Annotated in this window: 95 protein-coding genes and 4 tRNA genes (1 of these 99 only partly in view); 47 read left to right on the plus strand and 52 right to left on the minus strand. The window is 61.6% G+C overall.

The genetic code is table 11. From position 1 onward, the window contains the following. Window positions 1-178: 178 nt before the first annotated feature. Window positions 179-550 carry a hypothetical protein gene (locus tag KVG91_RS19780; RefSeq protein ID WP_169377196.1) on the minus strand — a complete coding sequence of 124 codons (372 nt, stop codon included), beginning with the start codon at window positions 548-550 and terminating at the stop codon, window positions 179-181. A 156-nt stretch (window positions 551-706) separates the two neighbouring features. On the opposite strand from KVG91_RS19780, the gene KVG91_RS19785 reads away from it, so the two are divergent. The 3 genes from KVG91_RS19785 (at window position 707) to KVG91_RS19795 (ending at window position 4839) form a co-directional block, all read left to right on the plus strand. Next, a complete protein-coding gene (locus KVG91_RS19785; RefSeq protein ID WP_169377197.1) occupies window positions 707-1525 on the plus strand; it encodes a shikimate 5-dehydrogenase in 819 nt (272 codons plus the stop codon). 271 nt (window positions 1526-1796) lie between these two features. Beyond that, a complete protein-coding gene (gene nosP, locus KVG91_RS19790; RefSeq protein WP_169377198.1) occupies window positions 1797-2942 on the plus strand; it encodes a nitric oxide-sensing protein NosP in 1146 nt (381 codons plus the stop codon). Next, window positions 2884-4839, plus strand: coding sequence for a PAS domain-containing hybrid sensor histidine kinase/response regulator (locus tag KVG91_RS19795; protein ID WP_217894929.1), 1956 nt, complete (start codon window positions 2884-2886; stop codon window positions 4837-4839). Before nosP ends, KVG91_RS19795 begins: the two co-directional genes overlap by 59 nt. Before the next feature lie 153 nt (window positions 4840-4992). Here KVG91_RS19795 and KVG91_RS19800 read toward each other — a convergent pair whose 3' ends face one another. Both KVG91_RS19800 and KVG91_RS19805 read right to left on the minus strand, forming a co-directional pair. Then, complete coding sequence (locus tag KVG91_RS19800; protein ID WP_169378775.1) at window positions 4993-5658, minus strand: response regulator transcription factor; 666 nt, start codon at window positions 5656-5658, stop codon at window positions 4993-4995. A gap of 27 nt (window positions 5659-5685) precedes the next feature. Beyond that, on the minus strand, window positions 5686-6225 hold the full coding sequence (locus KVG91_RS19805) for a PQQ-dependent catabolism-associated CXXCW motif protein (protein WP_169378774.1): 540 nt from the start codon (window positions 6223-6225) through the stop codon (window positions 5686-5688). Between the two features lie 154 nt (window positions 6226-6379). Between KVG91_RS19805 and KVG91_RS19810 the strand changes: the two genes are divergently transcribed. Next, the gene (locus tag KVG91_RS19810) at window positions 6380-7006 is read left to right on the plus strand and encodes a response regulator (protein WP_169378773.1); all 627 of its coding nucleotides are present in this window, start codon (window positions 6380-6382) and stop codon (window positions 7004-7006) included. Window positions 7007-7889: 883 nt separating this feature from the next. Here KVG91_RS19810 and KVG91_RS19815 read toward each other — a convergent pair. Together KVG91_RS19815 and exaA are read right to left on the minus strand one after the other, a co-directional pair. Next, complete coding sequence (locus tag KVG91_RS19815; protein ID WP_169374405.1) at window positions 7890-8537, minus strand: pentapeptide repeat-containing protein; 648 nt, start codon at window positions 8535-8537, stop codon at window positions 7890-7892. A gap of 57 nt (window positions 8538-8594) precedes the next feature. After that, window positions 8595-10490 carry a quinoprotein ethanol dehydrogenase gene (gene exaA / locus KVG91_RS19820; protein ID WP_169374406.1) on the minus strand — a complete coding sequence of 632 codons (1896 nt, stop codon included), beginning with the start codon at window positions 10488-10490 and terminating at the stop codon, window positions 8595-8597. A 253-nt stretch (window positions 10491-10743) separates the two neighbouring features. Between exaA and pedF the strand changes: the two genes are divergently transcribed. From pedF to KVG91_RS19870, 10 genes are all read left to right on the plus strand, one after another. Further along, window positions 10744-11205 (plus strand): cytochrome c-550 PedF, encoded by a 462-nt coding sequence (gene pedF / locus KVG91_RS19825; RefSeq protein ID WP_169374407.1) that lies wholly within the window; start codon window positions 10744-10746, stop codon window positions 11203-11205. A gap of 3 nt (window positions 11206-11208) precedes the next feature. Beyond that, complete coding sequence (locus KVG91_RS19830; protein WP_169374408.1) at window positions 11209-11952, plus strand: quinoprotein dehydrogenase-associated SoxYZ-like carrier; 744 nt, start codon at window positions 11209-11211, stop codon at window positions 11950-11952. Further along, a complete protein-coding gene (locus KVG91_RS19835; protein ID WP_169374409.1) occupies window positions 11949-12887 on the plus strand; it encodes a quinoprotein relay system zinc metallohydrolase 1 in 939 nt (312 codons plus the stop codon). Before KVG91_RS19830 ends, KVG91_RS19835 begins: the two co-directional genes overlap by 4 nt. A 14-nt stretch (window positions 12888-12901) precedes the next feature. Beyond that, window positions 12902-14422 carry an acetaldehyde dehydrogenase ExaC gene (gene exaC / locus KVG91_RS19840; protein WP_169374410.1) on the plus strand — a complete coding sequence of 507 codons (1521 nt, stop codon included), beginning with the start codon at window positions 12902-12904 and terminating at the stop codon, window positions 14420-14422. 398 nt (window positions 14423-14820) lie between these two features. After that, entirely contained in the window at window positions 14821-14892 is a 72-nt protein-coding gene (gene pqqA, locus KVG91_RS19845; RefSeq protein ID WP_124086857.1) for a pyrroloquinoline quinone precursor peptide PqqA, read from the plus strand. A 103-nt stretch (window positions 14893-14995) separates the two neighbouring features. Continuing rightward, entirely contained in the window at window positions 14996-16159 is a 1164-nt protein-coding gene (gene ercA, locus KVG91_RS19850) for an alcohol dehydrogenase-like regulatory protein ErcA (protein WP_169375661.1), read from the plus strand. Further along, entirely contained in the window at window positions 16143-17513 is a 1371-nt protein-coding gene (locus KVG91_RS19855; protein WP_169375662.1) for an ATP-binding response regulator, read from the plus strand. Before ercA ends, KVG91_RS19855 begins: the two co-directional genes overlap by 17 nt. Window positions 17514-17857: 344 nt before the next feature. Further along, window positions 17858-19336 (plus strand): DASS family sodium-coupled anion symporter, encoded by a 1479-nt coding sequence (locus KVG91_RS19860; protein ID WP_169378224.1) that lies wholly within the window; start codon window positions 17858-17860, stop codon window positions 19334-19336. A gap of 249 nt (window positions 19337-19585) precedes the next feature. After that, window positions 19586-21229, plus strand: a complete 1644-nt coding sequence (locus KVG91_RS19865) for an MFS transporter (RefSeq protein WP_169378223.1) — start codon at window positions 19586-19588, stop codon at window positions 21227-21229. Continuing rightward, the gene (locus KVG91_RS19870; RefSeq protein WP_169378222.1) at window positions 21226-22371 is read left to right on the plus strand and encodes an HlyD family secretion protein; all 1146 of its coding nucleotides are present in this window, start codon (window positions 21226-21228) and stop codon (window positions 22369-22371) included. Before KVG91_RS19865 ends, KVG91_RS19870 begins: the two co-directional genes overlap by 4 nt. A gap of 169 nt (window positions 22372-22540) precedes the next feature. Here the strand turns inward: KVG91_RS19870 and KVG91_RS19875 are convergent, their stop codons facing one another. From KVG91_RS19875 to copC, 9 genes are all read right to left on the minus strand, one after another. Then, window positions 22541-23443 carry an aldose 1-epimerase gene (locus KVG91_RS19875; RefSeq protein WP_169378221.1) on the minus strand — a complete coding sequence of 301 codons (903 nt, stop codon included), beginning with the start codon at window positions 23441-23443 and terminating at the stop codon, window positions 22541-22543. A gap of 98 nt (window positions 23444-23541) precedes the next feature. Further along, a complete protein-coding gene (locus tag KVG91_RS19880; RefSeq protein WP_169378220.1) occupies window positions 23542-24822 on the minus strand; it encodes a TRAP transporter large permease in 1281 nt (426 codons plus the stop codon). A gap of 1 nt (window position 24823) precedes the next feature. Then, a complete protein-coding gene (locus KVG91_RS19885) occupies window positions 24824-25351 on the minus strand; it encodes a TRAP transporter small permease (protein WP_076954657.1) in 528 nt (175 codons plus the stop codon). A gap of 64 nt (window positions 25352-25415) precedes the next feature. Then, window positions 25416-26378 carry a TRAP transporter substrate-binding protein gene (locus tag KVG91_RS19890; protein WP_169378219.1) on the minus strand — a complete coding sequence of 321 codons (963 nt, stop codon included), beginning with the start codon at window positions 26376-26378 and terminating at the stop codon, window positions 25416-25418. A 54-nt stretch (window positions 26379-26432) separates the two neighbouring features. Next, window positions 26433-27308 carry an SMP-30/gluconolactonase/LRE family protein gene (locus KVG91_RS19895; RefSeq protein WP_169378218.1) on the minus strand — a complete coding sequence of 292 codons (876 nt, stop codon included), beginning with the start codon at window positions 27306-27308 and terminating at the stop codon, window positions 26433-26435. A 29-nt stretch (window positions 27309-27337) separates the two neighbouring features. Next, window positions 27338-28162: an NAD-dependent epimerase/dehydratase family protein gene (locus KVG91_RS19900; protein ID WP_404822422.1), complete on the minus strand. Its 825-nt coding sequence runs from the start codon at window positions 28160-28162 to the stop codon at window positions 27338-27340. A 216-nt stretch (window positions 28163-28378) separates the two neighbouring features. Further along, a complete protein-coding gene (locus KVG91_RS19905; protein WP_169378216.1) occupies window positions 28379-29641 on the minus strand; it encodes an OprD family porin in 1263 nt (420 codons plus the stop codon). Between the two features lie 265 nt (window positions 29642-29906). After that, a complete protein-coding gene (copD, locus tag KVG91_RS19910; RefSeq protein WP_169378215.1) occupies window positions 29907-30764 on the minus strand; it encodes a copper homeostasis membrane protein CopD in 858 nt (285 codons plus the stop codon). 3 nt (window positions 30765-30767) lie between these two features. Beyond that, entirely contained in the window at window positions 30768-31133 is a 366-nt protein-coding gene (gene copC, locus KVG91_RS19915) for a copper homeostasis periplasmic binding protein CopC (RefSeq protein WP_169378214.1), read from the minus strand. Window positions 31134-31249: 116 nt separating this feature from the next. Between copC and KVG91_RS19920 the strand changes: the two genes are divergently transcribed. Continuing rightward, window positions 31250-31870: a TetR/AcrR family transcriptional regulator gene (locus tag KVG91_RS19920; protein ID WP_169378213.1), complete on the plus strand. Its 621-nt coding sequence runs from the start codon at window positions 31250-31252 to the stop codon at window positions 31868-31870. Between the two features lie 643 nt (window positions 31871-32513). Here the strand turns inward: KVG91_RS19920 and preA are convergent. The 3 genes from preA to hydA all read right to left on the minus strand — a co-directional run bounded on the left by preA (window position 32514) and on the right by hydA (window position 36750). After that, on the minus strand, window positions 32514-33788 hold the full coding sequence (gene preA / locus KVG91_RS19925) for an NAD-dependent dihydropyrimidine dehydrogenase subunit PreA (protein WP_169378344.1): 1275 nt from the start codon (window positions 33786-33788) through the stop codon (window positions 32514-32516). Continuing rightward, the gene (locus KVG91_RS19930) at window positions 33788-35155 is read right to left on the minus strand and encodes an NAD(P)-dependent oxidoreductase (protein ID WP_169378345.1); all 1368 of its coding nucleotides are present in this window, start codon (window positions 35153-35155) and stop codon (window positions 33788-33790) included. The genes preA and KVG91_RS19930 overlap by 1 nt, the downstream gene beginning before the upstream one ends. A 155-nt stretch (window positions 35156-35310) precedes the next feature. Continuing rightward, complete coding sequence (hydA, locus tag KVG91_RS19935; RefSeq protein WP_169378346.1) at window positions 35311-36750, minus strand: dihydropyrimidinase; 1440 nt, start codon at window positions 36748-36750, stop codon at window positions 35311-35313. A gap of 590 nt (window positions 36751-37340) precedes the next feature. Here hydA and KVG91_RS19940 point away from each other — a divergent pair. The 3 genes from KVG91_RS19940 (at window position 37341) to KVG91_RS19950 (ending at window position 41223) form a co-directional block, all read left to right on the plus strand. Next, on the plus strand, window positions 37341-38828 hold the full coding sequence (locus tag KVG91_RS19940) for an NCS1 family nucleobase:cation symporter-1 (protein ID WP_169378347.1): 1488 nt from the start codon (window positions 37341-37343) through the stop codon (window positions 38826-38828). Window positions 38829-38971: 143 nt separating this feature from the next. Beyond that, window positions 38972-40255, plus strand: a complete 1284-nt coding sequence (locus KVG91_RS19945) for a Zn-dependent hydrolase (RefSeq protein WP_169378348.1) — start codon at window positions 38972-38974, stop codon at window positions 40253-40255. Window positions 40256-40329: 74 nt separating this feature from the next. After that, window positions 40330-41223 carry a GNAT family acetyltransferase gene (locus KVG91_RS19950; protein ID WP_169378349.1) on the plus strand — a complete coding sequence of 298 codons (894 nt, stop codon included), beginning with the start codon at window positions 40330-40332 and terminating at the stop codon, window positions 41221-41223. Between the two features lie 80 nt (window positions 41224-41303). Here KVG91_RS19950 and KVG91_RS19955 read toward each other — a convergent pair whose 3' ends face one another. The 5 genes from KVG91_RS19955 to KVG91_RS19975 all read right to left on the minus strand — a co-directional run bounded on the left by KVG91_RS19955 (window position 41304) and on the right by KVG91_RS19975 (window position 47447). Then, window positions 41304-42323: a branched-chain amino acid aminotransferase gene (locus KVG91_RS19955; protein ID WP_169378350.1), complete on the minus strand. Its 1020-nt coding sequence runs from the start codon at window positions 42321-42323 to the stop codon at window positions 41304-41306. A 191-nt stretch (window positions 42324-42514) separates the two neighbouring features. Next, window positions 42515-43894 carry a dihydrolipoyl dehydrogenase gene (gene lpdA, locus KVG91_RS19960; protein ID WP_169378351.1) on the minus strand — a complete coding sequence of 460 codons (1380 nt, stop codon included), beginning with the start codon at window positions 43892-43894 and terminating at the stop codon, window positions 42515-42517. Window positions 43895-43897: 3 nt separating this feature from the next. Next, window positions 43898-45151, minus strand: coding sequence for a dihydrolipoamide acetyltransferase family protein (locus tag KVG91_RS19965; protein WP_169378352.1), 1254 nt, complete (start codon window positions 45149-45151; stop codon window positions 43898-43900). Further along, a complete protein-coding gene (locus tag KVG91_RS19970) occupies window positions 45152-46210 on the minus strand; it encodes an alpha-ketoacid dehydrogenase subunit beta (RefSeq protein WP_169378353.1) in 1059 nt (352 codons plus the stop codon). It lies immediately after the preceding gene. Window position 46211: 1 nt separating this feature from the next. Continuing rightward, entirely contained in the window at window positions 46212-47447 is a 1236-nt protein-coding gene (locus KVG91_RS19975) for a 3-methyl-2-oxobutanoate dehydrogenase (2-methylpropanoyl-transferring) subunit alpha (RefSeq protein WP_169378354.1), read from the minus strand. 195 nt (window positions 47448-47642) lie between these two features. Between KVG91_RS19975 and bkdR the strand changes: the two genes are divergently transcribed. Beyond that, window positions 47643-48131 (plus strand): Bkd operon transcriptional regulator BkdR, encoded by a 489-nt coding sequence (bkdR, locus tag KVG91_RS19980; RefSeq protein WP_076955126.1) that lies wholly within the window; start codon window positions 47643-47645, stop codon window positions 48129-48131. A gap of 333 nt (window positions 48132-48464) precedes the next feature. On the opposite strand, the gene KVG91_RS19985 is transcribed toward bkdR, so the two are convergent. Then, window positions 48465-49328, minus strand: a complete 864-nt coding sequence (locus KVG91_RS19985) for an MBL fold metallo-hydrolase (RefSeq protein ID WP_169376015.1) — start codon at window positions 49326-49328, stop codon at window positions 48465-48467. A gap of 168 nt (window positions 49329-49496) precedes the next feature. Between KVG91_RS19985 and KVG91_RS19990 the strand changes: the two genes are divergently transcribed. Continuing rightward, a complete protein-coding gene (locus KVG91_RS19990; RefSeq protein WP_169376014.1) occupies window positions 49497-50741 on the plus strand; it encodes an NAD(P)/FAD-dependent oxidoreductase in 1245 nt (414 codons plus the stop codon). After that, window positions 50742-51548, plus strand: a complete 807-nt coding sequence (locus KVG91_RS19995) for a sulfite exporter TauE/SafE family protein (protein ID WP_169376013.1) — start codon at window positions 50742-50744, stop codon at window positions 51546-51548. It abuts the gene before it with no gap. Between the two features lie 102 nt (window positions 51549-51650). Here KVG91_RS19995 and KVG91_RS20000 read toward each other — a convergent pair whose 3' ends face one another. Next, window positions 51651-52298, minus strand: coding sequence for a YceH family protein (locus KVG91_RS20000; RefSeq protein WP_169378963.1), 648 nt, complete (start codon window positions 52296-52298; stop codon window positions 51651-51653). 116 nt (window positions 52299-52414) lie between these two features. Between KVG91_RS20000 and KVG91_RS20005 the strand changes: the two genes are divergently transcribed. Beyond that, window positions 52415-52924 carry a DUF1993 domain-containing protein gene (locus tag KVG91_RS20005; RefSeq protein WP_169378962.1) on the plus strand — a complete coding sequence of 170 codons (510 nt, stop codon included), beginning with the start codon at window positions 52415-52417 and terminating at the stop codon, window positions 52922-52924. 97 nt (window positions 52925-53021) lie between these two features. On the opposite strand, the gene KVG91_RS20010 is transcribed toward KVG91_RS20005, so the two are convergent. The 4 genes from KVG91_RS20010 to nhaR form a co-directional block, all read right to left on the minus strand. After that, window positions 53022-55001: a 3'-5' exonuclease gene (locus tag KVG91_RS20010; protein ID WP_169378961.1), complete on the minus strand. Its 1980-nt coding sequence runs from the start codon at window positions 54999-55001 to the stop codon at window positions 53022-53024. Beyond that, entirely contained in the window at window positions 54998-56731 is a 1734-nt protein-coding gene (locus KVG91_RS20015; protein WP_169378964.1) for a DEAD/DEAH box helicase, read from the minus strand. The genes KVG91_RS20010 and KVG91_RS20015 overlap by 4 nt, the downstream gene beginning before the upstream one ends. Before the next feature lie 199 nt (window positions 56732-56930). Further along, window positions 56931-58151: a serine/threonine transporter SstT gene (sstT, locus tag KVG91_RS20020; protein WP_169378960.1), complete on the minus strand. Its 1221-nt coding sequence runs from the start codon at window positions 58149-58151 to the stop codon at window positions 56931-56933. Window positions 58152-58308: 157 nt separating this feature from the next. Then, the gene (nhaR, locus tag KVG91_RS20025; RefSeq protein ID WP_169378959.1) at window positions 58309-59211 is read right to left on the minus strand and encodes a transcriptional activator NhaR; all 903 of its coding nucleotides are present in this window, start codon (window positions 59209-59211) and stop codon (window positions 58309-58311) included. Between the two features lie 135 nt (window positions 59212-59346). Between nhaR and KVG91_RS20030 the strand changes: the two genes are divergently transcribed. The 4 genes from KVG91_RS20030 to mnmH all read left to right on the plus strand — a co-directional run bounded on the left by KVG91_RS20030 (window position 59347) and on the right by mnmH (window position 62598). After that, window positions 59347-59598, plus strand: coding sequence for a hypothetical protein (locus KVG91_RS20030; RefSeq protein ID WP_169378958.1), 252 nt, complete (start codon window positions 59347-59349; stop codon window positions 59596-59598). Between the two features lie 27 nt (window positions 59599-59625). Continuing rightward, complete coding sequence (locus KVG91_RS20035; protein WP_169378957.1) at window positions 59626-60375, plus strand: TerC family protein; 750 nt, start codon at window positions 59626-59628, stop codon at window positions 60373-60375. A gap of 94 nt (window positions 60376-60469) precedes the next feature. Further along, window positions 60470-61504 carry a selenide, water dikinase SelD gene (gene selD / locus KVG91_RS20040; RefSeq protein ID WP_169378956.1) on the plus strand — a complete coding sequence of 345 codons (1035 nt, stop codon included), beginning with the start codon at window positions 60470-60472 and terminating at the stop codon, window positions 61502-61504. Beyond that, a complete protein-coding gene (gene mnmH, locus KVG91_RS20045; protein ID WP_169378955.1) occupies window positions 61504-62598 on the plus strand; it encodes a tRNA 2-selenouridine(34) synthase MnmH in 1095 nt (364 codons plus the stop codon). Before selD ends, mnmH begins: the two co-directional genes overlap by 1 nt. A gap of 686 nt (window positions 62599-63284) precedes the next feature. Here the strand turns inward: mnmH and KVG91_RS20050 are convergent. Further along, window positions 63285-64340: a permease gene (locus KVG91_RS20050; RefSeq protein WP_169377368.1), complete on the minus strand. Its 1056-nt coding sequence runs from the start codon at window positions 64338-64340 to the stop codon at window positions 63285-63287. Window positions 64341-64384: 44 nt separating this feature from the next. Beyond that, window positions 64385-65086 carry a histidine phosphatase family protein gene (locus tag KVG91_RS20055; protein WP_169377367.1) on the minus strand — a complete coding sequence of 234 codons (702 nt, stop codon included), beginning with the start codon at window positions 65084-65086 and terminating at the stop codon, window positions 64385-64387. A gap of 250 nt (window positions 65087-65336) precedes the next feature. On the opposite strand from KVG91_RS20055, the gene KVG91_RS20060 reads away from it, so the two are divergent. From KVG91_RS20060 to hemB, 3 genes are all read left to right on the plus strand, one after another. Then, window positions 65337-66035 (plus strand): glutathione S-transferase N-terminal domain-containing protein, encoded by a 699-nt coding sequence (locus tag KVG91_RS20060; RefSeq protein WP_169377366.1) that lies wholly within the window; start codon window positions 65337-65339, stop codon window positions 66033-66035. 3 nt (window positions 66036-66038) lie between these two features. After that, window positions 66039-66881, plus strand: a complete 843-nt coding sequence (locus KVG91_RS20065; protein ID WP_169377365.1) for a PhzF family phenazine biosynthesis protein — start codon at window positions 66039-66041, stop codon at window positions 66879-66881. A gap of 113 nt (window positions 66882-66994) precedes the next feature. Beyond that, window positions 66995-67969: a porphobilinogen synthase gene (gene hemB / locus KVG91_RS20070; protein ID WP_169377364.1), complete on the plus strand. Its 975-nt coding sequence runs from the start codon at window positions 66995-66997 to the stop codon at window positions 67967-67969. Between the two features lie 58 nt (window positions 67970-68027). Here hemB and KVG91_RS20075 read toward each other — a convergent pair whose 3' ends face one another. Together KVG91_RS20075 and KVG91_RS20080 are read right to left on the minus strand one after the other, a co-directional pair. Beyond that, window positions 68028-68408: a hypothetical protein gene (locus tag KVG91_RS20075; RefSeq protein ID WP_169377363.1), complete on the minus strand. Its 381-nt coding sequence runs from the start codon at window positions 68406-68408 to the stop codon at window positions 68028-68030. Then, window positions 68405-73150 carry an RHS repeat-associated core domain-containing protein gene (locus tag KVG91_RS20080; protein ID WP_217894961.1) on the minus strand — a complete coding sequence of 1582 codons (4746 nt, stop codon included), beginning with the start codon at window positions 73148-73150 and terminating at the stop codon, window positions 68405-68407. The genes KVG91_RS20075 and KVG91_RS20080 overlap by 4 nt, the downstream gene beginning before the upstream one ends. Window positions 73151-73426: 276 nt before the next feature. On the opposite strand from KVG91_RS20080, the gene KVG91_RS20085 reads away from it, so the two are divergent. Continuing rightward, window positions 73427-74512, plus strand: coding sequence for a DUF1615 domain-containing protein (locus KVG91_RS20085; protein WP_169377872.1), 1086 nt, complete (start codon window positions 73427-73429; stop codon window positions 74510-74512). On the opposite strand, the gene KVG91_RS20090 is transcribed toward KVG91_RS20085, so the two are convergent. Further along, window positions 74513-75307: a DUF4349 domain-containing protein gene (locus tag KVG91_RS20090; RefSeq protein ID WP_169377873.1), complete on the minus strand. Its 795-nt coding sequence runs from the start codon at window positions 75305-75307 to the stop codon at window positions 74513-74515. A 156-nt stretch (window positions 75308-75463) separates the two neighbouring features. Here KVG91_RS20090 and KVG91_RS20095 point away from each other — a divergent pair, with 156 nt between their 5' ends. Next, window positions 75464-75880, plus strand: coding sequence for a PaaI family thioesterase (locus tag KVG91_RS20095; protein ID WP_169377898.1), 417 nt, complete (start codon window positions 75464-75466; stop codon window positions 75878-75880). Window positions 75881-76077: 197 nt separating this feature from the next. On the opposite strand, the gene KVG91_RS20100 is transcribed toward KVG91_RS20095, so the two are convergent. The 3 genes from KVG91_RS20100 to KVG91_RS20110 are packed head-to-tail and all read right to left on the minus strand — an operon-like array spanning window position 76078 to window position 78659. Then, window positions 76078-77259 carry an acetyl-CoA C-acetyltransferase gene (locus KVG91_RS20100; protein ID WP_169377874.1) on the minus strand — a complete coding sequence of 394 codons (1182 nt, stop codon included), beginning with the start codon at window positions 77257-77259 and terminating at the stop codon, window positions 76078-76080. A gap of 11 nt (window positions 77260-77270) precedes the next feature. Beyond that, a complete protein-coding gene (locus KVG91_RS20105) occupies window positions 77271-77930 on the minus strand; it encodes a CoA transferase subunit B (protein WP_169377875.1) in 660 nt (219 codons plus the stop codon). 30 nt (window positions 77931-77960) lie between these two features. Then, window positions 77961-78659: a CoA transferase subunit A gene (locus KVG91_RS20110; protein ID WP_076955117.1), complete on the minus strand. Its 699-nt coding sequence runs from the start codon at window positions 78657-78659 to the stop codon at window positions 77961-77963. Window positions 78660-78791: 132 nt separating this feature from the next. Here KVG91_RS20110 and KVG91_RS20115 point away from each other — a divergent pair, with 132 nt between their 5' ends. After that, window positions 78792-79694: a LysR family transcriptional regulator gene (locus KVG91_RS20115; RefSeq protein WP_169377876.1), complete on the plus strand. Its 903-nt coding sequence runs from the start codon at window positions 78792-78794 to the stop codon at window positions 79692-79694. Window positions 79695-79816: 122 nt separating this feature from the next. On the opposite strand, the gene KVG91_RS20120 is transcribed toward KVG91_RS20115, so the two are convergent. From KVG91_RS20120 to KVG91_RS20145, 6 genes are all read right to left on the minus strand, one after another. After that, window positions 79817-80146: a hypothetical protein gene (locus KVG91_RS20120; RefSeq protein WP_076955119.1), complete on the minus strand. Its 330-nt coding sequence runs from the start codon at window positions 80144-80146 to the stop codon at window positions 79817-79819. A gap of 603 nt (window positions 80147-80749) precedes the next feature. After that, complete coding sequence (locus tag KVG91_RS20125; RefSeq protein WP_169377877.1) at window positions 80750-81595, minus strand: NAD-dependent protein deacetylase; 846 nt, start codon at window positions 81593-81595, stop codon at window positions 80750-80752. An 8-nt stretch (window positions 81596-81603) separates the two neighbouring features. Beyond that, entirely contained in the window at window positions 81604-82044 is a 441-nt protein-coding gene (locus KVG91_RS20130; protein ID WP_169377878.1) for a CBS domain-containing protein, read from the minus strand. Between the two features lie 133 nt (window positions 82045-82177). Beyond that, complete coding sequence (locus KVG91_RS20135; protein ID WP_169377879.1) at window positions 82178-84127, minus strand: DNA topoisomerase III; 1950 nt, start codon at window positions 84125-84127, stop codon at window positions 82178-82180. 234 nt (window positions 84128-84361) lie between these two features. After that, window positions 84362-85987 (minus strand): MFS transporter, encoded by a 1626-nt coding sequence (locus KVG91_RS20140; protein WP_169377880.1) that lies wholly within the window; start codon window positions 85985-85987, stop codon window positions 84362-84364. 116 nt (window positions 85988-86103) lie between these two features. Further along, complete coding sequence (locus KVG91_RS20145) at window positions 86104-87771, minus strand: GMC family oxidoreductase (RefSeq protein ID WP_169377881.1); 1668 nt, start codon at window positions 87769-87771, stop codon at window positions 86104-86106. Between the two features lie 130 nt (window positions 87772-87901). On the opposite strand from KVG91_RS20145, the gene KVG91_RS20150 reads away from it, so the two are divergent. Next, window positions 87902-88795 carry a LysR family transcriptional regulator gene (locus tag KVG91_RS20150; RefSeq protein WP_169377882.1) on the plus strand — a complete coding sequence of 298 codons (894 nt, stop codon included), beginning with the start codon at window positions 87902-87904 and terminating at the stop codon, window positions 88793-88795. Window positions 88796-88888: 93 nt separating this feature from the next. Here KVG91_RS20150 and KVG91_RS20155 read toward each other — a convergent pair whose 3' ends face one another. From KVG91_RS20155 to KVG91_RS20170, 4 genes are all read right to left on the minus strand, one after another. After that, window positions 88889-89671: an alpha/beta fold hydrolase gene (locus KVG91_RS20155; RefSeq protein WP_169377883.1), complete on the minus strand. Its 783-nt coding sequence runs from the start codon at window positions 89669-89671 to the stop codon at window positions 88889-88891. Window positions 89672-89775: 104 nt separating this feature from the next. Continuing rightward, window positions 89776-91179 carry an efflux transporter outer membrane subunit gene (locus KVG91_RS20160; protein ID WP_169377884.1) on the minus strand — a complete coding sequence of 468 codons (1404 nt, stop codon included), beginning with the start codon at window positions 91177-91179 and terminating at the stop codon, window positions 89776-89778. After that, window positions 91172-93142, minus strand: a complete 1971-nt coding sequence (locus KVG91_RS20165; RefSeq protein ID WP_169377885.1) for a MacB family efflux pump subunit — start codon at window positions 93140-93142, stop codon at window positions 91172-91174. The genes KVG91_RS20160 and KVG91_RS20165 overlap by 8 nt, the downstream gene beginning before the upstream one ends. Then, window positions 93143-94312: an efflux RND transporter periplasmic adaptor subunit gene (locus KVG91_RS20170; protein WP_169377886.1), complete on the minus strand. Its 1170-nt coding sequence runs from the start codon at window positions 94310-94312 to the stop codon at window positions 93143-93145. It lies immediately after the preceding gene. Between the two features lie 255 nt (window positions 94313-94567). On the opposite strand from KVG91_RS20170, the gene KVG91_RS20175 reads away from it, so the two are divergent. The 4 genes from KVG91_RS20175 to KVG91_RS20190 all read left to right on the plus strand — a co-directional run bounded on the left by KVG91_RS20175 (window position 94568) and on the right by KVG91_RS20190 (window position 98621). Further along, window positions 94568-95050, plus strand: a complete 483-nt coding sequence (locus KVG91_RS20175; RefSeq protein ID WP_169377887.1) for a sigma-70 family RNA polymerase sigma factor — start codon at window positions 94568-94570, stop codon at window positions 95048-95050. A gap of 119 nt (window positions 95051-95169) precedes the next feature. Beyond that, window positions 95170-96507: a lysine N(6)-hydroxylase/L-ornithine N(5)-oxygenase family protein gene (locus KVG91_RS20180; RefSeq protein ID WP_169377888.1), complete on the plus strand. Its 1338-nt coding sequence runs from the start codon at window positions 95170-95172 to the stop codon at window positions 96505-96507. A gap of 66 nt (window positions 96508-96573) precedes the next feature. After that, window positions 96574-97794, plus strand: coding sequence for a putative DNA modification/repair radical SAM protein (locus KVG91_RS20185; RefSeq protein ID WP_076950904.1), 1221 nt, complete (start codon window positions 96574-96576; stop codon window positions 97792-97794). Next, the gene (locus tag KVG91_RS20190) at window positions 97791-98621 is read left to right on the plus strand and encodes a TIGR03915 family putative DNA repair protein (protein ID WP_169377889.1); all 831 of its coding nucleotides are present in this window, start codon (window positions 97791-97793) and stop codon (window positions 98619-98621) included. Before KVG91_RS20185 ends, KVG91_RS20190 begins: the two co-directional genes overlap by 4 nt. Before the next feature lie 146 nt (window positions 98622-98767). Here KVG91_RS20190 and KVG91_RS20195 read toward each other — a convergent pair whose 3' ends face one another. Genes KVG91_RS20195 through KVG91_RS20205 form a run of 3 tightly spaced genes read right to left on the minus strand, consistent with a single transcriptional unit; the run spans window position 98768 to window position 104544 of the window. Beyond that, window positions 98768-100180: an efflux transporter outer membrane subunit gene (locus tag KVG91_RS20195; RefSeq protein ID WP_169377890.1), complete on the minus strand. Its 1413-nt coding sequence runs from the start codon at window positions 100178-100180 to the stop codon at window positions 98768-98770. Continuing rightward, window positions 100164-101333, minus strand: coding sequence for an efflux RND transporter periplasmic adaptor subunit (locus tag KVG91_RS20200; protein ID WP_169377891.1), 1170 nt, complete (start codon window positions 101331-101333; stop codon window positions 100164-100166). Before KVG91_RS20200 ends, KVG91_RS20195 begins: the two co-directional genes overlap by 17 nt. Further along, window positions 101323-104544 carry an efflux RND transporter permease subunit gene (locus tag KVG91_RS20205; RefSeq protein WP_169377892.1) on the minus strand — a complete coding sequence of 1074 codons (3222 nt, stop codon included), beginning with the start codon at window positions 104542-104544 and terminating at the stop codon, window positions 101323-101325. Before KVG91_RS20205 ends, KVG91_RS20200 begins: the two co-directional genes overlap by 11 nt. Before the next feature lie 194 nt (window positions 104545-104738). Here KVG91_RS20205 and KVG91_RS20210 point away from each other — a divergent pair, with 194 nt between their 5' ends. Then, window positions 104739-105149, plus strand: a complete 411-nt coding sequence (locus KVG91_RS20210) for a PA0061/PA0062 family lipoprotein (RefSeq protein ID WP_169377893.1) — start codon at window positions 104739-104741, stop codon at window positions 105147-105149. On the opposite strand, the gene KVG91_RS20215 is transcribed toward KVG91_RS20210, so the two are convergent. Beyond that, entirely contained in the window at window positions 105146-105307 is a 162-nt protein-coding gene (locus KVG91_RS20215; RefSeq protein WP_169377894.1) for a hypothetical protein, read from the minus strand. The two genes, KVG91_RS20210 and KVG91_RS20215, sit on opposite strands and share 4 nt — an antisense overlap. Window positions 105308-105517: 210 nt before the next feature. Here KVG91_RS20215 and KVG91_RS20220 point away from each other — a divergent pair, with 210 nt between their 5' ends. Then, window positions 105518-106180 carry a peptidase C39 family protein gene (locus tag KVG91_RS20220; RefSeq protein ID WP_169377895.1) on the plus strand — a complete coding sequence of 221 codons (663 nt, stop codon included), beginning with the start codon at window positions 105518-105520 and terminating at the stop codon, window positions 106178-106180. Window positions 106181-106315: 135 nt separating this feature from the next. Here KVG91_RS20220 and pbpG read toward each other — a convergent pair whose 3' ends face one another. Next, the gene (pbpG, locus tag KVG91_RS20225; RefSeq protein WP_169377896.1) at window positions 106316-107239 is read right to left on the minus strand and encodes a D-alanyl-D-alanine endopeptidase; all 924 of its coding nucleotides are present in this window, start codon (window positions 107237-107239) and stop codon (window positions 106316-106318) included. A 205-nt stretch (window positions 107240-107444) separates the two neighbouring features. Next, the gene (folD, locus tag KVG91_RS20230; RefSeq protein WP_169377897.1) at window positions 107445-108299 is read right to left on the minus strand and encodes a bifunctional methylenetetrahydrofolate dehydrogenase/methenyltetrahydrofolate cyclohydrolase FolD; all 855 of its coding nucleotides are present in this window, start codon (window positions 108297-108299) and stop codon (window positions 107445-107447) included. A gap of 279 nt (window positions 108300-108578) precedes the next feature. On the opposite strand from folD, the gene KVG91_RS20235 reads away from it, so the two are divergent. The 8 genes from KVG91_RS20235 to lon all read left to right on the plus strand — a co-directional run. Next, window positions 108579-108655: transfer RNA gene (locus tag KVG91_RS20235), tRNA-Arg, on the plus strand. 32 nt (window positions 108656-108687) lie between these two features. Next, window positions 108688-108763: transfer RNA gene (locus KVG91_RS20240), tRNA-His, on the plus strand. A 55-nt stretch (window positions 108764-108818) separates the two neighbouring features. Continuing rightward, window positions 108819-108903 (plus strand) — tRNA-Leu (locus tag KVG91_RS20245). Between the two features lie 77 nt (window positions 108904-108980). After that, a tRNA-His gene (locus KVG91_RS20250) sits at window positions 108981-109056 on the plus strand. A gap of 398 nt (window positions 109057-109454) precedes the next feature. Continuing rightward, window positions 109455-110765 (plus strand): trigger factor, encoded by a 1311-nt coding sequence (tig, locus tag KVG91_RS20255; protein WP_169375808.1) that lies wholly within the window; start codon window positions 109455-109457, stop codon window positions 110763-110765. Window positions 110766-110856: 91 nt separating this feature from the next. Continuing rightward, the gene (gene clpP / locus KVG91_RS20260; protein ID WP_169375809.1) at window positions 110857-111492 is read left to right on the plus strand and encodes an ATP-dependent Clp endopeptidase proteolytic subunit ClpP; all 636 of its coding nucleotides are present in this window, start codon (window positions 110857-110859) and stop codon (window positions 111490-111492) included. A gap of 112 nt (window positions 111493-111604) precedes the next feature. Then, window positions 111605-112888, plus strand: a complete 1284-nt coding sequence (clpX, locus tag KVG91_RS20265; RefSeq protein WP_010209414.1) for an ATP-dependent Clp protease ATP-binding subunit ClpX — start codon at window positions 111605-111607, stop codon at window positions 112886-112888. 174 nt (window positions 112889-113062) lie between these two features. Next, a protein-coding gene (gene lon / locus KVG91_RS20270) for an endopeptidase La (protein WP_076950892.1) crosses the window boundary here: on the plus strand, window positions 113063-115343 show its 5' portion. The gene runs 116 nt beyond the window's last position; the window shows 2281 of its 2397 coding nt (coding positions 1-2281); the start codon lies at window positions 113063-113065; its stop codon lies off the right edge, out of view.

Raw genomic sequence — 115343 nt, forward strand, 5'->3', positions numbered from 1 at the left:
GTCTGTTGTGACACAAACATGACAGCGTGAGGTCTGCTCGGGCAAGTAGACATTGCCGTCGATGATGTGGGATTGCGCCTGCGGCACTGTCTTCAGAGCGACCTTGGCGCGACAAATCCGGCCTTTGCGGCAAAAAAAAGGCCCCGCAACCCTGCGAGGCCTGTTCCAGCGGCAGTGCTTACCAGCCGCGGCCGTAGTAGCCGTGGGGCGGCCCGTAATAGCCACGCGGTGGGCCATAGTAGCCACGCGGAGCGCCGTAATACACGGGCGCCGGGCGGTAATAAACCTGTTGTTGTACGTACACCGGTGGTGGCGGTGCGTAGTAGACCGGCGGCGCGGCATACACCGGTTGCGGTTGCACATACACCGGCTGCTGCACATAGACCTCACGTGGCTGGCTGGCAACCACGGAGCCCACCACGGCGGCGCCGACCAAGGCACCCAATACGGCCGGGCCACCCCAACCACCACCGTGGGCGGAGGCTTGGCCTGCCATCGCGAGTGCGCCAACAAGCAAGGCGATCTTGGGGATTGTACGAATCATGGTCATTCCTCGGTTAACCCCTGCGCTTGTGGTCTGCCATCAATCGACTCAAGTAATGTCGCGGGGGATACTTTTAAGACAACGTATTTCTAAAAAACAGCACAGCCGCCAGGTAAAGGTTGTGTAAGGTCTGTATCGATTTGCTTACTCAAGGAGTTACCCATGCAGATGCACCCCAACAAGGACACCCAGCTGTGCATGTCACTGTCGGCGCGCCCCGGGAATTTCGGCCTGCGTTTTCATAACCACCTGTACGAACAGCTGGGTCTGAACTTCTACTATAAGGCCTTCAGCAGCCAGGATTTGCCCGGCGCGATCGGTGGCATCCGCGCGCTTGGCATCCGCGGTTGCGGGGTGTCCATGCCGTTCAAGGAGGCCGCCATTGCCTTAGTGGACGAACTCGACGATTCGGTTCAAGCCATCGACTCGCTGAACACCATCGTCAACACCGACGGGCATCTCAAGGCCTATAACACCGACTACATCGCCATTGAACAATTGCTGAAAAAACACGCGGTGCCAAAGGAATCGACTTTTGCCCTGCGCGGCAGCGGCGGCATGGCCAAGGCCGTGGCCAGCGCTTTGCGCGATGGCGGCTATGCCAATGGCATCATCGTGGCGCGCAACGCAACCGCGGGCCAGGCGCTGGCGCGGAACCTGGGGTATGAGTGGCAGGCACAATTGGCTGGCTTGCGCCCGCAGATGCTGATCAACGTGACGCCCATCGGCATGACCGGCGGGCCGGAGGCAGATGCATTGGCGTTTGACGCCGACGTCGTAGAGGCCGCCGACACCGTTTTCGATGTGGTGGCGATTCCCGCCGAAACGCCGCTGATCCTGCGCGGTCGTGCCGAGGGCAAACGGGTGATCACCGGGTTGGAAGTGATCGCGATCCAGGCGTTGGAGCAGTTTGTGCTCTATACCGGGGTGCGTCCTACGCCTGAGCAGTTCGAGAAAGCCGTGGCATTTGCCCGCGCTTGAATGCACGTGCCTGATGGGATGAAAACTCATCCCATCGCATCCCCCACCCAGTACCCAAGTAGCATAGGTCTCACCGCCCACCCTTCGTACACTCATGTCTTAGAGGGCATAGGTACTACACATCTTGTAGTGAGCGGGCTTGCCCCGCGCTGGGTCGCGAAGCGGCCCCAAACCAGGCGACCTGGTTTGATCTGAAACTCGCGGTGTCTTTAATTGGGGCGGCTTCGCCGCCCAGCGCGGGGCAAGCCCGCTCACTACAAGGGGACCCACGATGCAGAGCAGTGAAGGTGTGGTCAGCGCCATGTCCCAGGCCGACGACCCTGGGCAGGCCGCCGAAGAGCTGGCGCGGCAACTGCTGCATCCCTACCTGGGTTTTGTGCTGTTTTTCTGTTCCGCCTCCTATGATTTGCAGGCCTTGGGCCAGGCGCTGCAACAGTGCTTCGCCAGCGTGCGGGTGGTCGGCTGCACCAGCGCCGGTGAGATCACCGCCCAAGGCTATGGCCGCAACTGCATCACGGCGGTGGGGTTCCACCACGCACACTTTTCCATCGCCACTGAGCTGATCGATCAGGTGGAGCACTTCAGCCTGATCAACGCCCAGGACATGGTCGAACGCCTTGTGGGCGGCTGTCGCAGCAACACGCTCGCGCCGATCAAGGGCAACACCTTCGCGCTGACCCTGCTCGATGGCCTGTCCAGCCGCGAAGAAATGGTGCTCGCCGCCCTCAGCGCGGCGCTTGGGGACATCCCTCATTTCGGCGGCTCGGCAGGCGACGACAACTTCCTCACCCACACCCACGTCTACTTCAACGGCGTGTTCCACAGCGGCGCGGCGGTGGTGGTGCTGGTCAATACCTGGCTGGATTTCGAGGTGTTCACCACCCATCACATCCTGCCGCGCAGCGAAAAACTGGTGGTCACCGGCGCCGACAGCCCGTCGCGCCGCGTCTTTGAACTCAACGCCGAGCCTGCCGCCGAAGAGTACGCGCGGCATATCGGCGTGGCGGTGGCCGACCTCGACCACCGCACCTTCGCCGCGCACCCGCTGGCGGTGCGCATCCACGACCAGTACTACGTGCGCGCCATCCAGCAAGTGCATGCAGACTTGAGCTTGAGTTTCTACTGCGCGGTAGAAAACGGCATCGTACTGACGGCGATGAAACCCGGACCGATTCTGCCGAACCTGGAAACCTTGTTCGAAGGCTTGCAATCGCGCCTCGGCGATCTGCTGTTGACCATCGGCTGCGACTGTTTCCTGCGCCGCCTGGAGCTGGAGGACAACGGCAGCCTGGAACAGATCGGCAACTTTCTGCGGGACCAGCGGGTGATGGGCTTCAACACCTATGGAGAACAGTTCAATGGCATGCACATCAACCAGACCTTCACCGGCGTCGCCATTGCCCGCGGCCGGCGCTGAATTGCTTGCCCAAGTGGCCCGGCTGCAACAGGACAACCACAAGCTGGCGCGGATCAACGCCGCACTGATCGAGCGCATCGAGTCCGGCATGAGCCAGGGCAACAACCCTTACACGACATTCCAGCATTCGGTGGTGCTGGCCGAGCAAGTGCGCGAGCGCACCGACGCGCTGAACCAGGCGATGGCCGAACTCAAGGCCAGCAACCACTTGCTGATCAACGCCCGGCTGCGCGCCGAAACCCTGCGCGGCGAGCAAGCCGCGGCGCAGAAGGCCCAGGAAAGCGAACGCTGGATCCGCCTGATCACCGACAACGTGCCGGCGCTGATCGGCTATCTGAATGCCGACCTGGTCTATGAGTTCACCAATAAAGTCTATGAACAATGGTACTGCTGGCCGCGCGGCATGATGCTCGGGCAAAGCCTTCGCCAGGTGCACAGCGAGCAGCATTGCCGGCGCCTGGATGCCTACGTCGCCCGCGCCCTGGCGGGGGAGAGCGTGACCTTCGAGTTTGCCGAAACCAACATCAACAACCAGGAACGCTACATGCTGCGCTCCTATGTACCGAATATGCTGTCCACCGGCGAAGTGGTGGGGATCTTCGTGCTGATTCGCGACATCACCGAACGCCGCCGTACCGCCGAGGCCTTGCACCAGGCCTATCAGCATCTGGAACAGCGCGTGGCCCAGCGCACCTCGGAGCTGACGTCGCTCAATGACCAGTTGCTCAAGGAAATCGACGAGCGCCGGCGCATGGAAACCCGCCTGCGCGAAGCCAAGCGGGAAGCCGAGCAGGCCAATTTGTCGAAAACCAAATTCCTCGCCGCCGTCAGCCACGACCTGCTGCAACCGCTGAACGCGGCGCGCCTGTTTACCAGCGCATTGCTGGAGCGACCCAGCGAAACCCTGGTGCGCAACGTGAGCAATTCCCTGGAAGACGTAGAAAACCTGCTGAGCACCCTGGTGGATATTTCCAAGCTGGACGCCGGGGTGATCAAGGCCGATATCGCACCCTTTGCCTTGAGCGAACTGCTGGACAACCTTGCCGTGGAGTACACCCAACTGGCCCGCGCCGAGGGGCTGGAACTGCACTTCATCGGCTGCTCGGCGCTGGTGCGCAGCGATATCCAGCTGCTGGCGAGAATTTTGCGCAACCTGCTGAGCAATGCGCTTCGCTACACCTACAAGGGCCGCGTGGTGCTGGGCTGCAGGCGCCAGCACCAGCGCGTGTTGATCCAGGTGTGGGACAGTGGCATGGGCATCGCCGAAGAGCGGCTTGAAGAGATTTTCCAGGAGTTCAAACGTGGCGATGTGCAGCGCCCGGATCAGGACCGCGGGCTGGGCCTGGGCCTGGCGATCGTGGAAAAAATCGCCGGGATCCTGGGGCATCGTATCAGCGTCAAGTCCTGGCCGGGCAGGGGCTCGGTGTTCTCGGTGGAGGTGCCGGTGAGCGCCACCGCGCCCAAGTCAGTGCCGACGCCGTGCCTGAGCGAGCCGATGCTCGAACGCCTGCAGGGCGCGCGCGTATGGGTGCTGGATAACGACGCGGCGATCTGCGCGGGCATGCGTACGTTGCTCGAAGGCTGGGGCTGCCGGGTGGTCACGGCACTGTCGGAACAGGACCTGGCGCGGCAGGTGGACAACTACCACGCCGAGGCGGACTTGCTGATTGCCGACTACCACCTCGATAACGACCAGAACGGCGTGGACGCCGTGGCCCGCATCAACGCCCGCCGGGGCAGCGCCATACCGGCACTGATGATCACCGCCAACTACAGCAATGAGTTGAAGCAGCAGATTCGCGAGTTGGGGCATACCTTGATGCACAAGCCGGTGCGGCCGATGAAACTGAAGACGGCGATGAGTCACTTACTTGGCCAAACCGGTCCTCTCTTGTAGTGAGCGGGCTTGCCCCGCGCTGGGTGGCGAAGCCGCCCTAAACCAGGCGGCTCGGTTTTGCGCGTAACTCGGCGATAACTGTATTAGGGCGGCTTCGCCACCCAGCGCGGGGCAAGCCCGCTCACTACAAAGATTTATCGTCGGGCTGTCGGCTCAGCGGCGCAGATAGGAGCCGAAATCGATATCCCCGGCACTCAGAATCGCCTGCACCCGGTTGTGCACATTCAACTTGCGCAAAATCGCCGACACATGCGCCTTCACCGTCGTCTCGGCAATCTCCAGGGTGTAGGCAATCTGCTTGTTCGACTCGCCCTTGGTCATTCGCTCCAATACCAGCAGCTGCTTGCGCGTCAGTGCCTGCAACAGTTCCGGAGCAAAGCTTGGGTTGTCGTTCAGGCGCCGGTGTCCGTTGCTTTTCTGGGTGCGGATGATGTCCGGCGGCAGGTAAACGTTGCCGTTGAGAATCTGCCGGATCGCCTCGGTCATTTGCAGGCGCGGCGACGACTTGGTGATAAACCCCACCGCGCCATAGGTGATGGCTTGCAGCACGATCTGCTTGTCCTGTTCGGCCGAGACAATCACCACCGGGATGGTGGGCGACTCGTTGCGCAGGTTGATCAGGCCGTTGAGGCCGTGCATGCCGGGCATGTTCAGGTCCAGCAGGATCAGGTCGAGATCGTCGTGCGCCTGGGTCAGGGCAAGGGCGCTGTCCAGGTCGGCGGTTTCCATCACGTCACTGCCGGGGAAACCATCGCTGATGACGTTATGGATCGCTTCACGAAACAGCGGGTGATCGTCGGCGATCAAAATTTTGTACATGGCCGTTCACCTTCTTGTTGTGGTTTTTTATTCAAAGGGTTCGGGTGCCGCAGCCGTCACGGGCAGTTTTGCCGCTTCCCATGCGTCCAAGCCATCGCGGTACCAATACACAGAGGTATAGCCCAGGCTGGCGGCTCGTTTTACCGCGTTCCAACTCAGCCAGCAATCGGAGCGGCAGTAGAACACCAGCGGGTGCCTCAGGTCGCCGCCGGTGAACGTGTACAGGTTGCGCACGAAGTAGCCCTGCCACTCGGGCGTGAGGTCGCCGTCGCCGGTATTGGCCAGCCAGCGGCTGCCGGGCAGGTTGGCGTGGGGCTGGTCCTCGATGAAACGGCCTTGCAGCCATTGGCGGCGGTACACGTCGATCAGCACCGGTGCCGGCGCCCGGGTGAGCAGGGTTTGCAGGGCAGGGGTGTCGACAATCGTGACCCCTGGCAAGTGATCGGGCGTAGGGCTGCGATACAGGCTGATGCGGTAGCCTTCGGCGGAAAACAGAGGGGTGTCGGCCTGTACGTGCGTGATCAACAGGCACAACAGTGCCGCAAGAGGCAGTCGAGCGGGCAGCATGGCGGGTCCGGGCGTTATCGTTATGCGCCCATTACACGCCAGTCCCGCTGCTTTGGGAATGCGACGATAGACAGCAAAACCGGTACCAAAGTAGTAGGTCGCGGCGCGGCGTGGGGTTCTAGCATGGACGAGAGCCGCTGCCATTGGAGGCACTATGAATATCCTGCTGGTCGATGATCACGCCGTGGTCCGCCTGGGTTACGCCGGCCTGTTGCGAAGCGGGCTGCCGGGCGTGGTGGTGCGCGAAGCGGCCAGCGGCGAAGAAGCCCTGGCGCGGGTGCACGAAGCGGTGCCGAACTTGGTGATCATCGGTTTCGGCCTGCCGGGTATCAGCGGCCTGGAAACCACACGCCGCTTGCGCCGACGCTTGCCGCAATTGCGCGTGTTGTTTTTCAGTCAACACGCCGAGCTGCCGCTGGTGCGCCAGGCTTTGGACGCCGGCGCGTCGGGTTACCTGACCAAAAGCGCGTCGCCCGAGGTGATGCTGGACGCGGTCGCGCGCATTCTCGACGGGCACACCTATATCGAACAGGATTTGGCGACGCAGTTGGCTTATCACCCGACGGATCGTCGCTTGCAAGGCATGACCCAGCGTGAGCTGGAGATTTTCCTGATGCTCGCCAGGGGGACTCCGGCCCGTTCGATTGCGGCTCAGTTGAGTATCAGCAGTAAGACGGTGTCCAATTACTTGACGTTGCTCAAGAGCAAATTGCGGGTGAGTTCCCATGCTGAGCTGGTGCATCTGGGGATTGGTATGGGGGTGGTGAGGGTTGTGGGGTGAGCGGGGGGCTGAGGTCTACATATCCATTATTTAGGTAACGGCGGCTGGCGGTTCCGCTCTTACAGCGGGTCACTTTTGGAAGGACCCAAAAGTAACCAAAAGGTCCTCGCCCCAACACTCGGCACCTCGCCTAGGCTCGGTGTGCCCTCACTCCGGCTTTGGAGCGTGGGCCGCCGCGATGGGCCATCCTTGGCCCAGCGCGGCTAACCCGGCGTCCTGCCGGGTTACCCACGCTCCAAAGCCTGCGTTCGGCCAGCGTGTTTGACGGGGCGATCCCAAATCAAAAGCCAAAGCGCGGCGGCCTTAGAGCCGACCGGTATTTGCTGTCGGTCCCGGTTCAAAATGTGGGAGCTGGCTTGCCTGCGATTGCATCAAGTCGGTGTGCCTGATGTACCGAGGTGTCTGCATCGCAGGCAAGCCAGCTCCCACAGAAAAGCAGATCGGTGGAATGCCATCTAACCTGCTTTTGATCTGCTCTTGATCTGCTCTTGATCTGCTCTTGATCTGCTCTTGATCTGCACTTGATCTGCACTTGATCTGCACTTGATCTGGCTTTTGATCTTGATCTCAGGCGCCCCGTCAACCACGCTGGCCGAACGCAGGCTTGAATCCGTGGGTAACCCGGCAGGACGCCGGGTTAGCCGTCCTGGGCCATGGATGGCCCATGACGGCGGCCCACGGATTCAAGCCGGAGTGAGGGCACACCGAGCCTAAGCGAGGTGCCGAGTGGTGGGGCAAGAGCCCTTTTGGTTACTTTTGGGGCTCTTTTCCAAAAGTGACCCGCCGTAAGGGCGGAACCAATAGCCGCCATTACCCAAATAACGGATATGTACCCGTTCACCCCAACAGCCTGGTCGGCCCAGAGGCCGCCAAGGAAATCACCTCAACGATCCCACCCCCCAGGGCACCCCTCACACCCCTCCATATTCGCATCCTGAAAATTCGCATAATGCTGCCGACTCCCCGTAAGCCTGGCCTTTTCCAAATTACTCTCCCCAAACTTGGCCTCTTGCAAATTGGCATCACTCAGATCGGCACCCTGCAGGTCAGCCTTGCTCAACCAGGTCATCTCCAGATCCGCCGCCCGCAGGTCAACCTTGTGCATCTTCGCGCCCGACAACCGCGCAAACTGCAGGTAGGCCGCGCTGAGGTTGGCGTTTTCAAATTGCGCACCCTGGGCAAACATTCCCCAGCCTTGCACGGCGGTCAGCGTGGCGCCGGTGAAGTCCGCCAGGCGCAGGTTGCTTTGTTGCAGGCTGGCGCGGGTCAGGTTGGCGCCTTGCAAACGGGCTTTTTCCAGGTTGGCCAGGTCGAGGTTGGCGTGGCGCAGGTTGGCCTCGCGCAGGTCGGCGCCGGCCAGGTTCATTTTGCTCAGGTTCTGGTTGCTCAGGTTCGCGCCCTTGAGGTCGGCGCCCGGGCATTGGCTGTGTTCGGCGATGGTGCAGCCGTTAATGATCAGCGGGGCGTCGTCGCCGTCGTCGGCATGGGCCAGGGGCAGGCTCAGCAGGAGCAGTAAAGGCAAGAGTTTCATGGCAAGGCCTCTAAAGAAGAACAGCAGGGAGCGTGTGTCCACTCTCCCTGCCCAGGGTTATTTCTGCGCGGTTTTCTGATCCCAGCTCGGGATCTTGAACACCCAGAACGACCCACCCTGTGCCACCGGCTTGGTCAGTTCGGCCATGTCGCCGCCCCACAGCGGCACCGCGCCGCCATAGCCGACGGTCACGCCGATGTACTGCTCGCCATCCTGTTCCCAGGTGATCGGCGGCGAGACGATGCCGCTGCCGGTCTGGAACTTCCACAGTTCCTTGCCGGTTTTCGCATCGAAGGCCTTGAAGAAGCCGTCGCCGGTGCCGGTGAAGACCAGGTTGCCCTTGGTCGCCAGCACGCCGGCCCACAGTGGCAGGGCTTCCTTGTGCTCCCACACCACCTTGCCGGTGGTCGGGTTCATCGCGCGCAGGGTGCCGACGTGGTCGTCGTACATGCGTTTGATGCGAAAGCCCATGCCCAGGTAGGCCGAGCCTTTCTTGTAGTTGACCTCTTCGGTCCAGTATTCCTCTTTCCATTGGTTGCCCGGGATGTAGAACAGGCCGGTATCCTGGCTGTAAGCCATGGGGTTCCAGTTCTTGCCACCGAGGAACGGCGGCGAAACTTCCACCGACTTGCCCTTGGTTTCACCGGGCAATGGCTTGGCCGGCCGCTGGCCTTCGTTTTCCACCGGGCGACCGGTCTTGAGGTCGATGTGGCTGGCCCAGGTGATGTTGTCGACGAACGGGAAGGCGTTCTGCAGCTTGCCGTTGTTGCGGTCCACCACGTAGAAGAAGCCGTTGCGGTCGGCATGGCCGGTGGCCTTGACCACTTTGCCGTCCTTGTCCTTGTAGTCGAACAGCACCAATTCGTTGTTGCCGGAGAAGTCCCAGGCATCGTTCGGCGTGTGCTGGTAGAACCACTTCACTTCGCCGGTGCTGGGGTCGACGCCGACCTGGCCCGAGGTGTAGAGGCTGTCGAAGTCATGGGGGTTGCCGTCCTTGGCGGTGCGCGCCCAGGTGTTCCACGGGCCGGGGTTGCCGGCGCCGACGATGATGGTGTTGGTCTCGGCATCGAAGCTCGCGCTCTGCCAAGGCGCGCCGCCGCCATGGCTCCAGGCCTCGACCTTGCCGGTTTCGGTGGTCGGGTCATCCGGCCATGACGGCGCCTTCACGTCGCCGGTCGGCGTGCTGTCCTTGCCGTTCAGGCGGCCCATGTGGCCCTCCACGAACGGGCGCATCCAGACTTCTTCACCGGTGTCCGGGTCGCGTGCATACAGCTGGCCGACCACGCCGAACTCATCGCCGGAGCTGCCGTGGATCAGCAGTACTTTGCCGCTGACCTTGTCCTTGATCAGCACCGGGGCGCCGGTCATGGTGTAGCCGGCGGCGTGGTCGCCGAATTTCTTGTTCCACACCACTTTGCCGGTGTTCTTGTCGAGGGCGATCAGGCGCGCATCGAGGGTGCCGAAGTAGATCTTGTCGCCGAAGATCGCCGCGCCGCGGTTGACCACGTCGCAGCACGGGCGAATGTTGTCGGGCAGGCGGTGGTTGTAGGTCCACAGGCGCTTGCCGGTCTTCGCGTCGAGGGCGAACACGCGGGAATAGGAGCCGGTGACGTACACCACGCCGTCGTTGACGATGGCCTGGGATTCCTGGCCACGCTGCTTCTCGTCGCCGAACGAGTAGGACCAGGCCGGGGTCAGCTTGAATACGTTCTTGTCGTTGACCTGGGCCAAGGGGCTCCAGCGCTGGGCATTGGTGCCCATGCCATATTGCAGCACGTCCTGGGTGGTCAGGTGGTCGTTGGCGATGTCTTCCCAGGTCACGTTGTGGGTCGGCTTGGCAGCGGGGTCAGCGGCGGCATGGCTCGCGGCACTGAGGGACAGGCTGCCCACCAGCAGAAAAGCCTGCACGGCAAGGCTCAAGGGTGAGCGGGCGGGTAGCGATCTTATTGTCATGGTTGCAGTTCCCAGTGGAGGTTTTGGCCTGTACAGGTTGCTGCCTGACGGGGGCGGCGAATACGGAAAAAGTCCCGGTGTTGCCGGGACAATTTCCCGAACCGCCTCTGATTTAGCAGTGCCCCACAAGGCCTGCTACCAACGGATGAGAACCCGGCCACCAAAGCAGCATACGGGTGCCGTCGAGCGCTTCCTAAGATGGTTGCCATGGCCTCTGCCAAGAGGTCTTGCGTGCAATCCTGAGGGAAAAATAATGACAACAAAACGCAACGCCTTGCTGACTGCCTGCCTGCTTGCCGGTGCGATCGGTGCCGGTTCCGCCTGGGCCCACGGCAACGTGACGCCAACCGCCGTGGAAACCAAGGGTCTCACCCCGATCAAGGACGCCGGCGTGCCGCTGGACGCCGATGGCTGGGCCGCCACCAACCCTTATCGCACCCGCCCCGAACGTGACAAAGCGGTGGAGGTCGGCGCCTCGGCGTACAACCAGAACTGCGCGGCGTGCCATGGCCTGGAAGCCAAGTCCGGCGGAATCGCGCCCGACCTGCGCATGCTCGATGCCGGCGACGCCGGGGATGAATGGTTTGTCGAGCGGGTCCGCCACGGCGCCGTGCGCGATGGCCGGGTGTACATGCCGAAGATGGCCGACTACCTGAGCCAGGAAGCCCTGTGGGCGGTGCGCACCTACCTCGACAGCGTGCACGTCGAGGAGTAAGCCATGCGCCTGCGTGGGTGGTGGATCTGCTGTGTGCCGATGCTGGCCTGGGGCGCGCCCGTCGACCCGGTGCCCTCGGTGATGTGGGCCTACTATCACCAGCGTTTTCTCGCCAATGCACCGTTCGTGTTCGACGAGCGGGTCAAGCTCCTGGCGCCGCCGTTCGCCGAAGATGCGCGCCAGGTACCGTTGGAGATCGATGCCCGCGCATTCAAGGGTGACGTGGTCAAGATCCTCGCCTGGGCCGAACTCAACCCGTTGCCGCAGATTGTCGACTTCCAGCCCATTGAGCGCGTGCTGCCATGGCTGTCGATCCGCGTGCGTATCGAACAGGCCACGCCGTTGCGCGCGGCGGTATTGACCCGGGATGGCATGTGGCACGTCGGCTCGGCCCTGATCGATGCCGCTGGCGGCGGCTGCACGGCGCCCAGCGTGGTGCGCACGCAACCGGGTTGGGAAGACCACCTGGGCGAAGTGCTCGGCGGGCGTTACCCGCGCGCCGAGTTCAGCCGGGTAAAGCTGCACGTTGCCCACCCGATGGATAACGGCATGGTCAGCGGCATTCCCGAATTTTTCATCAACCGTGCCGAACTGCGCGGTGATGACAACCGGCTGTTGGCGCGCCTGGAACTGTTCCCCGCCGTCAGCGAAAACCCCAACCTGGCTTTTGACGTCGAGGGCTCCGGGCCTACGCGCCTGACCCTGCGCGACACCAGCGGCAGCCAATTCGACGCGGTCATCCCATGAACCCGCGCTGGATAATGCTCTGGCTGATCCTGTTCAGCCTGCCGGTGCTGGCCGAGCTGGATTACGCGCTCAAGCCTCGCTTGATCGCCGACGACACCTGGCTGCTGGAAGGCAGCACGGAGAACTTCACCAAGGACAACGGCGGCAACATCGTCAACGTCGGGTTCATCGTCACCGAAGCCGGCGTGGTGGTGATCGACACCGGGCCTTCCAGGCGCTATGGCGAAGCGCTGCGCCAGGCCATCGCACGGGTCACCGATAAGCCGGTGATCCAGGTGTTGCTGACTCACCACCATCCCGACCATGCGCTGGGCAACCAAGCGTTCAAGGATGTGCCGATCGGCGCCCTGGCCGGCACCGCCGAGTTGCTGCATGCGCAGGGCGACAGCATGGCCGAGAACCTGTACCGCCTGGTCGGCGACTGGATGCGCGGCACCGAAGTGGTCCTGCCCGGCGAAGTGCTGCAGCCCGGCGTGAAAACCTTCGGCAGCCACGACCTGCAACTGCTGCACCTGCGCGGCCACACGGGCGCTGACCTGGCGATCCTCGACCGCAAGACCGGCGTGCTGTTCGCCGGTGACCTGGTGTTCTACCAGCGCGCACTCACCACCCCGCATTCACCGGGCCTTGCGCAGTGGCTGGCGGACATCGCCACCCTGCAAGGCTTGCCCTGGACGCTGGTGGTGCCCGGCCACGGCCCTATCGCGACCGACGCAAAACCCTTCGAACAGATGCACGACTACCTCACCTGGCTCGACCACCTGCTGCGCGACGGTGCGGCCCAAGGCCGCGACATGTCCGAGCTGATCCGCAGCCCGATTCCCGAACGTTTCGCGACCATCAACCTGGCGCGCTACGAGCTGACCCGCAGCGTGACTCATTTGTATCCGCAGTACGAACGCATCCAGATGCAGCCCATCAATACCCAACAATAAATAGAGGCCTCACCATGATCTACGCACAACCAGGCACCCCCGGCGCCATCGTCAGCTTCAAGCCGCGCTACGGCAATTACATCGGCGGTGAGTTCGTCGCACCGATCAATGGCGAATACTTCACCAATACCTCGCCGGTCACTGGCGAAGTCATCGCCGAATTCCCGCGCTCCAGCGCCGCCGATATCGACAAGGCCCTCGACGCCGCCCATGCCGCCGCCGACGCCTGGGGCAAGACCTCGGCCCAGGACCGCTCCCGGGTACTGCTGAAAATCGCCGACCGCATCGAGCAGAACCTCGAAGTGCTGGCCGTGGCCGAGACCTGGGACAACGGCAAGGCCGTTCGCGAAACCCTCAACGCCGACGTGCCGCTGGCCGCTGACCATTTCCGCTACTTCGCCGGTTGCATCCGCGCCCAGGAAGGCGGCGCCGCCGAGATCAACGAGCTGACGGCCGCTTACCATTTTCATGAGCCGCTGGGTGTGGTCGGGCAGATCATCCCGTGGAACTTCCCGCTGCTGATGGCCGCGTGGAAACTGGCGCCTGCGCTGGCCGCCGGTAATTGCATCGTGCTCAAGCCGGCCGAGCAGACGCCGCTGTCGATCATGGTGTTTGCCGAGCTGATCAATGATCTGCTGCCGCCGGGTGTGCTCAACATCGTCCAGGGCTTCGGCCGCGAAGCGGGGGAGGCGCTGGCCACCAGCAAGCGCATCGCCAAGATCGCCTTCACCGGTTCCACTCCGGTGGGCGCGCACATCATGCACGCGGCGGCCGAGAACATCATTCCGTCCACCGTGGAACTGGGCGGCAAGTCGCCGAACATCTTCTTTGAAGACATCATGCAGGCCGAGCCGCAATTCATCGAAAAAGCCGCCGAGGGCCTGGTGCTGGCGTTTTTCAACCAGGGCGAAGTGTGCACCTGCCCGTCGCGGGCGCTGGTGCAGGAGTCGATTTACGACGACTTCATGAAAGTGGTGATGAAGAAGATCGTCAAGATCAAGCGTGGCAACCCGCTCGACACCGAAACCATGGTCGGCGCCCAGGCGTCCGAGCAGCAATACGACAAAATCCTCTCCTACCTGAAGATCGCCCAGGAAGAGGGCGCAGAGTTGTTGACGGGCGGCGCGGCCGAGCGTCTGGAGGGGGACCTGGCCAGCGGTTATTACATCCAGCCGACCTTGCTCAAGGGCCACAACAAGATGCGCGTGTTCCAGGAAGAAATCTTCGGCCCGGTGGTGGGTATTACCACCTTCAAGGACGAGGCCGAAGCGCTGGCCATTGCCAACGACAGCGAGTTCGGCCTCGGCGCCGGCCTGTGGACCCGCGACATCAACCGCGCGTACCGCATGGGCCGGGCGATCAAGGCCGGGCGGGTGTGGACCAACTGTTATCACCTGTACCCGGCGCATGCGGCGTTTGGGGGCTATAAAAAATCGGGCGTGGGGCGTGAGAACCACAAGATGATGCTCGACCATTACCAGCAGACCAAAAACCTGCTGGTGAGCTACGACATCAACCCGCTGGGGTTCTTCTGATTCTGACTTGAAATGCCTTCCCCTGTGGGAGCTGGCTTGCCTGCGATAGCCATAGGTATCGACACAATTTAAAAGTCTGAAAAATCTCCCTGTAGTGAGCGGGCTTGTCCCGCGCTGGGTGGCGAAGCCGCCCCAAACCAGGCGGCCGGGTTCTACCTCTAGTTCGGTGATGCCTTTATTGGGGCGGCTTCGCCACCCAGCGCGGGACAAGCCCGCTCACTACAAAAATGTGTAGATACCTATGGCTATCGCAGGTAAGCCAGCTCCCGCATTTGATTGATGTGACTCTGATACTAATGCAGCGTGCCAACTCCTTCGAAAGTAGCATTCGCCTCGCACACGCCCCATGCATTAATGACTCGACCGGAACCCTCCGGCACAACAAGAGGACTGCCCCCATGTGGACCAAACCGACCTACACCGACCTGCGCATCGGCTTTGAAGTCACGATGTACTTCGCCAACCGCTGACCGCGGGTACTACCAGGAGGATGCCTCTTTGGTCTGATTGCATTCGCAGCCGGATCGGTTAGTGTGGAGCGCATCTTCCAGAATAATAAAAACAGGCTTTCCAATGAGCCCAAACCTGAGCCTCCTGCGTAAATTCGTCTCGCCTGAAATCATCTTTGGTGCCGGCTGCCGGCACAATGTCGGCAATTGCGCCAAGACCTTCGGCGCGCGCAAAGTGCTGGTGGTCAGCGACCCCGGCGTGATCGCCGCCGGTTGGGTCGCCGATGTGGAAGCCAGCCTGCAAGCCATCGGTATCGACTACTGCCTGTACAGCGCCGTCTCGCCCAACCCGCGCGTCGAAGAAGTGATGACTGGCGCCGAGGTGTACCGCGAGAACCACTGCGACGTGATCGTGGCCATCGGCGGCGGCAGCCCGATGGACTGCGGCAAGGCCATCGGTATCGTGGTGGCCCATGGGCGCAGCATCCTGGAGTTCGAAGGCGTCGACACCATCCGCGTGCCCAGCCCGCCGCTGATCCTGATCCCCACCACCGCCGGCACTTCTGCGGATGTTTCGCAGTTCGTGATCATCTCCAACCAGCAGGAACGCATGAAGTTCTCCATCGTCAGCAAGGCGGTGGTGCCGGATGTATCGCTGATCGACCCGGAAACCACCGCCAGCATGGACCCGTTCCTGTCCGCCTGCACCGGCATCGACGCGTTGGTGCATGCCATCGAAGCGTTCGTCTCCACCGGCCATGGCCCGCTGACCGACCCCCATGCGCTGGAAGCGATGCGCCTGATCAACGGCAATCTGGTGCAGATGATTGCCAACCCCGGCGACATCGCCCTGCGCGAAAAAATCATGCTGGGCAGCATGCAGGCCGGGCTGGCGTTTTCCAATGCGATCCTCGGTGCGGTGCACGCCATGTCCCACAGCCTTGGTGGCTTTCTTGATTTGCCCCACGGGCTGTGCAACGCGGTATTGGTGGAACATGTGGTGGCCTTCAATTACAACTCGGCGCCGGAACGCTTTAAAGTGATCGCCGAGACGTTTGGCATCGACTGCCGAGGCCTCAATCATCGGCACATCTGCGGGCGCCTGGTGGAGCATCTGATCGCGCTCAAGCATGCCATTGGCTTCCACGAAACCCTCGGCCTGCATGGGGTGCGCGTGGCCGATATCCCGTTCCTGTCGCAGCATGCGATGCACGACCCGTGCATCCTCACCAACCCGAGGGAATCGAGCCAGCGGGACGTCGAGGTCGTCTATGGCGAAGCTCTCTGACCAACAGCAACGCGCGCTCGCGGGCCTGCTCGGGCTGGGCAACCAGTCGGCGCGCAAGAGCCACTATCCCGAGCTGACGGCACGCCTGGATGAACTGGAGGCCGAGCGCAACCGCTATATCCGCCTCAACGATGAGCTGGAGCAGCGTGTCGCGGCGCGCACCGATGAACTGCTGGAAGCCAACCACAACCTGCAGCAGCAGATCGCCCAGCGCGAACAGGTCGAGCAGGACCTGCGCGACGCCCGCGACGCCGCCCAGGCCGCCAACCGCAGCAAGGACAAATACCTGGCCGCGGCCAGCCATGACCTGCTGCAGCCTTTGAACGCGGCGCGGCTGTTGATCGCCACCCTGCGCGAGCGGCAGCTGCCCAGCGTCGAGCAGGTGCTGGTGGAGCGCACGCACCAGGCGCTGGAGGGGGCCGAGGACCTGCTCACCGACTTGCTGGATATTTCGCGGCTGGATCAGGCGGCGGTCAAGCCGGATGTGGCGCTGTATCGCCTCGACGAGCTGTTCGCGCCGCTGGTCTCGGAGTTTCAATCGGTTGCCCAGGCGGCCGGGTTGAACCTGCGGGTGCACACCGGCTGCTATGCGATCAACACCGACCTGCGCCTGCTGACGCGGATCCTGCGTAATTTCCTGAGCAATGCCTGCCGTTATACCGACGAGGGTTGCATCCTGCTGGGCGCGCGCAAGCGCGGTAAGGGTTTGCGCCTGGAGGTATGGGACACCGGGCGCGGCATTGCGGCGGACCGGTTGGAGGCGATCTTCCTCGAGTTCAACCAGCTCGACGTCGGCCGCGCGGCGGACCGTAAGGGCGTGGGGCTGGGTTTGGCGATTGTCGAGCGTATCGCCGATATTCTCGGGTATCCGATTGCGGTGCGTTCGTGGCCGGGGCGTGGCTCGATGTTCAGCATCGAAGTGCCCCTGAGTGATGAAATGCCCTTGCCGATCAGCCAACTGCCGGTGCAACCGAGCACGGGCAACCCGCTGCCGGGCCGGCGGTTGCTGGTGATCGATAACGAGGTGAGCATCCTCGAAAGCATGCGCGCGTTGCTCGGGCAGTGGGGCTGCGAAGTGGTCACCGCCACCGACCTGACCGGTGCGTTGCTGGCGCTGGAGGGCAGGGCGCCGGAGTTGATCCTGGCCGATTATCACTTGGACCATGGGGTGGTGGGGTGCCAGGTGGTGCGCCATTTACGCGAGCATTTCGAGCAGAAGATTCCTGCGGTGATCATTACGGCCGACCGCACCGACCAATGCCGCCGCGCGTTGCGGCGACTGGACGCGCCGCTGTTGAACAAACCGGTCAAGCCCGGCAAATTGCGCGCGGTCCTGAGCCAGATGCTTGGCTGACGCCACAGCAAACCCAACCCCCATGTGGGAGTGGACCTCTGTGGGAGCTGGCTTGCCTGCGATAGCGTCACCGCGGTGCCGCTATCGCAGCATCGGTATCTATACATTTTGTAGTGAGCGGGCTTGTCCCGCGCTGGGTGGCGAAGCCGCCCCAATAAAGACGCCGCGCAGTTTCAGACAAACCCAATTCGCCTGGTTTGGGGCGGCTTCGCCACCCAGCGCGGGGCAAGCCCGCTCACTACAGGGAGATTTGTCAGAGTTGGAGCCGGTTGACACTCGTCAACACCGCACGCCGCAGTTTGCGCCATGCTCCGCGCCTGATTTAAAGGCCGACGGAGCACCCCATGAACGCCCCCGCAACAACCGCTGCATCATTCAAGTTGCCCTTGGGCCTGGTGTTCGCCGTGCTGGTGATGGTCGGCGTGCTGCTATTGCCGCTGCCCGCCGACTTGCCCGTGGCCGGGCACCGCATGCTGGCTATCCTCGCGTTTGCCGTGGTGGTGTGGATCACTGAAGCGGTGTCCTATGAAGCCAGCGCGATCATGATCACCTCGCTCATGGCGTTCTTGCTCGGCACCGCGCCGTCGATCCAGGACCCCGCACACCTGATCGGCAGCAGCCCGGCGATCAGCATGGCGCTCACCGGCTTCTCCAACCCGGCGCTGGCGCTGGTGGCAGGCGCGCTGTTCATCGCCGCAGCCATGACCCACACCGGCCTGGACCGGCGTATCGCGCTGGTCACGCTCAGCCGAGTGGGCACCAGCACCCGACGCATCCTGCTGGGGGCGATTGCGGTGACCATCCTGCTCAGCCTGGTGGTGCCCAGCGCCACCGCACGCAGTGCCTGTGTGGTGCCGATCATGATGGGCGTGATCGCCGCGTTCGGCGTCGACAAACGCTCGAATATCGCCGCCGGCATCATGATCGTGGTGGCCCAGGGCACCAGCATCTGGAACGTCGGCATCCAGACGGCCGCTGCGCAGAACCTGCTGACGGTCGGCTTCATGGACAAGATGCTCGGCCAGCGCGTATCGTGGATCGACTGGCTGATCGCCGGTGCGCCATGGGCGTTGATCATGTCGGCCGTGTTGTTGTTCCTGGTACTCAAACTGTTGCCACCGGAAACCGACAGCATCCCGGGGGGTAAAGAGGCGGTGGCGCAGTCGCTGGCAGAGATAGGGCCAATGACCGGGCCGCAAAAGCGGCTGTTGAGCGTGTCGGTCCTGCTGCTGCTGGCCTGGGCGACAGAAGGTCGGCTGCACAGTTTCGACACCACCTCCACGACCTATGCCGGGTTGGTATTCCTGCTGCTGCCGGGCATCGGCGTGATGACCTGGAAGGATGTGCAGTCGCGGATCCCGTGGGGCACGGTCATCGTGTTCGGCGTGGGCATCAGCCTGGGCACGGCGCTGCTGACGACCCAGGCCGGACAGTGGCTGGGTTCTACCGTTGTGGCCCATACCGGGCTGGATCAGGTGGGGCCGTTGGGCGTGTTTGCGATCCTCGGCGCGTTCCTGATCCTGATTCACCTGGGTTTCGCCAGCGCCACCGCGCTGACCTCGGCGTTGCTGCCGATCCTGATTGCGGTGCTGCAGACCTTGCCGGGGGATTTCAGCCGGTTGGGCATGACCATGCTGTTGGGGTTTGTGATGAGCTACGGGTTTATCCTGCCGATCAATGCGCCGCAGAATATGGTGTGCCTGGGGACGGGGACGTTCACCGCGCGGCAGTTTGCCAAGGTGGGGGTGCTGGTGACGTTGATCGGGTATGGGTTGATGCTGGTGTTTGCGGCGACGTACTGGAGTTGGTTGGGTTGGGTTTGACTGTGCATTCCCCTGTCGAACTCGGTTAAACCTGTGGGAGCGGGCTTGCTCGCGAAAGCGGTGGTTCAGTGACAGAGGTAGTCGCTGGCACACCGCATTCGCGAGCAAGCCCGCTCCCACATTTTTGACCGTGTCTACATTAAGACTCAATTTTGCGCCCCAAGATGGCAAGATGAACTCCTCTCAGGTTTTCCACTCCCTGAGTAAAGGTTCCACCGACTTCCCCCGTCGGCTCATCAAGGCCATCGAATGAACAAATACACCCCCCGCACCTGGGAGCCGCATGAGCGGCCCAGCCTGCCCGGTTCGCCGTCTACGCCGCTGCACCCGACGCACAAGCGTTGGCTGTTCGCGATGGTCGGCGTGCTGGTGGCAATTACCGGTGGGCTGGGGAACGCGCTGGTGATCGCCAACCTGCAATACCTGCAAGGCGCATTGGGCGCGACCACTGCCGAAATGGCCTGGCTGCCCGCCGCGTACGTGATGACCAATGTGTGCATGAACCTGCTGCTGGTCAAATTTCGCCAGCAGTTCGGCCTGCGCGCGTTTACCGAGGTGTTCCTGGTGCTGTATGCGCTGGTGACCTTCGGGCATTTGTTTGTCAATGACCTCAACTCGGCCATCGCCGTGCGGGCGGCTCATGGGATGGTCGGGGCAGCGCTGACTTCGTTGGGGTTGTACTACATGATCCAGGCGTTTCCGGCCAAGTGGCGCTTGAAGGCGCTGGTGCTGGGCTTGGGCACGGCGCAGTTGGCGTTGCCGCTGGCGCGGTTGTTCTCTGAAGACCTGCTGCAAATCGCCGAATGGCGCGGGCTGTACCTGTTTGAGCTGGGCTTGGCGCTGATCTGCCTGGGGTGCGTGTTCCTGCTCAAGTTGCCCCCGGGCGATCGGTTCAAGACGTTTGAAAAACTCGACTTCCTGACCTTCGCCATCCTCGCCACCGGCGTTGCCTTGCTCTGCGCGGTGCTGTCGCTGGGGCGCATCGACTGGTGGCTGGAAGCACCGTGGATCGGCGTGGCTTCGGCCTGTTCGCTGGTGCTGATCATGGCCGGCCTGGCCATCGAGCATAACCGCGCCAACCCGCTGCTGATGACCCGCTGGCTGGGCAGCGGCACCATGATTCGCCTGGCGCTGGCGGTGATCCTGATTCGCATGGTGCTGTCCGAACAGTCCACCGGCGCCGTAGGGTTCATGCAGATGTTGAACATGAGCTACCAGCAGATGCACACGCTGTACGTGGTGATGCTGGTCGGGGCGATTGCGGGGCTGGCGGTCAGCGCACTGACGATCAACCCGGCGCACTTGCTGATGCCGCTGGTGATCTCCCTGGCGCTGATGGCCACCGGCTCGGTAATGGACAGTTTTTCCAGCAACCTGACCCGGCCGCAGAACCTGTACATCAGCCAGTTCCTGCTAGGCTTCGGCGGCACGTTCTTTTTGGGGCCGACCATGGTGCTGGGCACCAAGAACGTGTTGGCCAACCCGCGCAATCTGGTAAGTTTTTCGGTGATGTTCGGTATCTGCCAGAACCTGGGCGGCCTGATCGGCGCGGCGTTGCTGGGCACCTTCCAGATCGCGCGCGAGAAATACCATTCCAGCATGATCGTCGAGCACCTGACCCTGCTCGACCCGCGTGTGGCGGCGCGGGTGCAGAGCGGCGGCTCCGCCTATGGGGGAATCGCCGCCGACCCCGAGCTGCGTAACCTGATGGGTATTCGCAGCCTGGCCACGGCCGCCACCCGTGAAGCGAACGTGATGGCCTACAACGATGTCTTCATGCTGATCGCGATCATCGCGATCCTGACCATGATCTGGATCTTTATCCGCAGTCTGTGGCTGATGAGCACCACCAAGACAGCCACTCCCGTTCAACCCAGCGGCGCACCTTCATGACCGAACCCACCACCACAACCACCAATGCTATCGCCGCCACCCCGGAAGGCGCCACGCCGCCGGGCGCGGCGGTCACCGAGTCACGTTCGCTGCGGGTACGCATTATCTCGTCGCTGGGCTTTGCCGCGATTGCGATCATCGGTGTGCTGATCGTGCTGTACGCCTGGCAATTGCCGCCGTTCAGCAGTGCGGTGGTGACCACCGAGAATGCCCTGGTACGTGGGCAGGTCACGATCATCGGCCCGCAGCTCAGCGGGTATGTGTTTGAAGTGCCGGTGCAGGATTTCCAGTACGTGAAGGCCGGCGATCTGCTGGTGCGTCTCGATGACCGCATCTACAAGCAGCGCCTCGATCAGGCGCTGGCGCAATTGGCGGTGCAACAGGCGTCGTTGGCGAATGTGGTGCAGCAGCGCAACAGCGCCGAAGCCACGATCAAATTGCGCCAGGCGGCCTTGGCGGACAGCCAGGCGCAGGCGCGCAAGAGCACCGCCGATTTGCGCCGCAACGAAGCGTTGATCAGCGACGGTTCGGTATCCAAACGTGAGCTGGACGTGACCCGCGCCGCCCATGCGCAGACCCTCGCCGCCGTCGCGCAAGCCCAGGCCAGCCTGGAAATCGCCCGGCAGGATGTGCAGACGGTGATCGTCAATCGCGGTTCGCTGGAAGCCGCGGTGGCAAGTGCCGATGCGGCGGTGGAGCTGGCACGTATCGACCTGTCCAACACACGCATCACCGCGCCGCGTGACGGCCAGCTGGGGCAGATTGGCGTGCGCCTGGGAGCTTACGTCAACTCCGGTGCGCAGTTGATGGCGCTGGTGCCGCCACAGCTGTGGGTGATCGCCAACATGAAAGAAACCCAGATGGACAACGTGCAGGTCGGCCAACCGGTGACCTTCACCGTCGATGCCCTCAACCACCGTAAATTCCACGGCACGGTGCAGCATATTTCCCCGGCGACCGGCTCGGAGTTCAGCCTGTTGCAGGCGGATAACGCCACCGGCAACTTTGTGAAGATTGCGCAGCGGGTGCCGGTGAGAATCACGGTGGACCCGGGTCAGGCCGAGAGCGAGCGGTTGCGGCCGGGGCTTTCGGTGGTGGTCAGCATCGACACCGCCGGGCGCCTCAAAAACAGTCCTCCCTGACACAATAGGGATCAAAATTTTTGAATGTGCAAGAGGTATCTGTAGTGAGCGGGCTTGCCCCGCGCTGGGTGGCGAAGCCGCCCTAATAAAATCACCGCCGAGTTACAAGTAACAACGCGTCGCCTGGTTTGGGGCGGCTTCGCCACCCAGCGCGGGGCAAGCCCGCTCACTACAACGGTTTGGTGCCTGAGGCTATCGCAGGTAAATGGGGTGTGTATTTCAGGGTGAAATCGAGGTGGGTTGACTGGCCTTGTTCCAGCAACGTGAGGCCAGGGCGGCCCGGCAGGTGATGGGCATTCACCGGATGACTCACCGGCTCGATGCAAAAGAACCCCAGCCCCGGCGGGCAGTACAGCAGGAAGTAATCGGCGCCGCTGGCCTGGCAGTCCAGCGCATAACCGAGTTCCGGTTGTTCGATGCGGCACTGCCCGTCCCACTGGCAAAAGCCATTGTCCACCAGGCCTTCGGGCAGAGCTTTTAATGCCTGGAAGTCCCACGCCTCCGGCACGGGTGCCAGCCCGGTAGGCAGCTTGGATGCATTACTCATCCACACCTGCGAAGCCTTGGCCTGCAGCCGAGTACCCGCCCGGCGCGGGAAGTAGGGGTGCAAGCCCAGGCCATGCCATGCGGCGTGTTCAGCCAGGTGCGTCACCCGCAATGCGATGCTCAGTTCACCGTCCTGCAACCGAAACCGTTGCTCGACGCGGTAGGCGAACGGCGTGTCGCACTCAGCGGCCAACACCACCTCATGCGCCGACTGGCTGACCACCTGCCACGCCTGTTGCCAGGCCGAGCCATGAATCGGCAGCGGGTCGGTCAGGCTGTTGGGCACCAGTGCCAGCCAGCCATCGGGGTTGGCGAAACCGCCTTCGCCGATCCGGTTGGACCAGGGCGCCAGGGGATAGCAGGCGAGCTTGCCCGGCAAGCCGGTGTTGATTGCCTGTTCATCGCTGTGGCGTAGCAGCGGTTGGCCGCTGGCGCGTACTGTCCAGTTGACAATGCTGCCACCTACAGAGGGCGCCAGGGTGAGGTGGGTGAGTTGATCGCGCAGTTCAATGAAGGGTGAAGACATGGCTTTCCGCCGTATGAAGTAGGACCTGCAACAAGGTTCCATGTGGGAGCAGGCAAGCCAGCTCCCACAGTTGATCTACATTGGGCTGGAGAATGGGTTTACAACACCACGCTCGGCAGCCACAGCGACAGTGCGGGAATGTAGGTCACCGCGATCAACACCATGAACAACACCGCATAAAACGGCAGCAGCGCCTTCACGGTCTTCTCGATGCTGACCTTGCCCACCGCCGCGCCCACGAACAGCACCGCGCCCACCGGTGGGGTGATCAGGCCGATGCCCAGGTTCACCAGCATGATCATGCCGAAATGCACCGGGTCGACACCAATACCCAGCACCACCGGCAGCAAAATCGGTGTGAGGATCAGGATCAGCGGCGCCATGTCCATCACCGTGCCGAGCAACAGCAGCATGGCGTTGATGCACATCAGGATCACGTAGCGGTTGTCCGACAGGGTCAGGAACATCGTGGTGATTTTCGCCGGAATCTGCATCAGCGTCATGATGTAGCCAAAGCTGGCGGCGAAGGCGATGAGGATCATCACGATGGAAATGGTGCGCACCGTGCGGTGCATCAGCTTGGGCAGCTCGCTCCATTTGTAGTCGCGGTAGATGAACATGGTCACGAAGAACGCCCACAGCACGGCAATCGCGGCGGATTCGGTGGCGGTGAAGATACCCGAGAGGATGCCGCCGAGGATGATCACCATGGCCATCAGGCCCCAAAGCGCATCGGCGGCGATTTTCAGCGCCTGCCTCAACGGAATGACTTCACCTTTGGGGTAGTCGCGCTTTCTCGCGAAAATCAGGCACAACACCATCAGGCACGCGCTCATCAGCAGGCCCGGCACCACGCCGGCCATGAACAGCGAGGCGATCGACACCGTACCGCCGGCCGCCAGGGAGTAGAGCACTGAGTTGTGGCTGGGCGGCGTCAGCAGCGCTTGCACCGAGCCGCTGACGGTCACGGCCGTGGCGAATTCACGCGGGTAGCCACGGCGTTCCATTTCCGGGATCAGCACCGAACCGACCGAGGCGGTATCGGCCACCGACGAGCCGGAAATCGCGCCGAAAAACGTCGAGGCCATAATGTTCACCAACGACAGGCCGCCGCGCACGAAGCCCACCAGCACCCCGGCGAAGGCCACCAGCCGCCGCGACATGCCGCCCTCGGCCATGATCGCCCCGGCCAGCACGAAGAACGGAATCGCCATCAGCGAAAACTTGTTCACCCCGCCGGCGACCTGAATCATCAGGGCCTGGAACGGGATGTCGATCCACCACGCGCCAATCAGCGCCGACAGCCCCAGGGCATAGGCCACCGGCATGCCGATCAGGATCAAGGCGATAAAGCTGCCCAACAGAATCAACGCGTCCATATCAGGCGGCCCCTTCGCTTTCTTCTACCAGGTCAAAACGTACGACCCGACGGTTGCTCTGGTCACCGAGCAGGAGTTTTTCCACGACAAAGATCAGGGTCAGAAGCCCACCGATCGGGATCGGCATGTAGGTGATGCCCACGCGCAGGGTGGGAATGGCGCTCATGAACTGGTTCCAGGTGGACAGGCACAGCTTGGTGCCCCAGATGGTCATGAACAGGCAAATGGTGCCCATCAGCAGTTGCGAGACGATTCCGACGATTCGCCGCTGCTCGGCCGGCAGACGGTCGGTGACCATGGCCACCGACATGTGTGCGCCGGCGCGGTAGCTGGCGGCTGCACCGATGAAGGTAAATACCAGCATCAACAGGATGGCGGTGGGCTCGGGCCAACTGGAACCGGTACCGAGGACATAGCGGGCGAAAATGCCCCAGGGAATGATCAGTGCCACCCCCAATACCGAGAGGCCGGCGACCCAGATGCAGGTCATGTAGATGCGGTCGTTGATACGCAGCAGTAAATTCTTCATGGCGTTCACCGTAACCGGGCGCGTCAGTGTTGACCGCGCCGGGCCTAGCTAGGGAGGAGGGTGCTTACTGAACCGCGTCGATCCGCTTGACGATGTCAGCGTAAGGCGCGCCGTACTTGGCGCGAACCGCAGCGGTGGCGTCATAGAAGGGCTTTTTGTCGACGGTAATGAACTCGACACCGGCAGCCTTGAGCTTGGCCTCGCTGCTGGCGGACTTGGCATCCCACAGCACGCGCTCATCAGCCTGGGCGGCCTTGGCGGCTGTTTTCACCATGTCCTGCTGCGCGGGGGTGAGTTTGTTCCAGGTGATTTTCGACATCACGATGGGTTCGGGCAGGATCAGGTGCTCGGTGAGGGTGTAGTACTTGGCGTTCTGGTAGTGGTTGTGCTCCAGCAGGGTCGGCGGGTTGTTCTCCGCGCCGTCGATCACGCCGGTCTGCAGGGCGCTGAAGATCTCGCCGGTGTCCATGGCGATGCCGTTGGCGCCCATGGCGTTGAAGGCTTCGATGAACAGTGGGTTGCCTTGTACGCGAATCTTCATGCCTTTGAGGTCTTCGATCTTGCGCACCGGTTTCTTGGTGTAGAGGTTGCGCGTGCCTCCGTCCATCCAGGCCAGGGCGACCAGGCCGAATTCGGAGTCGGTGATCTTGGCGAGGATTTCATCGCCGATCTCGCCGTCGATGACCTTGCGCATATGCGCCTGGTCACGGAACACGAAGGGCAGGTTGAACACGTTCACGTCCGGCACCACCGGGCCGACGATGCCGAGGCTGACGCGGGTCATCTGCACCGCGCCGACCTGGGCCTGCTCGACGACTTCCTTCTCGGAACCCAGGACGCCGCCGGGGAAGTACTTGAAGGTCAGTTCGCCGTTGCTTGCCTTGGTCAGGGCCTTGCCCATGTTTTCTTCAGCCACGACGGTGGGGTAGCCGGCGGGGTGGATGTCGGCGAATTTGATTTCCAGCGCGTGGGCGGCGCTGCAGAGGGTCAAGCATGCAGCGGCGAGCAAGGTGCGTTTGAAGTCCATGGGGTGTGTCTCCAGTCTTGTTATTGTTTTGAGTTCAAAGGCAGAGCGATGCAGCTAGAGGGTGAACGTGGGCTCCGGTAAACCGGTGACGCCGGGGTTGAGGGCAAACACGCCGCCGGACAGTGACTGCTCACGCGGGTCATCACGGATCGAGGTGACGAACAGGGTGTCCAGGCGACTGCCGCCAAAGGCGCACATGGTGGGTTTTTTCACCGGGACGGTGAGGGAGCGGTCGAGGCGACCGTCGGGGGTGAAACGGTGGACCAGCCCGGCGTCGTTGGCGCAGATCCAGTAGCAGCCCTCGGCGTCCACGGCGGCGCCGTCGGGGCGGCCTAGGTGCTGGTGCATATCCACGAACACACGGCGATTGGACGGCGTGCCGGTGTCGATGTCGTAGTCGAACGCCCAGACCTGCTGCACCAACGGGTGCGAGTCCGAGGCGTACATCGTGCGGCCGTCAGGGCTGAAGGCCAGGCCGTTGAGGGTGATGAACCCGTCCAGCTGGGCATGGGGCGCCGAGCCTGCGGCATAGCGATACAAGATGCCCTCGGCTGCGTTCAGGCCCATGTTCAGCACCATGCTGCCGGCCCAGAAACGGCCCTGGCGGTCACAGCGTCCATCGTTCAGGCGCATGTCCGGGCGTGGGTGCGTGATGCTCGCCAGGGACGTGGTGTCGAGGCTGCCGTCGTTGTGCGCGGTGAGCTGGAAGAAGCCGGTTTCCATCCCGGCGACCCAGTTGCCCGCATCGGTGCGGGCAATACAGGCGAGCATCTGCGGGGCTGTCCACGCGGCGATATGCCCGCTGGCGGCGCTCCAGCGTTGCAGGCCGCCGTTGGGGATGTCCACCCAGTACAGCGCATTTTCCTCGGGCACCCACACCGGGCATTCGCCCACGGCATTGCGGGCGTCGACGATCAGTTCAGCAGTCATGGCCAGTCATTCCCTTGGTTGGTGTGAACTCAGTCACCGAACGGTCCGGCCGCGCAGAACGCACCGCCCTGATAGACCTTGGCCGGGTCGTTGTCGGCCACCGGTGGCTGGCTTTCGACCTGGGCGCGGAACACTTCGGAGCTGTCCTTGGGCGCGAAGCCCAGGTGCGCGGCGTAGCGGTTGTCCCACCAGGTGTCGAGGTTATCCGACATGCCATAGACCACGGTGTGGCCGACGTCTGGCGTGTACAGCGCGCGTTCGAGCAGTTGGGTCAGGTCGTCGAAGCTCAGCCAGGTGTGCATCATCCGGCGGTTCTGCGGTTCCGGGAATGAGGAGCCGATGCGGATGCTGACGGTCTCGATGCCGTAGCGGTCGAAGTAGAAACTCGCCATGTCTTCGCCGTAGGATTTGGACAGGCCGTAGTAGCTGTCCGGACGGCGCGGGGAGTGGGCGTCGAGTTTTTCGCCCTGTTTGTAGAAGCCGATCACATGGTTGGAACTGGCAAAGATCACGCGCTTCACACCGTGACGCCGCGCGGCTTCGTAGATGTGGAAAACGCCGCTGATGTTGGCGCCGAGCACTTCTTCGAAGGGGCGCTCCACCGATACGCCGCCAAAGTGCAGGATCGCGTCGACGCCTTCGACCAAGTGGTGCACGGCTTGTTTGTCGGAGAGGTCGCAGGGCTGCACTTCTTCGCGCGCGTCGGCAGCCGGGGCCATGTCGGCGATGTCTGACAGACGCAATACCTTGGCGTAAGGACGCAGGCGTTCGCGCAGGACTTTGCCCAGGCCGCCGGCGGCACCGGTGAGCAGCAGGCGGTTGAATGGAGCTTGGGTGGTGGTGGTCATGGGCATTCCAATTTTTGTTGTAGGTTGTCGTATGACTAAATCGAAGTATTGTTAGGCGGCCCCAGGTTGTCAACGTTCTTACAGACGAATGAGATTTTCAAATGTGGGAGCTGGCTTGTCGGATCGCCGCACCGCTGCGATGGCGGTGGCGGTGGGTCAGCCAGTTGATGTGTCAACTGACATTCCGCCATCGCAGGCAAGCCAGCTCCCACAGGGTACGAGTTACAACAACGAGATCGGGTAGCTGACGAAAATCCGGTTCTCATCGAACTCGTTATTGCTGAAGTCTCGACGGATGGTCGCGTTGCGCCATTTCACGTTGAGGTTCTTCAGCGCCCCGCTTTGCACCGTGTAGGCCAGTTCCGACTCACGCCCCCATTCCTTGCCATCGGTGATCGCCCCGGTGTGCACGTTGCTGCCGCTGATATAGCGGTTCATCAGGGTCAGCCCCGGCACGCCGAGCACCACGAAGTTGAAGTCATGGCGCACCTGCCAGGATTTTTCCTTGGCGTTATCGTAGCTGGCGTTGTAGCTGTCGTTGGCCAGGGTGCCGCCGCTGGTGCCGTTGATGCGCATCCAGGCGCTGTCGCCGGTGAGTTTCTGCAGGCCCACGTAGAAGGTGTGGCCGTTGTATTTGGCCGAGAGCAGGGCGAACGCGGTTTTGTTGTCGAGGTCGCCGGCCAGGGCGCTGCCGTCTTCCTTGCCGTTGAAGAACCCGAGGTTGGCGCCCAGGGTCCAGTCGCCCACGGGTTGGCTGTGGGTCAGGTTGAAATACTGTTGCTGGTAGATATCGGTGAGCTCGGCGTACCAGACGCCGACCTGGGTGCGTTTGTCGTTGAAGGTGTATTCGCCGCCGCCGAAGTTGAAACGGTCCGAGGTAAACGCCGCCCGGCCGTTCATGAACATATCTTCCATGCTCGCGTCGTTGCGCGGGCTGTTGCCACGAAATTGCCCGCCGTAGAGGGTCAGCCCGGCGATTTCGTTGGAGGTGACCTGGCCGCCACGGAAGGTCTGGGGCAGCGAGCGGCCATCGTCAGAGCGCAGGATCGGCAGTACCGGCATCCATTCGCCAACCTTCAGTTCGGTCTTCGAGAGTTTGGTTTTCAGCGCCACGCCCAGGCGCCCGAAGTTATCGGCGGGGCGGCCATCGTCGTGGATCGGCAGCAACTGCGTACCGCCGGTGCCCTTGCCGCCATCGAGCTTTTGCGAGTACAGACCCAGCACATCGATCCCGAAACCCACGGTGCCTTGAGTAAAGCCGGACTTGGCATCGAGGATGAAACTCTGGGTCCACTCTTCGGCCTTGCCCTGGGGGTTGGTCGGGTTGGTGAAGTTGCGATTGAAGTAGGCGTTGCGCAGGTTGAGCGTGGCCTTGGCGTCGTCGACGAAACCTTCGGCATGGACGCCGAGGGGGAGGCTGAAGGCCAGGCTGCCAAGACTGATAAGACCGAGACACGAGGAGGAATTGCGGACGGATTGACGCACAGTGATGCTCCCTTTCTTTGTTGTTTTTATTATTTGTCATACGTTGTCGTACAACATTGAGCGGGATATTTGCGGGGTTTCGCAGGCGTGTCAAGGGGAAGTTATATGACCACATCCTCTATGAATGAATAGTGGCGCGGTCAATGTGGGAGCGGGCTTGCTCGCGAATGCGGTATGTCAGTCAACGCATTTGGGTCTGACACACCGCATTCGCGAGCAAGCCCGCTCCCACTTTTGACCGAGTTCGGCGCGAAATTGCGGTGTTTCAGCCGGCCATGACCATCGGCGGCAAGGTGCCCAGCAGCGAAACCGCCGCCACCGCTGCAACACCTAGTAACCATTCCGTGATCACGCTGGCCTTCAAACTGCCCAGGCGTTGCTCGCAGCGATCGATGCGCAGCCGGTTCAGCAACGCCAGCGCCAACATTCCCAGTACCAGCATCACCTTGATCAACAGAATCAGCGCAAAGCCGCTGAACAGCGGTGTGGGCCACAGTTGACCGGTGAGTACGCGCACATTGATCAACCCGGTCACCAGCAAGCCGGCGACCAAGCCATAACCCACACCGCTGAAACGTCGCAGGACCGGCTCCAGCGCCGTCCCTTGCGGTTGCCGCAGGATCAGCACCAGCAGCAGCAACCCACCGAGCCACGCACCGACGCACACCAGGTGCACCACTTGGTTGAGGATCAGCAATTGCCCGCTGAGCCCATCGAGCATGGCGCCGTGGCCAACCGGCGCCAGTGTCGCCAGCAGCAGCGCAATGAGTGGCAGGCGCAGTGCCTGCCAGGGTTTGAGCAGCACGATCACCAGCAGCAGGTTGAGCAACAGATGCCACACCCACACCTGGCCAAAAAACGTCCTGCCCAGTACCAACTGCACGGTGGCCGGCTGCAAGGCGGCGTCCCAACTGCCGGCCATGCTGGCGGTGATCAACAAGAGCCAGGCCAGGCCTGTGAACAACCCCAAGCCGGCCAGGCCACGGGTGATACGCGTGAGTTGCCGGTCCAGCATCGGCTGCGGCGCGGTGCCCAGCAGCCAGGGCCTGAACGCACAGGCCCCGAACATCAGCAACACGGCGATGAAATGCACAAAGCGGCACAGCACCAACAGCGTCGCCATGGGTTATTGGCCGACCTTGAAGCTGTATTCGCCGTTGCTCTTGTGGGTGTCGACCGAGACGGCATTCCACACCACCTTGTAGTTGCCGGCCGCGAGCGGGGCGGCCGGGGTGACCACCAGGACTTTCTTGTCGGCATCCGGCGTTTCCAGGCCCTTGATGGCGACTTCGGTACCGTCCTTGCTCAGCGACACTTTGGTGAAGGTGGCCTCGACGCCTTCGCTGAAGGTCAGGCGCAAATCCTTGGGCGCGGCGACGCTGCTGTCCGCCGCCGGTTCCGAGCGCTGGAGGTGTGCATGGGCAAACGCCGCCGAAGCACCCAGCAGGGAAGCGAACAGGGCGACGGTGGTCAGGGCTTTCTTGATCAACATTGCGCAATACCAATCAATGGGTAGGAGCGGGCAGTGTACGAAGTTTCGACTGCGCCTGTCGCCCCGATCTAGAGCGGGTGGTAGTCTTTGGCGTATGTCTTTGTCAGGGAGCCCTTATGGGCAATCACAAGATCGGAATTCGTCGGATCAACGTCGAGAAAATCCTGTTGGCGGCGGAGAAAATCTTCGCCGAAAAGGGCTATGGCAGCACCGCCATGGCCGACATCGCTGAACAAGCGCAACTGCCGCGTTCCAACCTGCATTATTACTTCACCACCAAGAGCGAGCTGTACAGCGCCGTGCTGTTCGACCTGCTGGAGGTGTGGAAGCAGGACGCCCTGAGCTTCGAAACCTTCGACGACCCTCGGGTGGTGCTCAGCAGCTACATCCGCGCCAAGATGCAGCGTTCGCGCACCCGGCCGTATGGCTCGAAAGTCTGGGCCAATGAAATCATCCACGGTGCGCCCGCTCTTGGTGAAGCGCTGGATGAAAGCCTGTACGACTGGGCCAAGATGAAGGAAGCGAAGATTCGCCAATGGGTGGAAGACAAACGCATCCTGCCGGTGGAGCCCTCGAGCCTGCTGTACATGATTTGGGCCTCGACCCAGCACTATGCCGACTTTGACCATCAGGTGAAGATTTTGAATGATCACCAGCCGTTGTCGGACATGCAGTTTGAGAGGGCGATACAGACGGTGACGGCGGTGATATTGCGCGGGATTGGGTTGGAGCCTTGAGCTTTGGGGGGGAAGGAGCTTGGGCCGTGGCGGCCTTAGAACCGACCGGTATTTGCTTGCGGTCCGGTTCACAATGTGGGAGCTGGCTTGCCTGCGATGCAGACACCCCGGTACATCAGGCACACCGAGTTGATGCCATCGCAGGCAAGCCAGCTCCCACAGAAAAGCAGATCGGTGAGTGCCACCTAACCTGCTCTTGATCTGCTCTTGATCTGCTCTTGATCTGCTCTTGATCTGGTTTTTGATCTTGACCTTGATCTTGATCTTGATCTTGACCTTGATCTTGATTTTGATCTCAGGCGCCCCGTCAACCACGCTGGCCGAACGCAGGCTTGAATCCGTGGGTAACCCGGCAGGACGCCGGGTTAGCCGCCCCGCGCCATGGATGGCGCGTGGCGGCGGCCCACGGATTCAAGCCGGAGTGAGGGCACACCGAGCCCAAGCGAGGTGCCGAGTGGTGGGGCAAGAGCCCTTTGGTTACTTTGGGGCTTTTCCAAAGTGACCCGCCGTAAGGGCGGAACCAATAGCCGCCGTGACCGCAGCAACGGATATTTACTCGGTCAACCCAGATACATGGTCGGCCCAGAGGCCGCCACGGGACCAAGCTCCCTCCCAAAGTTGGCTGCAATAGCGATCCAAAGCCCTACACCGCCTCCCGATAAGGATTCCTCGGATCCTGCGTCCAATTCAAAAACGGCTTGCCGGTGTCCATCGGCACCATCTCGATACAGTCGGCCACGGGACAGGTGATCTGGCACAAATTGCAGCCCACGCATTCATCATCAATTACCTCGTATCGATGCGTGCCATCCGCGAGTTTCAAACTGGCAATCGCCTGGTGCGACGTGTCCTCACAGGCGATATGGCAGCGCCCGCAACCAATGCAGGCCGCCTGGTCGATCTTCGCAATCACCTGATAGTTGATGTCCAGGTACTTCCAGTCGGTGGTGTTGCCCACCGCCCGCCCGGAAAATGCCTGCAAGCTTGCGTAGCCTTGGCTGTCCATCCAGCGCGACAGCCCGTCCTTCATCTCTTCGACGATCCGAAACCCGTGCAGCATCGCCGCCGTGCACACCTGCACCGCGCCGCAACCGAGGGCGACGAATTCCGCCGCGTCGCGCCAGTTGCCGATGCCGCCGATGCCGCAGATTGGCAGGCCCTGGGTCTGCGGGTCGCGGGCAATTTCGGCCACCATGTTCAGTGCAATCGGTTTCACCGCCGAACCGCAATAGCCCCCGTGGGTGCTCTGGGTGCCGACCATCGGCAGCGCCACCATGCGTTCCAGATCGACGCTGGTGATGGAGTTGATGGTGTTGATCAACGACACCGCATCCGCGCCCCCCCGGTAGGCTGCCCGCGCTGCCAAGCGAATATCGGTGATGTTCGGCGTAAGTTTGACGATCACCGGCAGCGCGCAATAGGTCTTGCACCAGCGCGTCACCTGCTCGACGTATTCCGGCACCTGGCCGACCGCCGCGCCCATGCCGCGCTCCGGCATGCCGTGGGGGCAGCCGAAGTTCAGCTCGATGCCGTCGCAACCGGTGGCTTCCACCAACGGCAGGATGGTTTTCCAGGATGCTTCGACGCACGGCACCATCAGCGACACGATCATGGCGCGGTCCGGCCAGTCCTTTTTGACCTGGGTGATTTCCCGCAGGTTGATCTCCAGGGATCGGTCGGTGATCAACTCGATATTGTTGATACCCAGCACTTCACGGTTGGCGCCAAAGTGCGCCGAATAGCGCGACGACACATTGACCGCCGCCGGGTCTTCACCCAGGGTTTTCCACACCACGCCGCCCCAGCCCGCTTCGAAAGCGCGGACCACGTTATAGGCCTTGTCGGTGGGCGGCGCGGACGCCAGCCAGAACGGGTTGGGGGCCTTGATACCGGCGAATACAATCGAGAGATCGGCCATTACGCAGCCTCCACATTCAGCATGAGTTGGGCGTGCATGGCTTCTGCCGCCAGCTTGCCGTGTTGCACCGCCTGCACGGTGAGGTCCTGGCCGAGGCTGACGCAATCGCCGCCGGCATACACGCCAGGGACACTGGTGCGCAGATGCTCATCAACGAAGATCCGTTCGCCGACACGATGCAGTTGCCGGGCCAGCGGATCGTGCAGCGCTTCGTCGTCGAACCCTTGGCCGATGGCCTTGAAGATCGCATCGGCGGCCAGTTCGAAGGTTTCGCCGGTGGGGCGCAGGCGGCCGTCTTCCAGGCGGGTGCGGGCAAAGCGCATGCCGCGTACATGGCCCAGGCCGTCCAGCAGAACCTCTTGCGGCTGGGCCCAGGTCAGCAGGCGTACCTGATTGGCCTTGGCGATCGCCTGCTCATGGTGAGTGGCGCCCATGTCCGCCAGGCCTCGGCGGTACACCAGGTTCACGTCGCGGGCACCGAGGCGGGCCATTTGCACGGCCATGTCGATGGCCGTATTGCCGGCGCCGAGCACGATGCAACGGTCGGCCAGGGGCAGTTGGGTCAGGTCGTCGGCCTGCCGCAGTTCGCGGATGTAATCAGTGGCGGCGAGCAGGCCGGGGGCGTCCTCGTGGGCCAGGCCGAGCTGCTTGCTCGCGGCAAGCCCAAGGCCGAGAAAGACCGCGTCGAATTGCGGGTGCAGTTCGCTCAAGGTCAGGTTGCCGCCCAGGCGCTGGCCGTGACGGATCTCGATGCCGCCGATCTGCAGCAGAAAATCCAGTTCCTGCTGCGCGAAATCATCCACCAGCTTGTACTTGGCGATCCCGTATTCATTTAGGCCGCCGGCTTTTTCGCGGGCTTCGAAAATCACCACATCATGGCCGTGCAAGGCGCTGCGATGGGCGCACGCCAGGCCCGCAGGCCCGGCGCCGACCACGGCGATGCGCTTGCCGGTGGGCGCGGCCCGCTGGAACGGGTGTTCGCCAAAGCGCGCGTTGTCGATGGCGTAGCGTTGCAGCAGCCCAATCAGTACCGGGGCGCATTCTTCGGCGTTGTTACGCACGCAGGCTTGCTGGCAGAGAATCTCGGTGGGGCAGACCCGCGCGCAACTGCCGCCGAGGATGTTGGCCGAGAGAATCTTGTGCGCCGCGCCTTGGACGTTTTCGGTGTGGATGCTGCGGATGAACGACGGGATGTCGATCTCGCTGGGGCACGCATTCACGCACGGTGCGTCGTAGCAATACAGGCAACGCGAGGCTTCCAACTGGGCCTGGCGGGCATTGAGCGGTGGCGCCAGGTCGGTGAAATGGCTGGCGAGCGTTGCGCCGTCCTCGACGGGATGGGGAAGGTGGGTCAGGGTCTGGATCACGGTGTTGGCCTCACAGTGTTTTTGCCTCTGGCGGGCATTGGGTTTTTTGGCGCCTGGACCGGCTTTATCGCAGGCAAGCCAGCTCCCACATTGATCGGGTTCACACCGTTCAAATGTGGGAGCCGGGCTTGCCCGCGATAGGCCGCAGGCCGCTTTCAGCGTTTCACAGCAACCGGCCTGGAACGCTCCGCCCGCTTGCTCAACTGCTCGAACACCGCCGGATACGCCGGCCGTCCCACATACCGCCCGGCGCCACGCTCCGCGCGCAGGTCGCCATCGGCCCACACCAGCTTGCCCTGGCTGATGGTATGGCTCGGCACGCCGCGCACGGTCTTGCCTTCGAAGATGTTGAAGTCGACCTGCTGATGGTGAGTCTTGGCGGAAATGGTCCGCGTACCCTGCGGATCCCACAGCACCAGGTCGGCATCGGCGCCCACGCGGATCGCGCCTTTGCGCGGGTAGAGGTTGAAGATCTTCGCGGTATTGGTGGAGGTGAGCGCGACGAATTCCTGCATCGACAGGCGCCCGCTGTTGACCCCTTCATCCCACAGCAGGGCCATGCGGTCTTCGATACCGGCGGTGCCATTGGGGATCTTGCTGAAGTCGTCACGGCCGGCGGCCTTTTGTTCGGCGCAGAAGCAGCAATGGTCGGTCGCGGTGGTGTGCAGGTTGCCCGATTGCAAGCCACGCCACAGCGCTTCCTGATGCCCCCGCGGGCGAAACGGCGGGCTCATCACGTAGCCGGCGGCGGTCTGCCAGTCCGGGTGCTGATAGACGCTGTCGTCCAGCAGCAAATGGCCGGCGAGGACTTCGCCATACACCGGCTGGCCCTTGCTGCGCGCGTAGGTGATTTCATCCAGCGCTTCCTGGGTGGATACATGCACCAGGTACAGCGGCGTCCCGATGGTCTCGGCGATACGAATGGCGCGGCTGGCCGCTTCACCTTCGACCTGGGACGGCCGCGACAGCGGGTGCGCTTCCGGCCCGGTGATGCCCTGGGCCATCAGCTTGCGTTGCAGGTGGTACACCAGCTCGCCGTTCTCTGCGTGCACGGTGGGCACGGCGCCCAGTTCCAGGCAGCGTTCGAAGCTGGCGACCAACGTGTCGTCCGCCGCCATGATCGCGTTCTTGTAGGCCATGAAGTGCTTGAAGCTGTTGATGCCGTGGTGGCTGACCAGTTCGGCCATTTCTTCGCGCACCTGCTCGCTCCACCAGGTGATCGCCACGTGAAAGCCGTAGTCGGCGGCGGACTTTTGCGCCCAGCCGCGCCATTGGTGAAAGGCTTCCATCAAGGATTGCTGGGGGTTGGGGATCACAAAGTCGATGATCGACGTGGTGCCGCCCGCAAGGCCCGCCGCGGTGCCGCTGAAAAAGTCTTCACTGGCCACGGTGCCCATGAAGGGCAGTTGCATATGGGTATGGGGGTCGATACCGCCGGGCATCAAGTATTGGCCGCTGCCATCGAGCACTTCAGTGCCGGCGGGGACATCCAGGTTCGTGCCAATGGCTTGAATGAGGCCACCTGCGCATAAAACATCGGCGCGGTAACTTTCATCATGGGTAACAACGGTGGCGCCACGGATCAACAGCGACATGTCGAGTTCCTCACAGGCTTGACCGGCTTGTGCCAGTTCTAAGTGTTGTAATGCTGTTTGCCGATGCTCGGTTAATTCCTGTCATCGGTGACAGGAATAGAAACTAGCCCGAGTTTTTCAATTGGGCAAGCCTATTTTTTATAAGCTTATATCCAAGTTAAATAATTGATTTAAAACGATAAAAATTACAAATCACCAAAATGTTGCGCCTGCTCACCATTTTGACGCACTTGACAGGTTCTTCAATTGAGCAATATTTCTTATTGCAAATCAGACGGTTGGGAGATGCCCCTTGACGGCACCGGTAAATAAAAATAATTGTGTTGCACCAGATTGAGTCCCGAATGTTCGGGCAACTTGCGCATTCTCCAGCCTGAGGCGTGCGACAAGTACCGAAGGGCCAGTCGGAAAGCTGATAAACATCAGCGAGTTATATAAGCGGTGCGGGTTCAAGGTGGGTGTTCGGCACGGAAATTGAGTGCAGTGGCGACTGGCCGGGCCCGTGATGTCATGTTGTTTACGAGGTACTCCGGCCATCCGGCGCAACGCGTTGGATGAGCAAAAATAATTCGAAAAACCGTGGAGCGGCCATGCAACAGAACAGATCGCAAGTCATTGAACGCAACGGCCTGTACGAACTCGACGCCGGCCCTGACGTCTTGGACAGCCCTCGCTACAACCACGACATGGCACCGACCAAGGTGCATGAACGTACCTGGAACAAATGGCACATCACCGCCTTGTGGGTCGGCATGTCGATCTGCGTACCCACCTATACCTTGGGCGGGGTGCTCACCGCGTATTTCGGGTTGTCGGTGGGTGAAGCGCTGATGGCGATCCTGTTGGCCAACATCGTGGTGCTGATCCCGCTGACCCTCAACGCCTTTCCCGGTACCAAGTACGGCATACCGTTTCCGGTGCTGTTGCGCTCCTCGTTCGGCATCCTCGGGTCCAACGTGCCGTGCCTGATCCGGGCGCTGGTGGCGTGCGGCTGGTTTGGTATCCAGACGATGTTCGGCGGGTTGGCGATTCACTTGTTCCTGGGCTCGATTTTCGAGGGCTGGAAGTCCCTCGGCGGTACCGGCGAAGTGATTGGTTTCATGGTGTTCTGGTGCCTGAATTTATGGGTGGTGCTGCGCGGCGCCGAATCGATCAAGCGTCTGGAAACCCTGTCGGCCCCATTGCTGGTGGCGGTGGGCATCGGCCTGCTGGTGTGGGCGATGCCGAACGTGTCCCTCAGCGAATTGATGGCGATCCCGCCCAAGCGCCCCGAAGGCGCGAGCCTCACCGGTTACTTCATGGCCGGCCTGACGGCGATGGTGGGGTTCTGGGCCACCTTGTCGCTGAACATTCCCGACTTCAGCCGCTACGCCAAGAGCCAGAAGGACCAGATCCTCGGGCAGATTTTCGGCCTGCCGCTGACCATGTTCCTGTTCGCCGCGCTGGGTGTGATCATGACCGCCGCGTCGGTAAAGCTGTTGGGGGTCAGCGTGTCCGACCCGGTGACCCTGATCGGCCATATCCAGAGCCCGGTGTGGGTGGCCGTGGCGATGGCGCTGATCATCGTCGCAACCTTGTCCACCAACACCGCTGCAAATATTGTCTCGCCCACCAACGACTTTCAGAACATTGCGCCCAAGCTGATCAACCGCACCACGGCGGTGATCCTGACCGGCCTGGTCGGGCTGGTGCTGATGGGCCATGAGCTGCTGAAAAAACTCGGCCTGATCGTTTCCGATGTGAGTCTGGAAACGGTGTATTCCAACTGGTTGCTCGGCTATTCCAGCCTGCTCGGCCCGATCGCCGGGATCATGGTGGTGGACTATTTCATCACCCGCAAACAGCAACTGGACCTCGCCGGCCTGTACCGCGACGACGTGTACCCGGCGTGGAATTGGAGTGGTTTTATCGCCTTTGGCGTGCCGGTGGTACTGACCTTGCTGTCCCTGGGCAGCGATGCGTTCAGCTGGTTCTACAGCTACGGCTGGTTTACCGGTTCGGCGTTGGGCGGGGTGTTGTATTACGGCCTGAATGCCAAGCGTGGGGTCAGCCCCGTCGCCGTTAAATCCCCTTTGTAAACACGGCCTATGTGGGAGCTGGCTTGCCTGCGATAGCGGACTGTCAGTTGATGCTGTATTGCCTGATACACCGCCATCGCAGGCAAGCCAGCTCCCACAGGTGACCGAGTCAATTCATAAAAATGAAGCCTGAGGAGGCCCCCATGAACGCTGCCCTCGACGTTCTGCAATCCACCCATCAGCACATCAACCGCGACCGCCTGTGGCAGTCGCTGATGGACCTGGCCAAACTCGGCGCCACCCCAAAAGGCGGTGTGTGTCGCCTGGCCCTCACCGACCTGGACCGCAAGGCCCGCGATCTGTTTGTGCAGTGGTGCGAAGAGGCCGGTTGCAGCGTGACCGTCGATGGCATCGGCAACATTTTCGCCCGTCGCCCGGGGCGCAACCCCGACCTGCCGCCGGTGATGACGGGCAGCCATATCGACACCCAGCCTACCGGCGGCAAATTCGACGGTTGCTTCGGTGTGCTGGCGGGCGTGGAAGTATTGCGCACCCTCAATGACCTCAAGCTGGAAACCGAGGCGCCGCTGGAAGTGGTGGTATGGACCAACGAAGAGGGCTCGCGCTTTCCGCCATGCATGATGGGCTCGGGCGTGTTTGCCGAGAAGTTCACCCTGGCCGATACCCTGGCCAAGGTGGATGTGGACGGCGTCAGCGTGGGCGATGCGCTGAACGCAATTGGCTACGCGGGTTCGCGCCCGGTCAGCGGGCACAAGGTGGGCGCCTATTTCGAGGCGCATATCGAACAGGGGCCGATTCTGGAAGACGAGAAAAAAACCATCGGCGTGGTGCTCGGCGCCCTGGGGCAGAAGTGGTTCGACCTGACACTGCGCGGCGTGGAAGCGCACGCGGGGCCGACGCCGATGCACTTGCGCAAGGACGCCTTGGTCGGCGCCGCCGCCGTGGTAGCGGCGGTCAACGCAGCGGCGCTCGGGCACCAGCCCCATGCGTGCGGCACCGTCGGTTGCCTGCAGGCGTACCCCGGTTCGCGCAACGTCATTCCGGGGGAAGTGCGCATGACCCTGGACTTTCGTCACCTGGAACCGGCGCGGCTGGACGCGATGATTGCCCAGGTGCGCACGGTGATTGACGCGACCTGCGCCAAGCACGGCTTGAGTTTCGACATGCAGCCCACGGCGGATTTTCCACCGCTGTACTTCGACAAAGGCTGCGTGGACGCCGTGCGCGATGCCGCCAATGGGCTGGGCTTGTCGAACATGGACATCGTCAGCGGCGCAGGGCATGACGCCATATTCGTCGCCGAGCTGGGCCCGGCCGGCATGATTTTCGTGCCCTGTGAGGGCGGCATCAGCCATAACGAAATCGAGAACGCCGCACCGGACGACCTGGCGGCGGGCTGTGCGGTGTTGTTAAGGGCGATGGTGGCCGCTTCGGCGGCGATTGCCAGCGGTAAACAGGCTGCCTGAATGGGCGGGCAGGCAGGCCAGCGCCCACCTTGGTATTCTGGCGTTTGCCAAACCGTCGTCAGCCAGGAGCAGTCATGTCCACCGTCGTTCGTCTTGCCCAACCCGCCGATGCCGAGGGGATCAGCCAGGTCATCCTGGCGGCCTTGCACAGCAGCAATGCACGGGATTATCCGGCGGATGTAATTGCTCGGGTCGCGCGCAGCTTTACGCCGGATGCGGTGCTGGATTTGCTCAAGCGCCGCGTGGTGCTGGTGGCGGTTCAGGATCAGGTGATCGTCGCCACGGCGGCCCTCGACGCGAATGTGGTGCGCTCGGTGTTCGTCAATCCCGCCTTGCAAGGGCAGGGTATCGGCCGCTTGTTGATGATCGAGATCGAATTGCGCGCCCGTGAGGCCGGGGTGACGGTGCTGAGCGTGCCGTCGTCGCTGACCGCCGAGCCGTTCTATACCAGGCTGGGGTTCCAGACCGTGCGCGATGTCTACCATGGCAACGAGCGTACCTTGGTGATGGAGAAGGCGCTGTTGTCCCGGCATCCCATCGGGCTCTATCGCGACCGGCAGCACCGGGCGCAGGTGATTGAATTGTGGCAGCAGGCGTTTGGCTATGACACCGCGCATAACCTGCCGAGCCTGGCGATCGATAAGAAGCTGGCGGTCAATGATGGGTTGTTCTTTGTCGCGACGGATAAAAAGACCGTGGTCGGCACTATTCTCGCCGGGTACGACGGGCATCGGGGCTGGCTGTATTCGGTGGCGGTGCACGCAGGCTATCGGCGCCATGGCCTCGGCTCGTCGCTGGTGCGGCATGCGGAACAGGCATTGACCGCGCTGGGCTGCATGAAGATCAACCTGCAGATCACCGGTGGCAATGAGGCGGTGGTGGGGTTCTATGAGGCGTTGGGGTATGGGGTGGAGCCGAGGGTCAGTATGGGCAAGAAGATTGCGGTGAATATTCCTGCTCAATCCTAAAAAAACCGGAGCTTAAATGTGGGAGCGAGCAAGTCGAATCGTCGCACCGCCGCTCCCACATTGGTAATGCGTTGCAACTGTTAGACCTTGACGATCCAACCCGCTGGCGCTTCAACATCACCGGTCTGCACACCGGTCAACTCTTTATAGAGCTTCTGGGTGATCGGGCCGACTTCGGTCTCGCTGTGGAACACATGCAGCTTGCCGTTGTACTGGATGCCGCCGATTGGCGAAATCACGGCCGCGGTACCGCAGGCGCCGGCTTCCTTGAACTGGTCCAGCTTGTCGATGAACACCTCGCCCTCGACCACGTCCAGGCCCAGGCGGCTCTTGGCCAGTTCGATCAGTGACAGGCGGGTGATGCCTGGCAGTACCGACGGCGACTTCGGCGTGATGAACTGATTGTCGTGGGTGATCCCGAAGAAGTTGGCCGAGCCGACTTCTTCGATTTTGGAGTGGGTCATCGGGTCCAGGTAGATCGCGTCGGCGAAACCGGATTTCTTCGCTTCCGAACCGGGCATCAGGCTGGCGGCGTAGTTGCCACCGACCTTGGCGGCGCCGGTGCCCTGTGGCGCGGCGCGGTCAAAGGTGGAGATCTGGAAGTTGTGGGGCACCAGGCCGCCTTTGAAGTAGGCGCCGACCGGGATGCAGAACACCGAGAAGATGAACTCCGGTGCGGTGCGCACGCCGATGTTGTCACCGGTGCCGATCACGAACGGGCGCAGGTACAGCGCGCCGCCGCTGCCATACGGCGGGATGAAGTGTTCGTTGGCCTTGACCACTTGTTTGCAGGCGTCGATGAAGTCTTCGGTCGACACGTGCGGCATCAGCAGGCGGGCGCAGCTGCGTTGCATGCGGGCGGCGTTCTGGTCCGGACGGAACAGGTTGATCGAGCCGTCCTTGCAGCGGTAAGCCTTGAGGCCTTCAAAGCATTGCTGGCCATAATGCAGGGCGGTGGAGCCCTCGCTGATGTGCAGCACGTTGTCGTCGGTCAGGGTGCCTGCTTGCCACACGCCGTCTTTCCAGACCTGGAGAAACCGCTTGTCGGTCTTGATGTAGTCAAAACCCAGCTTGTCCCAATTGATGCTTTCGTTACCCATGACACCCTCTATCTCTGGTCAAGTCGGTTTTTTACTGAATGGGCACCACAATACTGCATTCGCGGGGCCATTCGCATCCCCTGTAGGAGCGAGCTTGCTCGCGAAGCACTCATAGGCACCGCGTTCATCCAGAATGTACGCGTTATCGTTGACGTTTTTCGCGAGCAAGCTCGCTCCTACAGGGGTGTTGGTTACAGGTGTAAGGCGTGACCCAATGCCCGCAGCGCGGCTTCCTGCACCGCTTCGCCGAGGGTCGGATGGGCATGGATGGTGCCGGCCACGTCTTCCAGGCGCGAGCCCATTTCCAGGCTCAGGCCAAAGGCGGTGGACAGCTCCGAGACGCCGGCGCCCACGGCTTGCCAGCCGACGATCAGGTGGTTGTCACGGCGGGCCACCACCCGTACGAAGCCGGTTTTCGACTCCAGCGTCATGGCCCGGCCATTGGCAGCGAACGGGAAGCTCGACACGTTGCAGTCCAGGCCGGCGGCCTTGGCCTCATCGGGCGTCTTGCCGACCACCACCAGTTCCGGGTCGGTGAAGCACACCGCCGGGATCGCCGCCGGGTTGAATTCGCGGGATTGACCGCTGATCAGTTCGGCGACCATTTCGCCCTGGGCCATCGCGCGGTGGGCCAGCATCGGCTCGCCGCTCAGGTCGCCGATCGCCCACACATTGCGCATGCTGGTTTGGCAACGGTTGTCGATCTTGATCGCCGCGCCGTTCATGTCCAGGTTTAACGCTTCGAGGTTCCAGCCCTGGGTATTGGGTTTGCGGCCCACGGCCACCAGTACCTGCTCGGTTTCCAGGGACAGGGTGTCGCCATTCGGATCGCGCACCTGCAGGCAGTTGTCGGCGAAACCGGTAACGCTGTGCTGCAGGTACAGTTTCACCCCCAGTTGCTTGAGGGATTCGTTCACCGGTTGCGTCAGCTCGGCGTCGTAGGCCGGCAGGATGCGATCCTGCGCTTCCACCACACTGACCTCGGCGCCGAGCTTGCGATAAGCAATGCCCAGCTCCAGGCCGATATAGCCACCGCCAACCACGATCAGCCGCTTGGGCACCCGCGTCGGCGCCAGGGCTTCGGTAGACGAAATGATCGGCCCGCCAATCGGCAGCATCGGCAGGTTGACGCTCTTCGAGCCGGTGGCCAGCAGCAGGTGTTCGCACTGGATGCGCTGGTCGCCGACCACCACCGTCTTGCCGTCCACCACCTTGGCCCAGCCGTGGACCACCTGCACCTTGTGTTTCTTCAGCAGCGCAGCGACGCCGGTGGTCAGGCGGTCGACGATGCCATCTTTCCATTCCACGCTTTTGCGGATGTCCAGGGTTGGCACGTCCACTTCAATGCCCAGGGGCGAGCCCTGGCTGTGGTGAACGGTTTGCTGGAATTGCTCGGCCACATGGATCAAGGCCTTGGACGGAATACAACCGATATTCAGGCAGGTGCCCCCCAGCGCCTGGCCTTCCACCAGCACGGTCGGGATACCCAGTTGGCCGGCGCGGATGGCTGCCACGTAGCCGCCAGGGCCGCCGCCGATAATCAGCAGCGTGGTATTCAAAGTCTGAGACATGCCTTACTCCAGGAACAGGCTGGCGGGTTGTTCGAGCAGGCCGCGAATGGCCTGGATGAATTGCGCCGCGTCCATGCCATCGACCACACGGTGATCAAACGAGCTGGAAAGGTTCATCATCTTGCGCACCACGATCTGGCCCTTGACCACCATCGGCCGTTCGACGATGCGGTTGACGCCAACGATGGCCACTTCCGGCAGGTTCAGCACCGGCGTGCTGACGATGCCGCCCAAGGCGCCCAGGCTGGTCAGGGTGATGGTCGAGCCCGACAGCTCATCGCGGCTGGCCTTGCCGTTGCGCGCAGCGGTGGCCAGGCGTGCGATTTCCTCGGCATTGCCCCACAGGCTGCGCGCTTCGGCGTGACGCACCACCGGCACCATCAGGCCCATGTCGCTCTGGGTGGCGACGCCCACATGCACCGCGCCGAGGCGGGTGATGACCTGGGCTTCGTCGTCGTAACGCGCGTTGATCTGTGGAAAGTCGCGCAACGCCACCACCATGGCCCGCACGATGAACGGCAGCAAGGTCAGCTTGCCGCGCGTCGCGCCGTGTTTCTCGTTGAGGTGCACGCGCAGATCGTCGAGGGCGGTGACATCGATCTCTTCCACATAGCTGAAGTGCGCGGCGCGGCGGGTGGCGTCCTGCATGCGCTGGGCGATCTTGCGGCGCATGCCGATCACCGGGATCTGCTCTTCGTCGTTGCGTTCGGCGTAGGGGTTGGCCGCTGCAGATGCTTTGGCCGGCCCCTGGCGCAGGAAAGCCTCCAGGTCTTCGTGCAGAATCCGCCCGGCCGGACCGGTGCCCTGGACCAGGCGCAGTTGAATCCCGGCGTCCATGGCGTGCTTGCGCACGGCAGGCGAGGCCAAGGGGCGCTCGCCGGCTTCACGGGCCACGGGCGCCTGGGCGGTCACGGCCGGCGCGGGTTTGCTTTCAGCCGGCGCTGGCGTGCGTTCAACCACGGGCGTGGTTTTTACCGGCTGCGCAACGACAGGCGCGTCCTTGGCGTTGCCGGCACCTTCCACTTCGATGCTGATCAGGACACTGCCCACGGCCATGACTTCACCCGGCTCGCCGCCGAGGGAAATCACCTTGCCGTGCACCGGCGAGGGGATGTCCACCATCGCCTTGTCGGTCATCACATCCGCCAGCACCTGGTCTTCGACAACCAGGTCGCCGACCTTTACATGCCACTGCGACAGTTCCACTTCTGCGATGCCTTCGCCAATGTCCGGCATCTTGATAACGTGCGTGCCCATTCAGACCTCCATGACCCGTTTCAACGCCGCGCCCACGCGGGACGGCCCTGGGAAATACGCCCACTCCTGCGCGTGCGGGTAGGGAGTGTCCCAACCGGTGACGCGTTCGATCGGCGCTTCCAGGTGATGGAAGCAATGCTCCTGCACCAGCGACACCAACTCGGCGCCAAAGCCGCAGGTGCGCGTGGCTTCATGCACCACCACGCAGCGGCCGGTCTTTTTCACCGACTTGACGATGGTGTCCAGGTCCAGCGGCCACAGGCTGCGCAGGTCGATGACTTCGGCGTCAATGCCGGTTTCCTCGGCGGCCACTTGCGACACATACACGGTGGTGCCGTAGGTCAGTACGGTGACGGCCGAACCGGGGCGCACGATGGTGGCCACGTCCAGCGGCACGGTGTAATAGCCGTCCGGTACTTGCGCTTGCGGGTGTTTGGACCACGGGGTTACCGGGCGGTCGTGATGGCCGTCGAACGGGCCGTTGTACAGGCGTTTTGGCTCGAGAAAGATCACCGGGTCATCGTTTTCGATCGAGGCGATCAATAAGCCCTTGGCGTCATACGGGTTGGACGGCATCACCGTGCGCAGGCCGCAGACCTGGGTAAACACCGCTTCGATGCTCTGGCTATGGGTCTGGCCGCCATAGATACCGCCACCGCACGGCATGCGCATGGTCAGCGGTGCGGTGAACTGGCCGGCCGAGCGATAGCGCAGGCGCGCCGCTTCGGAGATGATCTGGTCGGTGGCGGGGTAGACGTAGTCGGCGAACTGGATCTCGGCCACCGGGCGCAGGCCGTAGGCACCCATGCCTACCGCGACGCCGACGATGCCGCTTTCGGAAATCGGTGCGTCAAACACCCGCGAGCTGCCGTACTTGGTCTGCAGGCCTTCGGTGCAACGGAACACGCCGCCGAAGTAACCGACGTCCTGGCCGAACACCACCACGTTGTCGTCACGCTCAAGCATCACATCCATGGCCGAGCGCAAGGCCTGAATCATGGTCATGGTGGTGGTGGTCATGGCGGTTTCCACTTCAATGCTGTTGTTGTGATCGTTCATGTCAGACCCCCAGCTCTTGACGCTGGCGCTTCAAGTGCTCCGGCATCTCTTTGTAGACGTCTTCGAACATGGTCGCGGCGCTCGGGATCTGGCCGCCGGCCAGGGTGCCGTACTGTTCGGCTTCTTTTTGTGCCGCAATGACTTCGGCTTCAAGTTCGGCACTGACCGCCGCGTGTTCCTCGTCGGACCACTGGCCAATCTTGATCAGGTGCTGCTTGAGGCGCGCAATCGGGTCGCCGAGCGGGAAGTGGCTCCAGTCGTCGGCGGGGCGGTATTTGGACGGATCATCCGAGGTGGAGTGCGGACCGGCGCGGTAGGTGACCCACTCGATCAGCGTTGGCCCCAGGTTGCGGCGCGCACGTTCGGCGGCCCACGCGGAGGCGGCGTACACCGCGATGAAATCGTTGCCGTCCACGCGCAGCGAGGCGATGCCGCAACCCACGCCGCGTCCGGCGAAGGTGGTGGCTTCACCGCCGGCAATCGCCTGGAAGGTGGAGATGGCCCACTGGTTGTTGACCACGTTGAGAATCACCGGGGCGCGGTACACGTGGGCGAAGGTGAGGGCGGTGTGGAAGTCGGATTCGGCGGTGGCGCCGTCGCCGATCCAGGCCGATGCGATCTTGGTATCGCCCTTGATCGCCGAGGCCATGCCCCAGCCCACGCCTTGTACGAATTGGGTAGCGAGGTTGCCGGAAATGGTGAAGAAACCGGCGTCTTTCACCGAGTACATGATCGGCAACTGGCGGCCCTTGAGCGGATCCCGCTCGTTGGACAGCAGTTGGCAGATCAGGTCCACCAGCGGCACTTCGCGGGCCATCAGGATACTTTGCTGGCGGTAGGTGGGAAAGCACATGTCGTCGATGTTCAAGGCCAGAGCCTGGGCGCTGCCGATGGCTTCTTCGCCAAGGCTCTGCATGTAGAACGACATTTTCTTCTGACGCTGGGCGACCACCATGCGGTTGTCGAAGATCCGCGTCTTGAGCATGGCGCGCATGCCTTTGCGCAGAATCTCGACCGGCACCCCTTCGGCCCACGGGCCGAGCGCCTGGCCCTGGTCGTCGAGCACACGGATCAGGCCCTTGGCCAGGTCGGCGGTGTCGGCAGGTTCTACGTCGATGGCGGGTTTGCGCACCAGGCCCGCGTCGGTCAGGCGCAGGTAGGTAAAGTCAGTCTTGCAGCCTGGACGGCCCGAGGGTTCAGGGACGTGCAGGCGCAGCGGTTCGTATTGCTGGTTCATGGCTTTCTACGCTCTATCTTGTGAATTTCTTGTAGTGGGCGCGCTAGCTGACAGTCAGCCTCCGGATAGGAGAAATCTTGTCCTACAACAATCATAGGCGGGGCGTAGAAGAATATTTATCTGTGTTTCGTTGCGCTCGCGATCATTTGCGGATAAAAAAACTGCATAAACATAATAAACAGGTGATTTTGTCTCATGCGCAAACTGGACCGTACCGATATCGGCATTCTCAACGCCCTGCAGGAGAACGCCCGCATCACCAACGCCGACCTGGCCCGTTCGGTCAACCTGTCGCCCACGCCGTGCTTCAACCGGGTCAAGGCAATGGAGGAGTTGGGGCTGATTCGCGAGCAGGTCACGCTGCTGGACGCCGATTTGCTGGGGCTGCATGTCAATGTGTTCATCCACGTGAGCCTGGAAAAGCAGAACGAACTGGCGTTGCAGCAGTTCGAAAGTGCGATCTCCGACCGCCCCGAAGTGATGGAGTGCTACTTGATGGCCGGCGACCCGGATTACCTGATTCGCGTGCTGGTGCCGACGATCCAGGCGCTGGAGCGCTTCATGATGGATTTTTTGACCAAGGTGCCCGGTGTTGCCAACATCCGTTCCAGCTTCGCCCTCAAGCAAGTGCGCTACAAGACTGCGTTGCCGTTGCCCGCCAATGGCATCAGCCTGGGCGCCTGATATTTATCTGAATCACCGCAGGCCAAATGTGGGAGCGGGCTTGCCTGCGATGGCGGTGGGCCAGTTGGCACATGTTTACCTGATTCACCGCTATCGCAGCATAGGTATCTACACATCTTTGTAGTGAGCGGGCTTGTCCCGCGCTGGGCTGCGAAGCAGCCCCAAACCAGGCGACCGGATTCTACCTGAAGCTCGGCGATGCCTTTATTGGGGCGGCTTCGCCACCCAGCGCGGGACAAGCCCGCTCACTACAGGGATACTTTTCAGTCGTTGAGAGTTGTGTAGATACCTATGGCTATCGCAGGCAAGCCAGCTCCCACAGGGATAAGCATTTCAAAGTTGGTTGAGCGGGATCTTCAGGTAGGTCACCCCATTATCTTCCGCGGGCGGCATGTTCCCCGCCCGCACATTCACCTGGATCGCCGGCAGCAATAACTTGGGCATCCCCAGCCCCGCATCGCGGGTCGTACGCATCTGCACAAACGCCGCTTCATCGATGCCGTCATGCACATGAATATTCCCCGCCCGCTGCTCAGCCACCGTTGTCCGGCACTTCGCCTCACGCCCCTTTGGCGGGTAGTCGTGGCACACATACAGCTCAGTTTCCAACGGATAAGCCAGCAACTTGCGCATCGACGCATACAACTGCCGCGCATCCCCACCCGGAAAATCACAGCGCGCCGTGCCCACATCCGGCATGAACAGCGTGTCGCCCACCAGGATCAAACGGTCGTCAATCAAATAGGCCATGTCCGCCGGCGTGTGCCCCGGTACATGCAGCGCCTGGGCCTTGATGCTGCCGATATGAAACACCTCATCCGGTGCAAACAAGTGATCGAACTGCGAGCCGTCCACGCGAAATTCCGGCTCCAGGTTGAACAGGTTCTTGAACACGTCCTGCACTTTGCTGATGGACTGGCCAATGGCGATCTTGCCGCCCAGGGTGCGCCGCAGGTAGGGCGCGGCGGACAGGTGATCGGCATGGGCGTGGGTTTCCAGCAGCCACTGCACCTGCAGCCGATGTTCGCGCACATAGGCGATTACCTGGTCGGCCTGGCGCGTGTCGGTGCGGCCCGACGCCGGGTCGTAATTGAGCACTGAGTCGACGATGGCGCAGGGGCCACCCTCGGCTTCGTGCAGCACGTAGGTGTAAGTCGACGACGCCTCGTCCAGAAAGGCTTGAATCAACGCGGGCATGGCGGCGGTCCTTGGTGGTGGATTGCGGCTTACATTCGAGATGTTTTCCACATAGGCTTGCGAGCTTAAGGGAAAAAAACGGTCCGAGGCAAAGGATCGACCCATAACGGGACGTGACGCCATACGGCAACGCCCCTTGTGTGCATTGACGATAAAAGGCGATAGACCATGACCGAACAACACTGGGGCCCAACCATCAGTGGCGATATCGTCGTCATCGGCGGCGGCTCGGCGGGCATCGGCCTGCTGGCCAGCCTGCTCAAGCGCGACCCGGGACTGCATATCACCCTGATCGAACCCAACGAACACCACTATTATCAACCCGCGTGGACCTTGGTGGGCGGCGGCGCCTATGACGTGAAAAAGACCCGCCGGCCGCTGGCTGACGTGCTGCCCAATGGCGTCACCTGGGTACAGGCCGCCGTCACCGAGGTGCTGCCGGACGAGCACACCCTAGTCCTCGACAGCGGCCAGCGGGTCAGTTGGCAAAATCTCATCGTTTGCCCAGGTCTGCGCCTGGCCTGGGAGAAGATTGAGGGGCTGCAAGACGCCCTTGGTCAAAACGGTGTCACCTCCAACTACAGCTACCAGCACGCCGCCTACACCTGGCAGTTGGTGCAGCAGCTCAAGGGCGGCAAGGCGATCTTCACGCAGCCGGCCATGCCGATCAAATGCGCGGGCGCGCCGCAAAAAGCCTTGTACCTGTCCTGCGATCATTGGCTCAAGCAAGGCGTTCTGAAAGACATTGACGTGGAGTTCAACCTGGCCGGCGCCGCGCTGTTCGGTGTGGCGACCTTCGTGCCGCCGTTGATGAAGTACGTGGAGAAATATAACGCGCGCCTGGCGTTCAATGCCAGCCTGGTGAAAGTCGACGGCCCGGCTCGCAAGGCCTGGTTTGAGGTGAAGGACGCCGAGGACAATGTCCGCGTCGAAGAAAAGTCCTTCGACCTGCTGCACGTGGTCCCACCGCAAGTGTCCCCGCATTTCATCCGCCAAAGCCCGCTGGCCGACGCGGCCGGCTGGTGCGAAGTGAACCCCCACAGCCTGCAACATGTGCGCTATCCACATATCTTCGGCCTGGGGGACGTGTGCGGCACTACCAACGCCAAGACCGCCGCTGCCGTGCGCAAGCAGATCGTGGTGGTTGCCGAAAACCTGCTGGCGCTGCGCAAGCAGGCACCGCTGCCGCTCAAGTACGACGGCTACGGTTCCTGCCCGTTGACGGTGGAGAAGGGCAAGGTGGTCCTGGCCGAATTCGGCTATGGCGGCAAGCTGCTGCCGACCTTTCCCCTGGACCCGACGCGGGCACGGCGCTCGATGTGGTTTCTTAAGGCCACTTTGCTGCCCTGGTTCTACTGGAACGGCATGCTCAAGGGCCGCGAGTGGCTGACCCGTCTGAGCAAGGTGGACTGAATGCTGCTGGCCGGTGTGTTGGGATTATTGATGGGGCTGGTCATGGGCCTGACCGGCGCGGGCGGCGGCATCCTCGGGGTGCCGGCGCTGGTGCTGGGTCTGGGCCTGAGCATGACCCAGGCCGCGCCGGTGTCGCTGCTCGCCGTTGGTGCGGCGGCGGCGGTGGGCGCGATCGACGGTTTGCGTCACGGTTTGGTGCGCTACCGTGCCGCGTTGCTGATCGCGCTGCTCGGCGCACTGTTTTCGCCGGTGGGGGTGTTCCTCGCCCACCAATTGCCGGAAGCCGTGCTGATGGGCCTGTTCAGCGCGTTGATGGTGCTGGTGGCCTGGCGCATGTTGCAGCGTGAAAAAAACCTGCCTGGGCCGAGTGACCATGGCACCGCGTCCTGGGCCCAGAAGAACTGCATGCTCGACCAGCAGACCGGGCGCTTCGCCTGGACCGCCAAATGCAGCGCGACCCTGGCGGCCCTCGGCGCGGTGACGGGCGCGGTGTCGGGCTTGCTCGGCGTGGGCGGTGGCTTCCTGATTGTGCCGGCGTTCAAGCAACTCACCGATGTGCAGATGCGCGGCATTGTCGCCACGTCCCTGATGGTGATCAGCCTGCTTTCGCTCATCGGCGTGGCCGGCGCGTTCCATGCCGGGGTGCGCATCGAGCCGCTGGGCTGGGTGTTTATCGGCGCAAGCGTCGTCGGCATGCTGGCCGGTCGACGCCTGTGTTCGGTGATCCCCGCGCGCGCTTTGCAGGTGGGGTTTGCCAGTTTGTGTGGGGTGGTAGCGGCTGGAATGCTATTTAACGCCTTGCGCTGAACCTGTGGCGAGCGGGCTGGATGTGGATGTGGCGAGCGGGCTTGTTGTGGCGAGCGGGCTCGCCACAACAAGCCCGCTCACCACACAGCCCCAGACCTGCCGTCAGGCCTGCTCCAGCTGGGCCAGCCGCTCTTCAAGCGCCGCAATCCGCGCTTCCAGTTCTTCGATGCGCTCTGCCGAAACACCGGCCCCGCGCTCGACGGGGCTGCCCCGCGCCGACAGGATCGCCTCGATATCGGCCGGATCCCCCAGCGCATGGGTATAACGATCTTCGCGCTGCCCCGCCTGACGCGGCACCAGCAACGCCAACCCTCGCGCAATCAGGCGCTCCAGCTGATGCACCACCTGTTCGGCATCCTCGAAGTCGTGCATGCGCCCGCTGCGCGTCAACAGTTCATTGACGGTCTGCGGGCCGCGCAAAAACAGCAGTCCCGTGAGGATCACCTGGGCCGGCACCAGTTCCAGCGCCTTGTCCACGCGATGCTCCCAGCGGTCGGCGCGGCTGCCCATCACCAAGCGGGTAAAGCCTTGGCCCTCCAACGCACGCAAGCTCTGGCCGACCTGGCCCTGGCTCAGGTTCATCACGGGCTCGCGACTGGTCTTCTGGTTGCAGGCCAGCACCAGGGCATTAAGGGTCAGGGGGTAGGTTTCCGGGTGGGTCGCCTGTTTTTCGATCAGGCAGCCCAGGACGCGGATTTCCGTGCTGTTCAGGCGCGGCTCAGGGGTGTCGGTGTCGTGCTCGGCGGTCATCGCGCTTTCCCTATGCAGTGAGCTGCTTAGCCTAAGCCGGAAAAAATAAAAGACAAGCGCTCGGCATGCCTATAATCGTCGCTGGTTCAAACCGTGCCATAAACCATGAGACTGCCATGACTATTTCCCTGTACGCCGCCTCCATCCCGGTCTTCAAGCAAATGCTCACCGCCCTGAGCGGCGTGTTGGCCAAGGCCGAAGCCCACGCCACCGCCAAAAACATCGAGCCGAACGCCTTGCTGCAGGCGCGCCTGTTCCCGGACATGTTCCAACTGGTGCGCCAGGTGCAGATCGCCGTCGACTTCGCCAAAGGCGTGTCCGCGCGCCTGGCCGAGATCGAAGTGCCGAAATATGAAGACACCGAAGTCACCTTTGCCGACCTGCAAGCGCTGATCGCCAAGGTCCTGGCGTTCGTCGACACCATCGCGCCTGAGCAGATCGACGGCAAGGAAGGCATCGAGATCATCACTCGCCCAGGCACGCCAAAAGAGAAGCGCTTCAGCGGCCAGTCCTACCTGCTGACCTACGGCCTGCCGCAGTTCTTCTTCCACGTCACCACCGCTTACGCCTTACTGCGTCACAACGGTGTGGAAGTGGGCAAGCGCGACTACATGGGCGCGTTCTAAACCCAGGCTTCACGAGGCAGTCTGGGGCCGTGCCTGGATGCACGGCCCCAGGCGTCGAGCAGTACGCCGCCGATTCAGCACTTTTTGCCAGGCTGTTTCACGCGTGTTCAAACAGCCCGGCAATTTTCTCCGAAAGTGCCGTCGATGAAATCAATACCAGCCTTTGGCCTGCGCGAGTCATCGCCATGTAGAGTTTGCGGGCATTCTGCTCAAGCTCGTCGGCGGTCACGTTTTCGTTTTGTACCAGACTGAGTAACTTTTCCAGCCCGACCAGAAACACCACCGGGGCTTCCAGTCCGGTCGCACTTTCGACCGTGGCGATTCGTAGGCTGTCATCATGACCAGGCCCGGCATCCGTCTCGTTCATGTCCCAGATTCGATCGGTGCCAAAGCGCGCCTTAAGCGTTTTGATCAAGAGTTTCTTGTCGATACTCTTGCCGTAGAGCAGCAACATTCCCGATAACGGCAATTCGACGCGCTTCTGATGGGCACAGATTTCATTGCAGACTTGTGCCACGGCATCCTGTCGTGACGGCGACAAGACAAACAGCGGTGGTGTTCCTGACTCCATACCTTCGAAGTCCGGCTGTAGATAGTCGTCAGGATCGGTCTGGGTGATGCCGGCCAGCATCTGGTTGGCGGCGCTCAGAATGGCTTGAGTGGTGCGGTACGATTTACGCAGCTTTTTGGTTTTACCGGCCACATCGAGACCGACCCGTTTCCAACTGAGGCGGCTTTTCAAGAACCCCTGATTCGGATCGGCACACAGAAACAGCGTCCCTTCGGTCCGGTTCAGCGTGAGTTTGATCAGTTGGAACCATGAAGGCGCGAAGAACTGAGCCTCGTCCACCAGAATGTGGTGATAGGGTTCGAGTTTTTCAGGACGATTGGCCAGACACAGATCGCGGGGCAGCGAGCTCCACATACGCAGACCGGACTGCTTGAACAAGGCCGCGGTTACCCGTTCGTACAATGCCCAAACCTGTTGTCGCTCCTCTTTTCGCAACGCAAAGCCCTGGCCCGCGCGCTCGACGTTGAGGTAGTCGGACGCGTCGACGACCACCGTATCGTTTATGAAGTTGAACTCATCGAGCAACTGTTCGTTACGCGGCTTCAGGTCAGGGTGGTCGAGGTCCCGAAAATGCTGAATAAGGTCGATGGTTTCCGTATCGTTTCTCGGCATCTTCAGCGTTTGTTTGAATAACCTGCGCCACTGCTTCGAGATCCAGCTCAGCGCGGTGATGATGCTCAGGTTTGCCGGTATTTCCCCATAGACGCGCTGCAGGCGGTGCTTGAGGTCTTTTACCACAGGAACGTTGTGGATCAGCATGAGTACCTGCTGATCAGGAAATTTTTTCGCCAGGATAAGCGCGCGGCTCGCGGCGATGAGGGTTTTTCCACTGCCTGCGACACCATTGATCAGCTTCACGGAAAAGTCGCCTGCCGCTTCTGTCTGCTCATCCGGCAGTTCCAGGTCCAGTTTGCTTGCCCACTCTTGCTGGGCATCCAGGAAGTAGCGCAGCGTCCGGGCATTGTTATCGCGCGCAAAATGACGGCGTGTGGTGAGCGTCCCGGCTATTTCAGCCTCTGGAAAGTAATGACCCATGAGGCTTTGCCTCGCGTCCGGCGCCAGCGTTTTAAGCAGCCTGGGCAACTGCTGCGCACCGGATTCAATGAAGGTCTTTTTTGACATCAGCCGTATGCCACGGTCCTTGCAATGCCGTGTCCATAAAGCTTCGCTCTGATCCGAGTCGCAGCCCCACATCACGACCAGCTTGCGCAAGGCAGGGACGCCCGCTCGGGCCTCGAAGGTCGACAGTTGCTCCAGCATCCGAGTGAATGTGGCCTGGTCTTCAGTCGTAAACAATTGGCCCGGATCCAGGGTCTCGAACGGCAGTTCGCAGACCATCAGGGCCAGCCAATCAAGCTCACCGCGTTGCAGGAAGAAGTCCGGCGACCAGGTGTCCCGGGCCAGGCATTTGCGCACGACAAAGTCACCTTCAAGGCTCTTGAGCACCCGCTTGCACTGCAGTTGAGAGCCGGTGCTGCGTTGCCATTCGGGAATGAACAGGGTCATTGCGGGAAATCGACTTTACGGCATTGGCCGATTAACTGACGATATTGCTCCGCCCAGCCCTGTGCCACGTCGCTGGAACACACAATGCCGTGTTTCAGCTCCGGGCCGATGATGATCAGCTTGGTCATCGCCCTGGTAATGGACACATTCAGCCGCTCCGGCTGGAAGAAAAACTCACCGATGGCACTGATGAACGCCTCATCGCCACTGGCCAGAGACAGGATCACCAGCTCGCGCTCCTGACCTTGCATGCGTTCGACCGTATCGGCCACGACTGTATTGGCCGCCTCTCGGCCGAACTGCCTGGCGAGTGCCAGGCGAATCGCGCGCCCTTGAGCGCGGTAGGGCGTCACAATCCCGATTTCGTGCAGTGGCAGCCCAAGTTCGAAGGCTTCCTGACACAATTGGACGACGCACTTTACGTCAGTCGGATTACGGTTGCGCGCCTTCGAGTCCGGCGTTGCGATGAACACAGCGCAGGCTTCGGGATCAAGTGCTTCACTGAAGGCTCGCTCACGATGGGGCAGCAGCAGACGGTTTTCATTGGCGCCCGCAGCACGTAAGCGCCCGTCGTAATACATCTGGCTGGGCCATTGTGTGAGCCAACGGTTCATCCGGTAGGTTTCTTCCAGCATCACGCAATGGTCGGCATTCTGGGCTGTCAGGCGTGCGAACACTGACATGGGGTCGTTGGACAGAATGGAGCGTGAAAGCAGCACGGGGGGCAGTTGTTTCTGGTCACCGATGAAAATGAATCGCTTGCCCTTGCGCATCGCCATCAAGGCAAGAGGCAGGGTAATCTGACTGGCCTCGTCAAAGATGACGGTGTCGAAACTGTAATTGGCCAATGAACTGCACGTCGCGAAGGGCGTAGCGCCAATCACATAGCCCTGGCCGGCTTCAGGCAGGCGCTCCCATCTGGCGGGCTCAGCTTCCCAATCCACGTGCTTGTCGAGGTCTTCGCGGCTGCCGCCGACCTTGAGCGTCGGTACTTTGCGGGCGGCGATCTTGCTCAGGGCATTATTGATCGCCATGTGCGTATGCGAAGTGACGAACACGCGTTCGCCCCGGTCCACCAGCAATTGAGCGATCAGCGCCAGCGCCCGGGTCTTGCCGGTGCCTGGCGGTCCCTGAATGCAGGCAATCTGCTCTGCGCCCAGCGCAAGGCCTACGGCCTCGGCTTGTTTCTTGTTGCAGCCCTCCGCGCGTGCGATCCGTTCGCCGTAGTCGACGTCGAGGTCATAAAAGCTGATGTCGGGAGCGTTGCCGAGCAGTGGCAGGATTGCATTATTCCCCTGCTCGTCGCTCTCGATGTCTTGCAGGGTTTGTATGTAGCGTGGGGTCAGATCAATACCATCGGGGTCGGCGTAACAAACACCTTCCTCATAGCTCTCCCAGATCAGCATGGCCCTATCGGAGCTGAGCAGCCAACGGTCGTCCTCTTCCTTCTCAAACTTCATGCCCTGGCACAATAGAGGGCCCTGGGCGTCGCCCAGATGAACCCGCAGCAAATCGCCTGCTCGAAAGCGTGACTCGTTGCCGTCGATGTAAGCCCACAGGTGCTTGGGTTTTTCACCGCGCTCGAGCCGGATGAAGCCCTGTGTCCAGCCTTGCAACAACTTGTCTTGCAGCGGGCGTTTCCATACCTCATCCAGTTTCTGCAGATTGGCGGCTTGCTCTGCATAAATGAATTCGTACAGTTTTTGAATCAGTGGATTTTGTCCAGACATGGCGGGTGAACAATCCTTATCGACCGAGGCATGTCCTGGCAGTGTTACACAATGTTTGCGGTGGTTGCGAGCCAGGGGTAACACATCCGTGCCCCCTGATAAATCGCCAGGGCGTCTCGCGAGGGCGAGCGGCGCCGGCTCTGCTACCCACCCATAGGCCCGGGGACGTTCGTTGATGAACGGCCCCGGTTTTTGACGTTCAAGCCGGCTGTTCTTCCTTGCCCAGGCACGCGGCTGCGGTGAACAGCACATCGGTGGACGAATTGAGCGCGGTTTCCGCCGAGTCCTGCAGCACGCCGATGATGAAGCCTACGGCCACCACCTGCATGGCGATTTCACTCGGAATGCCAAACAGGCTGCACGCCAATGGAATCAGCAGCAGCGACCCCCCCGCCACGCCCGACGCACCGCAGGCGCAGATGGCCGCAACCACACTGAGCAGCACGGCGGTCGGCAGGTCGACGGCGATGCCCAGGGTGTGCACGGCGGCCAGGGTCAGCACGGTGATGGTGATGGCGGCGCCGGCCATGTTGATGGTGGCACCCAGCGGGATCGACACCGAGTAGGTGTCTTCATGCAGGCCCAGGCGTTTGCTCAACGCCAGGTTGACCGGAATGTTCGCCGCCGAGCTGCGGGTAAAGAATGCGGTGATCCCGCTTTCGCGCAGGCACAGCAGCACCAGCGGGTAGGGGTTGCGGCGCAGCTTCCAGAACACGATGGCCGGGTTGACCACCAGCGCGACGAACAGCATGCAGCCGATCAACACCACCAGCAGGTGGGCGTAGCCGAGCAGGGCGCCGAAGCCGGAGGTGGCCAGGGTTGACGCGACCAGGCCGAAAATGCCCAACGGTGCGAAGCGGATCACTACACGCACGATCAACGTGACGCCGTTGGACAGGTCATCGAGCACCGTGCGGGTGGTTTCGCCCGCATGGCGAATGGCGATCCCCATGCCGATGGCCCAGGCCAGGATGCCAATGAAGTTGGCGTTCATCAGCGCGCTGATCGGGTTGTCCACCACGCTCAGCAGCAAACTTTGCAGCACCTCACCGATGCCGCCCGGCGCACTGACCGTCGTGTCGTGCGTGGCCAGTACCAGCGAGGAGGGAAACCACATGCTCGCAACCACCGCCACTACGGCAGCGGCAAAGGTGCCCAGCAGGTACAGGAACAGGATCGGCTTGATATGGGTTTCCTGGCCATGCTTATGGTTGGCGATCGACGCCATCACCAGCACAAACACCAGGATCGGTGCCACCGCCTTGAGCGCGGTGACAAACACTTTGCCGATAAAGCCGGTGGCCTTGGCCGCCTCGGGCAACAGCAAAGCCAGCAGGATGCCAGCAATCAAGCCGATGACGATTTGCGTGACCAGGCTGACGCGTGTCAGGCGCTGGAACAGGGAGGGGGCAGCAGTCATAAACAGTTGTCTCTGATTTTTTTAGTAGGACGCAGCATTGCAGGCAGAAAGCGCTGTAGGAAGCAGGCGCGAAGTCTAGCATGCTGTAGGACGCGTCCCGTTTGGTGCGGCATTCCGTCGCCAGCGCCTGTAGCGCTTCGCCCAAAGCCTGCTGGCGTCAGGGCAAGGTGGTGAACAACTCCCGGCGCGCGCCTTCGGTAATCGCGACGATGCCGGGGTGCTTGACCTTGCGCTCCACCGAGATCGCGTAGAACGACTCGGTCACGGCATCGGTCTGGCCGATCAGCGCCACGCCGTACTGGCGCACCACCTCGTCGGCGATCACGCTGGGGGCGATAAAGATCCCGCTGCCGGATTGGCCGAATGCCTGCATCAAGGCGCTGTCATCGAACTCGCCGATGATCTTCGGTTGAATCTGCTGCTCGGCAAACCAGCGCTGCAAACGGCTGCGCACCACGGTTTCCGCGCCGGGAATCAACAACGGCGCGCCATGCAGACACTGGGGGAATTCACCGCCGTAGGTGTCGGCCAAGGCCGGGGTGGCGAAAAAACTGATGCCGCATTCGCCCAGCTTCTGGCTGTAGCCCTTGATGTCCAGGTGCGTCGGCATGGGGCTATCGGAAATCACCAGGTCCAGGCGTTGGATCGCCAGGTCGGCCAGCAGGCGCTCGAGTTTGTCTTCGCGGCAGGTGATGCGGATCGGCTCGCTCAGCTCCATGGTCGGCGCGATCAGCCGGTAGACGATGGACTTGGGCACCACGTCCGCCACCCCAACGCGGAACGGAATCTGTTGTTCATCCGGTTGCGCCCGCAGCATGGCTTCCAATTCATTGCCGGTCTGGAACATCTGTTCGGCGTAGGGCAGGGCCTGGCGTCCGGCTTCGGTCAGTTCCAACTGGCGACCGACGCGTTGAAACAGCGCGATACCAAAGGTCTGCTCCAGCAGGCTGATCTGCCCGCTGATAGTCTGGGGCGTGAGGTTGAGCTGCTCGCACGCGCGCACAATGCTGCCGGTCTTGGCCACCACCCAGAAGTAGTGCAGTTGTCGGTAATTGAGCATGACGGTCATTACTTCGTAAAAATCGAAGTATACCCTAGAAAAATACGAATTTTCCTGAACTGTCAGCCTGCATAGAATGCCTCGCTATCGCGGGGTCACTATTTGGACCCAATGGTTCTAACGAGGAAATACAGCATGAAACTCAATTCCCTGGGCGCGGCATCGCTGCTTGCGCTTTCATTGGTGATGATCAGCGGTTGCGAGCAGGTCGAAAAAAGCGCACAGCAAGTGCTGGGCAAGGCGACCGAATCGGCCAAGCAAGCGATCGATGACACCCAGAAGGCCGCCGAACAGGCATTGAGCGAAGCGACAAATGGCCTGATCAACCCGCAGAAGAAGGATGATCAGGAAGACGAAGCCTCAGAATCAAACAGTAAAGAAGCCTAATTTCCCGCACAACGTCAGGACTGACCTATGGACTACCTTTTACAACTGGCCGCCAGCCCCACCGCCTGGGTTGCCCTGGCGACCTTGATCGTCATGGAAATCGTGCTGGGCATCGATAACCTGATCTTTATCTCGATCCTCACCAACAAGCTGCCCGAGAAGCACCGGGCCAAGGCGCGACGCATCGGTATCAGCATGGCCTTGATCCTGCGCCTGGGCCTGTTGAGCACCATCGCGTTTATCGTGCAATTGACCACGCCGGTGTTCGAAGTGTTCGGCCAGGGGTTCTCCTGGAAGGACATGATCCTGATCGCCGGTGGCCTGTTCCTGGTGTGGAAGGCAACCTCCGAAATCCATCACAGCATGGACCCGGAGCCCGAGGAGAAAGCCAGCGTCGGCAATACGGTTGCCATCGGCTTTGCCGCAGCCATCGGGCAGATCCTGTTGCTTGACCTGGTGTTCTCCATCGACAGCATCATTACCGCCGTGGGCATGACCGAGCACTTGCCGATCATGATCATTGCCGTGGTGACCTCGGTGATCGTGATGCTGGTGGCCGCTGAGCCGTTGGCCAAGTTCATCAACGACAACCCGACCGTGGTGATGCTGGCCCTGGGCTTCCTGATCATGATCGGCATGACGCTGATCGCCGAAGGCTTCGGCGCCCATGTGCCTAAAGGCTACGTGTATGCGGCCATGGCGTTCTCGGCGGCGATCGAGTGCCTGAACATTGCCCGGCGCAATCGCCACAAGCGTTTGCTTGCCGCTCGGCAGTAACCGCTGACGTCAAAAGGCCGGCTGCGCTCACAAGAGCACAGCCGGCCTTTTGCTGTCTGGTAGAATTCGCGCACTTGATAGCGTGAGGTCCTACATGAACGAGCCGATTCGTCTTACCCAGTACAGCCACGGCGCGGGATGTGGCTGCAAGATTTCGCCCCAGGTTCTGGAGGTGATCCTCGCCGGCAGCGGTGCGCAGAACCTCGACCCCAAGCTGTGGGTGGGCAACGCCTCGCGCGACGATGCTGCGGTCTATGCCATCGACGACGAGCGCGGCGTGGTCTCCACCACTGACTTCTTCATGCCGATTGTCGATGACCCTTTCGACTTCGGGCGCATTGCCGCCACGAACGCCATCAGCGACATCTACGCCATGGGCGGCGACCCGTTGATGGCCATCGCCATTCTTGGCTGGCCGGTGAATGTGCTGGCGCCGGAGATTGCCCGGGAAGTGATTCGCGGTGGCCGTTCGGTGTGCGACGAAGCCGGCATTCCCCTGGCGGGCGGCCACTCCATCGACGCCCCGGAGCCGATCTTCGGGCTGGCCGTGACCGGCATCGTGCACAAGCGCCATATGAAGCGCAACGACACGGCCACCGCCGGGTGCCGGCTGTACCTGACCAAGCCGATCGGCATCGGCATCCTGACCACGGCCGAGAAGAAGGGCAAGTTGCGTGAGGCCGACATCGGCCTGGCCCGCGACTGGATGTGTACCCTGAACAAGCCGGGCAGCCGTTTCGGCAAACTGGCGGGTGTCACGGCAATGACCGACGTGACCGGCTTCGGCCTGCTGGGGCATCTGGTGGAAATGGCTGACGGCAGCGGTGTGACGGCACGCATCGAATATGCAAAGGTCCCACGCCTGCCGGGGATCGAGGACTACCTGGATCAAGGCTGCATGCCGGGCGGGACCCTGCGCAACTTCGACAGTTACGCGAGCAAGCTCGGGCGCCTGCAGGAGTTGCACAAGCGCGTGCTGTGTGACCCGCAGACCAGTGGCGGGCTGTTGATCGCGGTCACCCCCGAAGGCGACGCCGAGTTCCACGCCGTGGCCGCCGACCTTGGGCTGGCGCTTGAGCCTATCGGCGAACTGGTTGAGCGACAGACCCACGCGGTAGAGGTGTTTTGATGGCAGCTGACATCACCGACTACTGCGACATCTTCCTCAATGACCGGCCGATGATGGATACCCGCGCGCCGGTCGAGTTTGTCAAAGGCGCCTTCCCTGGCGTGGTCAACCTGCCGCTGATGACCGACGACGAGCGCCAGCGCGTCGGCACCTGCTACAAGCAGCAAGGGCAGCAGGCCGCAATCGTGCTGGGCCATGAGCTGGTGTCCGGGGCGGTCAAGGCGCAGCGCATCGAACAGTGGGCGCAGTTCGCCCAGGCCCACCCCGAAGGGTATCTGTATTGCTTTCGCGGCGGCTTGCGTTCGCAGATTGTGCAGCAGTGGCTCAAGACCGAGGCGGGCATTGACTACCCGCGTGTCGGCGGCGGCTATAAGGCCATGCGCAGCTTTTTGCTGGACACCGTCGAACGCGCCGCTACCGAGTGTGACTTCGTGCTGCTGGGCGGCATGACCGGCACCGGCAAGACCGAAGTGCTCGGCCAGTTGCGCAACGCGCTGGACCTGGAGGGCCACGCCAACCATCGTGGTTCCAGCTTCGGCAAGCGCGCCACGGCGCAGCCGTCCAACATCGACTTCGAAAACCGCCTGGCGGTGGACTTGCTGAAAAAACGTGCGGCGGGTATCGAGCAGTTCGTGGTCGAGGACGAAAGCCGCATGATCGGCAGCTGTGCGCTGCCATTGCCGCTGCACAAGGGCATGCAGGCGTTCCCCATGGTGTGGCTGGAAGACAGCGTCGAAGGGCGGGTCGAGCGGATCCTGCGCGATTACGTGGTGGACCTGTGTGCGGAGTTCGTCCAGGTGTTCGGCGAGCAGGGCCAGGCCGTGTTTGCCGAACGGCTCACGCAGAGCCTGGCCAACATCCACAAGCGCCTGGGCGGTGAGCGTTTCCAGCGGTTGCAGACGGTCATGCAGGATGCCCTGGCCGAACAGGCGCGCAGCGGTGCGGTGGATTTGCACCGGGTATGGATCGAAGGGTTATTGCGCGAGTATTACGACCCGATGTATGCGTTCCAGCGCGAAAGCAAAGGCGCGCGCATCGAGTTTGCGGGGGAGCAGGGGGCGGTGGTGGAGTACTTGCGCCAAAGAATCGGGTGATCTTTCTGACGCCATCGCAGGCAAGCCAGCTCCCACCTTCGACTGCATTCACAGTTCAAAATGTGGGAGGTGGCTTGCCTGCGATGAGCATGGGTATCTACACAACTTTCAACGGTGTGTGGCGAGGAGCTTGCCTGGCGGCCTTCGGTCGACCGTTTTTTTCGGTTTGACCGAGTACATATCCGTTGCTGCGGTAACGGCGGCTTAGGGTTCCGCCCTGACGGCGGGTCACTTTTTGAAGAGCGCAAAAAGTAACCCAAAACGCTTCGCCCCACCACTCGGTGCCTCGCCTAGGCTCGGCATGCCCGTAATTCGACATTGATTTGGGGGGCCGCCGCCACGCGCCATCCATGGCGCGGGGCGGCTAAACCGGCGTCCTGCCGATTTACCCCCCAAATCAATATCGAATTGCGGCCAGCGTGGTTAACGGGGCGCCTCAGATCAAGATCAAAAACAAAGCGCGGCGGCCTTAGAGCCGACCGGTATTCATGTCGAACCCGGTTCAAAATGTGGGAGCTGTCGAGCCCCGGCGAGGCTGCGAAGGCGGCGGCACTGCTGGCATTTTTTCGCCTGACCCACCGCTTTCGCAGCCTCGCTAAAGCTCGACAGCTCCCAGAGGGAGATTGGTCAACTGAAAGTTGTGTAGATACCCATGCTGCGATGAGGCCCTGAGCCTTACCCGAAACCTAAAGAACCACCGCCCCGATCAACCCACACACCACCCCCACCAACATCGTCAAGCCCGCCACCGTCACCAGCACCCGCGCATCAAAGTCCTTGCGCAGCATCAGCAGCGACGGCAGGCTCACGCTCGGCAGGGTCATCAGCAACGCCACGGCTGGGCCGGCGCCCATGCCCAGGGTCATCATGGTCTGTACGATGGGGATCTCCGCCGCCGTAGGAATCACGAACAGCGTGCCGACAATGGCCAGTGGCACCAGCCACACCAGGCTGTCGGCCATGGCGCCGTCCACGTGGGGGAACAGCCAGACCCGCGCCGCGCCCAGGATCAGTACCGCCAGGATGTAAACCGGGATCGTGCTCCAGAACAGTTGCCACAGGGTGCGCAGCCAGCGGCTCAGGAACGGTTGCGATTCCAGGGTACTGGCCTCGGTGACGGCTTCCAGTGCGGCTTCCGGCACTTGGTCGGGGCGCGCGATGCGTTGTGCCACCAGCGACACGCCCACCACCAGCACGATACCCGCCACCAACCGCAACGCGGTAAAGCCCCAGCCCAGCACAAAGCCCATGAATACCAGGGTAGCCGGGTTCAGTACCGGGTTGGCGATCCAGAAAGCCAGCGCCGCGCCCACCGACACTTGCTGGCGCCGCATGCCCGCCGCCACTGGTGCCGCGCAGCAACTGCACATCATCCCCGGCAAGGCGAACAGCCCGCCGCGCAGGGTCGAGCCCAGCCCGGCACGTCCGAACAGACGCAGGAGCCAGTCACGGGGGATCAGCACTTGCAGCAGCGAACCGAGGATCACCGCCAGCACTGCGGCTTTCCAGATCGCCAGGAAATACACCTGCGCATAGGCCAGCGCCGCCGCCAGGGGCGAGCTTTGTTGATCATTGAGGATCGAGGCGCCGATGCTGTGGTTGTCGGCGGCAACAAAGGCCTTGAGGTAGTAGGGCGACCACTTCACATAGTAGAGGCCGACGCAGGCGACCAGCAGGAACAGTGCCGGTTTCCACCAGAAGGACCAGCCCCGGTTGGGCTGGGAGGAAATGAGGTCGGGCATGGTGATGATCCGCAGATGAGTCGATAGCGGCGCATCATACGCTGTCAGCTATCGGCACTCACCTGTGTTGGTTCCGGGCAGCTCTCGTCGCCGTCGTTCAAGCCTTGCTTGTAGTTGCGGCTCAGCAGTGAGGCCTTGCCGTTGTGCCAAGTCAATGTCAGCACGTACAGCGTGTCGTAGTCGCTGCCGGACCAGTCATCGGTGATGGTGTGCTTCTCGCCTGAGGCTTCGCTGGCCACCTTGTTGATCAATTCCGGCAGGTAGCCGTGGGACCAGGCAGTGTAGATCGTGGCGTTGTGGTACTTGTCTTCCACCAGCTCGTCGGCGAGGGCGCTGGTGTCGTTGGCGGAAAACTTGATGTTCACCGGCAGGCCGAGCTTGATGGCGCTGGGGCTGATGGTCATCAGGGGGCGAATGTAGCTGTAGGAATTGTCCTGCTCGCCTTCTTCCACATTACGTGTCGGGTTGGCGGCAAATACGAAGTCGGCATTGCCGAATTTTTCCGGCAGCAGGGTGGCCAGGTTCATCGCGCGGTTGAGGCCTTGGCAATTGAGCTGGCCCAGGCCGCCGGCGGGTTTCTCGCCGTGGCGCAGGAATATCAGGGTTTGCACGCCGTCGACCTGCTCGGCGCGGCTGGTGCGCGATTCCAGGGTCAGGCCGATAGCGCCGCCTACCAGTAGCAGCGGCAACATGATGTATGAATATCGTTTCAGGCGCAGCGCAAGGCTCGGAGGTTTGATGGTCATTGTTATCAAGTCTTCAGTGCATCGGATTAAGGCGGACAAGCCCGGCCACAGTGACGCTTGCGGCGTCCTGCGGTTGTTCCCTGTCGATGTAGCGCGTCGTCTCCATTCACCGTTGAGCGCACTTAAGAGTGCGCGAGGGCCTATTGGTTCGCCCACGCCGGATTTTAGCCGGCGCTTGTTGCGTATTGATGACCCAAGCAGGGCGCCCCTCAGATGGCTATCATGGGGGCTTTCTACCAAGGTACTTGCGATGAACCCACTTGCCGCGTTCCCGATCAACAGCAAATGGCCCGCCCAGCATCCCGAGCGCTTGCAACTGTACTCGCTGGCGACCCCCAACGGGGTAAAAGTATCGATCATGCTCGAAGAGCTGGGCCTGCCCTATGAAGCACACAAGGTCAGCTTCGAGACTCAGGACCAGTTGTCCGCCGAGTTCCTCTCGCTGAACCCCAACAACAAGATCCCCGCGATCATCGACCCCAATGGCCCCGGCGGCCAGCCGCTGGCGTTGTTCGAGTCCGGCGCGATCCTGATCTACCTGGCGGAGAAAACCAGCCGGCTGCTTTCCGAAGACCCGGCGAGCCGCTATGAGACGCTCCAGTGGCTGATGCTCCAGATGGGCGGTATCGGCCCGATGTTCGGCCAGTTGGGCTTTTTCAACAAGTTCGCCGGCAAGGCCTACGAAGACAAGCGCCCGCGCGACCGCTACGCCGCCGAATCCCGACGTCTGCTGGGCGTGCTGGAAAAGCGCCTGCTGGGCCGCACCTGGATCATGGGCGACGACTACAGCATCGCCGACATCGCCGCCTTTCCATGGATCCGCAACCTGATCGGCTTCTACGAATCCGGTGACTTGGTAGGCATCGCCGACTTCCCTAATGTACTGCGCGCGCTGGACGGTTTCGTCGCACGGCCGGCGGTGATCCGTGGCCTGACGATTCCGAGTTGAAGCATGCCGACTTTCGATTTCAAACAACTGGACGTCTTCAGCAGCGTACCGCTCAAGGGCAACCCGCTGGCGGTGGTGTTCGGCGCCGACAGCCTGACCGACCAGCAGATGGCGGACTTCGCCAATTGGACCAACCTCAGTGAAACCACGTTTTTGCTGACACCGCGTGATTCCAGGGCTGACTACAGGGTGCGCATTTTCACCACCCTGACGGAACTGCCGTTTGCCGGGCATCCGACGCTGGGCAGTTGCCACGCCTGGCTGCAGGCAGGCGGCATCGCCAAAGGCGAGGAAATCATCCAGGAGTGTGAGATTGGCTTGGTGCGTATCCGGCGCCAGGGCGATGAGCTGGCGTTTATCGCGCCGCCATTGTTGCGCTCAGGCCCGGTCGAAGCGCCTGTGCTGGAACGCGTCCGTCTGGCCTTGGGCTTGGCGTCCGAAGAGATTCTGCGCAGCCAATGGGTCGATAATGGCGCGGGCTGGCTGGCCGTGATGTTGGCTGATCGTCGCCAGGTGCTGGATTTACGTCCGGACTATTCGCAACTGCTGGGGCTGGCGGTGGGTGTGATTGCCCCTTGCGACCCCGCGCGGGATCCCGTGGATGCGCAATTTGAAGTCCGTGCCTTTATTGCCGGTGACGGTGCTCAGGAGGACCCGGCCACCGGCAGCCTGAACGCCGGCGTGGCTCAATGGCTGCTGGCCGAGGGCCTGGCGCCGGAGCGCTATGTGGTCAGCCAGGGCACGGCCCTGGGGCGGGCAGGGCGTATCCGGGTTGAACGCCAGGGCGAGGCCATCTGGGTGGGCGGCGCGGTCGCGGTGTGCATCGAAGGGCGTCTACGGCTCTAGATCAATGAATTGTTACGGGCCGCGCAATACACTATTGGCCCCCCGGGTTTGTGTTGCCGGGGCCAGGGGGCATAAGCTTCGTCCCAACGTGTTGACCTTTATCCAGGAAAGCCATGACCAGTCAGTTCCCCCAAGCCCGTCCACGCCGCCTGCGCCGCTCCCCGGAGTTGCGTGGCTTGTTCCAGGAAAGCGAGTTCACCCTTAACGACCTGGTGTTGCCGATTTTTGTCGAAGAAGAAATCGACGACTTCGTGCCGATCACCAGCATGCCGGGCGTACAGCGCATCCCGGAAAAGAAGCTGGCCGCCGAGATCGAGCGTTATGCGCGCGCCGGCATCAAGTCGGTGATGACCTTTGGTGTCTCCCACCATTTGGACGCCAGCGGCAGCGACACCTGGAAAGAACACGGCCTGGTCTCGCGCATGTCCTCGACCATCAAGGACGCCGTGCCGGAAATGATCGTGATGTCCGACACCTGCTTCTGTGAGTACACCGATCACGGTCACTGCGGCGTGATGCACGGTGCCCATGTCGATAACGATGCGACCCTGGTCAACCTCGGCAGGCAAGCTGTGGCCGCGGCGCGCGCCGGTGCCGATGTGATCGCCCCTTCGGCGGCGATGGATGGCCAGGTCCAGGCGATCCGCCGCGCGCTGGATGAGGCGGGTTTCACCCATATCCCGATCATGGCGTACTCCACCAAATTCGCCTCGGCGCTTTACGGCCCGTTCCGCGAAGCCGGTGGCAGCGCGCTCAAGGGCGACCGCAAAAGCTATCAGATGAACCCGATGAACCGCCGCGAAGCCGTGCGCGAATCGCTGCTGGACGAACAGGAAGGCGCGGATGCGCTGATGGTCAAACCGGCGGGGGCCTACCTCGACATCATCCGCGACATCCGCGAAGCCTCGCGTCTGCCGGTGGCGGCGTATCAGGTCAGCGGTGAGTACGCGATGATCAAGTTCGGCGCCCAGGCCGGGGCAATTGACGAGGATCGCGTGGTGCGCGAAACGTTGGGGTCGATCAAGCGTGCGGGTGCGGATTTGATTTTTACCTACTTTGCGATGGATTTGGCGTTGGCGGGGATCTGAAATAAACCTGTAGCCCTGTGATGAGCAAGCAAGCTCGTCACGGGGCGCCGCGATTGCCCTACACCGAATCTGCCCAGCGTTCGCAGAAGCTGTGTTGCTCGCGTATGTCGTTGGTGAGATTGCAATCTTCATAGGAAAAGATATGCACAAGCTCACCCTCCGGCACTCCCATCGTCATTTCGTAGGCCACAAGTCCGTTGGACATGTGCGAAGACATCCCCGAAGGGTGAACGTTGATTTTTGCGCCTTTGCATAGAAACTTTATATCTTTCAGATCTGCCCTCAACATGCCGAAGCAATCGTACAGGTCCAGCGCCGTGTAGGTTTTTCGTGTGCCATCGCCCAACGCCAGGTGAAGCGTAGGCTTGCCACCCACATACTCGATTACCGCGCTTTCACGTACGCCGTTGTTGATGATGGTGATTTCACGTGATTTCATGGGAATTTCCTATTCGGGTTTAATATCGTGTACCCCTTGTAAGTACCGTCTTCGTAGACGGGTGATGCCCCTAAAATATCTTTGGTGTCTATGCGCCCTGGAATTGCGATTTCCAATTCGTTTTTATGTTTCGAACGCACCCCCAGCTCTTTATTCACGTCTCTACCGGGTATTTTTTTCAGCGTGTAAAGAAATCCCTCTTCGAATCCGTAGTTGGATGCGAATACCAACGCTTGTACAGGGGATGTCGAAGTGGGGACAAAATTACTTGGAGGACTCGCGTTATTGACCGAATGCCGGTAAAGGTCTGTGCTCGATCCTCGACTTTCAAACCCCACTTCAAAGATTTCATCGGGTTCTCTTAAATCTCCACGGTATAAATATTGGCGCTTTTTCTGCGCGGCTGGAGCCGGTGGCGACTTCTCATCGACTTTTGTTTTTTCGGTCGGGCTTTGTTGCTTTGACTGTGGTTTACATCCATCTGCGCCTGGGCAAGTGCTCCAGCCTAACGGGTCTATCCATCCGGTAGGGTTAGGCACATATTGGTATGCGTTGATGCCGCCCGCCAACCTCACCGGATCCGGCGTCAGGTAGCGACCAATATCCGGATTGTAATAGCGATTGCGGTTGTAGTGCAGTCCGCTTTCCTGATCGAAGTACTGCCCTTGGAAGCGCAGCGGGTTGTCGATTTTGTTGATGTCGAGGCGGGTGATTTCGCCGTAGGCGCGGTAGTGCGCGGACCAGGCGATTTCGCCGTCCGTGGCGGTGAGTTCCTGAGGCGTGCCGAGGTGGTCGAGTTGGTAGTGGTAGGGCTTGGTTTCTTTTGGACCGAAGCCATCCAATAAGGCCAGCGGACGGAAGCTGTCCGGTTCGTAAAGGTAACTGCGGTGACGATTCGCATGGTGTTCGGCGACGAGTTTGTCGCCTTGCCAGAAGAACTCGGTGGTGATGCCATTCACGGTTTTGCTGATGCGACGACCGAACGGGTCGTAGCGGTAGCTGGCGGTTTTTCCGTTGGGTTGGGTGATGCCAATCAGCCGGTGCTGGCAGTCGTAGCGATATTCGGTGGCGAGTTTATGGCCTTTGCCGCGTCGTTCGCGGATGAGGTTGCCGAAGGCGTCGTAGTCGTAATGGCGGTCGCCCTGGATCAGCAGGCGGTTGCCAGCGACGATGTCGGGGCCGGGGCGGTCCTGCATGAGCAGGTTGCCGGCCGGGTCGTGGGCGAAGCGTTCGAGCTCGCCTTGGGAGTGGTCGGCGCGGGTGAGGCGGTTGAGTGGATCGTAGTGGTAGCGGTGTTCGCCTTTGCGGGTGTCGTTGAGGCGGGTGAGGTTGCCGGAGTTGTCGTAGTCGTAGTGGCGCTCGTAAAAGTAGTTGCTCTGTTGGGTGACGGCGTGGGTGTGGAGGCGCTGTTGATCGTCGTAGTGGTAGCGACTGATCAGTTGGCCTTGTTGGCGTTGGTGTTCCTGGCCGGCTTTGAACAGGTGCGATGTGAGCAGCTTGCCATTGAGTTCGACGGTGGCGAGGTGGCCGCCTTTGTCGTGGTTAAAGGTGAGGCGGTTGTTGTCGGGCAGGCGCAGGTTTTGGAGCTGGCCGCAGGCGTCGTAGCCGTAGCGCAAGGTGCCCCAGCCTTGGTGTTCGGCGGTGAGGCGGTTTTGTGGGTCGTATTCGTAGGCTAAAAACCAATGGCCGTCGTCGACGCTGAGGAGATTGCCTTGGCGGTCGTAGGCGTAATCGATGATGTTGCCGTCGGGCAGGGTTTTTCTGACGAGTCTCCCGGCGTGATCGCGCTCGTAGTGGGTGATTAGCTGACTGCCGTCGTCGCCGTGTTCGGTCTTTTCTTGCAGGTTGCCGTTGAGGTCGTAGACGTAGGCGCTGCGCTGGCCGTCAAAGCCGATTTCCTGCTGGATGAGGCCGTTGTTGTGGTACTGGAGTCGGTAGGTTTCGCCTGATTCGTTTTCGATTTCGGTCAGCAATAACCTGGCGTTGTCGTAGCGGTAGTTGACCTGGGTGCCGTCGGCGTTGATGCGGCGGCTGATCAGGTGCAGGCCGTCAGCGTATTCGTAGCGGGTGACGTGGCCCAGTTCGTCGCGTTCGGAGGTAATTTTGCCGTAGGGGTTGTAGCTGTATTCCCGCGTAGCCCCGCCGGGCTGAGTTAGTTTCAGCAAACGACCTGCGGCATCCCACTGATACTGCGTCAGCGCGCCGCGTTCATCTTCGCGCGCAATCTGCCGGCCTAGATCGTCATAGCGATAACGCTTGATTCCGCCATTCGGCAGCTGCTCTTCCAGCAACTGCCCGCGCGCATTCCATACCAAGCGATGGCAGCTGTGATCGGGATGCCAAACCCCAACCAGCTGGCCGTATTTGTTGTAGCTGTAGTCCGTAGAGTTGCCGTCAGGATCGGTCCTGCGCGTGACGTCGCCCTGATCATTGCGCTCGTATTTCCAGACCGCTTCACCGCGTCGCACCACCCGTACGAAACCGTTGTCATGCTCGTAGGTCGTCGGTTCATCGTCCCCCGGAAACAACGCCACCAAGCGCCCGGCTTCGTCGTACTGATACGCGGTGATTGCCCCGAGCGGGTCCTGCTCAACCGTCAGCCGACCTTTGTCATCGTAGGATTTGAAGTGTTGGGCGCCATCCGGATCAATGCGCTGCACCAGCCGCGCACGATCATCGTGCACGTAGACTTCCTGGCTGCCATCGGCGTTGAAAACCATGACACTGCCGTTGTCATCCCAGACATACCGCGTGTCCATCTGCGAAAAACTCGCCCAATGCCGAACACACCGCGCCGCCTTGCCAGCTCGTTCCCACTCCCAATAGAAACTGGCCCCACCGGCCAAACCACGCTCAAGAATGACGTGCTGTTCGTCGTACCGATAAACCTCGCTTTCGCCTACCGCATTGGTCGCCGAGACCAACCGTCCAAGGTCGTCATACGCGTAGGAAACAACGTTCTGCTCCGTCACCCAGACAAACGGACCGTCGTCGACCGCCCGCTCAATCTGGTAATCCACCGCGACAATGCGGCCCGACGCGTAGCGCAAAAACAGCGAGCGCCCGACACCGTTATCAACCCGCTCAATACGCCCCAAAAAATCCCGGGAAATACGCAGCCGGTTGTCATACGCATCGCTGATCGAGAACAGCACGCCATCGCGGAAGTGATAGAAACGCGACGCCTGAGCCAGCACCAACTCATCCGGGGACAAGCCCAAATAAATTGCCGCTTCCGCCAAGCTATTGGTAATCGCCGGCCGAGCAACAGTCGGCAAGGGCAGGGTGGTAGACCGGTTCTCGTGGTCCGTCCACACCACCGAGTCACCGGAAACCCTCAGCCGATGCGATAAAGAATGACTCCAACCAAACCCCAACCCACAATCCACTTCCACCGCACTGGTGCGGTACAACCGGGTCCACTCAAACAGCAAAACCCCGTCCAGCACACCATCGGTCAGCGTCAGCAGTTCCTCGCCCGTGACCATCGACACCGGGCAACCGTTAGTGGACGTCTTGTCCGAAGACGTCGCAGCATCGCCATTCGGGTTTCGAGCAACAGCAGGCACATCGTCCACAGGCTCCTGCCGCACCAACACCGTCCGCTGTGACTTGTTGCGCACCACCGGCACCGGGTTCGAAACCAACTGGTCCCCAGCCTTCAACGGCACAGCCGGAATCGTCTTGATCGGCGTCGCCGCGCTCTCCAGCAGCAACGGCCTGGCCGCTTCCAGATGCGGTTCCAACCCCGGCACTACAAGCTGATCCGCCAGCATCTGCAGCCACTTGCGTACACGGTCAGACTTGATATGCCCTAACACCTGTGCGCCCAGGCGCACGCCCACACCCATGGCCCCGGCAACCCTCACCAGCAGCAAGTTGATCAACACCTCGCCAGTGATTTCCCCCATCACCTCGCTCATGTCCTGCGGCGGCAACATCCGTATCCAACTGGCTATTGCCGCCACATAGATAAACAACAGCGGCTCATCACTGAGCACAAGCAGGCCCTGCGCAACAGCGTCTTTGCCCAGCTTCAGCAGCTCGTCGAGTTCGGCCTGAGAGATGTACTGCAGCCACTTCTCACTGTTGGCCTTGAGGTCCGCCAGCACGTCGTACAGTTGCGTGAAATTGTCCCAAAGGCTGTAAAGCGCCTTGCCCATTCCATGAAGAAACGCCGTCTCCATCATCCTGCGCTGATCAAGCGGACTGGCCTGCGTATAGTCCTTCCACTGGGCTTCGAAGGTGCCTGTCCACTCTTTACGTAGGCGAGCTTCCAAACCCTCAATCACAGCCTGATAGGACGCATACAGTGTCTTGACGTGATCCTTGGAAACATTGGGATAAAAACTGATCCGATACTTCTGATTGCGATCACACTCGTCGATTTCGAGAATGCCGCTCGGGCCGATGGTTTTGTGGATAGGCTCGCCCAGTGGGCGGCCGCCCGGGTCAACGCGTTGCAGCATCACCGGCGTGTTGCCGATGGGCACAAAGCGTGTGCTCTGGAACATATGCACCAAGGTCAATTTGCCATTGGCCTGGCAACTGGCGACGGTACTGCTGGGATAAAGCGAACGGTTGACCGGCGCCACCAGCGCCACTTCATCCCCAACCGTGAGCACCTGCTCAACATCCAGCGCCGAAAAGCTCCAGAAACTGTCGGCCCACGTGTCGAACGTACTCAAGCATTCCCGAAAATCGCGGAAAACCCCCTCGACGTCGACCGTCTTCACATCCATTGGGGTCAGGGCCAGCCGGCCAATGGCCGGGTTCAAGACACAGCTCCAGTAACAAAAAAATCCATCTGCACTCCCTCGCGCTGTGTATTCAGGCGAGGGACTTTGCAGCGGTTTTCAGGGCTGGGCAGTAGAGGTTGTCTGGCGCTTGCGTGGGACGTTTCAACAGCCTTGCGTAGCCTCCGGACCTGGTACCTGATTCGGCAGGCCGACGAACCCCGGTTAGACTTACCTGTCGATATCTGCAAGTCTCGGTCTGTCGTTTTTCAAGGAAGCCCCATGTATTCAAGCCGTCTGATCTGCTGCCTCGCAGCCTTGCTGGTGCTGGCGGGCTGCTCCACCTCGCGCAACCCCCAGCAACCCGAGCGCAGCGAGGCCGAGGTGAAGGCGCAGATCGTGCGCCTGCTGCCGGCCAAGGTGCCGGACCGCAATGGTTGGGCCCAGGACATCTACACTGCCTTCGATACTCAGAAAATCTACCCCAGCACCGAGAACATTTGCGCCGTGCTGGCGGTGACCGAGCAGGAATCCACTTTCCAGGTGGACCCGCCCGTGCCGAACATGGGCAAGATTGCCCAGGACGAGATCCTGCGTCGTGCCGGCAAAATCCACGTGCCGGCGTTTGTCGTGCGCAGCGCACTTCAGTTGCGCTCGCCCACCGGCAACACGTACGCCGACCGCTTGAGTGCAGCACGCACGGAAAGGGACCTGAGCGGCATCTTCGATGACTTCATCAGCATGGTGCCCTTGGGCAATACCCTGTTTGGCGGTTTCAACCCGGTGCATACCGCCGGCCCGATGCAGGTCAGCATCGACTTTGCGCAGAAACAGGCACGGGGTTATCCCTACACGGTAGACGGCAGCATTCGCCGCGAAGTGTTCACCCGCCGTGGCGGCATGTACTTCGGTATCGCGCATCTGCTCGGCTACCCGGTGAACTACGACCAACCGCTGTATCGCTTCGCCGACTTCAATGCCGGGTGGTATGCCAGCCGCAATGCCGCGTTCCAGGCCGCCGTCAGCCGCGCATCGGGCGCCGATCTGGCCCTGGATGGCGATCTGATCCGCTACGGTTCGCTGCTGCCCGGCACCACTGAACTGGCGGTGCGTTCCCTCGGGGCGAAGCTGGATATGCGCAACCCGAGTATCCGCAGCCAGTTGGAGCAGGGCGAGCAACCGGATTTTGAAGAGACCACGCTCTACAAGCGCGTGTTTGCGCTTGCCGACAAGGCTGCCGGCAAGCCGATGCCACGGGCGATCCTGCCGGGCATCGTGCTCAAGAGCCCCAAGATCACCCGCAACCTCACCACGGCGTGGTTTGCCAAGCGCGTGGATGAGCGGTATCAGCGCTGTCTGAAGCGCTGATCAGAGGCGGCGTTTGACAAAACGTCGCCACAGCCACACCCACAACCACACCACCGGGAACGACAGGATCACGAACGGCAGCACGTAGCTTGAGCGTTCCAGGGCGTCGGCTGTGCCTTCCACCAGGTTGTCGCCCAGGTTGCTGAACATGCGGCTGAACCGTGACGGCTGGTTCGCGCCGTCGGAGGAGCGGAAGTTCAGGGTCACGCGGTTGGTATCGAGGCGGCGTTGCTGGCCGGCGGCGGCTTGGACCAATTCCTGCAGCTCGTTCTCGATGCCCGCCTGTTCCTTGCTCAAGGCGATCAGGTCACTGACGGTGATGTCCTTGCGCTTGGCCAGTTCGTCGAGCCGTTGTTGCTGGGCCAGCAGGCGTTCCTGGCGGCGGCGTACATCGGCGACGGCATCCGCCAGGTCCTCGGCGGTGGTGACGCGCTGGCCGAGCTTGCCATCTTCGGTTGCCATCGCAACCATGGGCTCAACGCCCGTCGGTGCGATGCGCAGGATGATCTGGCCGCCGCTGCCGTCTTCGGTGATGCCGAGGATATTGCAGGCGCCGAAGCGTGCCGTTTCGCAGGCCTCGCGGGTGGCCTGCATGCGCGGTGCGAGCAGGGCGCCGGGCAGGGCCAGGCTCAGTTCGTGCTCGTAGGCCAGCTGTGCGCCGGCACGACTTTGCTCGCCGTTGATCACCCTGGCGCGAGAATTGTCCTTGGGCGAACAGCCGACCAGGGCCAGGCCGGTTATCACGATCAATAAGCCTGTGCGAAGTGGATGGAGATTGCCGTCCAGATGGCGCATTGCTGTTCCTTGGGATCAGGGGGGGATTGGATGGCGATTAAAGCGGGTCTGGTGGATTAACGCAAAGCATCCCATGGGATTTGCATGGTTGATGGTGATGGCTGCCGGCTGGGGCTTGGCGTACACCTCAAGCCTGACGCTAAGGAAGCATTCGCCATGATCGCCCACGCCGTGCCCGAAGGTTTTGTCTCGCTGCCCCGCAGCAGCCCCCTGCTTGATCTGCTGGGCCCGGCGTATTGCCGGGGTGAAGGCCTGCAATTGGAAATCGCCCTGCGTGCCGACAATCGCCATGCCAATGGCCGCGGTACGGTGCATGGCGGGGTATTGGCGACCCTGGCGGATGTCGGCATGGGCTATGCGATGGCGTTTTCCAGTGAACCGCCGTTACCGTTGATTACCGCAAGCATGACCTTGGATTACCTGGGGGCGGTGCAGGTCGGCGAATGGATTGTCGTGCGGTTGGAGCATCACAAGCGTGGACGGCAGATGGCGTTTGCCACGGCGAGTGTGCAGGTGGGGGAGAAGGTGGTGGTGCGGGCGAGCGCGGTGTTTGCCGTGCCGCGTGCTGACTGACGATAGAGGTCTGAGGTGGGAGCTGGCTTGCCTGCGATGGTGGTGGGTCAGCTTAAGCATTTGGTACAGGTATATCGCCATCGCAGGCAAGCCAGCTCCCACATTTGATCTGGGTTTTTTCAGGAATATCGCGCAAAGAAAAGGCCTGGTTTTCGTGGAACCAGGCCCTTTCCATGTTGCTCGTTAGCGCGCCACAGTCAACTGCGTTCGAGGGCGAGGGCTACGCCTTGGCCGCCGCCGATGCACAGCGTGGCCAGGCCTTTCTTGGCGTCGCGCTTGATCATTTCGTGCAGCAGGGTCACCAGCACACGGCAGCCTGAAGCACCGATCGGGTGGCCGATGGCGATGGCGCCGCCGTTGACGTTGACCTTCTCGGCGTCCCATTCCAGTTCCTTACCCACCGCCAGGGCTTGTGCGGCAAAGGCTTCGTTGGCTTCGATCAGGTCCAGATCACCCAGGCTCCACCCGGCTTTGTCCAGGCAGCGGCGGGTGGCCGAGACCGGGCCGATGCCCATGATGGCGGGGTCGACGCCGGCATTGGCGTAGCTGGCGATGCGTGCCAGCACGGGCAGGCCCAGGGCCCTGGCTTTGTCGGCGCTCATCAACAGCACCGCCGCCGCGCCGTCATTGAGGCTCGAGGCGTTGCCAGCGGTCACGCTGCCGTCTTTCTTGAACGCAGGTTTGAGCTTGGCCAGGGATTCGGCGGTGGTGCCGGCGCGCGGCTGTTCATCCACGGCGAAGGCCACCGGGTCGCCTTTGCGCTGGGGAATCAGGATCGGCGTAATCTCGTCAACAAAACGGCCCGCTTCGATAGCGGCGACCGCTTTTTGCTGGGAGGCTGCGGCGAATGCATCCTGCGCTTCACGGCTGATGCCGTACTTGTCCACCAGGTTCTCGGCGGTGATCCCCATGTGGTAGTCGTTGAACGCATCCCACAGGCCGTCGGTGATCATGCTGTCGATCATCTTGGCGTGGCCCATGCGCAAACCGGTGCGCGCCGCGGGCACTACGTAGGGGGCCAGGCTCATGTTTTCCATGCCGCCGGCGATGATCACTTCGGCGTCGCCGCAGCGGATGGCCTGGGCACCGAGGTGCAGGGCCTTGAGGCCCGAGCCGCAGACCTTGTTCAAGGTCAGGCTCGGCACGGCGTGGGGCAGGCCGGCCAGGATCGAAGCCTGGCGCGCCGGGTTCTGGCCGCTGCCGGCGGTAAGGACCTGGCCGAGGATCACTTCATCCACTTCGGCCGGATCCAGCCCGGTCTGCTCCAGCAGGCGACGGATCACGGCGGCGCCCAGTTCCGGTGCCGGAATATTCGCCAGCGAACCCTGGAAGCTGCCCACGGCGGTGCGGGTGGCAGCGACAATCACGACGTCTTGCATGAATTGTGTCCTCACTCGAAGTGCATTTCTGGAACGTGGTCCGGGACGATCAGTTTACCGGCGGTCTTGCTCACAATTTCTTCAACGCTCACGCCTGGTGCGCGTTCCTTGAGGACAAAAGCGCCATTTTCGATTTCCAGGTAAGCCAGGTCCGTCAGCACACGCTTGATGCAGTTCGCACCGGTCAACGGCAGGCTGCATTGGCTGAGCAGCTTGGACTCACCGTCCTTGGACGCATGGGTCATGATCACGATGATGTTTTCCGCTCCCGCCACCAGGTCCATGGCGCCGCCCATGCCCTTGACCAGCTTGCCGGGGATCATCCACGAAGCGATGTTGCCGTGTACGTCCACTTCAAACGCGCCCAGCACCGTGAGGTCGACGTGGCCGCCGCGAATCATCGCGAAGGACTCGGCGGAGGAGAAGATCGAGGCGCCGATCCGTGCGGTGACGGTTTGCTTGCCGGCGTTGATCATGTCGGCATCGATGGTGTCTTCGGTCGGAAACGGGCCCATGCCGAGCAGGCCGTTTTCCGATTGCAGCATGACTTCCATGCCATCGGGAATGTAGTTGGCCACCAGGGTCGGAATGCCGATGCCGAGGTTGACGTAGAAACCGTCCTGCATTTCGCGGGCGACGCGTTGGGCCATTTGTTCGCGGGTAAGAGCCATTGTGCTGTTCCTCTTATTATGTGCGCTGGATTATTTGCGGACGGTGCGCTGTTCAATGCGCTTTTCGAACGTGCCGCAGATGATCCGGTCGACGTAGATGCCAGGGGTGTGGATCTGCGCCGGGTCCAGCTCGCCCGGTTCGACGATTTCCTCGACTTCAACCACGGTGATCTTGCCGGCGGTGGCGGCCAGTGGGTTGAAGTTCTGGGCGGTGTGGCGATAGATGACGTTGCCGAAGTGGTCGGCTTTCCAGCCTTTGACGATGGCAAAGTCGCCGGTGATGGACTCTTCCATCAAATAGGGGCGACCGTTGAACTCGCGGGTTTCCTTGCCTTCGGCCACCGGAGTGCCGACGCCGGTGGCGGTAAAGAACGCCGGGATGCCGGCGCCGCCTGCGCGCATTTTTTCGGCCAGGGTACCCTGGGGGGTCAGCACCACTTCGATCTCGCCGCTGAGCAATTGCTTCTCGAACAGGGCGTTTTCACCGACGTAGGATGCGATGACCTTGCGGATCTGCTTTTCTTCCAGCAGCACGCCCAGGCCGAAACCGTCGACACCGCAGTTATTGGAAACCACCGTCAGGTCGCGGGTGCCTTTGCGCTTGATCTCGTTGATCAGGTTTTCCGGAATGCCGCACAGGCCAAAACCGCCGGCGAGCACGGTCATGCCGTCTTCCAGGCCTGCCAGGGCTTCTTCATAGGACGCCACGCGTTTATCGAAACCTGCCATATGCACCTCTTTTATTGTTTGTCGGCCAGCAATGAAACGAGTGTTGCTCCGACGGATTGATTTGTTAAGTTGTTTTTTAAGGTTGATTGATTTAGAAAACAGCATAGTTGATCTGTCGCCCGGAGAAGCCTCATGACCGTCAAACAAATACGCGCCTTTCTCGCCGTGGCCCAGAGCCTGAGTTTTGCCGCCGCCTGCGAGCGCCTGCACCTTTCCCAGTCGGCGCTGAGCCTGACGATCAAAGGCCTGGAAGAGGGGCTGGGTGGGCGCCTGTTCAGCCGTAATACGCGAAACGTAGCGCTGACCCCTGAAGGAGAATCCCTGCTGCCCCTGGCACGCCGCCTGATTGCCGACTGGGACAACGCCGAAGACGAGCTGCGCCAGCGTTTCACCTTGCAACGTGGGCGTGTCACGGTCGCAGCGATGCCTTCATTTGCGGGCAATTTGTTGCCGCCGATCCTGAAGATATTCCGTGCACGTTTCCCTCAGGTGAATGTCACCGTGCACGACTTGATCAATGAGCAGGTGCTGGAGATGGTGCGCGATCGGCAGGTGGAGTTGGGCGTGGCGTTCGAGCCCTCTGAAGGTTCATCGCTGGCGTTTACCCCGCTGTACCTTGACCGGTTTATCGCGGTCGTGCCCGGTGACTCGCCCCTGGCGCACTGTGCCGAGGTCGATTGGAAAACCTTGCTGGAACAACCGTTCATCACCCTGCAGCGACCATCCACGGTGCGGGTCATGCTGGAGGAGCACTTGGGCGCCTTGCAGATGAAGCTGCCGGTGGCCCTGGAAAGCCATCAACTGGCAACGGTGGGCAAGATGGTTGCCTGCGGCCTTGGCGTCAGCGCCGTACCTGCATTGTGCGCGCGGCAAATGGAGGAGGCGGGTGCCCACTGCATTACCTTGAACGGCCCGGTGATCCAGCGGCCGATTGGCGTATTGACTAAACCAGGGTACGAACTGTCGGCGGCAGCGCAGGCGTTGTTTGATATCTTCCAGGATGAAGCGGCACAGGGCCGGTTTCCAACTTTTTAAGCTCGCCAAACAAGTGTGGGAGCTGGCTTGCCTGCGATAGCTATTTAACATTCAACACGGATGTTGATACTTAAACCGCTATCGCAAGCAAGCCAGCTCCCACATTTACTGTCGTGCGTTGCTTAGTAGTAGCGATCGATCACTTTAACTTGCGAGCTGTCCTTGAAAGATGCCCAGGCGTTGTTAAGTGTGTCGAAGACGTGTTCTATGAAGTTACGATCGGCAGCCGCCTTCTTGCCGACATAACCCTGGCCTCGGCGGTACATCTTCAGGCGCGCCGCCAGTTCACGGTTATTGCGGTCAAACTCGGCTTCTTCGGTGTGGGGCGCCAGGCAGTCAAGTTGGACTTCGCCCGATTTGCCAATCCACAGGATATGGTCGTCGAGTGTGTCTTTCTGCGCTGCGAACATCTCAGCCAATTCATCGATAGTGGGTTGGTTGTTCAGATTCATGTGTAAGCCCCTTGACCAGTTGGCGATCTATCAATTGATTCGTTAAAACTGCTTAGTTGTCTCCGGTTCCGAAAACCGGGCGTCAGCGACGGTCTGCCGAATACGGGCAGGGTCTTGAACCTGATGCATGTAGTCTTGCTGATGAACTGCTACGCAATGCTTTCATAACGAAGACAAGCAGCATTCGAGCTACTTGTACCGATCCTTTCAGAACGGTCAGCTTCATCAATCCGCCTTGTGGGCAGTGCACATCCGGAGAAAACAGCTCGGCGGTCAGACGAGCTCTTTCAAAAACGCTTGTTGCCAACGCTCCCGATCCGGGAGACGTCTAGATCATGCAAGGACGAAAACGTTACGTCAACAATTATGTAGTGATTATTTTTGGTCACTACATAATTTGCCTTGAGGACGGGAGCATGCGTAAAAACGTGACTTGGGCGTCATTTTTTGTGCGATGGGTCGCAGGATTTCGGCGGCCAATTCAGCACAAGACTCTGTGGGAGCTGGCTTGCCTGCGATAGCGGTGTGTCAGCCAAGCATTCGCCAACTGATTCAACGCTATCGCAGGCAAGCCAGCTCCCACATTGATTTGCGGTGTTCTTTTTATTTGAAACGAGCAGCGAGCAACGGTAACAAGCGTTCGCAGGACGCCTCTATCTTCACCTGCAACAACTCATCCCCGCGGGTCTTGCCCAGGTTGATGGCCATCACCGGCTTGCCTTGCTCGGCCATCGCCTTGCACAAACGAAACGCCGAATAGGCCATCAGCGACGACCCCACTACCAGCAAGCCCTGAGCATCTTCCACCGCCGCCATCGCCCGGGCCGCTGTCGCCGGGGCGACGTTCTCACCAAAAAACACCACATCCGGCTTCAAACGCTCTCCATCGCAATGGGGGCAGCGCGGGACTTGGAAGTGTTCTTCAAAGGCTGAGTCGAGCAAGGTGTCGCCGTCCGGCGCCTGCACCGCGTGCACGTGCACCATGTGGGGATTGTCGATTTCCATCTGCCGCTGGACCCCATCGCGCGCGCTGCGCAACTGGCAATCCAGGCACAGCACCCGGTGCAGGCTGCCGTGCAGTTCAATCACGTCATGGCTACCGGCTTGATCATGCAGGGTGTCGACGTTCTGCGTGATCAACCCGCTGATACGCCCGCGTTGCTGCAACATCGCCAGCGCCAGGTGTGCCTGGTTCGGCTGGGCAGCGCGGACCCTTGGCCACCCCAGCATCGCCCGCGCCCAATAACGGCGCCGCGCCTGCGCAGTGGCAAGGAATTCCTGAGACATCATCGGCGCTTTGCCGCGACGTACGCCCTCGCTGTCACGGTAATCGGGAATGCCCGACGACGTGCTGATCCCCGCTCCGGTCAGCACCAGAAAGCGCCGTTCGGCCAGGGCCCGATGCAGGGTGTCGAGGTGTTGCTCCTGATGTTCCAGGGTGTCGAGCATGGTTTCCCCTATTCGCCGCGAATGTACTGCTCCAGCTGTCTGATCAGGTCAGCCTGTTCGGCAATGGCCTCTTTGACCAAGTCACCGATAGACAGCAGACCAAGCAGCTTGCCGTCTTCGACCACCGGCAGGTGGCGCAGGTGACTGTCGGTCATGATGTTCATGCATTCATCGACACTCTTATGGGTGTCGACGGTAATGACCGGTGAACTCATCACGTCATCGACCCGCGTGGTCACCGACGACAACCCTTTTAGGATGAGTTTGCGTGCGTAATCACGTTCGCTGATGATCCCGACCACGACACCGTCCTTGACGACCGGCAGGGCCCCGACGTTTTTCTCCGACATCCGGACCAGCGCTTCAAACACGGTGTGGTCCCATTGAATGGTGTGGACGTCCTGGTTTTTCTGGTCCTTGGCTTTGAGCACTTGTGCAACGGTTTTCATGTCGGCCACTCCGGTGTTGTTATTAGGAAGCTCAGCAGGTCCCCTACAGAATCCTAGACGGCCTACGCCGCGGCAAGGTGCAAAGCGGCGTTAAACCCGTCGAAAAACGTCACGCGCCGGGTTTTTTCGGTGTTTACCCGGCATTTGGTGGTTTTTTTGCGCGCTTGGGGCTGGTTGCGGTCTTGCGTGGCGCACTCTTGCGCTTCTTTTTCCACGGGGTGGCGCCTCGACCCGCCGGGCTGGCCGGGCCGGTGATGGTCATGCGCATGCCATTGCAGCGCGCCACTTGCTTGCTCATCCAGGCAGCCTGCTTGGCGACAAATTCTTCCAGGCTCATCTCGCCGCTTTGCACCATATCCAGGGCCTGTTCCCAAATGGCCGTGGTGCCGGGGTCGGCGATAGCGCGGGGTACCGCGTCGATCAGGCTGAACGCCGCCGGCGTGGCAGACAGTGCCTTGCCGTTTTTCACCAGATAACCACGGTCCAGCAAGCCCTGGATAATCCCGGCGCGGGTGGCCTCGGTGCCGATGCCGGTGGTGTCCTTGAGCTTTTGCTTGAGCAGCGGGTCTTCCACCAGCTTGGCGACGTTTTTCATCGCCTTTATGAGGTCGCCTTCGGTGAAGGGCTTGGGCGGTTGGGTCCACAGGTCCTTGAGGTTGACCTTGGCCACCGCGTAATCCTGGCCCTGCTTCAACGCCGGCAGTGCTTGCGGCACCGGCGCCTCCCGGCCTTTGGCTGGCGCCAGGGCTTCGGGCAAGGCGCGTTTCCAGCCCGGTTCGATCACCACTTTGCCCACCGCGCGCAATGCTTGGCCTGCGCAATCGAAATCCGCCTGGGTGCGATCGTATTCATGGTTGGGCAGGAACTGCGCCAGGTAGCGTGCGCGAATCAACGTGTAGACCGCGCGATGCTTGCCGGTGAGTTGCCCGACGTCCTTGCCGGCGCCGGTCGGGATGATGCCGTGGTGCGCGCTGACCTTGGCGTCGTTCCAGGCTCGGGAGCGGCGTTGGGGATCGAGATACGGCATCAGGTCGGCCACTGCCATATCGGCGCGGCCCAGGGAAGCGAGAATCTTCGACGCCTCGGCGTGCTGGCTCACGGGCAAGTAGCCGCAGTCACTACGCGGGTAGGTGATGACCTTGTGGGTTTCGTAGAGGGATTGGGCGATGTCCAGGGTTTCCTGGGCCCCGAGGCCGAGTTTCTTGGAGCAGATTTCCTGCAGCGTGCCCAGGTCGAAGGGCAGCGGCGCCACTTCGCGCATGCGCTCGGTTCGCAACTTCACCAGCCGCGCGGTAGCGGCGTTTTCCATGGCCTCTGCGGCGTCCCGCGCCAGTTGCGGGTTGAGGCAACGGCCCTGGTCATCACAGGCGTCGTCCGCGGCACGCCATTGGGCGGTAAAGGTCATGCGCTCATGGCGCAGGTCGACATCGATGGCCCAGTAAGCCACCGGCACAAAATCGGCGATGCTGCGGTCGCGGTCCACCACCAGCCGCAAGGTCGGCGTTTGCACCCGGCCGACCGGCAGCACGCCCTGGTAACCTGACTGGCGCCCGAGCAAGGTAAACAGGCGGCTCATGTTCATGCCGATCAGCCAGTCGGCGCGGGAGCGGCCCAGCGCCGAATGATACAGGCTGAATGTCTCGGCGCCTGGCTTGAGGGCCGCCAAGGCCTTGCGAATGGAAGCATCGTCCAGGGCCGACAGCCACAGCCGCTGGATCGGCCCCCGGTAGCGGCAATGTTCTACCAGCTCGCGCGCGATCATCTCGCCTTCACGGTCGGCGTCGGTGGCGATGACCAGCTCCTGGGCTTCCCCCAGCAGTCGCTTGACCGCCTTGAACTGGCTGGCGGTCTTGGGCTTGACCAGCATCTTCCATTTTTCCGGAACGATCGGCAGGTCGGCCAGCACCCAGCGTTTGTACTTGGCGTCGTAGGCATCCGGCGGAGCGGTTTCCAGCAGGTGGCCGATGCACCAGGTGACTGTGACGCCATTGCCCAGCCAGCAGCCATCGCCCCGGCGGCTGGCGCTGAGTACGGCCGCGATATCCTTGGCCTGGGAGGGTTTTTCACAGAGGTACAGCCGCATGGTCATCACATCAGATCGGGTTGATGCCTTGCAGGATGCTTAGTAACAGGCGTTTGGGCAACCATTATCTGTATGGATGTACAGCCATTTGTGTGAGTACCGAAAAAATGTGGGAGCGGCGGTGCGACGATTCGACTTGCCCGCGATGGCGGTGGGTCAGTCATTACAACATTGACTGAACCAGCGCTATCGCGGGCAAGCCCGCTCCCACAGGGGGATCTATTCCAAAAAGGATCAGTTGTTATCGATATCCACATGCCGCGTTTCTTTGAGGCAAATCATCCCCACCACCAGGCTTACCCCGGTCACCACCACCGGGTACCACAGGCCGTAGAAGATATCGCCGGTATACACCACCAAGGCAAAGGACACGGTTGGCAGGAACCCGCCGAACCAGCCGTTGCCGATGTGGTAGGGCAGGGACATCGAGGTGTAGCGGATGCGCGTCGGGAACAGCTCCACCATCAGCGCGGCCAGCGGGCCGTAGCACATGGCGGCGATCAGGATCAGCGCCACGATCAGCACCACCACCATCACCTTGTTGACCTGGGCCACATCCGCCGAAGACGGGTAGCCGGCCAGGGTCACTGCGCCGCGCAGGGCCGCTTCGTCGAAGCCGTCGATACGCACTTCACCCACGCTGACCTGTACCGGGCTGCCGGCTGGTGCGGCGGCGCTGCTGTAGGGCAGGCCTTGCTTGACCAGGAAGGTCTTGACCTTGTCGCAAGGGCTGTCAAAACGCGCCTTGCCCACCGGGTCGAACTGGAAGGTGCAGGTAGCCGGGTCGGCCAGCACCGTGATCGGTGCCTGGCGGCTGGCCTGGTCCATGGCCGGGTTGGTGTAGTGCGCCAGGCTCTTGAAGATCGGGAAGTACAGCACGGTCGCCAGCAGCAGACCGAGCATCAACACCGGCTTGCGTCCCACCTTGTCCGACAGCCAGCCAAAGAAAATAAAGAACGGCGCGCCAATCACCACGCTGATGATCAGCAACACGTTGGCCAGGGCCGGGTCCATTTTCAGGAACTGCGTGAGGAAGAACAGCACATAGAACTGCGCCGCATAGAACGTCACCGCTTGCCCGCCGTTGATGCTGAACAGCGCGATCAGCACCACCTTGAGGTTTTCCCATTTACCAAAGGAATCGCGGATTGGCGCCTTGCTCGCTTTGCCTTCCTCTTTCATCTTCAGGAAGGCGGGCGACTCGTGCAGGCTCAGGCGTATCCAGGTGGAAATGCCCAGCAGCACAATGGAAAACAGGAACGGAATGCGCCAGCCCCACACCTCGAACTGATCACCGGTGAAGTAACGGCAGGCCAGCACCACCAGCAGTGACAGCAGCAGGCCGAGGGTCGCGGTGGATTGAATCCAGCTGGTGTGAAAACCCCGCTTGCCGGCCGGCGCATGCTCGGCCACATAGGTGGCCGCGCCGCCGTATTCGCCGCCCAGCGCAAGACCTTGCAGCATGCGCAGCACGATCAGGATGATCGGCGCCGCAATGCCGATACTGGCGTAGGTCGGCAACAGCCCGACGCAGAAGGTCGCAACGCCCATCAGGATGATGGTGACCAGAAAGGTGTATTTACGCCCGATCATGTCGCCCAATCGGCCAAACACCAGCGCCCCGAACGGCCGCACCACAAAGCCCGCCGCAAAGGCCATCAGGGCAAAGATGAACGCGGTGGTGTCGTTGACGCCGGCAAAGAACTGCTTGCTGATCACCGCCGCCAGGGCGCCGTAGAGGAAAAAGTCATACCACTCGAACACCGTCCCGAGGGACGAGGCGAAGATGACTTTTTTTGAGTCGTTGCGGCTGCTGGCGGTGTTGACCGCTGAGCCCAAGGGTTGAGCATGTTCTGACATCGGGTAGCCCTCACAGTGATTATTTATTGTTGTTCCACTGTCGGCGCCAACCGTGGCGCCGCTATTTCTACATCGCCCTCTGTAGGAGCGAGCTTGCTCGCGAAAATCGTCAACGATTACGCGGGAAACCTGAGTGAATGCGCTGCCTTTGCGTTTTTCGCGAGCAAGCTCGCTCCTACAGTAGGCGGCGAAAGGATCAGCTGCGCGGCTTTTTCCGCGATCATCAGCGTTGGTGAACAGGTGTTGCCGGAGGTGATGCGCGGCATGATCGACGCATCGGCGATGCGCAATCCAGGCACGCCATGCACGCGCAGTTGGGCGTCGACCACCGCGTCGTTATCACTGCCCATGCGGCAGGTGCCGACCGGATGGAAAATCGTTGTACCGATGCGTGCGGCGGCTTCGTGCAATTGGTCTTCGGTTTGCAGCGCGTCGCCCGGCAGGTATTCCACGGGCTTGAACTGGCTCAGGGCCGGCGCGGCGACGATGCGGCGCGTCAGGCGGATCGCATCGGCGGCCACCCGCAGATCTTCCGGATGGCTGAGGTAGTTGGGGCGGATCAGCGGCGCATCCGCCGGGTTCGCCGAGCGAATATCGATACGCCCCCGGCTTTGCGGGCGTAGGTCGCAGACTGACGCAGTAAACGCCGGGAACGCATGCAGCGGTTCGCCAAAACGCTCGAGTGACAGTGGCTGCACGTGGTACTCAAGGTTGGCCGAGGTCTGCTCCGGGCCCGAGCGGGCAAACGCGCCGAGCTGGCTGGGCGCCATCGACAGCGGGCCGCTGCGGTCGTACAGGTAGCGCAGGCCCATGCCCATCTTGCCCCACAAGGTGCCCGCGATCTGGTTGAGGGTGCGCGCGTTTTCCAGTTTGTAGATCAGGCGCAGTTGCAGGTGGTCCTGCAGGTTGCCGCCGACGCCTGGCAGTTCATGCAGTACGTCAATGCCCAAGGGTTTGAGCACGCTGGAAGGGCCAATGCCCGAGCGCTGCAAAATGCCCGGCGAACCCACGGAGCCGGCGCACAGCACAATTTCCTTGCGTGCCTTCCAGCTCAGTTGCTGGCCATGCTGGCGCCCGACCACCTGGGAGGCGCGGCCGTTTTCCAGCAGCACGCGGTCCACTTCCACTTCGGTCAGCACTGTGAGATTGGGGCGCTGGCGCACCGGTTTGAGAAATGCCTTGGCCGCATTCCAGCGCACGCCGGCCTTCTGGTTGACCTGGAAGTAGCCGCAGCCTTCGTTGTCGCCCCGGTTGAAATCGTTGAGGGGGGCGATGCCGCTCTGCGCCGCAGCATCACGGAACGCATCGAGGATCGGCCAGTGCAGCCGTTGTTGTTCGACCCGCCATTCGCCGCCGTCGCTATGGAATTCAGAGCCGCCGGCAAAATGGTTTTCGCTGTGCTTGAACAGCGGTAGCACGTCGTTCCACGCCCAGCCGGCGTTGCCTTCGGCCGCCCAGCCGTCGTAATCCTGGGCCTGGCCGCGCATGTAGATCATGCCGTTGATGGACGAGCAGCCGCCCAGCACCTTGCCTCGCGGATAACTCAGCGCACGGCCTTGCAGGCCTTCCTGGGCTTCGGTCTTGAAACACCAGTCAGTGCGCGGGTTGCCGATGCAGAACAGGTAACCGACGGGGATATGGATCCAGGGGTAATTGTCGCGGCCGCCGGCTTCGAGCAACAGCACGCGGTGAGCGGGGTTGGCGGACAGTCGATTGGCCAGCAGGCAGCCCGCGGGGCCAGCGCCTACAACGATGTAATCGTATTCAGCAGTTGCAATGGGCATCTGAGGGGCTCGCTTGTTTTTCTTATTGGCTCCATCCTAGTTGTTAGTTTTCGTCTTAAAAATGTTAGTTTTTACCCAGCAGCTGTGTGTTTTTAAACAGCGCGGGCCCAGGCCATGCAAGGGAGGCATCATGTTCGACTGGAACGACCTGCGGTATTTTCTCGAGTTGCAGCGCAGTGGCCGCCTGCTCACCGCGGCGCAACGCCTGAAAACCACCCACGCTACCGTGGCCCGGCATATCGAGGCCATCGAGAAAAGCCTCGGCACCGCACTGTTCGTCCAGCATGCCCAGGGCTATGAACTGACCCCCGCCGGCGAAGCCCTGCTCAAGCACGCCGAAGCCATGGAAAACGTCGCCCTGCTGGCCGAAGACGAACTGACCCACAGCGCCGCACCCTTGGGCAAGATTCGCCTGGGCGTGGCCGAAGGGTTGGGCGTGATGTTCCTGGCCGGCCGCATGGGCGGGCTGTTCGAACGCTACCCCGGGTTGGAAGTGGAACTGGTGGCCGTGCCGCGCTTTGTCAGCATCCTCAACCGCGAAGCGGAAATCAGCATCCACCTCGAACGGCCGAGCGTCGATCAATTGGTCACGCGCAAACTCACCGACTACCGCCTGGCCCTCTACGCCAGCCGGGCGTACCTGGATCGCCACCCGCCGATTGAAAAACGCGAAGACCTCGCCGCGCACGCGTGGATCGACTACGTGGACGACCTGCTGTTCAGCCAGGAACTCAAATTCCTCAGCAGTTTCTGCCGCAACCCCCGGGTGGTGTTCCACAGCACCAGCGTGATCGCCCAGCACCAGGCGGCACGCTCCGGGCTTGGGATTGCGGTGTTGCCTTGCTTCATGGCAGCCGGCGACCCTGCGCTGGTGCCGTTGCTGCCGGGGGAGGGGATTGCGCGCAGTTACTGGATCAGCTCGCGCCGGGAGTTGCATAAGTCGGTGCGGCTGCGGGTGTTGTGGGATTACGTGGTGGAACTGTGCGCGCGGGAGCAAGGATTGTTGTTAGGCGAACCCCACTGACTACAGGCGCGCCTGGAACTTGATGTGATGGCAGCGGCAACCTGAAATTGTTGTGTTGGCCGATAGTCAGGCGGCATTGAGTCCACAGACATTCTATTGACCCAACCCCCGGCTACTTGATCGCCGATCGGTCTCACCCGTTGCGCGGTTGTCCTGGCAGCGGGTGGAGGGCGGTGGATGTTTGCCGTAGACCAGGAAGTCCCCCACCCATTGCGCCACACAGCCGCTGGCGCTTGAGTTTGCCGGTTCCTTGAGGTGTAGTTGCCCTACCAGGGAAGACGCTGTGTCGCCGTGCTCGGCATTAACCAACACCATGCGTGCGACGTGCTCCGGGAATAGTGCGGCATAGCGGCTACCCAGGCGCGTGGCGTTGGCGTTGCCCAGGTAGTGCAACTGGGCATCGCCGAGTTGGGCGCGCACGAACTCCATGTCCCGTGCGGCCTGTTCGGCGCCCCCTTCCTGGTCGAGGTCACGCAGGCTGAGCTCGATGACGTCGTAACGGTTGAGCAGCGTGCGATACGCGGGCCTGGCGTAGCCGCCCCAAAGGCTGGTCAAGTGAATGACAAAGGTGCCGGCCTGGTTTTTTTTGGCGGCATTGCCGGCCTGGGCAAACACCACGCCTTGCCGGTTCAGCGGGTCACGGGCGCCGACGCGGGTCAGGTACAGGCGCAGGCTGCCTTGTCGGGGCGCGGCGTGGTTGCGCGGTACGGTGACGATGCCGCATTGGGTGCGTTGCAGCACGTCGGGGTCCAGGCGTTCCGCGCCGGGCAGCGGGCAGTCCAGCAGCCAGTCGATGGCGGTAGGAGGGATCAGCGGTTGGGCTGCGCTGGCCGTCACCCAGAGGCAAGCGCACGTCAGGTATTTGGCAACAGTCATCGAGAGGTCCTGGGCGGCCGGGTGAGAGCGGCTTTTTTACCAAGGACCTTTGGTCGATTAATGTAGGGTGAGAAGACAGCTGACGTACGAAACTTGAGTTTTGTTTATCGGATCTGTGTTTGCCAACCACCGCCCAGCGCCTTGTACAACGCGATGCTCGCCTGCAGACGTGCCAGGCGCAGTTGCACATTCTGGTCTTGGGCGGCGTACAGCGTACGTTGGGTTTCCAGCACCGTGAGCAGGTCTGCGGCGCCCGCCTGGTAGCGGCTTTCGGCGATCTGGAAAGCGCTCTGCGCCTGTTGCAGTTCTTCACTTTGCCATTGGCGTTGCTCGTCGAGGCGGGTAATGCTGCTGAGGGCTTTTTCCACATCGGCAAAGCCGTTGATGATCGCGCCGCGATAGGTGTGCAGCAGTTCATCCTGGCGTGCGCGGGCCTTGTCGCGTTCGGCGCTTAAACGGCCGTTGTTGAAGATCGGGCCGACCAGGCCGGCGGTCAGCGTGTAGTACGGACTGCGCAGGACATCCACGGCCTTGTAGGCGTCGGAACCCAGGGTTGCGCCAAGGGTGACGGCGGGCAGCATGGCCGCCCGCGCCACGGTGACGTCGGCCTGCGCCGCCGCCAGTTGCGCCTCGGCCTTGGCGATATCGGGCCGGCGAATGAGCAACTGGCTGGGCACGCCGGCGCCGATGGTTGGCCAGGCCAGCGTCGCGAAGGGCTCGGCACCGAGTTCAAGAGCCTGCACCGGTTGGCCGAGGAGGGCGGCCAGGGTGATCCGTGACTCTTCGGCCAGTTGCTTGATCAGCGGCAGTTGGCGCTGTTGGCCGGCCACCAGGCTTTTTTGCTGGGCCAGCTCCAGAGCGGTGGCGGAACCTGCGTCATAGCGGGTCTGCACCAGATCGAGCACGTTGCGCGCATTGGTCAGGTTCAGCTCGGCGATCTGCTCGCGCTGCCGGGCGGCCAGGGTTTGCGCGTAGCGGTCGGCCACGCTGCCGAGCAGGGTCAGTTCCACGGTCGCCTGGTCGAACTCGCTGGCGCGCAGGCTGTGCAGGGCGCTGTCGCGGGCCGCGGCGCGGCCACCCCAGAAGTCCACCTCGTAGCTGGCCGTGAGGTTGGCGCCGAAGTTGTCAACGGCTTCGTCGCTTTGTGAGGCATCCAGGTCGGGTCCTCCCGGCCCGCTCAGTAATTTCTGGTGGCTGGTGGTGAGGTTGGCCTTCACCTCCGGCAACAACGGCGCGCCGGCGATCACTGCGCTGGCTTGGGCCTGGCGCACGCGGGCCGTGGCGGCGGCCACGTCGAAACTGTCACGGCGGGCCTGGTCGATCAGACGGTTCAACTGCGGGCTGCCGAATTGCGTCCACCATTGCCGGTGGGTGGCCTGTGCGGCGTCGCGCTCGGCATATTGCCAGGCGACGGGCGGTGCGATGCCGCTGTCGATGGCGGGCGGGTTGCCGGCGCAGGCGCTGAGCAGCACGCACAAACCGGGCACGCAGAGGGATCGCTTATTCACTGGTCAACGCCTTAACCGGATCGAGCCGGGCAGCTTTACGGGCCGGCATGAAGCCGAATACGACGCCGGTGACCAGTGCACAACCAAATGCGCCCAGCACCGCCACCAGGGAAAACTGTACCGCCACTTCTGCCAGCACCAGCACGCCGCCCACCAGCAGGGCCAGGGCGATACCGCACAGGCCGCCGACCACCGAGAGCATCACCGCTTCCGTCAGGAATTGGCGCAGGATGTCGCGCTGGCGCGCGCCGGTGGCCATGCGGATGCCGATTTCACGGGTCCGTTCGCGCACGGTCATCAGCATGATATTCATCACGCCGATACCGCCCACCAACAGGGAAATCGCCGCAATCGAACCGAGCATCAACGACAGCGTGTTCTGCGTGCGCGCTTCGGCCTGGATCATCGCCGCGTTGTTGGTCAGTTCGTAATCGCGCTTACCGTTGTGCAGCCTCTGCATAAGCTGGTCGATGGCCAGCTCCGCCTCGCGGACCTTGCGCGCATCGGCCGCCGCGATCACCACGTATTCGGGGTTGTAGCTGCCGAACAGGCGCACGCTGGCGGCGGTGTAGGGGATGGCTATGCGGTCGTCGCTGTCTTTGTTGCCGGAACTGGCGCCTTTTTCCGCCAGCACGCCGATCACCTGGAACGGCACGTTCTCGATCAGGATGTACTGGCCGATGGGGTCGACTTCGCCCTTGAACAGCTTCTCGCGCACCCGATGCCCGATCACCGCCACGGTGGCAGCGGCGCGCTCGTCCTCGGCGGTGAAGTAATTGCCCTCGACCACCGGCCAGTTGAAAATCTGCGGGAAGTTGGTGTCATTGCCGCCCACGTACGCCATGTAGTCGACATTGCCGAACCGCACCCCGGCCTCGCTGCCGTTGACCGGCATGATGCGCTGCACCTGGGGCAGCGCCGCCAGTGCGTGAACGTCCTCAAGGGTGACGATACCCAGCGGCGTTCGCGGGTTGGGCGACGAGCCGCTCAGGTAGATGATGTTGGAACCGAAGGCGCCCATCTGCGCCATGACCTGGCGCTTGCTGCCTTCGCCTACCGCCAGCATCACCACCACCGACGCCACGCCGATAATGATGCCCAGCAGGGTCAGCGCGGTGCGGAAGCGATTGATCCACATCACGCGCCAGGCCGCCTGTACCGCGTCCACCAGTTCGGCTTTCCACGCGCCGTTGTGCTCGGCGCCGTCGGCCAGGCGTTGACGCAGGTCCACGGCTTGCAGGGCACCGTTCGCCAATGCCGGTGCGACGTCGCTGCCATCGGCCGAGTCGCTGATGATCAAGCCGTCGCGAATCTCGATGATGCGGTTGGCCCGCGCTGCCACTTCGCGGTCGTGGGTGATCAGGATCACCACGTGGCCCTGGCCGGCCAGTTCGTCCAGCAAGCTCATGACCTCGGCGCCGCTGTGGCTGTCGAGGGCGCCGGTGGGTTCGTCGGCCAGGATGATGTGGCCGCCGTTCATCAACGCGCGCGCGATGGACACCCGCTGCTGCTGGCCACCGGAAAGCTGGTGCGGACGGTTGCCGGTACGGTCGGCCAGGCCAAGGCGCGTGAGCAGGGCGCTGGCGCGGGTGTGGCGCTCGGCGGCGCTGATACCGGCATAGATCGCCGGCATTTCGACGTTTTCCTGGGCCGACCCCGAGGGGATCAGGTGGTAGCCCTGGAACACAAAGCCGAAGGCTTCGCGGCGCAGCCAGGCCAGTTCGTCGCTGTCCAGATGGGCGACGTTTTCCCCGGCGAACAGGTAGTCGCCCATGCTGGGGCGGTCGAGGCAGCCGAGGATATTCATCAAGGTCGACTTGCCCGAGCCCGAGGCCCCGACGATGGCGACAAATTCCCCGGCATGAATCGACAGGTCGATGCCGCGCAAGACGTCAACCTGCGGGCTATCGCCGCCGCCGTAGGACTTGCGGATGTTCTTGAGTTCGATCAGGGGCGTGGTCACTCAACCCCCGCTGCCGTCGGCCGGGCCGATCAGCAGTTGATCGCCTTCGTCCAGGCCCTTGAGCACCTGAACGCGCAGGCGGTCGCTGATGCCCAGTTGCACGTGACGTTCTTCGATACGGCCGTTTTTCAACACGACCCGCGCGATCTGCCGATCGGCGCTGGAAGTGCCCTGCAACGCGGCAACGGGGGCGGTGAGGGCGTCCTTGACCTGGCTGGCGACGAAAAACACCTGGGTGGTCATTTCGGCCATCAGCGCGTTGTCGCTGTTGTCCACGTCCAGCAGCACGGTGTACAGCACCACGCGGCCACTGCCGCTTTTACTGGAACTGTTGGGGCTGCCGCTGCCCTGGGTTTCATTCAACGGCTTGGGCGGGATCGGCAAAATCTGCCGCACGGTGCTGGTCCAGCGGCGGTTGCCGCCGCTGAGGGTGGTGAAATACGCAGTCATGCCGGGTTTGACGTGGCCGATATCGGCTTCCGAGACTTCAGCCCACACGGTCATCGGCGACAATTTGGCGATGCGCAGGATCAGCGGCGTCTGCTGCTGCGCGTTGAGGGTCTGGCCGACCCGTGCATCCACCGCCACGACGGTGCCGGCCATGGGCGCGTAGATGCGCGTGTAGCCCAGTTCCGCTTCGTCGCTGCGCAGGCTGGCCCGGGCCTGGCGGATCTGGGCCTGGTACATGTCGATCCGGGCCTGGGTGGCCTTGAGTTCCGCGCTGGCGGTTTGTACGTCTTCTTCACGGGTGGCGTTACCGGCGGCCAAGCGTTGCTGGCGCTGGTATTTCTGGCGCGCCAGCTCGTGCTGGGCCTTCTGCTCCTGCAACTGGGCGTTGAGGTTTTCGATGGCGTAGCGGCTGGCGTCGAGCTTGGCCTGTTGCGTGGACGGGTCGATCTCCACCAGCAGCTGGCCTTCCTGGACCTGATCGCCAGCCTCGACGTGGATCTTGCGGATCTGCCCGGATGCCTGGGCGCCCACGTCCACGTAGCGCCGCGGTTGCAGGGTGCCCAGGGCGGTCACGCTGTTTTCGATATTGCCGCGGCTGACGGTCACGGTGGTGAGCGCGTCACGCCCCGGCGGCAGCACCTGCCAGGCCGCGATGGCAATGATGGGGAGCAGGCACGCGATAGCCAGCAAGGCGCGTCGGGCAGGTCGAGGGCGTTTCATGCTTGGGTTCCAGCCAGGAAAGTTCGGACCGCAGTTGCGGGGAGCTGACAAGTAAACGAGGGCAATGCGCCTAAATTTAGGCGGTTACACAAGCGGTTACAGCTCCCTTGAAGAAAAATAATTGTCCATTGCTGCAAGTGTGCTTAAAAGTAGATGAGAATTACTATAAATTGCACGTACCCAATCTGCCATTACTTACACGCTGCCTTCTTTCGCACTCAAGGGCCTAATGCCGCCACCCGGCGGTCGGGAGTCATGTTGGAAAACTACTATCGCGAGCTGGTGTGTTTCCTCAACGCCAAGCTGGGCAACCGCCAGGTGGCCGAAGATGTGGTGCATGACGCTTATGTCCGGGTGCTGGAACGTTCCAGCCAGGTCCCCATCGAACAACCCCGCGCCTTTTTGTACCGCACCGCCCTCAACCTGGTGATCGACGGTCACCGCCGCAACGCCTTGCGCCAGGTCGAGCCGCTGGATGTGCTGGACGCCGAAGAGCGCTTCGCCACCTGCTCGCCGCACACCCAGCACGACCATGGCCAGCGCCTGGAACTGCTCGAGCGCGCCTTGGCCGAGCTGTCGCCGGCGTGTCGCGACAGTTTCCTGTTGCGCAAACTCGAGGGCCTGACCCACCTGCAGATCGCGCAACGCCTGTGTATTTCCCGCGCCTTGGTGGAAAAACACATCGTCAACGCCATGAAGCACTGCCGGGTGCGCATGCGCGAGTGGGAAGCGTACTGACCCGCTGTTAGTTAAATTTTATTTCACTGTCCTCGTTTCCTATCAACACATGACCTGTTGTGCAGGTCTTGAAGGTATTCCCGCCCCACCGCCAAGGGGCTTATCCAGAGGACACTGGAATGACACAGGCAATTGCTTCGCCCGCGGTTCACGACCTGATCGGTATCGGTTTCGGCCCTTCGAACCTGGCGCTGGCCATCGCCCTGCAGGAGCGCGAAAAGGCCCAGGGCAAACTGGACGTGCTGTTTCTCGACAAACAGGCCGACTACCGCTGGCACGGCAATACCCTGGTGACCCAGAGCGAACTGCAGATTTCGTTCCTCAAGGACCTGGTGACCCTGCGCAACCCCACCAGCCCGTACTCCTTCGTCAATTACCTCAAGGCCCATGACCGCCTGGTGGACTTCATCAACCTGGGCACCTTCTACCCGTGCCGCATGGAGTACAACGACTACCTGCGCTGGGTGGCGGGGCAGTTCCAGGCCCAGGCGCGCTATGGCGAGGAAGTGCTGGCCATCGAGCCGATCCTGCATCAGCAGCAGGTTGAAGCGCTGCGCGTGATTTCCCGCGATGCGCTGGGCGAGCAGCATGTGCGCACCACCCGTTCGGTGGTCGTCAGCGCCGGCGGCACGCCGCGCATTCCCGAGGCGTTCAAGGCGCTCAAGGGTGACAACCGGGTGTTCCACCATTCGCAATACCTGGAGCGCCTGGCCTCGCAGCCGTGTGTCGAGGGCAAGGCCATGCGCATTGCCATCATCGGCGGCGGCCAGAGCGCGGCCGAGGCCTTTATCGACCTCAACGACAGCTTCCCCTCGGTGCAGGTCGACATGATCCTGCGCGGCTCGGCGCTCAAGCCCGCCGATGACAGCCCGTTCGTCAACGAAGTGTTCTCGCCGGCCTTTACCGACCTGGTGTTCCAGCAGGAGGGGGCCGAGCGCGAGCGCCTGGTCGCCGAGTACCAGAACACCAACTATTCGGTGGTGGACCTGGACCTGATCGAGCGTATCTACGGCATTTTCTACCGCCAGAAAGTCTCCGGCATCGCCCGCCAGGCGTTCCGCACCATGACCGTGGTCGAAAAGGCCACCGCCGGCCCGCTGGGCATCGAACTGGCGCTGCGCAACAACGCCAGCGGCGAAACCAGCGTCAATCACTATGATGCGGTGATCCTGGCAACCGGCTACGAGCGCCAGACGCACCGCGCCTTGCTGGCGCCGCTGGAGGCCTACCTGGGCGACTTCGAAGTGGCGCGGGACTACCGCATCGTCACCGATGAGCGTTGCAACGCCGGCATCTACATCCAAGGGTTCAGCCAGGCCAGCCACGGCTTGAGCGATACCTTGCTGTCGGTGCTGCCGATCCGCGCGGATGAAATTGCGGCGTCGTTGTATGCACTGGACCGTGGGCGTGGCCAGGGCCGCTCGGTGCAGGACTTGTTACTGGCTACCGCGAGCTGACCAGCTGCGCTTGTGAGCAGGAGGGTTGGCTGATACTGTACAAAAAACCAGTATCGGTAGCCCGCCATGCAGTTGATCGAAAAACTCAGCATCCTCGCCGACGCCGCCAAGTACGACGCCTCGTGCGCCAGCAGTGGCGCGCCCAAGCGCAGCTCCGAGGGCAAGGCGGGGCTGGGTTCCACCGATGGCATGGGCATCTGCCACAGCTACACGCCGGACGGGCGCTGCGTGTCGTTGCTCAAGGTGCTGCTCACCAACTTCTGTCTGTACGACTGCCAATACTGCGTCAACCGCCGTTCCAGCGACGTGCCCCGCGCGCGTTTCAGCCCGGAGGAGGTGGTTACCCTGACCCTGGATTTCTACCGGCGCAATTGCGTCAGCGGGCTGTTTCTCAGCTCCGGCATCATCCGTTCGTCCGACTACACCATGGAGCAGTTGGTGCGGGTCGCCAAACTGTTGCGCGAAGAACATGACTTTCGCGGTTACATCCACCTCAAGACCATTCCCGACGCGGACCCGGCGCTGATCGCCGAAGCCGGGCGTTATGCCGACCGCCTGAGCGTGAACATCGAACTGCCCACCGAGGCCAGCCTGCAGACCCTGGCGCCGGAAAAACAGATCGTCTCGATCAAGCAGGCCATGCAGACCATCTACACCGGCGAGCAAACCGTGCTCAACGAACCCCGCGCGCCGCGTTTCGCGCCGGCCGGGCAGAGCACGCAGATGATCGTCGGCGCCGACGACACCGACGACAGCACCATCCTCCATGGTGCCGAGGCGTTGTACGGCAACTTCAAGCTGCGTCGCGTGTATTACTCGGCGTTCAGTCCCATCCCCAACAGTCCGAAGAGCGTTCCCCTGGCGGCACCGCCGCTGATGCGCGAGCACCGCTTGTACCAGGCCGACTTCCTGTTGCGCAGCTACGGCTTCAGTGCCAACGAACTGTTCAAAGGCCCCGGCCACCTGGCCCTGGATATCGACCCCAAGTTGGCCTGGGCCCTGGAACACCGGGAGGTGTTCCCCCTGGACCTGAACCGCGCCGAGGCGACCTTGATCGCACGCATTCCGGGCATTGGCCTGCGCACCACCCAGCGCCTGGTGGACCTGCGCCGTGAACGCAAGATCCGTTTCGAAGACCTGGCACGCATGCGTTGCGTACTGGCCAAGGCCAAGCCGTTCTTCATCACCAGTGACTACCACCCGCAACAGGCCGAAAGCACCAGCGTATTGCTGCGCGAGCAGCTGCGCGACCGCCCGGCGCCGCAGCAGATGGGGTTGTGGGGATGATCAGCCTGGAATGCGCCAACCTGTTCAGCACCTGGCGCGAGCAGGCGCGCTGGTTGCTCAGTCATCAGGTCGACCCCAGCCAGGTGAGCTGGGGTGAAGCTGAAGTGGCCGATCTGTTTGCCACCGACCAGCCCGTTCCGCAAGGGCTGGGGCCGTTCCAGACGCGGGTGCCCAAGGCCTTGCTGGAACTGCTGGAATCGGCCGCCTGTTACCACGGCGACCAGCGCTGGAGCCTGTTGTATGAAGTGCTGTGGCGCGTCAGCCATGGCGACCGCACGGCGATGCTGGCGGGCGACAAGCTGGGCAGTGAGTTGCAACGGCGGATCAAGCAGGTCAGTCGTGAAGCGCACCACCTGCATGCGTTTGTGCGCTTTATCGCCCTCCCTGCGGATGCGGGCCCCGAGTTGCCGGAATACGTGGCTTGGCACGAACCGGCGCACGACATCCTGAAATCCGCCAGCCAGCATTTTGTCGGGCGCATGGGGCGTCATCGCTGGATGATCGCCACGCCGCTGGACGGGGTGTATTACGACGGAGAGCAGCTTATCCACCAACGCGCGTGCCCCGAGGCATGGCGGCAACTGGCGCAGAATGTCGAGGACCCACACAGTGCGATGTGGCTGACCTATTACAGCCACATCTTCAACCCGGCGCGGTTGAACCCCAAGGTGATGGAGGGACACCTGCCGAGCCGCTTCTGGAAGAACCTGCCGGAGGGCAAGTTGATCCCGGGCTTGATCAGTGAAGCGCGCACGGGGAAGCAGAAGGACGGCCAGGCAAAACTGATTGGCGCCCGGCCCGGAAAGAAAATCCCAAGCCCCTTGTAGTGAGCGGGCTTGTCCCGCGCTGGGTGGCGAAGCCGCCCCAACAAAGACACCTCCAGATTCCAGTTAAACCGAATCGCCTGGTTTGGGGCGGCTCCGCCACCCAGCGCGGGACAAGCCCGCTCACTACACAAGGCAATCAGGGTAAGTCAGCGCCGCCAACCGCCACCCAAGGCAGTCACCAACCCCACGCTGGCCTGCAACTGGCGCGTCTGCACAGCCTGCAATGTCCGCTGTGCCTGCAGCGCCGCTGTCTGCGCGGTCACCACATCCAGGTAACTCACCGCGCCGGCTTGATAGCTGTTCATCGCCAGTGACTGCGTGTGCTGCGCGGCATCCGCCGCCGCCTGTTCATCCTGCGCTTGCTGCTGCAAGTCCCGCAGTTGCGCCAGGTTGTCTTCCACCTCGCGCACCGCTTTGAGTACCTGGCTACGGTAGTGCGCCGAGGCTTCTTCAAACTCGGCGTGGGCTTGGCGTTCATTGGCGCTCAGCCGGCCGCCATTAAAGACCGGCATGTTGACCAGCGGCCCCAGCGCCCAGTAGCGATTGCTCGCCGACAACAGGTTGCCGACACCTTGCGTCTGCCCGCCGATCAGCCCGGTCAGGCTGAAATCCGGATACCACGCCGCCTTGGCCACGCCGATATTGGCATTGGCGGCAAACACCCGCCGCTCCGCCGCCGCGATGTCCGGGCGTCGTTGCAGCAGGTGGCTTGGCAATTGCGCAGGAATTCCCGGCAGGTGCATCAACCCTTGGCTCGGCGGCAATGTGAAATCACTGGCGGCCACCCCCACCAGTTCGCCAATGGCATGTTCGGTCAGGTTGCGCTGGCCGCGAACCTCATCCCATTGCGCCTTGGCCTGGGCCCATTGGTTTTGCGCACGGGTGAGGTCCAGCTCCGAAGCAATCTGGCCCTCATAGCGGCTGCGGGTCAGTTGCAGCGCCTGGCTGAAATCCTCCAACGAAGTGTTGAGGATCTGCGCCTGTGCGTCCAGACCATTGAGCTGCACATACAAGGTTGCCAACTGATGCTGCAGGCTCAAGCGCGCAGCGGCCAAGTCATCGCCAGACGCTTGCGCCTGGGCGTCGCCGGCGGCCACCTGGTTGCGGACTTTGCCCCACAGGTCGAGGTCGTAGCTCAGCGAAAAACCTGCTGTGTCGCTGTTGTACACGGACGGTTGCGTATTCCCACGCAGTGGCCGTGAGTCCGATTGCCGCTGGCGCAAGGGCTGCGCGCTGGCGGTGATCTGCGGGAACAACCCGGCCCGCAATTGGCTGGCGTACGCCTGGGACGCATCGAAATGCGCCAGTGCCGCTGCGAGGTCCGGGTTGGCCTTGAGCAGACGCTGCTGCAGGTCGTCCAGGCGCGGGTCGTTGTAGAGTTTCCACCATTCGGGCGCCCGTTCGTCGCACGGTTGTGCGCTGTGCCAAGGGCCGTCTTCGGTCTGTTCGCGGTAGTGGGTTGGCAGGTCCACCGTCGGCGCCTTGTAAGCGGGCGCCAGTGAGCAGCCTTGCAACGCCAGCAGCATCAAGGCTGCGATGGGTTTAAGCCGCGGGCGCATGCGTGCCTCCCGAGGCTTTGGCCAGTTGCACAGGGTCACCTTCACGCAGGGCGTCCGGCGGGTTGTCGACCACGCGGTCGGTGGGCTTCAGGCCCTGGTCAACCACCAGGCGTTCGCCCAGGTCCAGACCGATGTGGATGCCTTGCAGGTGCACATGGTTCTGCGCGTCCAGCAGCGCCACTTGGGTGCCTTGGGCGCGGAAGATCAACGCGCTGGCCGGGATGCTTACGCCATGGGTGTCCGCTGGAATCGGCAAGGTGGCTTCGGCGTAATCGCCGGGCAGCAACCGGCCGTCGGGGTTGTCTGCCACGAATTGCGCGAGCAGGGTGCCGGAGCGTCGGTCGATGGCGGTGGAGTCGCCGATCAGGCGGGCCTTGAAGTGTTCGCCGGGGTGTTCGGGCACGGTCAGCTCGGCTTCAAGGCCGGGCCGGATGACCGCCGCATAGTTCTGCGGCACCGGTACATACAGGCGTAATTGGTGGGTGTCGGCCAGGTCGAACAGCTCTGGATCGCTGTCGCTGTCGGCCTTGATCAACTGGCCGATATCGGTGTTGCGCGCGGTGATGGTGCCGGCAAACGGCGCGCGCAGGGTCTTGTAGCTTTCCAGTGCGGTGAGCCTGGCGTAGTCGGCAGCGGCGGCTTCGGCGTTGGCCTTGGCAGCGGCAGCATTGGAGGTTTTTTCGTCGGCCTCCTGGCGCGACACCGAGTGACTGGCGAGCAGGTGCTGCCAGCGCGTGGCGGTGGTTTCGGCCAGGCGTGCGTTGGCCTGCTCCTGTACCAGGCGGGCATGGGTCTGGGCCAGTTGCTGGTCGAGGTCGGGGCTGTCGATCTCGGCCAGAATCTGCCCGGCCTTGACCTGGCTGCCGATGTCGGCCTTCCAGTCCTTCAGATAGCCACTGACCCTGGCGTGGATCGGCGCCTTGCTCCAGGCTTCCAGGTGCGCAGGCAAGCGCAGGGTATCGCTGGCGACGTTCTGTTGCGGTTCAAACACCATGACTTGCGCGACGGCGGCGGTTTCGGTCCAGGCGCTGACCGATTGTTCGTGCAGCGTGCGGGCGTGCAGGCCGTTGGCGACCAGCAGGGCGGCCAGGGTCAGGCCGCCCGCACCCATGAGCATCAGACGTTTGCGCGAGGGTTTGTGATCAGACGACATGGGGTGTTTCTCCAGCAGTTGCGCGAGTAGGGTGACGACCGTGGACCAGACTGAAAACCACGGGAACAAACAACAAGGTGGCGAGGGTGGCGAAGATCAAACCACCGATCACAGCGCGTCCGAGGGGGGCGTTCTGCTCCTCGGAGATCGCCAGGGGCAGCATGCCGATGATCATCGCCAGGGCGGTCATGCACACCGGACGAAAGCGTGTGTAGCCGGCTTCCAGCGCGGCCTTCAACGCATCGCCATGTTCGGCCAGGCGTTCGCGGCAGAAGCTCACCACCAGGATCGAGTTGGCAGTGGCCACGCCCATGCACAGAATGGCCCCGGTCAGCGCCGGTACCGACAACGAGGTGCCGCTGAGGAACAGCATCCACACGATTCCCGCCAGCGCCGCCGGTAGCGCGGTGATGATCACAAACGGGTCGGCCCAGGATTGGAAATTGACCACGATCAGCAGGTAGATGAGCACCACCGCACCGAGCAGGCCCAGGCTCAACCCACTGAACGCTTCATGCAACGCATCGATCTGCCCGTGCAGGCTGATCACCGCACCCTTGGGGCGCAGCGACGCGGTGTCATCCAGTATTTTTTGCACATCGCGCGCCACGCCGCCGAGGTCGCGGCCTTGCACGTTGGCGTACAGGTCCAGGGTCGGTTCGATGTTGTAGTGGGTCACCACCGCCGGGCTTTGCACGCGGGAAATGGTGGCCACGCCGCCAAGGATCTGCGATCGGCCGTCGGAGCCGGTCACCGGCAGGGCTTCCAGCGACGGCAGGCTGTCGAGGCGATATTGCGGGGTCGCGGCGACGATGGAGTAAGACACGCCGTTGGCCGGGTTGAGCCAGAAGGTCGGCGCGGTCTGCGAGCTGCCGGCGAGTGAGGCGACCATGCTATTGGTCACGTCGCGCTCGGTGATGCCCAGGCCATTGGCGCGCATGCGATCGACGTTGACCTGTAACGAAGGGTAGCCCGTGGACTGCTGGATACGCAGATCGGCGATGCCCGGAACGTGCTGCAAGCGGCGTTCGAGTTCCACCGCATAGGCGCGGTTCTCTTCATCGCTGCGCCCGGAGATTTTCACATCCAGCGGGGCGGGGGCGCCGAAGTTGAGGATCTGGCTGCTGATGTCGGCGGGCAGGAACGCAAAGTGGCTGCCGGGGAAGCTTTGCGGCAGGGCTTCACGCAGTTTTTTCACGTAGTCGGCGGTGGGCGCGTGGTGCTTTTTAAGGCTGATCTGAATATCGCCATCCTGCGGACCGATGGTGCCGCTGCTGCTGTAGGCCATGTCGATGCCGCTGAGAGGAATGCCGATATTGTCGACGATGGTGTCCAGTTGGTCGGCCGGGATCACTTCGCGGATCCGCGCTTCGATACGATCAAAAGCGGCGGCGCTTTCCTCGATGCGCGTGCCCAGTGGCAAACGCACATGCAGGGCGAGGGCGCCGGCGTCGGTGGCCGGGAAAAAATCCTGGCCCAGGCTTGGCAGCAGCAGGAATGAGGCGAGTACGCAGGCAAGAAATCCGAGGATAAAACGCCTGCGATTACCCAGCGCCAAGGTCAGCAGGCCGTGATAGGTATCGCGGATATTCGAGAAATGGCGTTCGAAACCCTGCTGGAAACTCAACAGCGATTGCAGTGCGGCGTTGCGCGGTTTCTGGTGCTGTTCACCTTCGTGATGATTGATGAATTGATCTTCCGGGTGATGCCCGGCGCCCTGCTCCGGCGTATGCGGCTTAAGCAGGAACATCGCCAGTGTCGGTACCAGCGTACGCGACAGGACAAAGGAACTGGCCATGGCAAAGATCACCGCCAGGGCCATGGGACGGAACAGGTAACCGGCGATGCCTTGCAGCAGAAACATCGGCACGAACACGATGCAGATGCACAACAACGAGATGAACGCCGGGCCGACAATTTGCGCGGCGCCGTCGAGGATCGCGGTCTTCACCGCCTTGCCTTGTTCCAGATGCCAGTTGATGTTCTCGATGGTCACCGTGGCATCGTCCACCAGGATCCCCACGGCCAAGGCCAGCCCGCCGAGGGTCATCACGTTGAGGGTTTGTCCGGACACCGCCAGCAGCGCGATGGCCGCGAGCACGGCCAGGGGGATCGACGCGGCGATGATCAGTGTTGAACGCCAACTGCCCAGGAACAGCAGGATCATCGCACTGGTCAGCAGCGCGGCAATGATGCCTTCCTGGGCCACGCTGCCCACCGATTGCTTGACGAACACCGAGGCATCCCCCAGCAGCGAAGTCTTCAGCGACGGTGGCAGGGTTTCGTTGATGCGCGGCAACATCTGACGGATGCCGTCGATAATCGACAGGGTGGAAATGCTGCCGTTTTTCAGCGCCGGCATCAGCACCGCGCGGTGGCCGTCGACACGCACGATGTTGGTCTGCGGCGGCGAGCCGTCGCGCACGTGGGCGACTTGGCCGATGGTAATCAGCGCACCGTCGACGGTCTTGATCGGCAGGTCGTTGAGTTCACCGATGGCCTTGGGGCTGTTATTGAGCAGCACCGTGTATTCGTTGCGCCCAAGTTTGGCGGTGCCCACCGGAATGATCTGGTTCTGCAGGGCCAGGGCGTTGCCCACATCCTGCGCCGACAGGCCTTTGGCTGCCAATGCCTGCGGGTCGAGGTCGAGGGTGATCTGGCGTTGCTTGCCGCCCATGGGGGTCGGCATGGCCAGGCCGGGCAGGGCGCTCAATGGCAGGCGGATGTTGTTCTGCACCAGGTCGCGGATCCTGGCTTCCGACAGGCTCGGGCTGGAGAATGCCATCTGCAGGATCGGCACCGTGGAAGCGCTGTAATTTAGGATCAGCGGCGGCGTGATGCCCGGCGGCATCTGCTTGAGCACGGTTTGTGAAACCGCCGTGACTTGGGCGTTGGCGGTGCGGATATCCACGCCGGGCTGGAAGAAAATCTTGACGATGCCCATGCCGGGCAAGGATTGCGATTCGATATGTTCGATGTCGTTGACGGTGGTGCTCAGGGAGCGTTCATAGGTGTATATCACCCGACCAGCCATGGCGTCCGGCGACAGGCCGTTGTACTGCCACACCACGGCGACGACGGGGATGCCGATATCCGGGAATACGTCAGTGGGGGTGCGCAGGGCCGCCATCGGCCCGATGATGCAGATGAATATGGCCAACACGATAAACGTGTACGGCTTGTGCAGTGCGGTCTTTACCAGTCCGAGCATGCGTGAACTTCCTTGGTGCAGGATTGCAAACCCCGGCAGTCTTGCGCGACCCACCTAACACGCACCTTTCAGCCAGGTGAAGGAACATTTAGGCGGGGGCTGAAGATCCTTTCACAGGGATTCATTTGTCCTGCACCGGTTCGCTCCCCAAGCTGGCAGCCCATCGGACACATCGTCTTTTTTGGAGCCTTGCCATGTCACTTAAACCCTTGTTGCTGATTCCCGCCCTTGGTGCCGTGCTGCTGCTATCGGCGTGCGCCGGCCCCATTCCCAAGGCAGACCCGAGCCAAGCGTGGATTGGTTTGAAGGAAGAAGCCCCGAACGATCTGATGGCTGAGCGCGTAGACGGCAAGCGTGTCGATGACGGACGCTTTTTCGAGGTGACGCCGGGGGACCATCGCTTGGATGTGACGTTATTCGAGGAGGAGCCAGGTGACGACAACCAGCAGGACTGCCAGGGTCGGGTCGAGTACAAACATTTCAAGGCGGGCGAACATTACACCCTGGTGGAGTCGAGCTTGGGCACCACCGTGCGTGCGTCCCTGGAGGATGGCCACGGCAAGGAAGTCGCGGCCACCCAGGACTTCAATTGCATGCCCGGCTAGGCGTGATGCACCGCCGCCTTGTGGGGCTTGGCGGGCGAAGCGGGTTTGACGTGGGGGTGGTGGTGCCGGCGGGTAATACGCAGCACCCCCCACAACATGGCGCCGGCAACCGACAGCCAACCACAGACCAACAGGAAAATCGTTGTTGCAAGGCTCATTCGGGCCTCCTTTCGCCCCGCAGGGGGCACACACAGTCTTCTCAATGGACAGTCTAGCCAACCGGCGGTTGCCTGCTATTGACCAATGGTCGTGTCGGTCCAACTTCTTTGCTCTATCCGCGCCCTTTAGTAAGCCTGCAGGCTATACCCGCGTGGCGTGGCGTCCTATGATCAGGGCCCTTACCGGCAGTTGATCAAGCGAGTAGAAAATTGCGGTTACGGTCAAACCTTAAAATATCCGTATTGCTGGCCTGCGCCTTGGGGCTTGCCGCCTGTTCCGCCACCCCGTCGAAGCTGGCAGGCTTGCCCGAGCGTGTCGAACTCAACGGCGTGCCGACTTTTCGCGGCGAGGCGTATCAGGGCGGGCCTGCGTCTTTAGCCAGCATGCTGTCGCAACAAGGCATTGTCATGACACCGGGGTTGCTGGATAAACCGCTGCATTTGCCGGGCGCCGAAGCCGACCTTGAGCGCAACATGCAAGTACTGGCGCGCGAGTACGGGCTGATGGTGTATCCGCTGGATGCCGAGCTGACAGCGGTACTGGCGCAAGTGGCGGCGGGATACCCGGTGATGGCGCGGATCGGCGGCGGGTTGTGGTCTGATGCGCGCTACGTGGTCGTGGTGGGGTTCAATCAGCAGAAAAGCACCGTGCTGCTGCGCTCGGGCATGGACCGGCGCCTGCTGATGAGCTTCAGCGACTTCGAGCCCAAATGGAAAAGCGCCGGGAGCTGGGCGATCCTCACTCAGCGCCCAAGCCAGTTGCCGGCCAATGTGGATGCGCAACGCTGGCGTGATTCGGCTAATGCCACTGCCCAGGCGGGGCAGGAGCGCGCGGCGGCGCAGGCACTCAAGGTGTTGGAAGAGCGCAAATAAATGCTGAAACAACGCTGATCCAATGTGAGGGCTTGCCCGCGATGCAGGCACCGAGGTGTTTCAGTGACACCTCGGTGATGCTATCGCAGGCAAGCCAGCTCCCGCACAAGCTCGCTCCCACATAATGTTGCGTGTTTAGCGACGAACTTCTGCAGCGTTAGCGCGGTTCTTCAGGTTTTTGTCGGCCTTGTAGCGCAACGCCACATCCGGTACCGAACCGCTCTTGCCGGTTTCAACCCAATTGCGGATACGGCTGGCATCGGCAAAGTGGGTGAACTTGCCGAAGGCATCCAGGATCACCAACGACACCGGGCGGTTGCCCATGCTGGTCACCAGCACCAGGCAGTGGCCGGCCTGGTTGGTGAAACCGGTCTTGGTCAGCTTGATGTCCCAGTTGGCGCGGTTGATCAGGTGGTCGGTGTTGGAGAAGCCCAGGGTGTAGTTGGGCTTGCGGAACGACACGGTCTTTTCCTTGGTGGTGCTCAGTTGGCTGAGCAACGGGTAGTGACGCGCGGCGGCCAACAGTTTGCTCAGGTCGCGGGCGGTGGACACGTTGTGGATCGACAGGCCGGTGGGCTCGACATAGTGGGTGCTGGTCATGCCCAGCGCCTTGGCCTTGGCGTTCATCGCCGCGATAAAAGCCGCGTAGCCGCCTGGGTAGTGATGCGCCAGGCTCGCGGCGGCGCGATTTTCCGAAGACATCAGGGCGATCAGCAGCATTTCCTTGCGCGGCATCTGGCTGCCGATCTTCACGCGCGAGAACACCCCCTTCATCTCCGGCGTGTCGCTGATGTTGATATCGATATATTCGTCCATATTCTGCTTGGCCTCGAGCACGATGAGGCCGGTCATCAATTTGCTCACCGAAGCGATGGGCACCACCACGTCGGGGTTGCTGGCATAGATGACCTTGTTGGTCTGCAGATCCACCAGCATGGCGCTGCCGGAAGCGATTTGCAGTTTGGAGGTGTCACGCGGGGCCTGGGTGGTTTCGGCGGCGTGCGCAAAGGTGCCTGTGACAACAAAAAACAGGCTGACGAGAGAAAGACGAATTTTCACGCGGATGAACTCGCTAAAAGTAATGAAATGCCGTTCGGGAACGGTTTTTTGATAAATGCCGTTACATTTTAGGAGTATGGATCAGCAACTGTCGAATGTTCTTCTGGAACCCGATGAAAGTGCCTAAAAACTAAGAAAAAACAGTTTTATTGCACGCAATAAAAAGCCCTGCGATAACGCAAGGCTTTTTCAGCACGCCTGGTTATTACTCGTGCAAGGTTTCTGCCGCGTACAAGGTGTTTTCCAGCAGGCAGGCACGTGTCATCGGGCCGACACCGCCTGGCACGGGAGTGATCCAGCCGGCGCGGGGCAGGGCGGTGTCGTACACCACGTCGCCCACCAGCTTGCCGTCGTCCTGGCGGTTGATCCCGACGTCGATGACGATGGCGCCTTCCTTGATCCACTCACCCTTGACCAGGCCCGGCTTGCCGGCGGCGACCACAACCAAATCAGCGCGGCCGACGTGGCCGGCAAGGTCCTTGGTGAAGCGGTGGGTCACGGTCACGGTGCAGCCGGCCAGCAGCAGTTCCATCGCCATCGGGCGACCGACGATATTGGATGCGCCGACCACCACGGCATCGAGGCCATACAAATCGACGCCGGTGCTTTCCAGCAGGGTCATGATGCCTTTGGGGGTGCACGGGCGCAGCAGCGGGATACGCTGGGCCAGGCGGCCGACGTTATAAGGGTGGAAACCGTCGACGTCCTTGTCCGGGCGAATACGCTCCAGCAGTTTGGAGGCGTCCAGGTGCTCGGGCAATGGCAGTTGCAGCAGGATGCCGTCGATCTTCGGGTCGTCGTTGAGGCCGTCGATCAGGTCGGTAAGCGCCTGCTGGGTGGTCTCGGCAGGCAAGTCGTAGGCCTTGGAAATAAAGCCGACCTCTTCACAGTCTTTACGCTTGTGCGAGACATAAACCTGAGAGGCAGGATCGCTGCCGACCAGGATCACCGCGAGGCCAGGCGTGCGCAGGCCTTGCCGGCTGCGCTCGGTGACTCGTTTGGCGATCTGCTGGCGCAGGCTGGCGGCGATTGATTTGCCGTCGATAAGTTGTGCAGTCATTACGCGTGATTAACCATCGAGAGGGGGAAGAAAAGTGCGCGCATTCTCGCATGCCAGGACGTGAGGGCAAAGGCGCTTGGTCCGCAAATTGCCCTAACCCCTTAAATAAAATCAGTTTTTTTTAAAAAAGATTTGACGGGTTTCGAGGGCGTCTATACTATTCGTCGCACTTGTCGGGCACAGCCTAGCACTGGTTGAGAAGGTCAAGCAGAATAGAGTGTTGTTCTGCAAGGCTGGAAGCACTTAGTTTGTAATCCTCCAAGAGTACAGATTAATAAGGCGCCCGTAGCTCAGCTGGATAGAGCATCCGCCTTCTAAGCGGATGGTCGCAGGTTCGAGTCCTGCCGGGTGCGCCATTAGGCAGCTTTGGCACAAGTAGCGTTAGATGGTGGGCGTAGCTCAGTTGGTAGAGCACGGGATTGTGACTCCCGTTGTCGAGGGTTCGATCCCCTTCGTCCACCCCATATTTGAAAGGCGCCAGATTAACCGTCTGGCGCCTTTGCTTTAAGAGCTTCAAGCGCGGATGTGGTGGAATTGGTAGACACACTGGATTTAGGTTCCAGCGCCGCGAGGCGTAAGAGTTCGAGTCTCTTCATCCGCACCAAATAAAGCCGGGTTCTGTTGAAAGACGGAGCAGGGCTCGACAAAGAAGTGGTTTGGTTTCTTTGTTAACGCAATATGGTGGGCGTAGCTCAGTTGGTAGAGCACGGGATTGTGACTCCCGTTGTCGAGGGTTCGATCCCCTTCGTCCACCCCATATTCGAAAGGCGCCAGATTTAACAGTCTGGCGCCTTTTTTGGTTTCAGTGGTTCGAATATTCAGCGGCTGCAGTGATTGCGTCGCAACGGCAGGGCGCTTCGTCGTATTTATGTGTCTCGATGATGCCGCGCTGCCTGCCGGCCCTTTTGAGGGTTGGCCGCCAGGGCGCCGGATGACGGCTTCTTTCTATATATAGAAGAGCGGCGCAGAGCCCTGGCGTACCTGGCTGTATTTGTCACCGGGGCGAGGTGCATCCGTGCCTTCGTACCGATAAATTGCCGGCTGTTTTCGGGCGTATTTTCAGTAGGGTGACTTCTTGAGTTTGACCCACTAGAATGCATGCCCTTGATTGGGGTCGGAAATGGCCGGCTAACGTCTGTGCAACGAGGAATATCCATGCAAGTTTCTGTTGAAAATACTACTGCTCTTGAGCGCCGCCTGAGCATCACCGTGCCGGCTGAGCGTATCGAGACTGCGGTCAACAAGCGTCTGCAGCAGACTGCCCAGAAGGCCAAGATCGCTGGTTTCCGTCCAGGCAAAGTGCCGATGAGCGAAATCAAGCGTCGTTTTGGTGCCGATGCGCGCCAGGAAGCTGTCGGTGACGTGATCCAGGCTTCTTTCTACGAAGCAGTGGTTGAGCAAAAACTGAACCCGGCGGGTTCGCCGTCGATCGAGCCCAAGTCCCTGGAAGCGGGCAAGGACCTGGAATACGTTGCGACGTTCGAAGTGTTCCCTGAGTTTGAAGTGGCCGGTTTTGAAGGCATCGAAATCGAGCGCCTGAGCGCCGACGTCGCTGATTCGGACCTGGACAACATGCTGGAAATCCTGCGCAAGCAGAACACCCGTTTCGAAGTGGCCGAGCGTGCCGCCCAGAACGAAGACCAGCTGAACATCGATTTCGTTGGCAAGGTTGACGGCGAAGTATTCGCTGGCGGCTCCGCCAAAGGCACTCAACTGGTGCTGGGTTCCAACCGGATGATCCCTGGCTTCGAAGACGGCCTGGTTGGCGCCAAGGCCGGTGAAGAACGCGTTCTGAATCTGGAATTCCCGGCTGACTACCAGAACCTGGATCTGGCCGGCAAGGCCGCCGAGTTCACTGTGACCGTCAACAGCGTTTCCGAGCCAAAGCTGCCTGAGCTGAACGAAGAATTCTTCGCTCAATTCGGTATCAAGGAAACCGGGATCGAAGGCTTCCGCACCGAAGTTCGCAAGAACATGGAGCGCGAGCTGCGCCAGGCCATCAAATCCAAGGTCAAGAACCAGGTCATGGACGGTCTGCTCGCCGCCAACCCGATCGAAGTGCCAAAGGCCCTGCTGTCCAACGAAGTGGATCGCCTGCGCGTACAAGCGGTTCAGCAGTTTGGTGGCAACATCAAGCCTGACCAACTGCCGGCCGAGCTGTTCGAAGAGCAAGCCAAGCGCCGCGTCGTGCTGGGCCTGATCGTGGCTGAAGTGGTCAAGCAGTTCGACCTCAAGCCTGACGAAGACCGCGTTCGCGAAATGATCCAGGAAATGGCTTCGGCCTACCAGGAGCCTGAGCAGGTCGTGTCGTGGTACTACAAGAACGACCAGCAGCTGAACGAAGTACGTTCGGTTGTGCTGGAAGAACAAGTTGTGGATACTGTTCTGCAGAAGGCTAAGGTGACCGATAAAGCGGTCTCTTACGAAGAAGCAGTCAAACCGGCGGAAGCAGCACAAGCCGACTGATTGTCCAACTCGTTGGAAATTCAACCATAAGCCAGCCTCGCGCTGGCTTATGCGTTTTCAAGACATGACTATTTGGGAGAAACTGCAGAGCATGTTCCGTAATTCCTATATTCAGCAGAACTCTGATATCCAGGCCGCTGGCGGCTTGGTCCCGATGGTTGTCGAGCAGTCCGCTCGTGGCGAACGTGCCTACGACATCTACTCGCGCCTGCTCAAGGAGCGAGTGATCTTTCTGGTGGGCCCGGTAGAGGACTACATGGCCAACCTGATCTGTGCGCAGCTGCTGTTCCTTGAAGCGGAAAACCCGGACAAGGACATCCATCTCTACATTAATTCTCCCGGCGGTTCAGTGACGGCGGGCATGTCGATCTACGACACCATGCAGTTCATCAAGCCCAATGTTTCGACGACCTGCATTGGCCAGGCGTGCAGCATGGGCGCGTTCCTGCTGACCGCGGGTGCCGAAGGCAAGCGGTACTGCCTGCCGAACTCGCGCGTGATGATTCACCAGCCACTGGGCGGTTTTCAGGGGCAGGCGTCGGACATCGAAATCCACGCCAAGGAAATCCTGTTTATTCGCGAGCGCCTCAATACACTGATGGCCAAGCACAGCGGGCACACCCTGGAAGAAATCGAGCGCGACACCAACCGCGACAACTTCATGAGTGCTGAAGCTGCGAAAGCATACGGGTTGATCGACGAAGTGATCAGCCAGCGCCCCGCTTAATAAAAGCCACTCAAAATAGGGTTGGTCGGCATGTCCGACCACTGGCGGGCTTGAAAAAGCCCGCATAAGCCTTCATCTTGTGTTGCAAGCCTATCGGATTTGGATCGAACGAATGACTGACACCCGCAACGGCGAGGACAACGGCAAGCTGCTTTATTGCTCCTTCTGTGGCAAAAGCCAGCATGAAGTACGCAAGTTGATTGCCGGCCCCTCGGTCTTTATCTGCGACGAGTGCGTCGACCTGTGCAATGACATCATCCGTGAGGAGGTGCAGGAAGCCCAGGCCGAAAGCAGCGCGCATAAATTGCCTTCGCCTAAAGAAATCAGCGGCATCCTTGACCAGTACGTGATTGGTCAAGAGCGTGCAAAGAAGGTTCTGGCCGTAGCGGTGTACAACCACTACAAGCGTTTGAACCAGCGTGACAAGAAAGGCGACGAAGTCGAACTCGGCAAGAGCAACATCTTGCTGATCGGTCCTACAGGCTCGGGTAAAACCTTGCTTGCAGAAACCCTCGCTCGCCTGCTGAACGTTCCGTTCACCATCGCCGACGCCACCACCCTCACCGAGGCTGGCTACGTGGGCGAGGATGTCGAGAACATCATTCAGAAACTGCTGCAGAAGTGCGACTACGACGTAGAGAAGGCCCAGATGGGTATCGTCTACATCGACGAAATCGACAAGATCTCGCGCAAGTCGGACAACCCGTCGATCACACGGGACGTTTCCGGTGAAGGCGTGCAGCAAGCCCTGTTGAAGCTGATCGAAGGCACGGTGGCTTCCGTACCGCCACAAGGCGGCCGCAAGCACCCGCAACAGGAATTCCTGCAGGTTGATACGCGCAACATCCTGTTTATCTGTGGCGGTGCGTTCTCCGGCCTGGAAAAAGTTATCCAGCAGCGCTCCACCCGGGGTGGTATTGGTTTCAGTGCCGAAGTGCGCAGCAAGGAAGAAGGCAAGAAGGTCGGCGAGTCCCTGCGTGAAGTCGAGCCTGACGATCTGGTCAAGTTCGGTCTGATCCCGGAATTCGTGGGTCGTCTGCCGGTCCTGGCCACGTTGGACGAGCTGGACGAGGCTGCGTTGATCCAGATCCTCACCGAGCCGAAAAATGCCCTGACCAAGCAATACGCCAAGTTGTTCGAAATGGAAGGTGTAGACCTCGAGTTCCGTACCGACGCACTCAAATCGGTGGCCAAGCGGGCACTGGAGCGCAAGACCGGTGCTCGTGGCCTGCGTTCGATTCTCGAAGGCGTGCTGCTCGACACCATGTACGAAATCCCCTCGCAGTCCGAGGTGAGTAAAGTGGTGATCGACGAAAGCGTCATAGAAGGTAAGTCCAAGCCACTGTATATCTACGAAAACAGTGAGCCGGCTGCCAAGGCTGCGCCAGACGCGTAAGCGTTTCGCAGGTTCGGTGTAAACAAGGGGCCTTCAGGGGCCCCTTTGTTTTTCCGGCGTTTTTTACGCCCGAGTGTTTACTGCGTTTAACTGCTGGCAATAAGCTTGTTTTTTTTGCATGCAGCCCCCATCTTGGTTTCATGTTTATTTTTCAACTGTCATAGAGGCGAAATCATGAAGACAACCATTGAATTGCCTCTCCTGCCGTTGCGTGATGTCGTCGTCTATCCGCACATGGTTATCCCGCTGTTCGTGGGGCGGGAGAAGTCTATCGAAGCCCTCGAGGCCGCGATGACGGGCGACAAGCAAATCCTGCTGTTGGCCCAGAGAAATCCTGCTGATGATGATCCAGGCGAAGATGCCCTGTATCGCGTCGGTACCGTTGCTACCGTGCTGCAATTGCTCAAGCTGCCCGATGGCACCGTCAAGGTGCTGGTGGAAGGCGAGCAACGCGGTGCGGTCGAGCGCTTCATGGAGGTGGATGGTCACCTGCGCGCTGAAGTGGCGCTGATTGACGAAGTCGAAGCCCCGGAGCGCGAATCCGAAGTTTTCGTACGCAGCCTGCTCTCGCAATTCGAGCAGTATGTGCAGTTGGGCAAGAAGGTCCCGGCTGAAGTCCTGTCTTCCCTGAACAGCATTGATGAGCCCGGCCGCCTGGTGGACACCATGGCGGCGCACATGGCGCTGAAAATCGAGCAGAAGCAAGACATCCTCGAAATCATCGACCTGCCGGCCCGTGTTGAACACGTGCTGGCGCTGCTCGATGCCGAAATTGACCTGTTGCAGGTCGAGAAGCGCATCCGTGGCCGCGTGAAGAAACAAATGGAGCGCAGCCAGCGCGAGTACTACCTGAACGAGCAGATGAAGGCCATTCAGAAGGAGCTCGGCGACAGCGAGGAAGGCCATAACGAGATCGAAGAGCTGAAAAAGCGCATCGATGCCGCCGGCCTGCCCAAAGACGCCCTGGCCAAGGCCACCGCCGAGCTGAACAAGCTCAAGCAAATGTCGCCGATGTCGGCCGAAGCCACCGTGGTGCGCTCCTACATCGACTGGCTGGTGCAGGTGCCGTGGAAAGCCCAGACCAAGGTGCGCCTGGACCTGGCCCGCGCCGAAGAAATCCTCGATGCCGACCATTATGGCCTCGAAGAAGTCAAGGAACGCATCCTCGAATACCTCGCCGTGCAAAAGCGTGTGAAGAAGATTCGCGGTCCGGTGCTTTGCCTGGTCGGTCCTCCTGGCGTCGGCAAAACTTCCCTGGCCGAGTCGATTGCCAGCGCAACCAACCGCAAGTTTGTGCGCATGGCCCTGGGTGGTGTGCGTGACGAGGCGGAAATCCGTGGTCATCGCCGTACATACATCGGTTCGATGCCCGGAAGATTGATTCAAAAGATGACGAAAGTCGGCGTGCGCAACCCGCTGTTCCTGCTCGATGAAATCGACAAAATGGGCAGCGACATGCGCGGCGATCCGGCATCGGCCTTGCTCGAAGTGCTCGACCCCGAGCAGAACCACAATTTCAACGACCATTACCTGGAAGTCGACTACGACCTGTCCGACGTAATGTTCCTGTGCACCTCCAACTCCATGAACATCCCACCGGCGTTGCTGGACCGCATGGAAGTGATTCGTCTGCCGGGTTACACCGAAGACGAGAAGATCAACATCGCCGTCAAATACCTCGCGCCCAAGCAGATTTCGGCCAACGGCCTGAAGAAGGGCGAGATCGAAATTGACGTCGAAGCGATCCGCGACATCGTGCGTTACTACACCCGCGAGGCCGGTGTGAGGGGCCTGGAGCGCCAGATCGCGAAGATCTGCCGCAAAGCGGTCAAGGAACACTCGCTGGAAAAACGCTTCTCGGTGAAGGTGGTTGCCGACTCCCTGGAACACTTCCTGGGCGTGAAGAAATTCCGTTACGGCCTGGCCGAACAACAGGATCAGGTCGGGCAGGTGACCGGGCTGGCGTGGACCCAGGTGGGCGGCGAATTGCTGACCATCGAGGCTGCGGTCATTCCGGGCAAAGGCCAGCTGATCAAGACCGGTTCCCTGGGTGACGTGATGGTCGAATCCATCACCGCCGCGCAGACCGTGGTGCGCAGCCGCGCCCGCAGCCTGGGCATCCCCCTGGACTTCCACGAGAAGCACGACACCCACATCCATATGCCCGAAGGCGCAACGCCGAAAGACGGCCCCAGCGCCGGTGTAGGCATGTGCACGGCCCTGGTGTCGGCCTTGACCGGCATTCCGGTGCGCGCCGATGTCGCAATGACCGGGGAAATTACCCTGCGTGGCCAGGTATTGGCTATTGGTGGTTTGAAAGAGAAATTGCTCGCCGCACACCGAGGGGGTATCAAGACGGTGATCATTCCGGAAGAGAATGTTCGCGACTTGAAGGAAATTCCTGACAACATCAAGCAGGATCTTCAGATTAAACCGGTTAAATGGATTGACGAGG

Origin of the sequence: Pseudomonas azadiae (genome assembly GCF_019145355.1) — a bacterium.
Lineage (GTDB): Bacteria > Pseudomonadota > Gammaproteobacteria > Pseudomonadales > Pseudomonadaceae > Aquipseudomonas > Aquipseudomonas azadiae.

What these genes read in the sequence shown, in the direction of transcription:
- KVG91_RS19780 (WP_169377196.1), bottom strand. Translation starts at nt 550, where the DNA reads ATGACCATGATTCGTACAATCCCCAAGATCGCCTTGCTTGTTGGCGCA.
- KVG91_RS19785 (WP_169377197.1), top strand. Translation starts at nt 707, where the DNA reads ATGCAGATGCACCCCAACAAGGACACCCAGCTGTGCATGTCACTGTCG.
- nosP (WP_169377198.1), top strand. Translation starts at nt 1,797, where the DNA reads ATGCAGAGCAGTGAAGGTGTGGTCAGCGCCATGTCCCAGGCCGACGAC.
- KVG91_RS19795 (WP_217894929.1), top strand. Translation starts at nt 2,884, where the DNA reads ATGGCATGCACATCAACCAGACCTTCACCGGCGTCGCCATTGCCCGCG.
- KVG91_RS19800 (WP_169378775.1), bottom strand. Translation starts at nt 5,658, where the DNA reads ATGTACAAAATTTTGATCGCCGACGATCACCCGCTGTTTCGTGAAGCG.
- KVG91_RS19805 (WP_169378774.1), bottom strand. Translation starts at nt 6,225, where the DNA reads ATGCTGCCCGCTCGACTGCCTCTTGCGGCACTGTTGTGCCTGTTGATC.
- KVG91_RS19810 (WP_169378773.1), top strand. Translation starts at nt 6,380, where the DNA reads ATGAATATCCTGCTGGTCGATGATCACGCCGTGGTCCGCCTGGGTTAC.
- KVG91_RS19815 (WP_169374405.1), bottom strand. Translation starts at nt 8,537, where the DNA reads ATGAAACTCTTGCCTTTACTGCTCCTGCTGAGCCTGCCCCTGGCCCAT.
- exaA (WP_169374406.1), bottom strand. Translation starts at nt 10,490, where the DNA reads ATGACAATAAGATCGCTACCCGCCCGCTCACCCTTGAGCCTTGCCGTG.
- pedF (WP_169374407.1), top strand. Translation starts at nt 10,744, where the DNA reads ATGACAACAAAACGCAACGCCTTGCTGACTGCCTGCCTGCTTGCCGGT.
- KVG91_RS19830 (WP_169374408.1), top strand. Translation starts at nt 11,209, where the DNA reads ATGCGCCTGCGTGGGTGGTGGATCTGCTGTGTGCCGATGCTGGCCTGG.
- KVG91_RS19835 (WP_169374409.1), top strand. Translation starts at nt 11,949, where the DNA reads ATGAACCCGCGCTGGATAATGCTCTGGCTGATCCTGTTCAGCCTGCCG.
- exaC (WP_169374410.1), top strand. Translation starts at nt 12,902, where the DNA reads ATGATCTACGCACAACCAGGCACCCCCGGCGCCATCGTCAGCTTCAAG.
- ercA (WP_169375661.1), top strand. Translation starts at nt 14,996, where the DNA reads ATGAGCCCAAACCTGAGCCTCCTGCGTAAATTCGTCTCGCCTGAAATC.
- KVG91_RS19855 (WP_169375662.1), top strand. Translation starts at nt 16,143, where the DNA reads ATGGCGAAGCTCTCTGACCAACAGCAACGCGCGCTCGCGGGCCTGCTC.
- KVG91_RS19860 (WP_169378224.1), top strand. Translation starts at nt 17,858, where the DNA reads ATGAACGCCCCCGCAACAACCGCTGCATCATTCAAGTTGCCCTTGGGC.
- KVG91_RS19865 (WP_169378223.1), top strand. Translation starts at nt 19,586, where the DNA reads ATGAACAAATACACCCCCCGCACCTGGGAGCCGCATGAGCGGCCCAGC.
- KVG91_RS19870 (WP_169378222.1), top strand. Translation starts at nt 21,226, where the DNA reads ATGACCGAACCCACCACCACAACCACCAATGCTATCGCCGCCACCCCG.
- KVG91_RS19875 (WP_169378221.1), bottom strand. Translation starts at nt 23,443, where the DNA reads ATGTCTTCACCCTTCATTGAACTGCGCGATCAACTCACCCACCTCACC.
- KVG91_RS19880 (WP_169378220.1), bottom strand. Translation starts at nt 24,822, where the DNA reads ATGGACGCGTTGATTCTGTTGGGCAGCTTTATCGCCTTGATCCTGATC.
- KVG91_RS19885 (WP_076954657.1), bottom strand. Translation starts at nt 25,351, where the DNA reads ATGAAGAATTTACTGCTGCGTATCAACGACCGCATCTACATGACCTGC.
- KVG91_RS19890 (WP_169378219.1), bottom strand. Translation starts at nt 26,378, where the DNA reads ATGGACTTCAAACGCACCTTGCTCGCCGCTGCATGCTTGACCCTCTGC.
- KVG91_RS19895 (WP_169378218.1), bottom strand. Translation starts at nt 27,308, where the DNA reads ATGACTGCTGAACTGATCGTCGACGCCCGCAATGCCGTGGGCGAATGC.
- KVG91_RS19900 (WP_404822422.1), bottom strand. Translation starts at nt 28,162, where the DNA reads ATGCCCATGACCACCACCACCCAAGCTCCATTCAACCGCCTGCTGCTC.
- copD (WP_169378215.1), bottom strand. Translation starts at nt 30,764, where the DNA reads ATGGCGACGCTGTTGGTGCTGTGCCGCTTTGTGCATTTCATCGCCGTG.
- copC (WP_169378214.1), bottom strand. Translation starts at nt 31,133, where the DNA reads ATGTTGATCAAGAAAGCCCTGACCACCGTCGCCCTGTTCGCTTCCCTG.
- KVG91_RS19920 (WP_169378213.1), top strand. Translation starts at nt 31,250, where the DNA reads ATGGGCAATCACAAGATCGGAATTCGTCGGATCAACGTCGAGAAAATC.
- preA (WP_169378344.1), bottom strand. Translation starts at nt 33,788, where the DNA reads ATGGCCGATCTCTCGATTGTATTCGCCGGTATCAAGGCCCCCAACCCG.
- hydA (WP_169378346.1), bottom strand. Translation starts at nt 36,750, where the DNA reads ATGTCGCTGTTGATCCGTGGCGCCACCGTTGTTACCCATGATGAAAGT.
- KVG91_RS19940 (WP_169378347.1), top strand. Translation starts at nt 37,341, where the DNA reads ATGCAACAGAACAGATCGCAAGTCATTGAACGCAACGGCCTGTACGAA.
- KVG91_RS19945 (WP_169378348.1), top strand. Translation starts at nt 38,972, where the DNA reads ATGAACGCTGCCCTCGACGTTCTGCAATCCACCCATCAGCACATCAAC.
- KVG91_RS19950 (WP_169378349.1), top strand. Translation starts at nt 40,330, where the DNA reads ATGTCCACCGTCGTTCGTCTTGCCCAACCCGCCGATGCCGAGGGGATC.
- KVG91_RS19955 (WP_169378350.1), bottom strand. Translation starts at nt 42,323, where the DNA reads ATGGGTAACGAAAGCATCAATTGGGACAAGCTGGGTTTTGACTACATC.
- lpdA (WP_169378351.1), bottom strand. Translation starts at nt 43,894, where the DNA reads ATGTCTCAGACTTTGAATACCACGCTGCTGATTATCGGCGGCGGCCCT.
- KVG91_RS19965 (WP_169378352.1), bottom strand. Translation starts at nt 45,151, where the DNA reads ATGGGCACGCACGTTATCAAGATGCCGGACATTGGCGAAGGCATCGCA.
- KVG91_RS19970 (WP_169378353.1), bottom strand. Translation starts at nt 46,210, where the DNA reads ATGAACGATCACAACAACAGCATTGAAGTGGAAACCGCCATGACCACC.
- KVG91_RS19975 (WP_169378354.1), bottom strand. Translation starts at nt 47,447, where the DNA reads ATGAACCAGCAATACGAACCGCTGCGCCTGCACGTCCCTGAACCCTCG.
- bkdR (WP_076955126.1), top strand. Translation starts at nt 47,643, where the DNA reads ATGCGCAAACTGGACCGTACCGATATCGGCATTCTCAACGCCCTGCAG.
- KVG91_RS19985 (WP_169376015.1), bottom strand. Translation starts at nt 49,328, where the DNA reads ATGCCCGCGTTGATTCAAGCCTTTCTGGACGAGGCGTCGTCGACTTAC.
- KVG91_RS19990 (WP_169376014.1), top strand. Translation starts at nt 49,497, where the DNA reads ATGACCGAACAACACTGGGGCCCAACCATCAGTGGCGATATCGTCGTC.
- KVG91_RS19995 (WP_169376013.1), top strand. Translation starts at nt 50,742, where the DNA reads ATGCTGCTGGCCGGTGTGTTGGGATTATTGATGGGGCTGGTCATGGGC.
- KVG91_RS20000 (WP_169378963.1), bottom strand. Translation starts at nt 52,298, where the DNA reads ATGACCGCCGAGCACGACACCGACACCCCTGAGCCGCGCCTGAACAGC.
- KVG91_RS20005 (WP_169378962.1), top strand. Translation starts at nt 52,415, where the DNA reads ATGACTATTTCCCTGTACGCCGCCTCCATCCCGGTCTTCAAGCAAATG.
- KVG91_RS20010 (WP_169378961.1), bottom strand. Translation starts at nt 55,001, where the DNA reads ATGACCCTGTTCATTCCCGAATGGCAACGCAGCACCGGCTCTCAACTG.
- KVG91_RS20015 (WP_169378964.1), bottom strand. Translation starts at nt 56,731, where the DNA reads ATGTCTGGACAAAATCCACTGATTCAAAAACTGTACGAATTCATTTAT.
- sstT (WP_169378960.1), bottom strand. Translation starts at nt 58,151, where the DNA reads ATGACTGCTGCCCCCTCCCTGTTCCAGCGCCTGACACGCGTCAGCCTG.
- nhaR (WP_169378959.1), bottom strand. Translation starts at nt 59,211, where the DNA reads ATGCTCAATTACCGACAACTGCACTACTTCTGGGTGGTGGCCAAGACC.
- KVG91_RS20030 (WP_169378958.1), top strand. Translation starts at nt 59,347, where the DNA reads ATGAAACTCAATTCCCTGGGCGCGGCATCGCTGCTTGCGCTTTCATTG.
- KVG91_RS20035 (WP_169378957.1), top strand. Translation starts at nt 59,626, where the DNA reads ATGGACTACCTTTTACAACTGGCCGCCAGCCCCACCGCCTGGGTTGCC.
- selD (WP_169378956.1), top strand. Translation starts at nt 60,470, where the DNA reads ATGAACGAGCCGATTCGTCTTACCCAGTACAGCCACGGCGCGGGATGT.
- mnmH (WP_169378955.1), top strand. Translation starts at nt 61,504, where the DNA reads ATGGCAGCTGACATCACCGACTACTGCGACATCTTCCTCAATGACCGG.
- KVG91_RS20050 (WP_169377368.1), bottom strand. Translation starts at nt 64,340, where the DNA reads ATGCCCGACCTCATTTCCTCCCAGCCCAACCGGGGCTGGTCCTTCTGG.
- KVG91_RS20055 (WP_169377367.1), bottom strand. Translation starts at nt 65,086, where the DNA reads ATGACCATCAAACCTCCGAGCCTTGCGCTGCGCCTGAAACGATATTCA.
- KVG91_RS20060 (WP_169377366.1), top strand. Translation starts at nt 65,337, where the DNA reads ATGAACCCACTTGCCGCGTTCCCGATCAACAGCAAATGGCCCGCCCAG.
- KVG91_RS20065 (WP_169377365.1), top strand. Translation starts at nt 66,039, where the DNA reads ATGCCGACTTTCGATTTCAAACAACTGGACGTCTTCAGCAGCGTACCG.
- hemB (WP_169377364.1), top strand. Translation starts at nt 66,995, where the DNA reads ATGACCAGTCAGTTCCCCCAAGCCCGTCCACGCCGCCTGCGCCGCTCC.
- KVG91_RS20075 (WP_169377363.1), bottom strand. Translation starts at nt 68,408, where the DNA reads ATGAAATCACGTGAAATCACCATCATCAACAACGGCGTACGTGAAAGC.
- KVG91_RS20080 (WP_217894961.1), bottom strand. Translation starts at nt 73,150, where the DNA reads ATGGATGTGAAGACGGTCGACGTCGAGGGGGTTTTCCGCGATTTTCGG.
- KVG91_RS20085 (WP_169377872.1), top strand. Translation starts at nt 73,427, where the DNA reads ATGTATTCAAGCCGTCTGATCTGCTGCCTCGCAGCCTTGCTGGTGCTG.
- KVG91_RS20090 (WP_169377873.1), bottom strand. Translation starts at nt 75,307, where the DNA reads ATGCGCCATCTGGACGGCAATCTCCATCCACTTCGCACAGGCTTATTG.
- KVG91_RS20095 (WP_169377898.1), top strand. Translation starts at nt 75,464, where the DNA reads ATGATCGCCCACGCCGTGCCCGAAGGTTTTGTCTCGCTGCCCCGCAGC.
- KVG91_RS20100 (WP_169377874.1), bottom strand. Translation starts at nt 77,259, where the DNA reads ATGCAAGACGTCGTGATTGTCGCTGCCACCCGCACCGCCGTGGGCAGC.
- KVG91_RS20105 (WP_169377875.1), bottom strand. Translation starts at nt 77,930, where the DNA reads ATGGCTCTTACCCGCGAACAAATGGCCCAACGCGTCGCCCGCGAAATG.
- KVG91_RS20110 (WP_076955117.1), bottom strand. Translation starts at nt 78,659, where the DNA reads ATGGCAGGTTTCGATAAACGCGTGGCGTCCTATGAAGAAGCCCTGGCA.
- KVG91_RS20115 (WP_169377876.1), top strand. Translation starts at nt 78,792, where the DNA reads ATGACCGTCAAACAAATACGCGCCTTTCTCGCCGTGGCCCAGAGCCTG.
- KVG91_RS20120 (WP_076955119.1), bottom strand. Translation starts at nt 80,146, where the DNA reads ATGAATCTGAACAACCAACCCACTATCGATGAATTGGCTGAGATGTTC.
- KVG91_RS20125 (WP_169377877.1), bottom strand. Translation starts at nt 81,595, where the DNA reads ATGCTCGACACCCTGGAACATCAGGAGCAACACCTCGACACCCTGCAT.
- KVG91_RS20130 (WP_169377878.1), bottom strand. Translation starts at nt 82,044, where the DNA reads ATGAAAACCGTTGCACAAGTGCTCAAAGCCAAGGACCAGAAAAACCAG.
- KVG91_RS20135 (WP_169377879.1), bottom strand. Translation starts at nt 84,127, where the DNA reads ATGCGGCTGTACCTCTGTGAAAAACCCTCCCAGGCCAAGGATATCGCG.
- KVG91_RS20140 (WP_169377880.1), bottom strand. Translation starts at nt 85,987, where the DNA reads ATGTCAGAACATGCTCAACCCTTGGGCTCAGCGGTCAACACCGCCAGC.
- KVG91_RS20145 (WP_169377881.1), bottom strand. Translation starts at nt 87,771, where the DNA reads ATGCCCATTGCAACTGCTGAATACGATTACATCGTTGTAGGCGCTGGC.
- KVG91_RS20150 (WP_169377882.1), top strand. Translation starts at nt 87,902, where the DNA reads ATGTTCGACTGGAACGACCTGCGGTATTTTCTCGAGTTGCAGCGCAGT.
- KVG91_RS20155 (WP_169377883.1), bottom strand. Translation starts at nt 89,671, where the DNA reads ATGACTGTTGCCAAATACCTGACGTGCGCTTGCCTCTGGGTGACGGCC.
- KVG91_RS20170 (WP_169377886.1), bottom strand. Translation starts at nt 94,312, where the DNA reads ATGAAACGCCCTCGACCTGCCCGACGCGCCTTGCTGGCTATCGCGTGC.
- KVG91_RS20175 (WP_169377887.1), top strand. Translation starts at nt 94,568, where the DNA reads ATGTTGGAAAACTACTATCGCGAGCTGGTGTGTTTCCTCAACGCCAAG.
- KVG91_RS20180 (WP_169377888.1), top strand. Translation starts at nt 95,170, where the DNA reads ATGACACAGGCAATTGCTTCGCCCGCGGTTCACGACCTGATCGGTATC.
- KVG91_RS20185 (WP_076950904.1), top strand. Translation starts at nt 96,574, where the DNA reads ATGCAGTTGATCGAAAAACTCAGCATCCTCGCCGACGCCGCCAAGTAC.
- KVG91_RS20190 (WP_169377889.1), top strand. Translation starts at nt 97,791, where the DNA reads ATGATCAGCCTGGAATGCGCCAACCTGTTCAGCACCTGGCGCGAGCAG.
- KVG91_RS20195 (WP_169377890.1), bottom strand. Translation starts at nt 100,180, where the DNA reads ATGCGCCCGCGGCTTAAACCCATCGCAGCCTTGATGCTGCTGGCGTTG.
- KVG91_RS20200 (WP_169377891.1), bottom strand. Translation starts at nt 101,333, where the DNA reads ATGTCGTCTGATCACAAACCCTCGCGCAAACGTCTGATGCTCATGGGT.
- KVG91_RS20205 (WP_169377892.1), bottom strand. Translation starts at nt 104,544, where the DNA reads ATGCTCGGACTGGTAAAGACCGCACTGCACAAGCCGTACACGTTTATC.
- KVG91_RS20210 (WP_169377893.1), top strand. Translation starts at nt 104,739, where the DNA reads ATGTCACTTAAACCCTTGTTGCTGATTCCCGCCCTTGGTGCCGTGCTG.
- KVG91_RS20215 (WP_169377894.1), bottom strand. Translation starts at nt 105,307, where the DNA reads ATGAGCCTTGCAACAACGATTTTCCTGTTGGTCTGTGGTTGGCTGTCG.
- folD (WP_169377897.1), bottom strand. Translation starts at nt 108,299, where the DNA reads ATGACTGCACAACTTATCGACGGCAAATCAATCGCCGCCAGCCTGCGC.
- tig (WP_169375808.1), top strand. Translation starts at nt 109,455, where the DNA reads ATGCAAGTTTCTGTTGAAAATACTACTGCTCTTGAGCGCCGCCTGAGC.
- clpP (WP_169375809.1), top strand. Translation starts at nt 110,857, where the DNA reads ATGTTCCGTAATTCCTATATTCAGCAGAACTCTGATATCCAGGCCGCT.
- clpX (WP_010209414.1), top strand. Translation starts at nt 111,605, where the DNA reads ATGACTGACACCCGCAACGGCGAGGACAACGGCAAGCTGCTTTATTGC.